Origin of the sequence: Candidatus Nitrososphaera gargensis Ga9.2 (genome assembly GCF_000303155.1) — an archaeon.
In the GTDB taxonomy this organism is placed as follows: Archaea; Thermoproteota; Nitrososphaeria; order Nitrososphaerales; family Nitrososphaeraceae; genus Nitrososphaera; species Nitrososphaera gargensis.
Genome location: NC_018719.1, coordinates 1,981,866 through 2,091,651, shown reverse-complemented (window position 1 = coordinate 2,091,651; position 109,786 = coordinate 1,981,866). Strand labels below are relative to the sequence as shown.

Annotated in this window: 140 protein-coding genes, 4 tRNA genes and 1 pseudogene (2 of these 145 only partly in view); 79 read left to right on the top strand and 66 right to left on the bottom strand. The window is 49.1% G+C overall.

The genetic code is table 11. From position 1 onward, the window contains the following. Positions 1-331, top strand: the 3' end of a protein-coding gene (locus NGAR_RS12625; protein ID WP_015020145.1) for an ABC transporter permease. Its footprint begins 1,058 nt before the window's first position; 331 of the gene's 1,389 nt are visible here — the last part of the coding sequence; its start codon lies beyond the left edge, outside the window; the stop codon is at positions 329-331. Between the two features lie 117 nt (positions 332-448). Here the strand turns inward: NGAR_RS12625 and NGAR_RS12620 are convergent, their stop codons facing one another. From NGAR_RS12620 to NGAR_RS12605, 4 genes are all read right to left on the bottom strand, one after another. After that, entirely contained in the window at positions 449-853 is a 405-nt protein-coding gene (locus NGAR_RS12620) for a translation initiation factor IF-5A (RefSeq protein ID WP_015020144.1), read from the bottom strand. A 46-nt stretch (positions 854-899) separates the two neighbouring features. Further along, positions 900-1,508: a hypothetical protein gene (locus tag NGAR_RS12615; RefSeq protein ID WP_015020143.1), complete on the bottom strand. Its 609-nt coding sequence runs from the start codon at positions 1,506-1,508 to the stop codon at positions 900-902. Positions 1,509-1,576: 68 nt separating this feature from the next. After that, positions 1,577-2,539, bottom strand: coding sequence for a magnesium transporter CorA family protein (locus NGAR_RS12610; protein WP_015020142.1), 963 nt, complete (start codon positions 2,537-2,539; stop codon positions 1,577-1,579). A gap of 54 nt (positions 2,540-2,593) precedes the next feature. Further along, positions 2,594-3,493 (bottom strand): glycosyltransferase, encoded by a 900-nt coding sequence (locus NGAR_RS12605; RefSeq protein ID WP_015020141.1) that lies wholly within the window; start codon positions 3,491-3,493, stop codon positions 2,594-2,596. Between the two features lie 93 nt (positions 3,494-3,586). On the opposite strand from NGAR_RS12605, the gene hemB reads away from it, so the two are divergent. The 3 genes from hemB (at position 3,587) to NGAR_RS12590 (ending at position 6,203) form a co-directional block, all read left to right on the top strand. Then, positions 3,587-4,549: a porphobilinogen synthase gene (gene hemB, locus NGAR_RS12600; protein ID WP_148681431.1), complete on the top strand. Its 963-nt coding sequence runs from the start codon at positions 3,587-3,589 to the stop codon at positions 4,547-4,549. 40 nt (positions 4,550-4,589) lie between these two features. After that, a tRNA-Tyr gene (locus NGAR_RS12595) sits at positions 4,590-4,753 on the top strand. Between the two features lie 58 nt (positions 4,754-4,811). Next, a complete protein-coding gene (locus NGAR_RS12590; protein WP_015020139.1) occupies positions 4,812-6,203 on the top strand; it encodes an NAD-dependent succinate-semialdehyde dehydrogenase in 1,392 nt (463 codons plus the stop codon). A 24-nt stretch (positions 6,204-6,227) separates the two neighbouring features. Here the strand turns inward: NGAR_RS12590 and NGAR_RS12585 are convergent, their stop codons facing one another. Next, positions 6,228-6,725 carry a hypothetical protein gene (locus NGAR_RS12585; RefSeq protein WP_015020138.1) on the bottom strand — a complete coding sequence of 166 codons (498 nt, stop codon included), beginning with the start codon at positions 6,723-6,725 and terminating at the stop codon, positions 6,228-6,230. Positions 6,726-6,848: 123 nt separating this feature from the next. Between NGAR_RS12585 and NGAR_RS12580 the strand changes: the two genes are divergently transcribed. Further along, positions 6,849-7,202 carry a hypothetical protein gene (locus NGAR_RS12580; protein WP_015020137.1) on the top strand — a complete coding sequence of 118 codons (354 nt, stop codon included), beginning with the start codon at positions 6,849-6,851 and terminating at the stop codon, positions 7,200-7,202. On the opposite strand, the gene NGAR_RS12575 is transcribed toward NGAR_RS12580, so the two are convergent. Beyond that, positions 7,199-8,251, bottom strand: coding sequence for an alcohol dehydrogenase (locus NGAR_RS12575; RefSeq protein WP_015020136.1), 1,053 nt, complete (start codon positions 8,249-8,251; stop codon positions 7,199-7,201). The two genes, NGAR_RS12580 and NGAR_RS12575, sit on opposite strands and share 4 nt — an antisense overlap. 74 nt (positions 8,252-8,325) lie before the next feature. On the opposite strand from NGAR_RS12575, the gene NGAR_RS12570 reads away from it, so the two are divergent. Beyond that, the gene (locus NGAR_RS12570; RefSeq protein ID WP_015020135.1) at positions 8,326-8,685 is read left to right on the top strand and encodes a hypothetical protein; all 360 of its coding nucleotides are present in this window, start codon (positions 8,326-8,328) and stop codon (positions 8,683-8,685) included. 2 nt (positions 8,686-8,687) lie between these two features. Here the strand turns inward: NGAR_RS12570 and NGAR_RS12565 are convergent, their stop codons facing one another. Beyond that, complete coding sequence (locus NGAR_RS12565; protein ID WP_015020134.1) at positions 8,688-10,070, bottom strand: aspartate ammonia-lyase; 1,383 nt, start codon at positions 10,068-10,070, stop codon at positions 8,688-8,690. A 48-nt stretch (positions 10,071-10,118) separates the two neighbouring features. Next, complete coding sequence (locus NGAR_RS12560; RefSeq protein ID WP_015020133.1) at positions 10,119-10,541, bottom strand: hypothetical protein; 423 nt, start codon at positions 10,539-10,541, stop codon at positions 10,119-10,121. 39 nt (positions 10,542-10,580) lie between these two features. Between NGAR_RS12560 and NGAR_RS12555 the strand changes: the two genes are divergently transcribed. After that, a complete protein-coding gene (locus NGAR_RS12555; protein WP_015020132.1) occupies positions 10,581-11,516 on the top strand; it encodes a hydroxyacid dehydrogenase in 936 nt (311 codons plus the stop codon). A gap of 41 nt (positions 11,517-11,557) precedes the next feature. Then, positions 11,558-12,016 (top strand): 50S ribosomal protein L15e, encoded by a 459-nt coding sequence (locus NGAR_RS12550; protein WP_148681430.1) that lies wholly within the window; start codon positions 11,558-11,560, stop codon positions 12,014-12,016. A gap of 301 nt (positions 12,017-12,317) precedes the next feature. Here the strand turns inward: NGAR_RS12550 and NGAR_RS17760 are convergent, their stop codons facing one another. Together NGAR_RS17760 and NGAR_RS12545 are read right to left on the bottom strand one after the other, a co-directional pair. After that, positions 12,318-12,470 carry a hypothetical protein gene (locus NGAR_RS17760; RefSeq protein ID WP_187147497.1) on the bottom strand — a complete coding sequence of 51 codons (153 nt, stop codon included), beginning with the start codon at positions 12,468-12,470 and terminating at the stop codon, positions 12,318-12,320. A gap of 500 nt (positions 12,471-12,970) precedes the next feature. After that, positions 12,971-13,441, bottom strand: coding sequence for a protealysin inhibitor emfourin (locus NGAR_RS12545; RefSeq protein ID WP_015020128.1), 471 nt, complete (start codon positions 13,439-13,441; stop codon positions 12,971-12,973). 111 nt (positions 13,442-13,552) lie between these two features. Here NGAR_RS12545 and NGAR_RS17755 point away from each other — a divergent pair, with 111 nt between their 5' ends. The 4 genes from NGAR_RS17755 (at position 13,553) to NGAR_RS12535 (ending at position 18,018) form a co-directional block, all read left to right on the top strand. After that, positions 13,553-13,711, top strand: a complete 159-nt coding sequence (locus tag NGAR_RS17755) for a hypothetical protein (RefSeq protein WP_187147496.1) — start codon at positions 13,553-13,555, stop codon at positions 13,709-13,711. A gap of 243 nt (positions 13,712-13,954) precedes the next feature. Beyond that, positions 13,955-14,224 (top strand): hypothetical protein, encoded by a 270-nt coding sequence (locus NGAR_RS12540; RefSeq protein ID WP_015020127.1) that lies wholly within the window; start codon positions 13,955-13,957, stop codon positions 14,222-14,224. A gap of 895 nt (positions 14,225-15,119) precedes the next feature. Further along, positions 15,120-15,275 carry a hypothetical protein gene (locus NGAR_RS17750; RefSeq protein ID WP_187147495.1) on the top strand — a complete coding sequence of 52 codons (156 nt, stop codon included), beginning with the start codon at positions 15,120-15,122 and terminating at the stop codon, positions 15,273-15,275. Further along, a complete protein-coding gene (locus tag NGAR_RS12535; protein WP_015020125.1) occupies positions 15,205-18,018 on the top strand; it encodes a DEAD/DEAH box helicase in 2,814 nt (937 codons plus the stop codon). Before NGAR_RS17750 ends, NGAR_RS12535 begins: the two co-directional genes overlap by 71 nt. 512 nt (positions 18,019-18,530) lie before the next feature. On the opposite strand, the gene NGAR_RS12530 is transcribed toward NGAR_RS12535, so the two are convergent. Continuing rightward, positions 18,531-19,787 (bottom strand): carboxylate-amine ligase, encoded by a 1,257-nt coding sequence (locus NGAR_RS12530; RefSeq protein ID WP_015020124.1) that lies wholly within the window; start codon positions 19,785-19,787, stop codon positions 18,531-18,533. A 27-nt stretch (positions 19,788-19,814) separates the two neighbouring features. After that, positions 19,815-21,278 carry a single-stranded DNA-binding protein gene (locus tag NGAR_RS12525; RefSeq protein ID WP_148681429.1) on the bottom strand — a complete coding sequence of 488 codons (1,464 nt, stop codon included), beginning with the start codon at positions 21,276-21,278 and terminating at the stop codon, positions 19,815-19,817. A gap of 101 nt (positions 21,279-21,379) precedes the next feature. Here NGAR_RS12525 and NGAR_RS12520 point away from each other — a divergent pair, with 101 nt between their 5' ends. Together NGAR_RS12520 and NGAR_RS12515 are read left to right on the top strand one after the other, a co-directional pair. After that, positions 21,380-22,741, top strand: a complete 1,362-nt coding sequence (locus tag NGAR_RS12520) for a dihydrolipoyl dehydrogenase (RefSeq protein ID WP_015020122.1) — start codon at positions 21,380-21,382, stop codon at positions 22,739-22,741. A gap of 48 nt (positions 22,742-22,789) precedes the next feature. Further along, positions 22,790-23,743 carry an ABC transporter ATP-binding protein gene (locus NGAR_RS12515; RefSeq protein WP_015020121.1) on the top strand — a complete coding sequence of 318 codons (954 nt, stop codon included), beginning with the start codon at positions 22,790-22,792 and terminating at the stop codon, positions 23,741-23,743. On the opposite strand, the gene NGAR_RS12510 is transcribed toward NGAR_RS12515, so the two are convergent. Beyond that, positions 23,740-24,507 (bottom strand): ABC transporter permease, encoded by a 768-nt coding sequence (locus NGAR_RS12510; protein WP_015020120.1) that lies wholly within the window; start codon positions 24,505-24,507, stop codon positions 23,740-23,742. The two genes, NGAR_RS12515 and NGAR_RS12510, sit on opposite strands and share 4 nt — an antisense overlap. Positions 24,508-24,670: 163 nt before the next feature. Here NGAR_RS12510 and NGAR_RS12505 point away from each other — a divergent pair, with 163 nt between their 5' ends. After that, on the top strand, positions 24,671-25,399 hold the full coding sequence (locus NGAR_RS12505; RefSeq protein WP_015020119.1) for a zinc-ribbon domain-containing protein: 729 nt from the start codon (positions 24,671-24,673) through the stop codon (positions 25,397-25,399). A 2-nt stretch (positions 25,400-25,401) separates the two neighbouring features. On the opposite strand, the gene NGAR_RS19115 is transcribed toward NGAR_RS12505, so the two are convergent. Further along, complete coding sequence (locus tag NGAR_RS19115) at positions 25,402-27,504, bottom strand: 4-hydroxybutyrate--CoA ligase (RefSeq protein ID WP_015020118.1); 2,103 nt, start codon at positions 27,502-27,504, stop codon at positions 25,402-25,404. An 85-nt stretch (positions 27,505-27,589) separates the two neighbouring features. Here NGAR_RS19115 and NGAR_RS17745 point away from each other — a divergent pair, with 85 nt between their 5' ends. Then, positions 27,590-27,763: a hypothetical protein gene (locus tag NGAR_RS17745; protein ID WP_015020117.1), complete on the top strand. Its 174-nt coding sequence runs from the start codon at positions 27,590-27,592 to the stop codon at positions 27,761-27,763. 81 nt (positions 27,764-27,844) lie between these two features. Next, entirely contained in the window at positions 27,845-29,167 is a 1,323-nt protein-coding gene (locus NGAR_RS12495; protein ID WP_187147742.1) for a M20/M25/M40 family metallo-hydrolase, read from the top strand. Between the two features lie 9 nt (positions 29,168-29,176). On the opposite strand, the gene NGAR_RS12490 is transcribed toward NGAR_RS12495, so the two are convergent. From NGAR_RS12490 to NGAR_RS17740, 3 genes are all read right to left on the bottom strand, one after another. Continuing rightward, a complete protein-coding gene (locus NGAR_RS12490; protein ID WP_015020115.1) occupies positions 29,177-29,566 on the bottom strand; it encodes a response regulator in 390 nt (129 codons plus the stop codon). 11 nt (positions 29,567-29,577) lie between these two features. Beyond that, a complete protein-coding gene (locus tag NGAR_RS12485; RefSeq protein ID WP_228369179.1) occupies positions 29,578-30,144 on the bottom strand; it encodes an MEDS domain-containing protein in 567 nt (188 codons plus the stop codon). A 386-nt stretch (positions 30,145-30,530) separates the two neighbouring features. Continuing rightward, on the bottom strand, positions 30,531-30,701 hold the full coding sequence (locus tag NGAR_RS17740) for a hypothetical protein (protein WP_015020112.1): 171 nt from the start codon (positions 30,699-30,701) through the stop codon (positions 30,531-30,533). Between the two features lie 620 nt (positions 30,702-31,321). On the opposite strand from NGAR_RS17740, the gene NGAR_RS18880 reads away from it, so the two are divergent. Continuing rightward, positions 31,322-31,450, top strand: a complete 129-nt coding sequence (locus NGAR_RS18880) for a hypothetical protein (RefSeq protein ID WP_266190257.1) — start codon at positions 31,322-31,324, stop codon at positions 31,448-31,450. Positions 31,451-32,619: 1,169 nt separating this feature from the next. On the opposite strand, the gene NGAR_RS12480 is transcribed toward NGAR_RS18880, so the two are convergent. Then, positions 32,620-32,694 (bottom strand) — tRNA-Val (locus tag NGAR_RS12480). A 117-nt stretch (positions 32,695-32,811) separates the two neighbouring features. Between NGAR_RS12480 and NGAR_RS12475 the strand changes: the two genes are divergently transcribed. From NGAR_RS12475 to NGAR_RS12440, 8 genes are all read left to right on the top strand, one after another. After that, entirely contained in the window at positions 32,812-34,203 is a 1,392-nt protein-coding gene (locus NGAR_RS12475) for a hypothetical protein (RefSeq protein ID WP_148681428.1), read from the top strand. A 22-nt stretch (positions 34,204-34,225) separates the two neighbouring features. Further along, complete coding sequence (locus NGAR_RS12470; RefSeq protein WP_148681427.1) at positions 34,226-34,534, top strand: 4a-hydroxytetrahydrobiopterin dehydratase; 309 nt, start codon at positions 34,226-34,228, stop codon at positions 34,532-34,534. A 120-nt stretch (positions 34,535-34,654) separates the two neighbouring features. Beyond that, positions 34,655-36,451 (top strand): thiamine pyrophosphate-dependent enzyme, encoded by a 1,797-nt coding sequence (locus NGAR_RS12465; protein ID WP_148681426.1) that lies wholly within the window; start codon positions 34,655-34,657, stop codon positions 36,449-36,451. Positions 36,452-36,543: 92 nt separating this feature from the next. Further along, positions 36,544-36,792, top strand: a complete 249-nt coding sequence (locus NGAR_RS12460; RefSeq protein ID WP_015020107.1) for a hypothetical protein — start codon at positions 36,544-36,546, stop codon at positions 36,790-36,792. Between the two features lie 72 nt (positions 36,793-36,864). Then, positions 36,865-37,923 carry an ABC transporter substrate-binding protein gene (locus tag NGAR_RS12455; protein ID WP_015020106.1) on the top strand — a complete coding sequence of 353 codons (1,059 nt, stop codon included), beginning with the start codon at positions 36,865-36,867 and terminating at the stop codon, positions 37,921-37,923. An 84-nt stretch (positions 37,924-38,007) separates the two neighbouring features. Then, positions 38,008-38,847: an ABC transporter ATP-binding protein gene (locus tag NGAR_RS12450; RefSeq protein WP_015020105.1), complete on the top strand. Its 840-nt coding sequence runs from the start codon at positions 38,008-38,010 to the stop codon at positions 38,845-38,847. Further along, complete coding sequence (locus tag NGAR_RS12445) at positions 38,795-39,616, top strand: ABC transporter permease (RefSeq protein ID WP_015020104.1); 822 nt, start codon at positions 38,795-38,797, stop codon at positions 39,614-39,616. The genes NGAR_RS12450 and NGAR_RS12445 overlap by 53 nt, the downstream gene beginning before the upstream one ends. A gap of 88 nt (positions 39,617-39,704) precedes the next feature. Beyond that, a complete protein-coding gene (locus tag NGAR_RS12440) occupies positions 39,705-40,691 on the top strand; it encodes a phosphosulfolactate synthase (protein WP_015020103.1) in 987 nt (328 codons plus the stop codon). Here NGAR_RS12440 and NGAR_RS12435 read toward each other — a convergent pair. Then, positions 40,673-41,200, bottom strand: a complete 528-nt coding sequence (locus NGAR_RS12435; protein WP_015020102.1) for an NUDIX hydrolase — start codon at positions 41,198-41,200, stop codon at positions 40,673-40,675. The genes NGAR_RS12440 and NGAR_RS12435 overlap by 19 nt on opposite strands. Before the next feature lie 74 nt (positions 41,201-41,274). Between NGAR_RS12435 and NGAR_RS12430 the strand changes: the two genes are divergently transcribed. Further along, positions 41,275-41,691: a hypothetical protein gene (locus tag NGAR_RS12430; RefSeq protein WP_015020101.1), complete on the top strand. Its 417-nt coding sequence runs from the start codon at positions 41,275-41,277 to the stop codon at positions 41,689-41,691. 5 nt (positions 41,692-41,696) lie between these two features. Further along, entirely contained in the window at positions 41,697-43,307 is a 1,611-nt protein-coding gene (locus NGAR_RS12425; protein ID WP_015020100.1) for an ABC1 kinase family protein, read from the top strand. A gap of 370 nt (positions 43,308-43,677) precedes the next feature. On the opposite strand, the gene NGAR_RS12420 is transcribed toward NGAR_RS12425, so the two are convergent. Beyond that, positions 43,678-43,896, bottom strand: a complete 219-nt coding sequence (locus NGAR_RS12420; protein WP_015020098.1) for a hypothetical protein — start codon at positions 43,894-43,896, stop codon at positions 43,678-43,680. 59 nt (positions 43,897-43,955) lie between these two features. Then, positions 43,956-44,189 carry a winged helix-turn-helix transcriptional regulator gene (locus tag NGAR_RS12415; RefSeq protein WP_148681424.1) on the bottom strand — a complete coding sequence of 78 codons (234 nt, stop codon included), beginning with the start codon at positions 44,187-44,189 and terminating at the stop codon, positions 43,956-43,958. 287 nt (positions 44,190-44,476) lie between these two features. Between NGAR_RS12415 and NGAR_RS12410 the strand changes: the two genes are divergently transcribed. The 3 genes from NGAR_RS12410 (at position 44,477) to NGAR_RS12400 (ending at position 46,111) form a co-directional block, all read left to right on the top strand. Next, positions 44,477-45,169 (top strand): hypothetical protein, encoded by a 693-nt coding sequence (locus tag NGAR_RS12410; protein ID WP_148681423.1) that lies wholly within the window; start codon positions 44,477-44,479, stop codon positions 45,167-45,169. Positions 45,170-45,172: 3 nt separating this feature from the next. Then, positions 45,173-45,610, top strand: coding sequence for a helix-turn-helix domain-containing protein (locus tag NGAR_RS12405; RefSeq protein ID WP_015020096.1), 438 nt, complete (start codon positions 45,173-45,175; stop codon positions 45,608-45,610). A 195-nt stretch (positions 45,611-45,805) separates the two neighbouring features. After that, on the top strand, positions 45,806-46,111 hold the full coding sequence (locus tag NGAR_RS12400) for an integrase core domain-containing protein (RefSeq protein ID WP_323444723.1): 306 nt from the start codon (positions 45,806-45,808) through the stop codon (positions 46,109-46,111). Positions 46,112-46,143: 32 nt separating this feature from the next. On the opposite strand, the gene hsp14 is transcribed toward NGAR_RS12400, so the two are convergent. Continuing rightward, positions 46,144-46,530, bottom strand: a complete 387-nt coding sequence (gene hsp14, locus NGAR_RS12395) for an archaeal heat shock protein Hsp14 (RefSeq protein WP_015020094.1) — start codon at positions 46,528-46,530, stop codon at positions 46,144-46,146. A 91-nt stretch (positions 46,531-46,621) separates the two neighbouring features. On the opposite strand from hsp14, the gene NGAR_RS12390 reads away from it, so the two are divergent. Further along, the gene (locus tag NGAR_RS12390) at positions 46,622-46,804 is read left to right on the top strand and encodes a zinc finger domain-containing protein (protein WP_015020093.1); all 183 of its coding nucleotides are present in this window, start codon (positions 46,622-46,624) and stop codon (positions 46,802-46,804) included. Here the strand turns inward: NGAR_RS12390 and NGAR_RS12385 are convergent. Next, entirely contained in the window at positions 46,801-47,493 is a 693-nt protein-coding gene (locus NGAR_RS12385; RefSeq protein WP_015020092.1) for a hypothetical protein, read from the bottom strand. The two genes, NGAR_RS12390 and NGAR_RS12385, sit on opposite strands and share 4 nt — an antisense overlap. 145 nt (positions 47,494-47,638) lie before the next feature. Here NGAR_RS12385 and tmk point away from each other — a divergent pair, with 145 nt between their 5' ends. The 4 genes from tmk to NGAR_RS12365 all read left to right on the top strand — a co-directional run bounded on the left by tmk (position 47,639) and on the right by NGAR_RS12365 (position 50,534). After that, positions 47,639-48,232, top strand: coding sequence for a dTMP kinase (gene tmk, locus NGAR_RS12380; RefSeq protein ID WP_015020091.1), 594 nt, complete (start codon positions 47,639-47,641; stop codon positions 48,230-48,232). A 13-nt stretch (positions 48,233-48,245) separates the two neighbouring features. Next, positions 48,246-49,526, top strand: coding sequence for an HD domain-containing protein (locus NGAR_RS12375; protein ID WP_228369178.1), 1,281 nt, complete (start codon positions 48,246-48,248; stop codon positions 49,524-49,526). Beyond that, on the top strand, positions 49,516-50,202 hold the full coding sequence (pyrH, locus tag NGAR_RS12370; RefSeq protein WP_015020089.1) for a UMP kinase: 687 nt from the start codon (positions 49,516-49,518) through the stop codon (positions 50,200-50,202). Before NGAR_RS12375 ends, pyrH begins: the two co-directional genes overlap by 11 nt. A 107-nt stretch (positions 50,203-50,309) precedes the next feature. Next, positions 50,310-50,534 carry a hypothetical protein gene (locus NGAR_RS12365; protein ID WP_148681420.1) on the top strand — a complete coding sequence of 75 codons (225 nt, stop codon included), beginning with the start codon at positions 50,310-50,312 and terminating at the stop codon, positions 50,532-50,534. On the opposite strand, the gene NGAR_RS12360 is transcribed toward NGAR_RS12365, so the two are convergent. Then, complete coding sequence (locus NGAR_RS12360) at positions 50,531-50,890, bottom strand: hypothetical protein (RefSeq protein ID WP_148681419.1); 360 nt, start codon at positions 50,888-50,890, stop codon at positions 50,531-50,533. The two genes, NGAR_RS12365 and NGAR_RS12360, sit on opposite strands and share 4 nt — an antisense overlap. Before the next feature lie 61 nt (positions 50,891-50,951). Between NGAR_RS12360 and NGAR_RS12355 the strand changes: the two genes are divergently transcribed. Together NGAR_RS12355 and NGAR_RS18875 are read left to right on the top strand one after the other, a co-directional pair. Then, positions 50,952-51,500 carry a hypothetical protein gene (locus NGAR_RS12355; protein ID WP_015020086.1) on the top strand — a complete coding sequence of 183 codons (549 nt, stop codon included), beginning with the start codon at positions 50,952-50,954 and terminating at the stop codon, positions 51,498-51,500. Positions 51,501-51,590: 90 nt separating this feature from the next. Continuing rightward, positions 51,591-51,716 carry a hypothetical protein gene (locus tag NGAR_RS18875; RefSeq protein WP_266190255.1) on the top strand — a complete coding sequence of 42 codons (126 nt, stop codon included), beginning with the start codon at positions 51,591-51,593 and terminating at the stop codon, positions 51,714-51,716. A 49-nt stretch (positions 51,717-51,765) separates the two neighbouring features. Here NGAR_RS18875 and NGAR_RS12350 read toward each other — a convergent pair whose 3' ends face one another. After that, complete coding sequence (locus NGAR_RS12350; RefSeq protein WP_148681418.1) at positions 51,766-52,443, bottom strand: CRISPR-associated protein Cas4; 678 nt, start codon at positions 52,441-52,443, stop codon at positions 51,766-51,768. 113 nt (positions 52,444-52,556) lie between these two features. Between NGAR_RS12350 and NGAR_RS12345 the strand changes: the two genes are divergently transcribed. Next, positions 52,557-52,760 (top strand): hypothetical protein, encoded by a 204-nt coding sequence (locus tag NGAR_RS12345; protein WP_148681417.1) that lies wholly within the window; start codon positions 52,557-52,559, stop codon positions 52,758-52,760. A 236-nt stretch (positions 52,761-52,996) separates the two neighbouring features. Here NGAR_RS12345 and NGAR_RS12340 read toward each other — a convergent pair whose 3' ends face one another. The 3 genes from NGAR_RS12340 to NGAR_RS12330 are packed head-to-tail and all read right to left on the bottom strand — an operon-like array spanning position 52,997 to position 54,712. After that, positions 52,997-54,259 (bottom strand): tRNA pseudouridine(13) synthase TruD, encoded by a 1,263-nt coding sequence (locus NGAR_RS12340; protein ID WP_015020083.1) that lies wholly within the window; start codon positions 54,257-54,259, stop codon positions 52,997-52,999. Between the two features lie 10 nt (positions 54,260-54,269). Next, complete coding sequence (locus NGAR_RS12335) at positions 54,270-54,497, bottom strand: ribosomal protein L13e (protein WP_015020082.1); 228 nt, start codon at positions 54,495-54,497, stop codon at positions 54,270-54,272. Between the two features lie 35 nt (positions 54,498-54,532). Continuing rightward, on the bottom strand, positions 54,533-54,712 hold the full coding sequence (locus NGAR_RS12330; RefSeq protein ID WP_148681416.1) for a hypothetical protein: 180 nt from the start codon (positions 54,710-54,712) through the stop codon (positions 54,533-54,535). A gap of 87 nt (positions 54,713-54,799) precedes the next feature. On the opposite strand from NGAR_RS12330, the gene NGAR_RS18870 reads away from it, so the two are divergent. From NGAR_RS18870 to NGAR_RS12285, 10 genes are all read left to right on the top strand, one after another. Further along, positions 54,800-55,372: an NAD(P)/FAD-dependent oxidoreductase gene (locus NGAR_RS18870; protein WP_015020080.1), complete on the top strand. Its 573-nt coding sequence runs from the start codon at positions 54,800-54,802 to the stop codon at positions 55,370-55,372. Next, positions 55,348-55,767: an FAD-dependent oxidoreductase gene (locus tag NGAR_RS18865; protein ID WP_015020079.1), complete on the top strand. Its 420-nt coding sequence runs from the start codon at positions 55,348-55,350 to the stop codon at positions 55,765-55,767. The genes NGAR_RS18870 and NGAR_RS18865 overlap by 25 nt, the downstream gene beginning before the upstream one ends. 16 nt (positions 55,768-55,783) lie before the next feature. After that, complete coding sequence (locus NGAR_RS18860; protein ID WP_266190254.1) at positions 55,784-55,915, top strand: hypothetical protein; 132 nt, start codon at positions 55,784-55,786, stop codon at positions 55,913-55,915. Between the two features lie 56 nt (positions 55,916-55,971). Beyond that, complete coding sequence (locus tag NGAR_RS12315; protein ID WP_015020078.1) at positions 55,972-56,232, top strand: hypothetical protein; 261 nt, start codon at positions 55,972-55,974, stop codon at positions 56,230-56,232. Positions 56,233-56,236: 4 nt separating this feature from the next. After that, the gene (locus NGAR_RS12310; protein ID WP_015020077.1) at positions 56,237-56,608 is read left to right on the top strand and encodes a hypothetical protein; all 372 of its coding nucleotides are present in this window, start codon (positions 56,237-56,239) and stop codon (positions 56,606-56,608) included. 30 nt (positions 56,609-56,638) lie between these two features. Further along, positions 56,639-57,040: an EVE domain-containing protein gene (locus NGAR_RS12305; protein ID WP_015020076.1), complete on the top strand. Its 402-nt coding sequence runs from the start codon at positions 56,639-56,641 to the stop codon at positions 57,038-57,040. 72 nt (positions 57,041-57,112) lie between these two features. Next, on the top strand, positions 57,113-57,604 hold the full coding sequence (locus NGAR_RS12300) for a hypothetical protein (protein ID WP_015020075.1): 492 nt from the start codon (positions 57,113-57,115) through the stop codon (positions 57,602-57,604). Positions 57,605-57,649: 45 nt separating this feature from the next. Beyond that, positions 57,650-58,033 carry a hypothetical protein gene (locus tag NGAR_RS12295; RefSeq protein ID WP_148681414.1) on the top strand — a complete coding sequence of 128 codons (384 nt, stop codon included), beginning with the start codon at positions 57,650-57,652 and terminating at the stop codon, positions 58,031-58,033. Positions 58,034-58,123: 90 nt separating this feature from the next. Beyond that, positions 58,124-58,381 carry a winged helix-turn-helix domain-containing protein gene (locus NGAR_RS12290; RefSeq protein WP_015020073.1) on the top strand — a complete coding sequence of 86 codons (258 nt, stop codon included), beginning with the start codon at positions 58,124-58,126 and terminating at the stop codon, positions 58,379-58,381. 48 nt (positions 58,382-58,429) lie between these two features. Continuing rightward, on the top strand, positions 58,430-59,134 hold the full coding sequence (locus tag NGAR_RS12285; RefSeq protein ID WP_148681413.1) for a DUF3108 domain-containing protein: 705 nt from the start codon (positions 58,430-58,432) through the stop codon (positions 59,132-59,134). Positions 59,135-59,199: 65 nt separating this feature from the next. On the opposite strand, the gene NGAR_RS12280 is transcribed toward NGAR_RS12285, so the two are convergent. Continuing rightward, entirely contained in the window at positions 59,200-59,727 is a 528-nt protein-coding gene (locus tag NGAR_RS12280; RefSeq protein ID WP_148681412.1) for a hypothetical protein, read from the bottom strand. 38 nt (positions 59,728-59,765) lie between these two features. Between NGAR_RS12280 and NGAR_RS12275 the strand changes: the two genes are divergently transcribed. From NGAR_RS12275 to NGAR_RS12255, 5 genes are read left to right on the top strand one after another with little or no spacing between them, the layout of a single operon-like run. Next, a complete protein-coding gene (locus NGAR_RS12275; RefSeq protein WP_015020070.1) occupies positions 59,766-61,043 on the top strand; it encodes an aspartate aminotransferase family protein in 1,278 nt (425 codons plus the stop codon). Then, positions 61,040-61,987 carry a hydroxymethylbilane synthase gene (hemC, locus tag NGAR_RS12270; RefSeq protein WP_015020069.1) on the top strand — a complete coding sequence of 316 codons (948 nt, stop codon included), beginning with the start codon at positions 61,040-61,042 and terminating at the stop codon, positions 61,985-61,987. Before NGAR_RS12275 ends, hemC begins: the two co-directional genes overlap by 4 nt. Continuing rightward, a complete protein-coding gene (cobA, locus tag NGAR_RS12265) occupies positions 61,984-62,733 on the top strand; it encodes a uroporphyrinogen-III C-methyltransferase (RefSeq protein WP_015020068.1) in 750 nt (249 codons plus the stop codon). Before hemC ends, cobA begins: the two co-directional genes overlap by 4 nt. Positions 62,734-62,746: 13 nt before the next feature. Continuing rightward, the gene (locus NGAR_RS12260; RefSeq protein ID WP_015020067.1) at positions 62,747-63,547 is read left to right on the top strand and encodes a uroporphyrinogen-III synthase; all 801 of its coding nucleotides are present in this window, start codon (positions 62,747-62,749) and stop codon (positions 63,545-63,547) included. Between the two features lie 31 nt (positions 63,548-63,578). Further along, positions 63,579-63,827 (top strand): hypothetical protein, encoded by a 249-nt coding sequence (locus NGAR_RS12255; protein WP_015020066.1) that lies wholly within the window; start codon positions 63,579-63,581, stop codon positions 63,825-63,827. Here NGAR_RS12255 and NGAR_RS12250 read toward each other — a convergent pair. The 6 genes from NGAR_RS12250 to NGAR_RS12230 all read right to left on the bottom strand — a co-directional run bounded on the left by NGAR_RS12250 (position 63,819) and on the right by NGAR_RS12230 (position 67,828). After that, entirely contained in the window at positions 63,819-64,124 is a 306-nt protein-coding gene (locus tag NGAR_RS12250; RefSeq protein ID WP_015020065.1) for a winged helix-turn-helix domain-containing protein, read from the bottom strand. The genes NGAR_RS12255 and NGAR_RS12250 overlap by 9 nt on opposite strands. A gap of 282 nt (positions 64,125-64,406) precedes the next feature. Continuing rightward, positions 64,407-64,961, bottom strand: a complete 555-nt coding sequence (locus tag NGAR_RS12245; protein ID WP_015020064.1) for a hypothetical protein — start codon at positions 64,959-64,961, stop codon at positions 64,407-64,409. A 140-nt stretch (positions 64,962-65,101) separates the two neighbouring features. Continuing rightward, positions 65,102-65,296, bottom strand: a complete 195-nt coding sequence (locus NGAR_RS12240; RefSeq protein ID WP_015020063.1) for a hypothetical protein — start codon at positions 65,294-65,296, stop codon at positions 65,102-65,104. A gap of 85 nt (positions 65,297-65,381) precedes the next feature. Further along, a complete protein-coding gene (locus NGAR_RS17735; RefSeq protein WP_187147494.1) occupies positions 65,382-65,546 on the bottom strand; it encodes a hypothetical protein in 165 nt (54 codons plus the stop codon). A 348-nt stretch (positions 65,547-65,894) separates the two neighbouring features. Beyond that, a complete protein-coding gene (locus NGAR_RS12235) occupies positions 65,895-66,083 on the bottom strand; it encodes a hypothetical protein (protein ID WP_015020061.1) in 189 nt (62 codons plus the stop codon). Positions 66,084-67,351: 1,268 nt separating this feature from the next. After that, positions 67,352-67,828: a hypothetical protein gene (locus NGAR_RS12230; RefSeq protein WP_015020058.1), complete on the bottom strand. Its 477-nt coding sequence runs from the start codon at positions 67,826-67,828 to the stop codon at positions 67,352-67,354. 321 nt (positions 67,829-68,149) lie between these two features. Here NGAR_RS12230 and NGAR_RS12225 point away from each other — a divergent pair, with 321 nt between their 5' ends. Continuing rightward, on the top strand, positions 68,150-68,590 hold the full coding sequence (locus NGAR_RS12225) for a pyridoxamine 5'-phosphate oxidase family protein (protein WP_148681411.1): 441 nt from the start codon (positions 68,150-68,152) through the stop codon (positions 68,588-68,590). Between the two features lie 57 nt (positions 68,591-68,647). On the opposite strand, the gene NGAR_RS19415 is transcribed toward NGAR_RS12225, so the two are convergent. Both NGAR_RS19415 and NGAR_RS12215 read right to left on the bottom strand, forming a co-directional pair. After that, positions 68,648-68,788: a C2H2-type zinc finger protein gene (locus tag NGAR_RS19415; RefSeq protein WP_148681410.1), complete on the bottom strand. Its 141-nt coding sequence runs from the start codon at positions 68,786-68,788 to the stop codon at positions 68,648-68,650. A gap of 314 nt (positions 68,789-69,102) precedes the next feature. Next, entirely contained in the window at positions 69,103-69,474 is a 372-nt protein-coding gene (locus NGAR_RS12215) for a response regulator (protein WP_187147493.1), read from the bottom strand. Between the two features lie 372 nt (positions 69,475-69,846). On the opposite strand from NGAR_RS12215, the gene NGAR_RS12210 reads away from it, so the two are divergent. Further along, the gene (locus NGAR_RS12210; RefSeq protein WP_015020055.1) at positions 69,847-70,122 is read left to right on the top strand and encodes a winged helix-turn-helix domain-containing protein; all 276 of its coding nucleotides are present in this window, start codon (positions 69,847-69,849) and stop codon (positions 70,120-70,122) included. A gap of 12 nt (positions 70,123-70,134) precedes the next feature. On the opposite strand, the gene NGAR_RS12205 is transcribed toward NGAR_RS12210, so the two are convergent. Beyond that, positions 70,135-70,365, bottom strand: a complete 231-nt coding sequence (locus tag NGAR_RS12205; RefSeq protein ID WP_015020054.1) for a hypothetical protein — start codon at positions 70,363-70,365, stop codon at positions 70,135-70,137. A gap of 171 nt (positions 70,366-70,536) precedes the next feature. Continuing rightward, positions 70,537-70,854, bottom strand: coding sequence for a hypothetical protein (locus NGAR_RS12200; protein WP_015020053.1), 318 nt, complete (start codon positions 70,852-70,854; stop codon positions 70,537-70,539). 432 nt (positions 70,855-71,286) lie between these two features. On the opposite strand from NGAR_RS12200, the gene NGAR_RS19110 reads away from it, so the two are divergent. Then, positions 71,287-71,829: a 4Fe-4S dicluster domain-containing protein gene (locus tag NGAR_RS19110; protein ID WP_148681409.1), complete on the top strand. Its 543-nt coding sequence runs from the start codon at positions 71,287-71,289 to the stop codon at positions 71,827-71,829. Positions 71,830-71,916: 87 nt separating this feature from the next. Here NGAR_RS19110 and NGAR_RS12190 read toward each other — a convergent pair whose 3' ends face one another. Next, positions 71,917-72,153: a hypothetical protein gene (locus NGAR_RS12190; RefSeq protein WP_015020051.1), complete on the bottom strand. Its 237-nt coding sequence runs from the start codon at positions 72,151-72,153 to the stop codon at positions 71,917-71,919. A gap of 112 nt (positions 72,154-72,265) precedes the next feature. On the opposite strand from NGAR_RS12190, the gene NGAR_RS12185 reads away from it, so the two are divergent. Both NGAR_RS12185 and NGAR_RS12180 read left to right on the top strand, forming a co-directional pair. Further along, positions 72,266-73,264, top strand: a complete 999-nt coding sequence (locus tag NGAR_RS12185; RefSeq protein WP_228369363.1) for a PfkB family carbohydrate kinase — start codon at positions 72,266-72,268, stop codon at positions 73,262-73,264. Between the two features lie 43 nt (positions 73,265-73,307). Then, positions 73,308-74,279 (top strand): nucleoside hydrolase, encoded by a 972-nt coding sequence (locus NGAR_RS12180; RefSeq protein WP_015020049.1) that lies wholly within the window; start codon positions 73,308-73,310, stop codon positions 74,277-74,279. Positions 74,280-74,514: 235 nt separating this feature from the next. Here the strand turns inward: NGAR_RS12180 and NGAR_RS12175 are convergent, their stop codons facing one another. Next, positions 74,515-74,751 carry a hypothetical protein gene (locus NGAR_RS12175; protein WP_015020048.1) on the bottom strand — a complete coding sequence of 79 codons (237 nt, stop codon included), beginning with the start codon at positions 74,749-74,751 and terminating at the stop codon, positions 74,515-74,517. 284 nt (positions 74,752-75,035) lie between these two features. On the opposite strand from NGAR_RS12175, the gene NGAR_RS12170 reads away from it, so the two are divergent. Next, entirely contained in the window at positions 75,036-75,272 is a 237-nt protein-coding gene (locus NGAR_RS12170) for a hypothetical protein (RefSeq protein ID WP_015020047.1), read from the top strand. 149 nt (positions 75,273-75,421) lie between these two features. Here NGAR_RS12170 and NGAR_RS12165 read toward each other — a convergent pair whose 3' ends face one another. Together NGAR_RS12165 and NGAR_RS12160 are read right to left on the bottom strand one after the other, a co-directional pair. Beyond that, positions 75,422-75,844, bottom strand: coding sequence for a hypothetical protein (locus NGAR_RS12165; RefSeq protein ID WP_015020046.1), 423 nt, complete (start codon positions 75,842-75,844; stop codon positions 75,422-75,424). 599 nt (positions 75,845-76,443) lie between these two features. Further along, positions 76,444-76,515 (bottom strand) — tRNA-OTHER (locus NGAR_RS12160). Between the two features lie 753 nt (positions 76,516-77,268). Here NGAR_RS12160 and thsB point away from each other — a divergent pair. The 4 genes from thsB (at position 77,269) to NGAR_RS12145 (ending at position 81,867) form a co-directional block, all read left to right on the top strand. After that, entirely contained in the window at positions 77,269-78,951 is a 1,683-nt protein-coding gene (thsB, locus tag NGAR_RS12155) for a thermosome subunit beta (RefSeq protein WP_015020045.1), read from the top strand. Between the two features lie 222 nt (positions 78,952-79,173). Further along, positions 79,174-80,598, top strand: a complete 1,425-nt coding sequence (locus NGAR_RS12150; protein ID WP_228369177.1) for an alpha/beta fold hydrolase — start codon at positions 79,174-79,176, stop codon at positions 80,596-80,598. 150 nt (positions 80,599-80,748) lie between these two features. After that, the gene (locus NGAR_RS17730; protein ID WP_015020043.1) at positions 80,749-80,904 is read left to right on the top strand and encodes a hypothetical protein; all 156 of its coding nucleotides are present in this window, start codon (positions 80,749-80,751) and stop codon (positions 80,902-80,904) included. Positions 80,905-81,672: 768 nt separating this feature from the next. Beyond that, positions 81,673-81,867: a KGG domain-containing protein gene (locus tag NGAR_RS12145; protein ID WP_015020040.1), complete on the top strand. Its 195-nt coding sequence runs from the start codon at positions 81,673-81,675 to the stop codon at positions 81,865-81,867. A gap of 162 nt (positions 81,868-82,029) precedes the next feature. Here the strand turns inward: NGAR_RS12145 and NGAR_RS12140 are convergent, their stop codons facing one another. From NGAR_RS12140 to NGAR_RS12120, 5 genes and pseudogenes are all read right to left on the bottom strand, one after another. Then, the gene (locus NGAR_RS12140; protein WP_148681406.1) at positions 82,030-82,626 is read right to left on the bottom strand and encodes a hypothetical protein; all 597 of its coding nucleotides are present in this window, start codon (positions 82,624-82,626) and stop codon (positions 82,030-82,032) included. Positions 82,627-82,928: 302 nt separating this feature from the next. Beyond that, positions 82,929-83,075: pseudogene (locus NGAR_RS19410) on the bottom strand (thioredoxin family protein); the annotation flags it as partial. A gap of 131 nt (positions 83,076-83,206) precedes the next feature. Then, positions 83,207-83,383, bottom strand: coding sequence for an Hsp20/alpha crystallin family protein (locus NGAR_RS19405; RefSeq protein ID WP_228369362.1), 177 nt, complete (start codon positions 83,381-83,383; stop codon positions 83,207-83,209). Then, entirely contained in the window at positions 83,322-83,822 is a 501-nt protein-coding gene (locus NGAR_RS12125; protein ID WP_148681403.1) for an Hsp20/alpha crystallin family protein, read from the bottom strand. The genes NGAR_RS19405 and NGAR_RS12125 overlap by 62 nt, the downstream gene beginning before the upstream one ends. A 134-nt stretch (positions 83,823-83,956) precedes the next feature. Continuing rightward, the gene (locus tag NGAR_RS12120; RefSeq protein WP_015020036.1) at positions 83,957-84,475 is read right to left on the bottom strand and encodes a universal stress protein; all 519 of its coding nucleotides are present in this window, start codon (positions 84,473-84,475) and stop codon (positions 83,957-83,959) included. A gap of 242 nt (positions 84,476-84,717) precedes the next feature. Here NGAR_RS12120 and NGAR_RS12115 point away from each other — a divergent pair, with 242 nt between their 5' ends. From NGAR_RS12115 to NGAR_RS19105, 4 genes are all read left to right on the top strand, one after another. After that, a complete protein-coding gene (locus tag NGAR_RS12115; RefSeq protein WP_015020035.1) occupies positions 84,718-85,620 on the top strand; it encodes an LLM class flavin-dependent oxidoreductase in 903 nt (300 codons plus the stop codon). A 63-nt stretch (positions 85,621-85,683) separates the two neighbouring features. Further along, a complete protein-coding gene (locus NGAR_RS12110; protein ID WP_015020034.1) occupies positions 85,684-86,004 on the top strand; it encodes an MTH1187 family thiamine-binding protein in 321 nt (106 codons plus the stop codon). Positions 86,005-86,092: 88 nt separating this feature from the next. Further along, on the top strand, positions 86,093-86,365 hold the full coding sequence (locus tag NGAR_RS12105) for a dodecin family protein (protein WP_015020033.1): 273 nt from the start codon (positions 86,093-86,095) through the stop codon (positions 86,363-86,365). Positions 86,366-86,588: 223 nt separating this feature from the next. Next, positions 86,589-86,702 carry a hypothetical protein gene (locus NGAR_RS19105; protein ID WP_015020032.1) on the top strand — a complete coding sequence of 38 codons (114 nt, stop codon included), beginning with the start codon at positions 86,589-86,591 and terminating at the stop codon, positions 86,700-86,702. Between the two features lie 462 nt (positions 86,703-87,164). Here the strand turns inward: NGAR_RS19105 and NGAR_RS17725 are convergent, their stop codons facing one another. The 13 genes from NGAR_RS17725 to NGAR_RS12040 all read right to left on the bottom strand — a co-directional run bounded on the left by NGAR_RS17725 (position 87,165) and on the right by NGAR_RS12040 (position 97,729). Continuing rightward, complete coding sequence (locus NGAR_RS17725) at positions 87,165-87,305, bottom strand: hypothetical protein (protein ID WP_015020031.1); 141 nt, start codon at positions 87,303-87,305, stop codon at positions 87,165-87,167. A gap of 105 nt (positions 87,306-87,410) precedes the next feature. Further along, positions 87,411-87,560 (bottom strand): hypothetical protein, encoded by a 150-nt coding sequence (locus NGAR_RS17720; protein WP_187147491.1) that lies wholly within the window; start codon positions 87,558-87,560, stop codon positions 87,411-87,413. Between the two features lie 466 nt (positions 87,561-88,026). Continuing rightward, a complete protein-coding gene (locus NGAR_RS12095) occupies positions 88,027-88,680 on the bottom strand; it encodes a DUF72 domain-containing protein (protein WP_148681402.1) in 654 nt (217 codons plus the stop codon). A 53-nt stretch (positions 88,681-88,733) separates the two neighbouring features. Next, positions 88,734-88,825 (bottom strand) — tRNA-Lys (locus NGAR_RS12090). Positions 88,826-90,331: 1,506 nt separating this feature from the next. Beyond that, the gene (locus NGAR_RS12080) at positions 90,332-90,925 is read right to left on the bottom strand and encodes an SRPBCC family protein (protein ID WP_015020026.1); all 594 of its coding nucleotides are present in this window, start codon (positions 90,923-90,925) and stop codon (positions 90,332-90,334) included. A gap of 96 nt (positions 90,926-91,021) precedes the next feature. Further along, positions 91,022-91,975 (bottom strand): iron-containing alcohol dehydrogenase, encoded by a 954-nt coding sequence (locus tag NGAR_RS12075; protein ID WP_015020025.1) that lies wholly within the window; start codon positions 91,973-91,975, stop codon positions 91,022-91,024. Positions 91,976-92,055: 80 nt separating this feature from the next. Further along, a complete protein-coding gene (locus tag NGAR_RS12070) occupies positions 92,056-93,102 on the bottom strand; it encodes a hypothetical protein (RefSeq protein ID WP_015020024.1) in 1,047 nt (348 codons plus the stop codon). A 28-nt stretch (positions 93,103-93,130) separates the two neighbouring features. Next, on the bottom strand, positions 93,131-93,577 hold the full coding sequence (locus tag NGAR_RS12065) for a COX15/CtaA family protein (protein ID WP_015020023.1): 447 nt from the start codon (positions 93,575-93,577) through the stop codon (positions 93,131-93,133). Positions 93,578-93,585: 8 nt separating this feature from the next. Further along, complete coding sequence (locus NGAR_RS12060; protein WP_148681400.1) at positions 93,586-94,458, bottom strand: plastocyanin/azurin family copper-binding protein; 873 nt, start codon at positions 94,456-94,458, stop codon at positions 93,586-93,588. 18 nt (positions 94,459-94,476) lie between these two features. Continuing rightward, complete coding sequence (locus NGAR_RS12055; protein WP_015020021.1) at positions 94,477-96,006, bottom strand: cytochrome c oxidase subunit I; 1,530 nt, start codon at positions 96,004-96,006, stop codon at positions 94,477-94,479. Positions 96,007-96,163: 157 nt separating this feature from the next. After that, positions 96,164-96,661 carry a cytochrome c oxidase subunit II gene (locus NGAR_RS12050; protein ID WP_015020020.1) on the bottom strand — a complete coding sequence of 166 codons (498 nt, stop codon included), beginning with the start codon at positions 96,659-96,661 and terminating at the stop codon, positions 96,164-96,166. After that, positions 96,661-96,939 (bottom strand): cytochrome c oxidase subunit II, encoded by a 279-nt coding sequence (locus tag NGAR_RS12045; RefSeq protein ID WP_228369175.1) that lies wholly within the window; start codon positions 96,937-96,939, stop codon positions 96,661-96,663. Before NGAR_RS12045 ends, NGAR_RS12050 begins: the two co-directional genes overlap by 1 nt. 166 nt (positions 96,940-97,105) lie before the next feature. After that, positions 97,106-97,729, bottom strand: coding sequence for a histidine phosphatase family protein (locus tag NGAR_RS12040; protein WP_015020018.1), 624 nt, complete (start codon positions 97,727-97,729; stop codon positions 97,106-97,108). An 85-nt stretch (positions 97,730-97,814) separates the two neighbouring features. On the opposite strand from NGAR_RS12040, the gene NGAR_RS12035 reads away from it, so the two are divergent. From NGAR_RS12035 to pspAA, 5 genes are read left to right on the top strand one after another with little or no spacing between them, the layout of a single operon-like run. Further along, positions 97,815-98,828, top strand: a complete 1,014-nt coding sequence (locus tag NGAR_RS12035; protein ID WP_148681399.1) for a magnesium transporter CorA family protein — start codon at positions 97,815-97,817, stop codon at positions 98,826-98,828. 28 nt (positions 98,829-98,856) lie between these two features. Beyond that, on the top strand, positions 98,857-99,528 hold the full coding sequence (gene npdG / locus NGAR_RS12030; RefSeq protein WP_148681398.1) for an NADPH-dependent F420 reductase: 672 nt from the start codon (positions 98,857-98,859) through the stop codon (positions 99,526-99,528). Between the two features lie 53 nt (positions 99,529-99,581). Continuing rightward, entirely contained in the window at positions 99,582-99,899 is a 318-nt protein-coding gene (locus NGAR_RS12025) for a hypothetical protein (protein WP_015020015.1), read from the top strand. A 46-nt stretch (positions 99,900-99,945) separates the two neighbouring features. Then, positions 99,946-100,680, top strand: a complete 735-nt coding sequence (locus NGAR_RS12020; RefSeq protein WP_015020014.1) for a PspA/IM30 family protein — start codon at positions 99,946-99,948, stop codon at positions 100,678-100,680. Then, on the top strand, positions 100,677-101,132 hold the full coding sequence (gene pspAA, locus NGAR_RS12015) for a PspA-associated protein PspAA (RefSeq protein WP_015020013.1): 456 nt from the start codon (positions 100,677-100,679) through the stop codon (positions 101,130-101,132). The genes NGAR_RS12020 and pspAA overlap by 4 nt, the downstream gene beginning before the upstream one ends. On the opposite strand, the gene pspAB is transcribed toward pspAA, so the two are convergent. The 3 genes from pspAB to NGAR_RS12000 form a co-directional block, all read right to left on the bottom strand. Continuing rightward, positions 101,116-101,685 (bottom strand): PspA-associated protein PspAB, encoded by a 570-nt coding sequence (gene pspAB / locus NGAR_RS12010; protein WP_407637205.1) that lies wholly within the window; start codon positions 101,683-101,685, stop codon positions 101,116-101,118. The genes pspAA and pspAB overlap by 17 nt on opposite strands. Positions 101,686-101,711: 26 nt before the next feature. Then, entirely contained in the window at positions 101,712-102,611 is a 900-nt protein-coding gene (htpX, locus tag NGAR_RS12005) for a zinc metalloprotease HtpX (protein ID WP_015020011.1), read from the bottom strand. A 210-nt stretch (positions 102,612-102,821) separates the two neighbouring features. Continuing rightward, positions 102,822-103,232: an SRPBCC family protein gene (locus NGAR_RS12000; RefSeq protein ID WP_015020010.1), complete on the bottom strand. Its 411-nt coding sequence runs from the start codon at positions 103,230-103,232 to the stop codon at positions 102,822-102,824. A 206-nt stretch (positions 103,233-103,438) separates the two neighbouring features. Here NGAR_RS12000 and NGAR_RS11995 point away from each other — a divergent pair, with 206 nt between their 5' ends. From NGAR_RS11995 to NGAR_RS11980, 4 genes are all read left to right on the top strand, one after another. Then, entirely contained in the window at positions 103,439-103,774 is a 336-nt protein-coding gene (locus NGAR_RS11995) for a winged helix-turn-helix transcriptional regulator (protein ID WP_228369359.1), read from the top strand. Positions 103,775-103,934: 160 nt separating this feature from the next. Continuing rightward, positions 103,935-104,147, top strand: coding sequence for a nuclear transport factor 2-like protein (locus NGAR_RS11990; RefSeq protein WP_015020008.1), 213 nt, complete (start codon positions 103,935-103,937; stop codon positions 104,145-104,147). Next, complete coding sequence (locus NGAR_RS11985; protein ID WP_015020007.1) at positions 104,144-104,479, top strand: TfoX/Sxy family protein; 336 nt, start codon at positions 104,144-104,146, stop codon at positions 104,477-104,479. The genes NGAR_RS11990 and NGAR_RS11985 overlap by 4 nt, the downstream gene beginning before the upstream one ends. A 162-nt stretch (positions 104,480-104,641) precedes the next feature. After that, positions 104,642-106,129: an MFS transporter gene (locus NGAR_RS11980; RefSeq protein ID WP_228369174.1), complete on the top strand. Its 1,488-nt coding sequence runs from the start codon at positions 104,642-104,644 to the stop codon at positions 106,127-106,129. Here NGAR_RS11980 and NGAR_RS11975 read toward each other — a convergent pair whose 3' ends face one another. Next, positions 106,130-107,317, bottom strand: a complete 1,188-nt coding sequence (locus NGAR_RS11975) for an aminotransferase class I/II-fold pyridoxal phosphate-dependent enzyme (protein WP_015020005.1) — start codon at positions 107,315-107,317, stop codon at positions 106,130-106,132. A 119-nt stretch (positions 107,318-107,436) separates the two neighbouring features. Here NGAR_RS11975 and NGAR_RS11970 point away from each other — a divergent pair, with 119 nt between their 5' ends. Both NGAR_RS11970 and NGAR_RS11965 read left to right on the top strand, forming a co-directional pair. Continuing rightward, the gene (locus NGAR_RS11970; protein ID WP_148681395.1) at positions 107,437-108,921 is read left to right on the top strand and encodes a glycine--tRNA ligase; all 1,485 of its coding nucleotides are present in this window, start codon (positions 107,437-107,439) and stop codon (positions 108,919-108,921) included. A 27-nt stretch (positions 108,922-108,948) separates the two neighbouring features. After that, complete coding sequence (locus NGAR_RS11965) at positions 108,949-109,338, top strand: hypothetical protein (protein ID WP_015020003.1); 390 nt, start codon at positions 108,949-108,951, stop codon at positions 109,336-109,338. Between the two features lie 10 nt (positions 109,339-109,348). Here NGAR_RS11965 and NGAR_RS11960 read toward each other — a convergent pair whose 3' ends face one another. After that, positions 109,349-109,786, bottom strand: the 3' portion of a protein-coding gene (locus NGAR_RS11960) for a methyltransferase domain-containing protein (protein WP_015020002.1). It continues 129 nt past the right edge of the window; only the last 438 of its 567 coding nucleotides appear in the window; its start codon lies off the right edge, out of view; the stop codon is at positions 109,349-109,351.

Genomic DNA, 109,786 nt, shown 5'->3' with positions numbered 1-109,786 from the left:
AGCGGCAAAGCTCATGGGCCAGTCTGACAGGAAGATCATATTCAAGCACATAATCCCGCAGCTGCTGCCACTGACTTTTGCCAGCATTGCCATTTCTGTGCCGGGGGCAATCTTGGGCGAAGCAATGCTCAGCTTTCTGGGACTTGGAGACCCGTCCATTCCGACGTGGGGTCAGATCCTGCATGACGCAAACTCTGCAGGCGCAGCTTCCCGCGGCCTCTGGTGGTGGATAATTCCGCCCGGCCTCATGATAGCCATAACAGGGCTTGCGTTTGTGCTTATTGGGAACGCGCTTGATGCCATCGTTAACCCAAGATCAAGAAGAATGTGATATAATGACGGATGCCTCAGGACTCATAATCTTCATCAGCCAAAACGATGATCAGCCGGCTCTTCCTTCACCTCATCAGCATCCAGAAAACGATCCGTGGTTCTATTGTATGAACTTTTAGCCCTTGACCCTTACTATCTTGATTCTATCGAGGACCTTCCAGTACTCTACTTCGCGGCCCTGAATGTCGCCCTGCGCAAGCTTTTCCTTGATCTCATCTTCCACTGAAGACGTCTCAAAGGTCTCGAACGTCTCAAGATCCATTATCTGGAGGGTGTCTCCCTGCTTTGAAATGATCTGGCCATTGCGCTTGTCTATCAACGGCACGTCAACCTTGGTTGACACCGGGCCTACAAACGGGTGCGGCCTGCCGTCAAAGACTCCCACTGCTGTGATCCTTGCTTTTGCCGAACCGTGCTTGCCCGGCTTGCTGTGGTCATACGAAACAATCCTGCACGGTTCGCCGTCGATGATGATGTATGAACCAACTTTGAGTGCGCCAAGATCCATCGGCTTGCTCATAAATCAAAGGCTAGAGAAAAAGATGCATATTTAACGTTTCTGATTTTTACTTTAGCTTTTCAAGGATGGAAAAGCTGACAAGGTTGTTCAGCGCGATGCCCTTCCTTGCAACATCGCGCCTTGTGCGCTCGCAGTATTTCTGGTCTGTCTGGTGCGTCGCCTCACCTTCCACCTCGAGTATAACCAAATTTCTAGAATATGGGAAGGTAAACTTTGGCTGCTCGGCCGCTACAAGCTGCATCTGCGCAAGGCTCGCCTTCTTTACTTTTTCGCGCCGGGCAATCGTGTTTGCAAGGTCGCTTATCGCCGGGTCGCCGCTTGTGTATTTCGTGAAATAAAGCGAAACATAGTTGAGCTTGTTGCCACTCCGCTCAAAGAGCGGGCTTGAAAAACTGAACATAAAAGATAGCCTGTCCATGTTGTACTTCTTGATGTCGTCAAGGATACTCTCCATGTTGATAAAAGATGCAAGAATGTAGTGGTTGGCCTTGTTTGGAAAGTATGGGATGCTTTCGTCAGAAAATGTCGCGGTGACAAAGTAAATGTCGACGACATTATCGCTTTTCTTCCAGTTTTCTACAAGAGAGCTCGACTGTTTGTCATGAGGAGTACATACGTAGCCCTGTACGTCACTCCTCCTGCCTGTCGCCGCCAATCCTAAAAAAAGGAGATACAACGGGTATTTATCCTCTTAGGTAAATGCCCATTGGAGAATCGTACTATCTACATAGAAGGTCCCAACCATCCGAGCCTTCTGAAGTAAAATACCATAAGTAGGGCAGAAACCGACGATAGCACTATAACAAATATCAGGGTGGTGTACGGCCCAAGCTGTGTCCACGGCCCTGTTTCGTTGCCACCCGGCAACGGGATGTTCATGCCATAAAACTGGCCAATGACCGTGGCAGGAATAGAAAGCGTGAATATTATCGTAAGCACTGCAAGTATCTTGTTGGTCTTTTCGTTGCTGAGCATAAAGTCAGTGTCCTTGTAAATCTCGACGGTCTCTTTTGCCTCTTCAAGCGCTTCGTACACCTTTTCAATGTGATCCAGCACGTCTTTGAAGTAGAGCGACATGTCCTCCTTGGAAAAGCGCTGCACATCCTTTGACAGGTCGACTACGGTCCTGCGGAGCGGGATCACAATCCTGCGGAGGGTCGTTATCTCCCGCCGCAAAAGCGAGATCTGGCGGGGGATCGATATCCGCTCATCAAACACGCTGTCCTCTATGTCGTCGATGTTGCCCACGACCTTCATGAGGATGTGAAGCAGGTCGTCCACCAGCGTGTCGATGATCTTGTGGAGCAGATATCCTGAGGACTTGCCCATGATCGCCTGGCGCTGCTTTTCATCGTTCTTGCACATGTTGAACAGCTCGTCAAGCGGCTTCAGGTCGCCTTGGTGTATGGTCACAAGGTAGTCAGGGCCCATAAAGACCGCAAGCTGGCTAAAGAGGAAGCCCTTCTCCTTGTCCGGTGTGGGAAAGTGCAGGATGATAAAGATGTGATCCGCATAGCGATCGATCTTGGGGATCTGGATCTTTGAGAGCGAATCCTCGAGGTTGAGCCTCTGGAACGGGTACTTTTGCCCAAGCGTGCTCATGTCCGAAAAGCTCGGCTTTTGCAAGTTTATCCACAGCACCCCGTTGTTGCTTATTGTCTCAAGCCGCTTTTCTGGGTCTGACATGGCCCTGTCTTCCTTCTGCTTTGCTTACAGCAGATGCGGTTATAAAAAAGTGTGTCAGTCAGAATATCTAACCTTTAGCTGCTGGTAATCTATTGTCTTTGAGCTGTCCGCGGTGTGCCACTTTGCCGAGTCGGTGTGCTTGAGCCTTGACATATAGTAGGGCATGAGCGAATATCCTATCACTGTCGAAGCGGCGCCAATTGGGTCCATGGCCGCGTTTTTCAGCGCCTGCGCAATTGCTACGTGAGATGGCAGGCCAATGCCTAGCCGTGACACCATATCTTTTATCTGGTTGTGGCCGTTGACCGCCCGCACCACTTGTGAGGCCAAGTCCTGCATGCTGCTTGGGGGTTTGAAGTAAACCACCGCGTCGTCGTTGTAGGCGACATCTAGTCCCATTTCCAAGATCCTGCACTGCAGGTAGAGATCGATTGCGATCATATCTGAGGGTATCTGGATTTTCTTAGCGGTTGACGCGTTAATGGCAAGCGCCCTGCCCATCACTGTGTACTGCGACAGACCTGACTGCCTGATAGACCTGAGCCAGTTTGAAATGAACACCGACGCCCTGCCGGCTACACCTGCAGCCTGAACGGGCTGCGAGTTTGACGCACACAGCGCCATATTTCCGGAAATGCGCAACGCAAGCTGCTCCGTGCATGACGGGTGCGGTATGGTGTCTGCGTCATAAAACACGATGACGTCGCTGGCAGCCTTGTAGAGTATTTCATTCCATGCCTCTGCCGCGCCCCTTCTTGTTTCATGATGCAAAAGGGTAATAGCAAGCGGCGAACTCTTGGCAAATTCGCGCACAAGATCAGGCGTCCTGTCGGAAGAGTCATCGGAGATGATTACTTCAGAGATCAGCGGCTGTTGTCCTTCAAGTGAACGCAGGAGGTTGACGATGTTACGCTCTTCATTGTAGGCCGGGATGCCGACAGTTACCCTGCGCATAATAATATAGTTCCGACCCCAAAATATTTTATGAATTTTGCGGACGATTCTTCGAGTACTGAAAAACATATATTCATAGCCGCTCGCCAAGCAATGACATTGCAGCAGCTCCAGCGTGACAATGAACAAAGGTATAGGGAGATATTTGCCGCGGCGGGGCTTCGCAGAAGTCATCTGATATTTCCGGTGTTTGTTTCAGACAGGCCGGGCATGATAGAGTCGATGCCCGGCATGACCGTGACGCCAATCGAGAAAATAACTCAGCATGTCCAGACGATAGTTGATAGCGGCATCCTCTCTCTCATTGTCTTTGGCATACCAAAAAGCAGGGACAGAATCGGCTCGTCCGCTTTTGACAGAAAGGGCGTGGTGCAGCGCGCAGTCAGGGCGATAAAGTCTAGTTTTGGCAGCTCGGTAAATGTTGTGACGGATATTTGCGTCTGCCAGTACAATTTGTCGGGGCACTGCGGCATTGTTGCATCTGGCAACAAGAGGGTTGACAATGACGCTACATTGCAGATACTGGCACAGGTTGCTGCGAGCCACGCAGAGGCCGGCGCCGATGTAGTCGCGCCATCATCAATGATGGACGGCCAGGTTCGCGCAATCAAATCCGCGCTTGTCGGCTTTTTTACAAAAACAATGATACTCTCCTACTCTGCCAAGCACGCCTCGTCGCTTTACACGCCCTTCCGCTCGGCTGCCTTTGCAAAAATGAAACCGCGCCTAGACAAGTCGTCATACCAGGTGTCGTATGCAAACCCCCGGCAGGTGCTGTTAGAGATAGAGACTGACATCAGCGAGGGTGCCGACATAGTGATGATAAAGCCGGCGCTAGCATACCTTGATCTGGTAAGAATGGTAAAGGACAGGTTTTGTGGCCACCCGGTCGCGGTCCAGAACGTCAGCGGCGAGTACGCCATGATAAAGGCGGCAGCTATGCACAACCTGATTGACGAAGAGGAGTGGAAGGTCTGCTCCATTGCATCCATAAAAAGAGCCGGCGCTGACAGGATCATCTCGTACTTTGCGCTTGATGTCTCAAAATATCTCTGACGCCACAATTAAATAACGTTCTAGCAACAAACGGAAATGTCCCGCGGTAGCTCAGCCTGGTAGAGCTTTCGGCTGTAGATGTCGGCTTCTCTCAATAGCTGACCGCGTGAAGCAGCCTATCGGGCGCACAATGCAGTAACCGAAGAGTCGCAGGCTCAAACGAAATGGCGAAAAGCCGTTTTGGGGCAAATCCTGCCCGCGGGACTCTTTTCTTCTTCTTTTGGTTTCGCTTATTAGTATGGAAGTGCAGTAATTCTCTCATATGCCCAAGATCGAGACAATCAACCCTTCAACTGGCAAGGTCATCGCAGCTTATGAAAATGAAGGCCCTGAGCAAGTAAGCAGAAGGGTCAAGGCGGCAAGGGACGCTTTTGCAAAGTGGAAAAAGATGGACCTTGCAGAGCGCTCAGAATGTATGCGCAGGCTTGGCGGGGTAATGAGGAAAAACAGGGAAGAGTATGCCCGGCTGGTTACCGAGGAGATGGGCAAGCCGATCAGGCAGGCGCTTGCAGAGATAGAAAAGTGTGCGTGGGTCTGCGACTATTATGCCGAGCGCGCAGAAGTGTTTTTGCGCGACGAGATAATTCCTACTGAATTTCGCAAAAGCTTTGTCTCGTTCGAGCCACTTGGAGTTGTGGCGGCCATAATGCCGTGGAACTTTCCCTTCTGGCAGGTCATGAGGTTTGCAGTGCCGGCGCTGACGGCCGGCAACGTTGGAGTGCTCAAGCATTCCAGCATCTGCCTTGGAAGCGCGCTGAAACTAGAGCAGGCGTTCAGGGACGCCGGCTTTCCGGAAAATGTGTTCCAGTCAGTCATTGGCGACTACCGCGCCGGCGAGGCGCTGGTGCAGGCAGACGTTGACGCCGTGTCGATCACCGGGAGCGTCAATACTGGCAGGCGCGTCGCAGAACTTGCTTCGCAGGATCTCAAGAAGTTCGTGCTTGAGCTTGGCGGGAGCGACCCTTTCGTGGTGCTTGAAGACGCGGACCTCAACCAGACCGCGTACATGGCGACGCAGTCAAGGCTCCTGAACACTGGTCAGAGCTGCATAGCGGCAAAGCGCTTTATAGTGGTACAGGAAATCGCAGACAAGTTTACGAAGCTGTTTGTAGAAAACACACAGGCCGAAGTCGTAGGAGATCCGCTCGACTCCAAGACCACAGTCGGGCCGCTTGTCAGGGACAACCAGAGGCAGGCACTTGCAAAGCAGGTAGAGGACGCAAAGGGCAAGGGCGGAAAGGTGCTTACGGGCGGGCAGCCCCTCAAGCGCGAGGGATTCTTTTACGAGCCGACGATAATTTCAAACGTGAACCATGACATGGACGTTGTCAGGGAAGAGGTGTTCGGCCCGGCAGCTCCAATAATAGTGGTAAAGAACGAGGAGGAGGCGATAAGAGAAGCCAACAACTCAGAGTTTGGACTTGGCGCAAGCATATGGACCAACAACATCGAGCGTGGCATGAGGCTGGCTCGCCAGATCGAAAGCGGCATAGTATCGGTCAACGAAATGGTCAAGTCCGATCCGAGGCTCCCATTTGGAGGCATCAAGAAATCCGGCATTGGCAGGGAGCTATCAGAATTTGGGATCAGAGAGTTCGTCAACATCAAGTCTGTTGTGGTAAAAGACATCACCAGTAAGCTGCTGGTCGAATGATATAATAGCAATAAAGAAACAGGCTCAGGCGCCCGGCTTTAGGCGCTTGGCCATGGCCATCCTTGCATTGATGACGTTTATCTGCTCTTCAAGCAGTTTTTTGTAGCCCACCAGCAGCTTTTCCTGCTCGTCGTACGGCTCTTTGCGTATCTCTGTCATCGTATCTTCAAAAACTGTTATCAGTTTTTCAACATCCTCGCCAAGGTGCTGTATGTCCCGCGCGTCTGTCGTCGCGCCAACATCCACGGACTGGGCCTTCAGCTCACGCGCTTTTTCTTCCGTCACTTCTTTTGTCTTTCTACCAAGGGAATATACAAGATCCTTGAGGGACCTGCCTGCTTCTCTGGCCTTTACAGAGACCGACTCTTCTTCTTCCTTCTTCGGGGCTGCGGTCTGCAACTCGTCTGATGACGATGAGGTGGTCACTACTCTCTCCCCTCTCACTGTGACCTCGGTTGGTGGCTCTGAGGTGGTCCTGGTTACCGTTTCCTCATAAGTATCGGTTTTATCCTCACTTGCCATGGTAGTTAAACGCATCTAAACCTTATAATAGATTCATAATTGAGGTATGCGCGTCTCATGTAGAAGTATGTAGAATAAAAAACACGCGAGCATGTTAATAATAAAGCTGTATCAACTGCAGACATGGAAGCACAGAACGTCGAAATCGCCCTTGATGTCTACAAGGCGACAAGGAGAAAGTTCATCGAGGCAGGGGATGCTGTTTTCGGACCAGGCTTTCTCAGCATGACCGAGTACTACTTTATGAAAAAGAAGGGCCACAGCCCGTTTGCGATGCTCTTCTCTGAGCCGCGGATCGTCTACGACGAGTGGGTCTGGATGTTCAAGGGAGAGGAGCCAGTCAGGAAGCTTCTGGAAAAGGCGGCCGGCCCAGGATATATGCCGCTTCTTGAGGACATCATGAGAAACGACGGCGTGAGGGTCTGGAACACATTCTATAACATGGCTAGCAGCAGGACAACGGCAGTAGCCATCTAGGGATTGATTACTGCCCTTCCAATTATCTTGCCTGATTTCAGCTCTTCTAGTGCGCTGTTTGCCTGATCAAGCGTGAACTTTCTCGATACTACCGACTGGATCTTATCCATTCTTGCAAGCGCCACCAGCTCTACCAGATCTGCAAACTTGCCGGTGTAGGCGCCAGTCAGCGTGAATGCGCGCAATGGAATGAGTGGTAAGTTTAGCTCAAGCGACCCGCCGAACAGCCCGACCATGACCAGCCGGCCCCTCTTCCTCAGCATGTTGAGCGAGTTTGGCGCCGTCTTGGCGTTGTTCACAAAGTCAATGACAGCCTCTGCGCCAAAGTTGTTTGTGATGTCCTTGACACCCTTGACAGAGTCGCTGGCCCCTGAGTTGATCACTTCGTGGGCTCCCAGCCTCTTTGCCTCTGCCAGCTTCTTGTCGTCAATGTCGACAATCGCGATCCTTGCGTTTGTGATCGACTTTGCAATCTGCACTGCCATGAGCCCAAGGCCGCCAGCCCCTACAATGACAAGCGTGTCGCCTGGCTGCGCGCCCGCCTTCTTTACGGCAGTGTATGCCGTCAGGCCAGAGCATGCAAGCGACGCGGCAGAGTTGGGGTCGAGCCCCTGCAGCTTTACCAGATACTTATGGCTTGGCACGAGCACCATTTCAGAGTAGCCCCCGTCTTGGTATATGCCGAGGCTGCGCGGGGCATCGCAGACGTTCTCCTCGCCCACCCTGCATGCAGGGCATGTGCCCTCGCCAATCCATGGATAGACCAGAACCTTCTCGCCCTTGGAAAAGCCAGTGACCGATTCGCCCATCTCTTCAATCGTGCCGGCAATTTCATGGCCGGGGGTGAGTGGGAACTTTACTCCGCGGTCCTCAACCTTCATAAACACGCCCTGCGGTCCGGCGTACCCACCTTCCCACAGGTGCAGATCACTGTGACATACGCCTGCACTTTCAACCCTTACAAGAACCTGATCGTTCTTTGGTTTTGGAACGCCGACGTCCTTGATTTCAAGCGGCTCTTTTGTCTTTATTATCCGTGCAGCCTTCATATATCGCGAGAGTATCTTGCGCTCGTTATTAATAGTTAGCAATGTTTAATTGAAGTTGTGGCAAAGAAAATGCCATGCCGTTGAGCCCGGTCGTGGCAGTGCTCGCCGCAATTAGCATCGTTGGCGCGATCGCGATTCCATTTGGTGATCCGCAGTTCATCGACAGGGCCATAGCGCTCGAGCTGGCGTTCATTGTGTTGACTGTTCTTACCTACAAGGGCTTTCGGAAGGCACTTTACGCCTGCATTCCCTTGGCCGCCATCGTGATGGTTGGAAATTCGCTTGCGCCGCCCCATGTCGGGATAATGACCACGTTCTCAAAGCCGTTCAATGCGATGCTGCTGATAATTGGCGGCTATGTCCTGCAGACGGCGCTGATCGTGACGGCAGTCCGCGAGCTGAAGGCGTGCCGGATCGTGCAAAAGGCTAGCTAGAGCTAGCTGCCAAGGATGTTTTTCTTTGACAGCGCACTATCAAGCTGCTCTTTTGTCATCAGCTTTTTGGCAAGCACCAGTTCCCTGATGCTCTTGTTCGTCTTGAGCGACTCTTTGTAAATCTCTGCAGCCTTTAGGTAGCCAATGTATGGGTTCAGCAATGTGACCAACACTGGGCTTTTTTCAATGTATGACTCTAGCTTTTCGCTGTTTGCTTCGATGCCGTCTACCATGTTGGCCGCAAATATTGGAAGGAAATTCTTTAGCATATCAGTTGAGTCGAGCACGCACTTTAGCATGCCTGGCAACATCACGTTCAGCTCGAACTGGCCGGCCTGCGCGGCCATCGCGACTGACACGTCGTTGCCGATGACGTTAAAGCAGATCATGTTGAGGCACTCTGCAAGTGACGGGTTGACCTTACCTGGCATTATGGACGAGCCAGCATGGACAGCCGGTATGAGAATCTCTGCAAGGCCGGCGGTCGGGCCCGAAGCCATGAGCCGGATATCATTTGCCATCTTGTTCAGCTCTATCGCAAGGTTGCGCAGAGCCGACGAGCAGTTGGCTACATCGAACTTGCTCTGAAGCGAGTAAAACATGTTATCAGACGGCCCTAGGCTCAGCCCAGAAATTTTCGATAGGTTCCTTATTGCGAGCTGCCGATAGCCTTTAGGCGCGTTGGCGCCCGTGCCAACGGCTGTGCCGCCAAGGCCGACATAGCGCAGGCCGTCCATCGACTGCACTAGCATGGTTCTTGCCTGCTTGAGCGCAAAAGCATACTGCTCAAACTCGGCACCAAGGGTCACCGGGATCGCGTCCATCAGGTGCGTCCTGCCTATCTTGACAACGCCTGAGAACTTTTTTGCCTTCCTTTGCAGGGATGCAATCAGCTTGTCAAGCGAGGCGATAGTCTCTTTCATGTTGAGCAGAATGGCGACGTGCATCGCGGTGGGGAACGTGTCGTTGCTTGATTGCGACATGTTGACATGGTCGTTAGGGCTGATAATCTCGTAGCTGCCCTTTCTCTTGCCAAGTATTTCAAGCGCCCTGTTTGCAATGACCTCGTTCGTATTCATGTTGAACGCAGTGCCGGCGCCGGAATTGATCGCTTCGACTACAAACTGGTCGAGCAGCTTGCCGGCCAGAATTTCGTCACATGCCTTGACAATGGCCCTTGCCTTTTCAGCGTCAAGCGCCTTGAGCTCCTTGTTTGCCAGCGCCGCAGAGCGCTTGATCATGACAAAAGCCCTTATCAGGTTGATGTGGGCCTTCTGGCCAGTCACCTTATACTGGTTGATTGCCCGCGCAGTGAACGGGCCGTAATATGCAGCAGATGGGACCTTAATCTTGCCGAGTGAATCTTTGTCAGTTCTGAACGACATTGCCGGATGCCACTAGTGTGGGGGCTGTAATAAATTAATCGACCAACCTCAGGATATTATTATCTTGGCGCGTGCAAGGATCTCTATCTGCAGCGCTTCAGGACCAGATATGCTTGCGCCATGCAGGGCTAGCGGGTTCTGCGCCGCGGCCGGGGTGTCCTGCACAGGCACGGTAGGAAGAAAGCGCGCCAGTTTTGAAAATATTATCTTGGCGTACCAATTGTTTTTAATACACATCTTTTTCTCTTCCTCTTCTTGCAGATCGTCTAGCATGACGATCCTGTCGATCGTGCCCGAGCCAATGAACGCGTCTTTCCTGACAAACAACATATGCGTTCCTCGCATCCAGTCGCGCTTTATGCTGACATAGAAGGAGTGTGCGACGAACAGCCGCCTTTCAAGCTCGTCGTTCTGTATCTTCAAGATAAAGCTTGAAGGCTCTTCTGACACAAGGCTCTTGTTTTGAGGCAATTATAAAACATTATATTACTACTGGATTTTTCAAGCGCTATGCAAGTCAGCGGCAAGGTGCTCATCTGTGACTCTATCGACCAGGCAGGCATCGACAGCATGAAGCGCGCGGGGCTCACTGTCGACTACAAGCCAGAGATAAAGCCGGCCGAGCTCACATCTTCTTCTGTCAAGGATTATGATGTCATCATCGTGCGAAGCAGGACCAAGATCACAAAGGAGGTAATCGACGCTGCTGCAAACGCCAAGATAATCGCCCGCGTAGGCGTCGGGCTTGACAACGTCGACGTAAGGGCCGCCGAAGCAAAAAAGATCAGAGTCATAAACGCACCCGAGGCAGCTTCTGTCGCGGTGGCCGAGCTTGCAATCGGGTTGATGATATCGCTTGCAAGAAGCATACCGAGGGCTGATGCAGAGGGCAAGCGCGGCAACTGGATCAAGAAAGAGCTTATGGGCACGCAGCTGTCAGGCAAGTATCTCGGCATTGTCGGCGTGGGCAACATTGGCCGGAACATCGGCAGGATGGCAAAGGCGCTGCGGATGAACCTGATCGGCTATGATCCGTACCCTATTAACCGCGAGTTTATCTCTGAAACTGGCATGATAGTCACCGACCTTAACACGCTGCTTGAAAGCTCTGACTTTGTCACGTGCCACGTGCCGGCGACCCCAGAGACAAGGCATATGTTCAACGCCGAGCGCCTGGCAAAGATGAAGCCCACTGCATACCTTGTCAACACGTCAAGGGGCGAGATAATAGACGAAAACGCGCTGTACGAGGCGCTAAAGAACGGCAAGATAGCCGGCGCGGCCTTGGACGTCTTTGAAATCGAGCCGCCAACTAACAAACAGCTGCTCAGCCTGCCGAACCTGATATGCACGCCCCACATTGGCGCGCAGACAAAAGAGGCGCAGGAGCTGGCTTCGACCGTGATTGCCGAAAAGGTGATCCAGATCCTGCGCGGCGTAATATAGATTATAAAAGGGTGCCAGACAGGAGAGTGTAGTATAATAACATGCACAGCTACATGACCCAGACTTGGCTTCGAATGTGGAAGGAGAATTCAGACGAGCTCAAGTCAAAGGCAATTGCTTGGAGGACAGAGCCGACCATTCACAGGATAGAGAGGCCAAGCAGGCTCGACAGGGCCAGAAGACTGGGCTACAAGGCAAAGCAGGGCATCGTAGTTGTGAGAGCCCGCGTGGGCAGGGGCGGTATGAGGAAGCAGCGCCCAGTGGCAGGCAGGAGACCAAAGCACATCGGCGTCGTCCACATCAAGCAAGGTATCAATATGCGCAAGGTCGCAGAGCGGAGAGTGAGTGAGAAGTTTCCCAACCTCGAAGTGCTCGGATCATACTACCTGTACAAGGATGGCATGAACATCTGGTACGAGGTCGTACTGGCAGACCCATCGCACCCTGCTATCTCCAAAGACAGAGAAATGCGCGGTAAGCTAAAAGCGTTTGCAAAGTAGGCATTTTGCTCGTATTTTTGTAAGCGGCATGCTCAGGCATGCATAACCGACCTTTTTCAAGCGTGCATAAATGATGCATAATTTGAGCACGGCCATGCACAATTGCAAAATAACATTATACATCATCCATGACGGGTGAAAGACGACGCTTTGTTCACTGCCATTATCGCCGGCATTGGGCAATAGCTGCGTGGATTATTATTAAAGAACTAGTTTTAGAGTTCCGCTGCAAAGATGGTTTGTTATAGTGCTGCATTTCGGTTGTTTTTGCTGCATTGTGGGGGTTTGGGTTCTATTGAGGTCAAGCAGTGAATTGTTCACTTGAGAGAGTTTCCTCTATCGGAACAGTACTAACAATCTCGATGGTCTTTGTGCCAGCTTCGAGTGGCATAGTTGCTATTACTTCAAGCTCGGTATATTCCCACGTTACCTGTTGTTCCTGCACTTCATTCATAAACATAATAAGCGTATCTCCGTAGCAATATCATTCTGGACGCTGTTGGTGTTCCAGCTGTTCAAATAAATGCTCGTGGAATCGGATTCTTAATTCGGTGTTCTGGGGCACGTCCACATTCATCAGTATCAAAGATGTGTCCCAATCAACTGTGAAGTTGAGCACCTTTGATTCTACATCTGAAAACAGAAAATACGTTGTAAGCCCAAAGTCGCTTATGTCTACGCTTGCAGAGTGTTCTACAGGTGTTGGTGGTCTAAAGAGTGAGCAACCAAAGCCACAAAGGCTATGCCTGTAGCCAAACCCACTATTACTGCCAGCGTTGAACTTTGTGACACAGTTCAACAATCGCTATTCTTGTATACTTGAACCTTCTGCAATTGTGGATCATTGTATATCTCTATCCAACAACTATATCTCTTCCATTTTCCAGCTAGTTGAATCTCTGCACTCAATATATCACGGATTTCACACCAAGTCTTCTTGGTCAAATAACCCTTTCAGCTAGCGTTAGCGTATGCGACTTCTATTTCGCTGACAATGCTCTTCAGCCCTGCAGGAACCGGCTCAGATGAAGCAAAGTCATCGATCCACGACACTGAATGGGTCACGCCGTCCATCGTGATGGTCAGCGAGTAAGAAAAGTAATCAGCCGGGCCCTGCCTTGGCGGGTAGACGCTGTCCATCGCGAAGAACCCGCTGCCGGCTATTGCCTGCCGAAGCTCCTGCACCTTTGCGTCTGACAGCTGTCTCTCTTCCGTTGAGCCTAGAGTGCTGCGGTAGAACGTGATAACGCCGGTCTTGGAATCAAACACTAGCTTCTCGTTGATGCCCGCTATGCCGCCTGACTTGACGTACTCGAATTTCAGCTCATGTGACTCCTGCATGGCGAGTATCGCCATCGGCACGGCTACTGCAATCGCCACGCCTACAGCTGCCAGGCCGGCGATGACCAGCGTTCTTTGGCGCATATGGCGTGGATGCTAGAAATTCCTAATAAATATATGACTGACCTATGGGTCAGTTTTAATTTTAACATTTAGCGGACTTGCTAAATAGAATGACGCCGTCTATGGTACAGCTTGCAAACTCTCGTAATTGAGCTCTTGGTCCTTGCAGTGTCCATGTTCTTGATGGGCATAGTGATATTTATCATGGCACGGAGCCAGAAGCTGAAACAGATAGCAGATTCAAAGTGGCCCCAGCGTTTGACCAAAGAAGACATCCGTGACGTGGGATAGAGTTTCCAGCTAGACAAAAGTTCCACGAGCCTTTTAACGTCGAATCCTGCCATCTATAAACAAGTCGAAGGCCAGACCGACTTTCGTATCCCTATACGAACGAACATACAGTCGTTCCTGCTACCGTGCAAGAGCCACGCTCTGGCAGGACCGATTTCTCTTTGCTTGCTGTATATATGCATATACAGCACACAGACTGCTTAAGTATTACAAAATACAAAGGAAAAGCAAGGAGATAAGGGCATGGTCGTAATAATAGAACTGGTGTCCATGATCATAGGCAACCCTGCAACAGGAGCTGGCAGCGCCGCAGGTATGAATCCAATCGATACTGTGGAATTGGTCGCGATAGTAATTGCCTCAATCATATTTGTGTACTTTGCCATCATCATATCCCTTGTCAGCTATAGAAGGAGAAAGGAAATTGAAGCTCGTGCTGCGGAATGGAGAAAAGGAGAGGAAGAGCGAAGGCGCAGGTTGCGGGAAGTTCTGTCCGAACTTGGTTCTGGTTGATATATCCTGCTGGCATCATATAGAGCAGAGAAAGACAGTAGAAGCTAGTCGTTTTCTTTCTTTTTTATCCTTCAGGATTAGTTATCAAATGTGATCTTTTGAAATTTGATAAGGGAACTCGTATGCATACCTTTTGCTACTGAATAAGGACTTCTTCGCTATCTTGAACTTTGCAGGACTCGGGAAATATATCAGTGCTGAAGCAAACAACATTTAGAATACATTTTTCTAATTCGTATTTTCAGTTTTTAACTTTCTAATGTAACAGTGTGGGGAACCACATAACAACGAGATCAGTATCAAAACTGTACAAAGGGCCAACGTATTGCCAAGCCTGAAAGCCGGTTCATCTGCTTCTGTCTGGCGAGTAAGGCTTTTCTTACCTTCGATCTGTCATAGGTTGTTACTAATCGACGATAAAATGGTATTTTCCCTTTTTTCTAAAAAGAACATGAAGGCTACTACCGTCTTACACTGGCATATTCTTTTCTTAGCTTTCCCCATATTCGTGCAGAGTCAAGGGATCGCCACAAGCTGTGCACTCAATCCCAATGGATATCTCTTATCACAATTCTTACATACATATGCGACATTGGATTATGGCGCGAGTGCATTTTATTGTGATATTAAATTTAGGAGCATAAGAACATAATGATAGAAAATATGAATTATCTAAGACGGCCCATCAGGCTCATATATGTGACAATGAAAGCCAGTGATCTCAGAGTTACAAGGCTATCATACAGAAAGAAGAGGAGCACTGTAAATCTTGTGGTCGGTCTTACATATCAACGTGCTTTGGCTACCTACCATATAACGGAACGACACTACAGCTCTGACGCCGGCGCTTAGTGTAAGGATATATATTTATTGGACGTACAATGACTAGCTGCCGATGGCAGGAGAAATTGCAAACTTTGACTCATACGCGCTGGTCGCCGTCGGGCTATTCGTCGCCGGCCTGTTTGCAGTAATGGTTTATGAAAGATCAAGCCAGAAACAAAAACGAGAACAGCAGCGCCCCGGAACAGCTGCAGACACTGAAAAGTGACCACGCAGAAGAACAGCTTACCATAGAAAAATTTCGAAAAGAAGGCTTTACATCTTTAACCACGATCCAGCGCAAGGCTCTGCCAGTCATTGCCAGAAAAGTGAACTGCCTGCTTGTCGCGCCCACCGGCTCCGGCAAGACCGAGGCTGCAGTCATGCCCGTTTTCACGATGCTTGCCCACCAGAGGGAGGTCCCGGCCAAGACCATAAGGGCGATTTACATCACTCCGCTGCGCGCCCTCAACAACGACGTTCTCCGACGTGTCGTGCGCTATGCACAGTCCGAAGGCTTGCGGGTCGAAATCCGGCACGGCGACACCACGGTTCTGGCAAGGAAGAAAATAGTCAAAGACCCGCCGGATGTCTTAATAACCACGCCAGAGTCGCTTGCGGTGGTCCTGACAAGCGAAAAGATGCTGGCGGCCCTGAAAGGCTTGCAATGGGTCATTGTCGACGAAGTGCACGAGCTGGTGGCAAACGAGCGGGGCGCCCACCTTTCATTGAGTCTTGAGCGTCTGCAGGCCGCGTCATCGTCACAGCACGTCGCAAGGATCGGGCTTTCTGCCACGGTTGGCAACCTAAAGCAGACCGCGCAGTTTGTTTCGGGCACGGGCAGGCGCCACGCGGTGTTAGTGGACACGACAAGCCGCGGCTACGACATCGATGTCAGGTTCGTCAAGGGCTCGCTCAACAACGTCGCGCATTTTGTGATCGAATACGTAAAGAAGGAGAAGGTTGAAGGCTCGATCCTACTTTTCACAAACACCCGCGACGAGGCCGAGTACCTAGGCACCATCCTGAAGAACCAAGGCGACATCAAGGTGGATGTCCACCACGGGTCGCTCTCAAAGGAGATGCGGGAAGAGACAGAGCATACTTTGAGATCAGGAGAAGCAGGCATAGTGGTATGCACGAGCTCGCTCGAGCTTGGCCTTGATATCGGCTCGGTAGATCTGGTTATCCACTACGGGTCGCCCCGGCAGGTATCAAAATTGATGCAGAGGATCGGCCGGAGCAGGCACCGGCAAAGGAGCTTTGCCAAGGGTCTGGTGGTTACCAACAACGCTGACGACGAGATAGAAGCGCTTGCGATAATCCGGCGTATGAAAAAAGGCTCCATCGAGGAGCAAAAGATGCATGAAGGCGCGCTCGATGTCATGGCCCACCACTTGGTTGGACTGGCAATGCAGACTCGTGATCCGGTAAAAGTGGACTATGCGTACGACCTTATGACCCGCGCCTACCCCTTTAGAAACGTCAGCTTGTTTGATGTCGAAAGCTGCCTTGACATTCTGGCAAGCCACAACGTCATAAAATACGACCGGGACAACCGCACCTACGTCCGCAGGATAAAGGCGTACAAGTATTACTTTGAGAACCTCTCCATGATACCCCATGTCCTGAAATTCGAGGTCATTGACTCGATAAGCAAGCGCAGGATAGGCACGCTTGACCAGCAGTTCGTGGGCGACTATGGTGAAAAGGGCAACGTCTTTGTGCTCAAGGGATCGCAGTGGCGCGTTCTGTCGGTGGACGAAGGTCGATTGGTAGTTAATGTCGAACCTCTGCGTGGCGCTGCAATCAACATCCCCTACTGGGTCGGCGAAATGATCCCTGTCGACTACAAGACTGCCGAAGAGGTGGGCGAAATACGCAACCAGGCTGCAAATGACGCGATAAAGCTGTCGACTCCAATAATGGACGAGACAAAAAAGGCGCTAAAAGTAATCCCGGATTCAAAGAACATTGTTGTTGAAAGTTACGGTGCGCGCAACATGCTGGTCATACATTCCGTTTTTGGATCAAAGGTGAACAACACGCTCGCATCATTGTTATCAACCATCCTGTCGTCGCAGCTGGGCTACATTGTCGAGTCGAGGTCTGACGCCTACAGGATAATGCTCACCTCAAGCGCAAGGATCGTGCAGGGCAAGCTTGAAGCCGTGCTGAGCGACGTCTACGACCTAGAGCCAGTGATCATTGCAGCCCTGACAGGCACTCACAACATCAACTGGAAGGTGTGGATGGTCGCAAAGCGCTTTGGCATGATAAGCCGCGAAGCAGTCTATGACAAGAAGGTGGCGCGCATGATCTACGACAGGTATTCAAAGACGCCAGTGAGCGCTGAGTCGATACGCGAGCTGGTGCATGACAAGTACGACATAGCACGGACGCAAAAGGTGCTTGATGACATCAAGCAGAAAAAGATCAAGATCCACTGGCTGGAAGTGACCGAGTTTTCAGACCTTGCCAAGACGATAATAGAACACTCTGGCAAGATGGCCGGCGCGATGCCGCTGAGTGTGGAAAAAGGGGTGATCGAGCTCATAAAGGAGCGGCTGGAAAAGACAAAGCACCGGCTGGTGTGCATCCGCTGCGGCAAGTGGGAGCGCGTGATGGAGACCAAGTATGTGCCTGAAGAGATATCGTGCCCCTACTGCCGGTCGCGCCTCATCACCGCGACTTTCTGGTCGGACGACGAGATGTCAAGGGTGATCAGGACAAGGCTTGCAGGCGGCAAGCTGACTGCCGAGCAGAACCACAAGTTCGAGCGGGCGTGGAAAGTGGCGTCGCTTGTCAACAACTTTGGCAAGAAGGCGATAATAGTGCTGTCAGGTCACGGGGTTGGTGCCGACACCGCAGCAAGGATACTGCGCAACTACATCGACGAAGAGCAGGTGTACAAGAGCATCTACGAAGCAGAGAGGCAGTACGTGATCACCCGCGGCTTTTGGGCTGATTAAACTATAGTGGTTTTGGACAGTGGCTGTCCTGCAAGAATTCTGTGATGCCTTCCAAAGATATTCTATGCATTACAATACCAACCTCTTCAGCATCATAGATTTTACATCTTGTCTGAAAAGATACCGCCTTGCCTTCACCATAGTTTATCCCCTATACTTAGATCGGCGTATTTACCAGTGTTGTCTTTGTGCCAATATTCAACGACACTAGGTATTCGCCATAAAGATGAGCAAAACTCATTGGTGCATGTTGTGATAAAATATATGCTGTTGTATTTGCATTTGGATAGGTGCTGAAGAACTCTTACCTCGTTCAGATCCCTTGTTATTTTTATTGCAAAATTGTGGGCGTCTTCTTGCTTGATGGTGGTAGCATGCCAAGGCTAGCAGCCCATGCAAATGCAACTACAAACGCAGTACCGATAGCCAGTCCGGCTGCAACCGGTGCCACCTCTTCCATGTGCATTCACAATAGAAGATGAAGCGTTACTTGAGCGTTATGTATGCAATGTCTAGGCGATGGGGCTATTGCTCTTTGTCTTTTGCCACACGTTCCAGACGACTTCCTGCAGGGCATGCTCGCGGTCGCCGTATTTCGACTGCCACATGTTGGCGACGTATTCGCCGGCGGTGGTCCTGTTTTCAAGGCGCTTTTCAAGGATGCCCAAAAAGTCCGGCTTGACCCCCAGGTTGGCAAGCCCTTTTCTTGCATAGTCAAGCTGGCTCCTGACAGTCTCGATGATGTTGAAATGCGTCCTTGCGTTAAATCCAGACCTTACAACTGCCTGCCGCTCCTCCCTTATCGACGCAAGAGGCCGGAGTGCCCTTTCTTCATGGATCGCCTTATGGAGGTAGCCAGCAAAAAATTCTGTCAGAGCCATCATTGTCTTTGGCGTGGGCTGGACTGACATGACCCGGGTCTCGACCCTGTAAAAGCCGGTGTTGAGGCGTATGCGGGCATCGTCGTGCCTTTCCTTGACAAGCCCAAAATAGTCCTTTGCGATCACTGGCTTTCTTGAAACAATGTAGTCGATATAATCCTCTACGCCAGCGAGGTACCGCGGGATGCCGGGGAACCCCGAGTTCTGCTGCTCTGTCTGGTCGTACAGGTAGATCCGGGGCTCATGCAGCGAAAACACCCTGCCGGCAAAGAGCCTGCTATTGGCGCCAAGCAGGATTGCCGCCGGAATGAGGTTCAGAATGTGGTTGAACATCTGTGCTGTAAAGTTAGGGTTCTTGCCCTGCAGGTGGAGGTGAAAGCCCTGTATAGCGGCCGCTGCGTGAAGCGCCTTGATCTTTTGCCCGTCGATCTCTATATCAGGGAGCCTGCGCTGCCACCTTGCCAATTGCAAATAGCGCGGCTTTCTTGTAACGAGACCACCCTTCAGGACGTGGGGCGACGGGTTTGCTCCAAGAAACACAGGGAACACATCGCGCTTGAAGACTCGGTTGACCACCATGTCAAGGTGCTCTATGAACTCCTCAAACTGCGAGTTCAACCGGATCAGGCGATCAAAAGATACGGGCTCGGTCTTGTATTCCAGTTGGCACTTGCCGTACTCATAGTCGATGTCGTGGTACCTGCGCAGGCGCTCGATGGCCGGCTTTGCGTTGACCGGCTCTCCCTTGGCATCAATGAGGCAGAGCTCGATCTCGACTCCGACCTTGAAATTTTCATCGGTCCGGGAAGAGTGGCTGCGCACCATCGCCTTGAGCTTGCTTGCCTGCCTTGCAATGCGCGCGGCAGCTGCTGCAGATGACCTGCCCACGTAAAAACAACCGCCTGATGTTTTTAATTAGCTTAGCCTTGTCACCGACGAGTACGGCCTGAGCGTCAGTTCTGCCTTGCCTTCTCGCCCTGCGCCTGTCGTGACCCCTGCGAGCCTCACCCTATCGCCTACGCTCAATTTGTTGACGCTGGCGCTCTGGTTGCGCCAGCCAACCAGCCTTATCTCCCCCGTGTCGTCCCCCAAGAGCGTGGAAGTCACTGGCACCGTCTCGCCCATCTTGGTGGTGACGTCCGCGGTCTCTGGCACCTGCAATACGATGGCTTCAACTATGCACGGGTCCTGCGACACCTGTATGTCCTTGATCTTTTTCTCAAATTTTGTCAATTTGGGAAAGGAGGCATCGTCGTCAGTCACCCGGATGTATGAATCGTCCTTTGATAGCACCACAGAATTTCCAAAGATGCGCGAAGGAACGCACTCGATCATGGCTCCGGCGCTCAGCTGATCTGAGCTGGCAAGCGAGTTGTCGACCGTCAGCACAAATGTCCTGCCCGCTCTATCAGCCGCAAGGCAGAGAAAGCTTCCCCTGCCCGTCTCCTCGCCCACAGAAACGATCCGCAGTGGCATGACCTCTACGTCCTCCTGCGAATTGGAAAACTGCAGTATCGTGCCCTCGTCGCCGTGGATCTCAAAGTCGCCATTGCCATACTGGGGGTTGCCCTGCTTTACCTTGACCCCAATCATGCGCACCTTGGCGCCGGTCTTGAAGACCTTTGGCAGCCTCGTTTCGTCGACATTCCAGATGACTGCCCTGAGCGTGCGGGTGCCGGCATCGTTTGATACCTGCATCTGGAGCGATTTGCTCGCCTCGCCCCTTGCATTGACAAACTCGCTAAGGCGTGGGTTGGCGCTTATCGTGCCGGTAATGACCGCACTGTCCTGCGGCCCAGTTATTGTGTCTATGGTGGAGTTGAGCGAGTCGATGCTAGGGATCGCCGGGTCGTCGCCCCGCACCGTCTCGATAGCGCTGTAGCTGCCAAGGTTTATCACCGGCTTGCCATCAAGCCCTGACCTGACGTAACCCTTGATTATCTTGATGATGTCGCCGGCCTGCAAGCCCATTTCGTCCGGCAAGTTAACCTGCTTGTCCCACAGCTTGACCTTCACCCTTGCGTCCTTGTCGTAAACAACTATGGTGCGGGTGGCGGCCTGCTCGTTGCTGTCCCTTTTCGTGAACGTGTGGACAGGGTAGATGTTCATTATCCTGCCGGTGACCGTCACGTCCTTTGCCCCGACGTAAATGTCCTTGAGGCCCGCCTGTACCTTGGGCACGTTGTCAAACGAGATGCCGAGGTCTGCAGCGACCAGAAATAGTGCGCCCTGATCTGTAAGGTAGCCTGCGCCCACCTTGCGCTTTTTTTCATCGATCAAATCCCTTATTTGCTCGGGGCTGAGCTCGGGCCTTTGCCGGAGCATGGTTTCAAGCATCCCCTTAAAATCATGCGACGGTGGTGACGATGATGACGACAAGCTTTTCCCAAAGCCTCCAGTTCTGAAAAAACCATTACCAATCACTTGCTAATATATCTTGAGAACGCCACGTTTATCTGAGCTGCTTTCGATCATCAGTCATGGAGGAATTCGACCTGATAGTAATTGGGAGCGGCTCAGGGCTCGATGTAGCAAACGCGGCCGCAGAGTCTGGCCTCCGCGTCGCGGTGATCGAAAAGGGCAGGATGGGAGGCACATGCCTTAACCGGGGCTGCATACCATCAAAGCTGCTAATACACAGCGCAGATGTCGCCGAAATGATCAGGAGCGCCGGACAATTTGGCATCAATGTCGATGGCTTTACGGTAGATTTTGAAAAAATAATCAATAGGACAAACAGCATCGTAGATTCCGACTCTGACAGGATCCGGCAGGCTTTCTCTGAAATAGACAACCCAAAGCTATTCCCGCACGAATGCAGGTTCGTCGACAAAAAGACAATTTCTGTCGGAGGCCAGACGATCAAGGCCGACAAGATACTGATAGCGTCAGGAACACGCCCGGCGATCCCAAAGATAAAGGGGCTTGAGGGGAGCGGCTTTATCACAAGCGACGAGGCGCTGAGGCTCAAAAAGCAGCCCCGCGTGCTTACGATAATCGGCGGAGGATACATCGCGGCAGAGCTGGCACACTTTTTCGGCTCGCTTGGGACAAAGATAAACATCATACAGCGCCGGGACATGCTGGTGCCCGATGAGGATGAAGAAGTCGCAAGAAAATTCACTGACCTATTTTCCAAGAAATACAATGTCCACCTTGGCTACAACACCCAGTCGGTGAGCAAAAGCAATGGCACGTTCGCCGTCGTTGCAAAAAATTCTTCAGGCAAAAAGATCGAAATAGAGTCCGACCAGCTGCTAGTGGCTACAGGCAGGGTGCCCAACTCGGACACGCTTGACCTTGAAAAGACAGGAGTCAAGATAGACAGCGCTGGCTTTATTGTCGTTGACGAGCACCTAGAGACAAGCGCCAAGGGGATATTTGCGCTGGGCGACGCCGTTGGGCGCTACCTGTTCAAGCATGCCGCAAATCATGAGGCACAGTACGCATTCCACAACCTGATGCATGAAAATAAGAAGGTCGCAGTAGACTATACGGCCATGCCGCATGCAATATTCAGCTCGCCTCAGATCGCCGGTGCCGGCTACACCGAGCAGGAGCTGAGATCCAAGGGCATCAAGTACACCAAGGCAATCTACCCGTACATCCGGACTGCGATGGGCGAGGCCATAGAAGACAGGGATGGGTTTGTAAAGCTGCTTGCTTCAAGCGAGGGCAAGATTCTTGGCTGCCACATAATCGGGAGTCACGCGTCGATTCTGATCCATGAAGTGCTTGTGGCGATGAAGCTTGGCGCTGGCATCGATGCCATTTCAAGGACGGTGCACATCCACCCCGCGCTTTCGGAGGTGGTTGCCCGGGCTGCCTACGCCTTTGGATAGAGATATAAATGCAGAAATTAGACCCGCCCCCGATACAGGGCTATAGGTATGGAAGAGCCATGCGTTCACGTCTCTGACCTGCGTAAGAGCTACGGCTCGGTGCAAGCTGTAGACGGCGTGTCCTTTGACATAGAGTATGGCAGGGTATTTGGCTTCCTCGGCCCAAACGGAGCTGGCAAGACCACTACGATAAAGGTGCTGACCACGCTTGTCCACCCGACATCCGGCACGGTCAAGATATTTGGCAAGGACATCGTCAAGCACCAGAAAGAGATCAAGAAAAAGATAGGAGTGGTGCTGCAGGAGCCGAGCTTTGAAGCGAACCTGACTGTCGAGCGGGCGCTTGAGCTGTATGGCTTAATGTGGGGAGTGCCGAGCGAAAAGAGGCGCGATAGGGCGCGGGAGCTCTTGGACAAGTTCGACCTTGCGTCCTTCAAGGGCATGAAAAACGACGAGCTATCCATAGGCCAGAGGAGGCGGGTGCAGGTGGCAAGGGAGTTCATGCACGACATGGATCTGCTCTTCCTTGACGAGCCGACGGTCGGGCTCGACCCGGCGGCAAGGCGCATACTGCTCGACTATGTCAAAAAGCACGTGAAGGGTGGGCTGACCGTGTTTTTCACGACCCATATCATGGAGGAGGCAGAGTACCTCTGCGACGAGATAGCGATAATCAACCGCGGCAAGATAATCGCCACCGACACGCCGGCCGGCCTGAAGCAAAAGTACGGGGGCGTTAAGGCAGTGGAGATAAAACTAAGGGATTCATCGGCACAATCTGTCATGCACATAATCAGACCGATAGCAGGCAGCAGCTCGATTATCGAGACGCCGGCGGAAAGCATGATTAGGATAAGCTCCGCAGACGCTCAGGAGATGCTAATGAAGATAATCGAGTCGCTTTCAAAAGACGCGGTCCAGATAGAGAGCGTGTCAGTCAACCCGCCGACGCTTGAAGAGGTCTTCCTCGCCGTTATAGACAAGGAAGAAAAAGAAGCCTAGATCTTCATCCTCAACATCGACAGCGTGGCAAGAAAGAACGCGGCCGCAGTTATCGCAGCAATGATCCCGACTTCGACGTTTGTGAAAAAGTCAATCTGATTGAATATGCCTGCTCTGGTGATGTCCACGATGTACGTCAGAGGATTAAAGTAAAAGGCCGTGCTCAGCGCGCCGGGCACCCCCTGTGTCGGGTAGAATGCAGTGCTGACGAACGAAAAGAACAGAAAGACGCTGTTGACAATGACGTTAAAGCCCTCGTTGCTCTTGAGCCGCGTCGATATTATTATCGCAATGGAGCCAAAGAATATTGCGCCGGTTATCAGGGCGTAGAGCACATACATCGACCCGACAAGCGTAGGCACCGCGCTCCCGACTAGCGTGGGAGTCCCTGCCACTAGGATGAGGCCAGCGCTTGCAAGGCCCATGAGCATTATCGTGATGATGCTACCGGCGATGTACTCCATCCTTGCAAAAGGCATCACCAGTATCTGCTGGAACATGCCGTTTCGCTTGTCGTTCCATATTATGCTGCCCGCGATCGTGCTGCTGTTCATCATGTTAAAGCCGATCATGCCAGCTGCAAGGTACGCCGGGTATGCGATGAAGGCGCTGCCCACCGGGACGCCGCCCTCGCCAATGAGCGCGGAATAAGAGTAGCCAGCGATAAAGATGTAGACTATTGGGAAGACTACCTGCCACACGAGGAATACCTTATCAATCGAGGCGACAAGGTTCCGGTACAGCAGTATGGCGACGGCGTTCAATGTCCAGCTTTTCAGCCCCTGCGTATATTAATTAATCATAAGAAAGCTTGTTCTTCCTGCCAGCAGATATAATAGTAATATAGCATTTTCATGCACTGAATCCCGCGCCGATTTGACATGATTTAAATAACTTGCACTTGAACTACCGGGCAGCATATTACATATGATGGCTGAAGACATGGCGCAGAAAAAGCTGCGCGGCTCGGGTGGTTACACTATCGCAAGGGTGACTGACGAGGAGCAGAAAAAGGGCAACCTCGGTGGCCCGGAACTGTTCCTTGCCGGCATAGGCAGGCTGGACGAGGACAGGTTCGTAAAATACTACTGCAACAAGTGTGAAAAAGAGTACGAAGGGGCGCCGGCGGTCCAGTACGAAAACCCAAACGAGGACCTTGGTGAGGGAGTCACGCTCATTGAAAAGGGCGAGTACAAGTGCAGGACGTGTGGTTCTACCATCGCGCAGTACCGCAAATTTGACGCGCCAGCAGTCGCCCAGCAGCAAGATCAGGTGCAGGCTCCAAGGGCCGAGCAGGCTACTTCTACTATTCCAGACCTCGCTGTTACTCCAGCAGTCGCCGCGGCGGCGACTGCAAACGATAGCTTTGTCCCAATACAGTCGCTCATAGGTATGTCTGCATACGACAGCGAGGCGATGCTGATAGGCAAGGTGGAACAGATCGGCCTGAGCAGGGAAGCCGGAAACGCCAAGATTACGCTCAAGATAGGCGACAGGCAGGTGTCGTGGGACGGCGTTTCAAAGATAGGCGACATTGTGCTCCTAAAGATGGCAGAGACCAGGGCAACAATGACTTCAGGCGGAAGGTGCCATGCGTGCGGCTACCAGAACGAGCCGGGCTCTGCGTTCTGCGCAGAGTGCGGAAGCAAGCTGTGACTCTACTTTAGTATTATTCTGGCGTCGACCACACGCGCGCCCTTGCCCTCTTCGAGCACAAGGAGCGGGTTGATGTCAAATTCTTTTATCTCTGGAAAGTCGACCACGAGCTGGGACAGCCGCTGGAGGGAATCCGAGATCGCCTTCAGGTCTGACGGTTTCTCGCCCCTTACGCCCTTTAGCAGCTTGATCGTCTTGATCGATTCGACCATCTTTGTCGCCTCGCGCTCGTCTATCGGTGCGACCCGGAAGACCACGTCCTTGAGCACCTCGACATAGATGCCGCCAAGACCGAACATGATCACCGGCCCAAATGTCGGATCCTGACTTGCGCCAAGTATCGTCTCCTTGGCTGACTTGACCATCTCTTGCACGAGCACTCCCTTTATCTTGGCGTCTGCCTTGTACTTTTTCGCGCTTTCAACTATCGACCTGAACGCTTGGCGCAGCTCGTCATCATTCTTGACCCCAACCTTGACGCCGCCGGCGTCAGACTTGTGGATAATGTCCGGTGATGCTATCTTCATGACGACAGGGTAGCCTATCTCCTTTGCAGCCCTTATGCATTCTTCTTCAGTGGTGCCAAGTATGCTCTTTGGAGTAGGAAAGCCGTAGGCCCTGAGTACCTCATAGCCCTCCTCCTCAAGGAGGTTGGTTCTCCCCTGCTTGCGGACATTGTCAAAGATGTACTTGACCTTGTTCTTGTCCTTGGCAAACTGGAGCATCGGCGCCTTTGTCGAGGCGGTGTCGACCCATTGTTTGAAATCGTACATCGCCTTGAGTGTCCTTATCGCCGGCTCTGAATATAGGTAGTACGGCACGCCGCCTTCGGACATTATCGCCCTGTTTTCTATTCCTTCGGCAAGCCCCATCAGCGAGGCAAGTATTGTCTTGTTTGGGAATTGTTTGGACATCTTGACAAGGACTCGGGCAAGGTCGTCGTAGTTCAGGGTGGCAGAAGGTGTGCACATGGTAACTACAGAGCCGACGTTTGGATGCGAAAGGACTAGATTCAGCACGTTTTCAAACCTTATATAGTCTGCATCGCCCACAATGTCCACCGGGTTTCTAGGCGACCCGTACGCCGGTATGACCTTGGCAATGTCGTCCCTGATTGACGAAATATCGGCCATCTTTAGCCCGTATCTTGAGCAGGCGTCGGTCGATATTATCGCGGGGCCGCCTGCGTTTGAAACAATGACCACTCCGCCGTCTGGCAGCGGCTGTTTTGAAAATGCGGTGGCAAGGTCGAACAGCTCGCCCATAGTGTCGACGCGGATGACGCCGCACTGGGCAAACGCCGCCTCATAGTTTGCGTCAGAGCCGCCCAGCGCGCCGGTGTGGGAGGCTGCCGCCTTGGCGCCTTCCGCCGTCCTGCCGGACTTTAGCACGATTATGGGCTTTCTCCTTTCGATCGTTATCCTCCTTGCGATGTCCATGAAGCGCCTTGCGTTGCGTATGTCCTCAAGATACATCACGATTACGCGTGTGTCCTGATCTTCTGCCAGCAACTCTAGCACGTCGCTTTCGTCCATGTCCACCTTGTTGCCCATGCTGATGACTTTGGAAAAGCCGATGTTCTGCGCCTCTGCATCCTCCACGGTGGCCGCGCAGATCGCGCCGCTCTGCGACACTAGCGCAATGCCCCCGTGCTTTGGAGTAATTTTCAGAAAAGTAGAATTCATCATGTTGTTTGCCGACAGGCTCATGATGCCAAGGCAGTTTGGGCCTATCACCCTGATGCCGTATTTTTTGGCGATTTCGCCAACCTCCTTTTCCAGCTTGGCGCCGGCCTCGTCCACCTCCTTGAACCCTGCAGAAACGATTATCGCGCCCTTGATCCCCTTCTTACCCACCTCTTCCATTACCGCCGGGGTGAACCTGCTTGGGGCAGCCACGACCGCAAGGTCCACAGATTCTGGGACATCAAGCACGCTCTTGTATGCAGTCAGACCGCTCACGGTCGGGTTTGACGGGGTGACAGGGTAGATCTTGCCCTTAAAGTGCTTTGCAATATTGTTAAAGATAGTCTTGCCCACGCCGGGTTTTTCCGAGGCCCCGATGACGGCTATAGACTTGGGAGCGAAGAAGATCGAGTTGGACATGGGGTGAAAAACGCCTTTGGGTGGTTATAAATGCATCATCCGAAGGATCGGTTATTTACCGGCTGCTGCAGCAATAATGCCAGTAATGGCAGGAATCGGCATGTGGCTGTTACTGGTGATACCGGCGATCGTTGCATTTGCCTTTGGCGCATGGGTATTTTACAGCATGGTCATTGACGTGTCAGAGCGAGATACCGGGGACGCTGCTCTGAGCAGGTGCGTCGAAGGGTGTGCGGCGCCGCCCCCGGGTCTGCGCTAGCTACTTAAAAGCAACCTTTATTTTCAATTGGAAAACTTCTACCACCCATTGAGCGCTATAAACGCAGTCGTAGACGCTGAAATGCCAGGGTTGATCTTGGACCTTCAGGCGCTTATCCGGCAGCCAAGCGTTTCTGCAAAAAAGCAGGGCTTGGTAGAGTGCGCCAACCTTGTTGCAGAAATTATGCACAAGGCCGGCATCAACTCTGAAGTGCTGTACCTAGACGACAAGAGCATCCCGCCGATAGTGTACGGCGAAGTAAAGTCCAAGTCAAACCCGGACAAGACGATACTGTTCTACAACCACTATGACGTGCAGCCTGAAGAGCCGCTTGAACTTTGGAATGACGAGCCCTTTAGCGGCAAGGTGGAGGGAAACTACATCTACGGCAGAGGCTCGGCAGACGACAAGGGAGAGCTGATAACGCGCATCAAGGCAGTCGAATATTTCTTGAAAAAGACAGGGGACGTGCCCTGCAACGTCAAGTTCATGGTGGAAGGGGAAGAGGAGATCGGGAGCGTGCACGTAGAGCAATACCTGACAAAATACCGCGACAGGCTCCTATGCGACGGCGTGATATGGGAGTTTGGCTACGTTGACGCAAAGGACAGGCCGATAATCAGCCTCGGCATGAAAGGTCTGCTCTATGTGGAGCTGATAGCAAGGGGGCCGGTGAGGGACACCCACTCGAGCCTTGCAGTGCTCATCGAAAACCCGGCGTGGCGCCTGGTTTCTGCGCTTGCCACGATGCGCGACCAGAACGGCAAGATCCTGATAAAGGACTGGTACAAGGAAGTCAGGGCTTTTACAAAGGAAGAGCTAGGCGTGATATCAAAGGAACCGTTTGACGAAAAAGAGTTCAAGCAGGAGTACGGCATAGATAGGTTCGTAAAGAACGCCAAGGGCGCGGACGTCAAAAAGGCCCTTGTTGGAATGCCCACCTGCAACATTGCCGGGTTCAACTCTGGTTATACTGGAGAGGGCGCCAAGACTGTCCTGCCGGCGCAGGCGACGGTCAAGATAGACTTTCGCCTTGTACCAGACATGGTGCCGGAAAAACAGCTTGAGCGGCTAAAGAGGCACCTGAAGCTGAAAGGCTTTGGAGACATTGAAGTGAAATTCATCCATGGTGAAGCAGCAGCAAGGACACCGATACGCGACCCGTTTGTCAGGCAGGTCCAGCAGGCAGCCAGAGAAACCTTTGGTTCGGCAATAACGAGCGTGTCTTCAGCCGGCACCGGCCCGATGTATTCCTTTGTAAAGGTACTCAAAGCACCCTGCATATCTATTGGCAGCACTTACATGTTCGCCCGCATCCACTCGCCAAACGAGTTTGCAAGGATCGATCTCTTGAACAAGACTACAAAGTGCATCGGCAGGATAGTGGAAAAGTTCGCAGGCTAGTCAGCAATGTCAGAGGCTCTTTTCTATCGTCGTGACCATCTCGCGCATCGACACTGGCTTTTGTATGATCTGGTCGACCCTGACTGAGGGCAGCACTTTCTCAAGTTCGGACTTGTGCATCTCAAATGCGGTCATGAGAAATATCCTGATCTCCGAATTTGCCGCTCTGACGCTCCTCGCAAACTTGAAGCCGTTCATTCCCGGCATCCGGATGTCTGACAGAACGATGTCATAGCTGGTTGAGTGCTGTTGAAAGTGCTCAAGAGCCAGAATCGAGTCGGTAAACCCTTGCACTTCAAAGCCCGATTTTTGCAGGGATGATTTAATGATTGCAAGAACGTCGGGCTCATCGTCAACCACAAGAACCGATTTTCTTGTTGTTGATGTTTGTGTGATCATGCAAGTCACCGCTAGCGCAAGGTCATGCTATGCTGGGAAGAGATGTCGTGTTTGTGAGACATGAACAACTCGTTCTCAAGCACAGAGCCGGGGTGTGGACAGATGATGGTGATCTTTAGATCGCCTTCCAGCCATTCAAGATATGTATTCTGCCACCACCGCTCGACAAACAGGCTTTCGTCAAACATTTTGTTCCTTGATAGCTCGTCTGCGCAGTCGGCCACGATAAGCACCTCGCCGGTCCTGCCAGAAGCGACTCTTTCCCGTACTATTTCTTCTACCAGCTCCTTGAAGTCCTTGAACGCCTCCAAATCACCGGCCAATACACGCTCGTAAAATGTCCTTAATTTTAGGATCAGCAGGTTGCCCTGATCAATATTTTTCCTGTAGTTCCTGATCTTTGACGATATCATGGAGATGTGCGACTCGTTGTCCGCATCGACGGAGGCGTAAATAACCAGTTGAGAATTCTTTAACCCATCGTTGATGTATCTTAGAGCCGCCTTGTTGCGAGCATCAAGGCTGTCGTACAAGAACATCACATGCTCGCCAGAAGATCTTTTGACCAAGTTTGGCATGGAAAAAATGTCGCGAAACGCGCTAATAAACAAACCCTATAAATGTTGCAGGCAATCATTTCACAAAAAGCCAAGCTTGAAAATCTGTCTGACTTCTTCAATCTTCTTTGCCGGTCTTGACTAGCTTGTGATGCTTTGCAAAATGATGTATTTCGGGCCAGCACAAGGCGCATAGCTCTTCATTGTCTAATGCGGGGCGCCGGCCGCAAATGATGCACGTCTTTTTCCGAAGAACTCTATCGAGTCTGCGCCTATCTATCATTTTATGTAACACAATGGCAACCCGAGCACAAAAGTTTATCGTCCGTGTCAAATTTGCCTGCAATGTTGGCGGCGCGATATCACGCTTTAGCAATCAATCAACGTTCATCCTAATGGCTCCAATGCTACCGCCAATTGGTGGTGCTAAAACCTATCTTGCGAATCCTGTTCTTGATGCTATCGATCGCGCTGTTGTGCTCTTTTAACAGGATATTGCTCTCTTTTAGCTCGGCCACTATTTCGCTGAGCAACCTCAAGATTTCTTCTTGATATTTTCGAGAAACTTCTGATGCCATGGGGCATTTGGTTCATTATGTTATTTAACATTGACAATAATTACAACAACAAAATGAAAAATCCTATAGTGCAAAGCGTGTGTCTACATGCACACGACTAGCTATTTGACATTATATAACATTGCTAGGTAAAATTGAAGAGTGTAGCTAGATTTTTCATGCAGATAGTCTAATAGCTGGCCTACAAAGTCTAGTCTGAATGATTGTGGTAACCGGCGGGTCTGTTGAAAAGCTGGACAAGGTATATTGCTGTCTGGTTTGCATAGAAGTTTTCTTGTTCAAATCAGACGTCGAAAATCATGAACGGATGCACGGTCATAAGGAAATGCGAATCTTGCCGTTGTCTTAAAACCTGCAGCGGCGAATTCCTGCAGCAATTTTCATGAAGTGAGCCGACAATTTTTGTTTGCATTTATGTTTTCAACCGAGCCAAAAATTAGGGTCAAATTGTTAGGGTTTCATGTGCCTGTGGGACGACTGGTTCTTCTCTACAGGCAAAAATCATGTTTAATAGAATAATCTTATAGAAGTAGCATTAGATGTCGTTTGTTTTAGGCACGAGCATACATATACACTTTGTCTTATCTCATGACACACGGATATGACATGTAGGTAATAGTGTGGCAGAATCAACTAAAAGAAGAAAGTATGGCGTTTGCCAGTTCTGCGGCGCGCATTTTATGCGGCCCGGCTCACTTGCGCTCTATATTCTGCACGAGCATGGCGACAAAATAGGCAGCGAGAAATAACGTTCATGTCTGTAGAATAATATTCTGTAACTAGCCTCTAATACAAGATAGCCGCTATATACACAATATGGCAAATGGTGTGCTAGTTATTCTAGCGGCTTCACTTTCATTTGCCTTACTGCCGCAAATAGCATTTACTGACGCGTATGCAAAATGGCCCATACATAACGCAGATCATATTCTGGGTCAGTTCATGATGCTCCTGATCGTACCGCTGGGCGTTGCCATTGTGGTTCTTGGCGTATGGGCAATGCGCGTTAGACAGGATCAAATTGTGTCAAAATAAATATGCATGCCATAAATGGCACTCTGGTCGATAATATGATAACAAACCTTCGAAGAATGACAAAAAGCCGTTTAAGTTTTGTCCGCGATAACGGCCATGCAGCGAAGGCGAGATAGAACCATTAAGCCAGTCGCCTCTGCTTACAAACCGGGGCCGATGAGTAAGGCTTTTGCAGAATTAAGAATCCAATCACTTTTAATTTCTATTCGTTCATCTTTTTTACAGCTGATTTAGTTCGGGCCCGAAAGCCCGCAAGGGTGAGTAAGGCTCTCTGTTATAAGAGATCTTGTAATTTTTTATATTTTTGAAAATGCATTTTTAATGCTTGCATTGGCTAGATATTTCTCTGTAAAATGCAAGCGGTGTCGTACTTTACTCGAAACCACCATAGGCCGAACGCTTGATGGCCAATCAGTAAAGACGCCGCAAAAAATACGTTGCCCGATGTGCCACTTTGTAGCAGTTTATTCGCCAGAAGAATTTTCAGTATGATAATCAGTTGAACATTTTTGCTGTTGTATCATAAGTAGTTTTTACTAGTCATGAGCATAGATGACAAGTTCTACATCTCGTGGCTGTTTTTGCCGCGTTGCATGACTGCTGAAAATGTGATGTGTGTGATGTCAGAGAAGTAACAGAAAAGTGCGGCCTGTGCTTTGATTGTCACTTTATGCACTGTCTTGGCGGGGTCGGCATTTGATTGAAAGATTGGACAAGATATTTGTATACAAAGCATGCGGCGCGCATTTTCTATTTGCTAACGACATTGAAGATCAGAAATGAATGCATGGGCATAAAGAAATTCATACCATGCCATTGAACTGAATAAACTAGCTTTTCGCCTGTCGAATTCATTTGATATATATATCAAGTATTTTGAAAGTGGGCAGCGGGTGATTTGAACACCCGACCACCGCTGTGTAAGAGCGGTATCATAACCGAGCTAGACCAGCTGCCCGCCATAGTTGCAATTTTCATAACCCTATAAATTGCAAGCGTTAGTGCTTTTGACCGAAGAAGTGAGCAACGCGTAAAATAACCAATATATACCGAAACACGATTTCCAAGTTTGGAAATGCCTGAGAGAAGAAAGATTCTCGCTTCCGTTCTGACACTTGCATTTTTTGTCACATTGATGATCTCTGCCCTCGCGCTGCCAAGCGCGTTCGCACACGGCGGTCACCAGCCGCCGCCTGCAGATTTCGGCGGCAAGAAGGCCAGCCTCTTTGTTTCACTTGAGCCGCTGGTTGTCACCACTTCGACCGACCCGGTTTACATCAACGCCCGGTTCTTTGACGAAAACACCAACGAGAACTTTAAGGAAGTGACATACAGGGTCTACTTCAAGAAGGACGGCAACGAGGTCCCGATCGTGACAGAAGGCGGCCAGTTTGGCGGCCAGGGATTCTTTTATGACCCAGAAGGCGACCTGCAGATCAAGATAGTTCCAAAGGACAGCGAGACTGCGGTGGCCAGAGGTGAGGCGGAGCCCCAGTTTGGCGGCATCTGGAACAGGGGCGGGCCGGTGGTAGTCGAAGGCCCCATCTTTACCGATCCGGGACTTTACAACCTTTTTGTAGAGATTTACACAGTTGGAACCACCAGAACGCAGGTAGAGCCTGTGCTCCAGTACGACGTGTGGGTGACTCCTGGCCGCGAAGAGGTGATAGACGTAGAAGGCCAGCAGATCAAGGTGAGGAACTATTACGGCGCGATCGATAGCTCCAACTATGACGAGGAGACAAAGACCATCGAATTTTCGATGCCGTTTGACTGGACGTCAGACATGCCGAGCAGGATAGGCATGCTTCACACCGAGGTGTTCATACCAAAGGCGCTTGCCGACTTTAACAAGCAATCGCTCAATGCTACCGTAAATGGCATCAGCGTCCCGGTGGCAGTAGACACGTACACACCGGAGAACACCATCGTGCACTTTACGATTTCAAAGCAGAACCTGATAAACATTGCTGAGAAGGTAAAATCGGAAAACCTGACGCCTGACAAGGCGGTGTTTGCCCTAAGCCCACCGACGACCGAAGTCAAGGTGGCGCAGGTCACGACCGACTCGCAAAACTACAAGGTGGCATTGACTTGGCCGGAGCAGGTATTCCCCGGACAGCCGGTGACGTTTGGCATCAGGGTGACTGACAAGTCTGACCAGCCGCTGTCTGCAGCGACGTACGAGCTTGTCATACTGGACAAGGACGGCAACGAAGTGACTCGCGCTGGCGGCGTGACCACTCCTGAAGGAGTCTCTTCGCAGGACATGACGTTTGCTTCACAGGGCTCGTTCACGGTGCGCGTCGACAAGATAAATGCCAGCAGCGAGTCCGTACAGTCGAGCCTGTCGGTAGTGCCCGAGTTCCCAGTAGGAATCGCCTCGATAGCAGCGGCGCTTGCAATAGGCGGAATAATAGTAGCGGCCAAAAGAATATCGCTCTTTGCCACCGGCAAGACGTATTAGATACGTCGCGCAACTTTATTTCATGTCTGAAGGAGAGGAAGAGGACTACCACAAGCTATCAGACAAGGAGATACAGCAGGAAGTGGGCAAGCTTGACGGCTGGAAGGTCGCCGGCGGCAAGGTGAACAAGACGTTTGAGTTTGACGATTTCGTGCAGGCGTTTGGCTTTATGACCAAGGTCGCAATGGAGGCTGAAAAGATGAACCACCACCCTGAATGGTTCAACGTCTACAACCGAGTCAAGATAGACCTTGTGACGCACGACGTCGGCGGCATCAGCAACTATGACATCAAGCTTGCAAAGACCATAGACAGGATCGCAAAGGGCTGATCGCATTGTGGCGCGCAGGGCAGCCGGCAAGAGCTGGTGCAGTCCTAGCTAGTTAGCATATATCCTTCCATGCCCGCATGTCAACTTAATAATATTTTATTAGGCATACATATATCGCATATGGTTGCAGAACAGGGAACAAAGACTGCCGAGATTGTGGCAGAGTCGCTGCTTGACTGGGGCGTAGATGTGATATTTGGCCTCCCCGGGGACGGCATCAACGGCTTTATCGAGGCGCTCCGACAGCGCAAGGACAGGATAAAATTTGTGCTGGTCAGGCACGAAGAGTCTGCCGCTTTTATGGCCTGCGCGTACGCAAAGTACACCGGCAAGCTGGGCGCGTGCGTCGCAACATCGGGGCCGGGCGCGATACACCTCCTGACAGGGCTGTACGACGCTAAGGCCGACAGCACGCCCGTGGTTGCCATAACTGGAAGTACGTACTCGGACATGATGGGATCGAACTACCAGCAAGACGTGAACCTGCTGCAGCTGTTCTCTGATGTCACAGTCTACAACAACATGATAAATAGCCCCGAGCACGCCGAGATGGCGGTAGACATTGCGTGCCGGAGCGCGATTTCAAAGCGCGGGGTCAGCCATCTTACGATCCCAATAGATGTCCAAGAGAAGCAGCGGAGCGGCAAGTACTCGCGCCACAAGGTGGCCGGCCACACGTCAGATGTCTTTTCCTCTTGTGTCATGCCAGACCCCGCCATTCTCCGCAAGGCGGCTGACATCCTTAACTCTGGCGAAAGGGTGGTGCTCCTCGTCGGTCAGGGGGCGCTTGGCGCCGGCGCCGAAGTGGAGGCAGTTTCAGAGATGCTGGGCGCCCCGATAGTCAAGGCGCTGCTTGGCAAGGCAGTGGTGCCAGACGACCACCCAAACAGCCTCGGCGGCATTGGCATGCTAGGCACAGAGCCTGCCACAGACGCGATGGAGCAGGCCGACACGCTGCTCATGGTCGGGACATCGTTCCCGTACATCGATTACCTGCCCAAGCCCGGCCGGGCAAGGGGAATCCAAATAGACCTGCTGCCAGAGAGGATAGGCCTGCGCTTCCCTGTGGAGGCGGGCTTGGTAGGCGACGCCAAGACTACACTTGCCGCGCTGATGCCGCTCTTGAAGAAAAAGGAGAACAGGGAGTTCCTGCGGTCAAGGCAGGACGCTATGAGAAGCTGGATGGACCTTCTCCGAGAGAGGAGCAGCAGAACTGACAGGCCGGTCAAGCCGCAGGTGGTTGCTGCCGCAGTGTCTGAAGAGCTGCAGGACGACGCGATAATCTCTGTCGACAGCGGCACCAATACCATCTGGGCTGCGCAGTATATCCAGCTCCGAAGGGGCATGAAGTTCTCACTTTCCGGCACGCTTGCTAGCATGGCCTGCGCTCTGCCCTACGCCATAGCGGCGCAGATTGCCTACCCCGAGAGGCAATGCGTCGCATTCGTGGGCGACGGCGGCTTTTCCATGCTGATGGCCGAGTTTGCCACGGCTGTACAATACAACCTGCCCATCAAGGTAGTGATAATCAAGAACAACATTCTTGGTATGATAAGGTGGGAACAGATGGCGTTCCTTGGCAACCCTGAGTACGGGGTCGAGTTCACGCCGATAGACTTTGCAGAATTTGCGGAGAGCTGCGGGGGCAGAGGATATTCCATAAACGAGCCGGCAGAGGTGAGATCGATCATAAGTCAGGCGATGGGTGAGAAGGAGCCCACGATAATAGAAGCTTATGTTGACCCGTTCGAGCCCCCGATGCCTCCAAAGGTGGACATGGATTTTGTCCGCAACCTTGCAGAGTCATTTGCAAGGGGGCAGCCGTACGCGCGCAGGATAGGGCTTACGCTCTTTCGCAATCAGGTGCACGAAACGCTGAGAGGCGTCCACTCGCACGACACTGAAGAAGCTGCGTGACCGCCGAACTGTGAACTAGGAGAAAATTTGCTTATGATTCCTCAAGCATAATCCACTACAATCATTATAAGATGTAATGCCGCCACAGTGGCATGATAAGCCCCGGCATACAGATGTTAGAGGTAGCTATAGGTATTAAGGACTCGCTTATGGCGGCCGGGTTCACGTCGATTGATTCGCTGCTGCGTTCAAACCCCACAGACATTGCCGCAGTGCTTGGCATAGAGATCTATGTGGCAAAGCTGATCATCGATGCGGCAAAGCGAGCTTCTGGGCGTGAAAGCAAGGTCGATGCAGCAGAAAGTAACAATAACGCGACAGCAGTAGCCGCCATGGACTAGTTTGCGTATAATTTCCGTTTTTTGCGTGATTAAAAGCAGTATTAAGTAGTAGCCATAATCATTACCGTAGTGATGCATAGCGGGGTAAAACTTGGTGTTGCAGGCGCGATAATCGCCGCGGTGGTTTTTACCTCAACGCCGTACTTTGGGTTCTCTGGCAATGACGGCTGCAATTTCAGCAATTTCGGCCAGTCAGATGTGTTGAGGATAGGATATTTCCCGAACATCAACCACGCCCAGGCAGTCATAGGGCTTGGCCGGGGCGACTTTCAGGAGGCTTTGGACGGCATCGAGGTAAGGACCCAGATATTCAATGCGGGTCCCGCGGTCATTGAAGCGCTGAATGCCGGCGCGATAGATGTAGCGTATGTTGGTCCCAACCCTGCGGTCAACGGCTATGTAGAATCCAATGGCTGCAACCTCCGGATAATTGCTGGCGCAGCCAGCGGTGGCGCGGTGTTTGCAGTCAGGGGCGACGCAGGAATTGATTCGGAAGCCGATTTTGCCGGCAAAAAGTTTGCATCCCCACAGCTTGGCAACACGCAAGATGTCGCACTGCGCAAGTACCTACTTGATCATGGCTATGAGACAAAGGAAAATGGAGGCAACGTGGAGGTATTGCCAGCAAAGAATGCAGACATTGTCACCTTGATGGTAAAGAAAGAGATCGACGGCGCATGGGTGCCGGAGCCTTGGGGTGCCAAGCTGATAAAGGAAGCCAATGCCAAGATACTTGTTGACGAACGCGACCTCTGGCCGGAAGGCGAGTTTGTGACTGCGCATGTTATTGTCAGGACAGATTATCTTCAGAACAACCCTGACACAATAAGAAAGCTGCTGGAAGCACACGTTGACGAAACCAACTGGATAAACGAAAACCCGGACGAAGCGATACAGGTATTCAACACTGAACTGGAAAAACTTACAGGTAAAACTATCCCGGAAGACGAGTTTGAAGAAGGGCTATCAAGGATGACGCTAACCTGGGACCCGATAAAGGAATCGCTGTTCCAGTCGGCCAACGATGCATTTGACATAGGGTTCCTAAGGGCAAGGCCGGATTCCGGGATCTATGACCTCGATCTTTTGAACCAAGTTCTTAGCGAAAGGGGGCTGCCAGAGATACAATGACGCAAAAAATGCACCTACATCGTAACGATTGCGCCTTTGAAGTAGATTATATGTTGTGCGCTCATATAATGGAGGCATTAGACATTGATATCATCTGAATACAGGCAAAGCAATGCTGCGCTGCTGCAGATCAAGAATGTGTCCAAGACCTTCTCCTATGCCGATAGTAGGCAGAACCATACTGTCCTGAACAAGGTCAGCATCGACATCAAGGACGGTGAGTTTGTGACAATCGTCGGGCCGTCTGGCTGCGGAAAAAGCACATTGCTCAACATTATTGCAGGGCTTGAAGACCCGGATTCTGGCAAGATACTGGTGAAGGGCGAAAACAAGACCTCCACTGACCCAGGCAGGCTGGTCATATTCCAAGAAGGCGCGCTCTTTCCCTGGCTCACAGTCCTTGAAAATGTCGAGTTTGGATTGAAGCTGGCAGGGATTCCAAAGGACGAGCAGCGCAAGGCAGCAAGCCGCTTTATAGACATGGTGCAGCTGTCGAAGTTTGCAGATTCATATATTTACCAGCTCTCCGGCGGCATGAAGCAGAGGGTGGCGATAGCCCGTGCCCTTGCAATAGATCCGGACATCTTGCTGATGGACGAGCCTTTTGCCGCGCTTGACGTGCAGACAAGGGACATGCTGCACAACGAGCTTTTGCAGATACACGAGGCAACAAAAAAGACTATTCTGTTCGTAACCCATAACATAAATGAAGCGCTGGCACTTGGCACCAGAGTAATAGTGCTCTCGCCCCGGCTTGGCAACATCAAGCGGGAATTCACAGTAAACCTTCCAAGACCTAGGGACATTGACAGCCCAGAAATCGCTCTGATCAAGAGGCAGATCCTGAAGGAGCTGGAGGAAGACTTTCAATTTGCTAGAAAAGGAAACACAATCGCAGGAGCGGCGCAGCAAAGGCAGATTTGATCTAGCGGACGTTGCGAACGTCGCGCTGTTCCTGGCCGCGTTTGTAGGAGTATGGCAGCTGGTATTCCTGCTTGGAATATGGCCTGAGAGCTCGCTGCCGTCGCCCGCTACGGTTGTGGAAGCAATAGGAAACCTGATAGCAAATTACTCACTTCCGATTGGGATTGGAGTAACGCTGCTCAGGCTTGTCGCAGGGTTCGCAATTTCAATTGGAATTGGCGTGGCGGTAGGGCTGGCGATGGTCAAGTTCCGCGGATTTGGCAAGACGATGAGCTCGTTTGCAGTCGGCCTCCTGACTTTCCCAAGTATCGCTTGGGTCCCATTTGCAATCCTGCTCATTGGATTCAACGACCTCGGGATATTGTTTGTAGTTGTCATGGCTTCAGTGTTTTCAGTCATGATAACGACGTACAGCTCGATCCGCAACATACCTCCAATCTATCTCCGTGCAGGCCGGAACATGGGCGCAAAAGGCTTTACACTATTTCGGCATGTTATGATCCCGGCGGCAACTCCGTCGCTCATCCTTGGGATAAGGCAGGCATGGTCTTTTGCTTGGCACGCGCTCATTGGAGCTGAAATACTAATAACTACTCTGTATGGCCTCGGCCATGTGCTGAACGTTGGAAGGGAGTTTGGCTTTATGGAAGACGTCATTGCAACCATGATTACAATTTTCGCGATAGGCATAGTGTTTGATCGTGTCCTCTTTGCAAAAGTCGAGGAAAGGGTAAGGACGCGCTGGGGCCTAGACCAGCACGCTGAATAAGCTTCTCGATTGAGATATAGTTAGTTTGAGAACAGAGAATCTACAGATTAAAATATGCGCAAAATCTGCATATATCATATAATTAGCCATGCTTGACGACCTTGTAAAGAACAGAGTGGATTCGAAAAAGCCGCGCAAGGAGGGGCTGACCTGCACCGTAGACAAGCTGCAGGGTATTGACAAGGAGAACTTCTCTACCTTAGCCCCCTTCATAGACGTGGTCAAGATTTACGGGGCGCTTCCTATGCTTATCTCAGAAGAGAGCCTTAAGAAAAAGATCAAGTTCTACCACGACTTTGGGGTGCGCGTCTCGACTGGCAGCACGATAACCGAGTTTGCGATCTCGGAAAGCTCGCTAGAGAGGTTCGTCAAGGAGGCCGCCAAGGTGGGCTTTGACATCATTGAAGTTGGCGAGAACAGCATCGATCTGTCAATAGATCAAAAGAGAAAGATAAGTGACCTGATACAATCGGCTGGCCTTGAGTTCCAGTGGAAGGTAGGCAAGAAGGACCCGCGCCACCAGCTTGGAGTCGACGACACGCTTGAGAAGATAAAAGAAGCAGTCAAAATGGGCTCAAAGAAGATAGTGCTTGAGGCAAACGAGGGGGTAAACGTCGGCATCTATGACGAGAAGGCTCTGGTCAAGTGGAGCTTTGTTGGCGCGATAACAAACGAGTACCCGCCAAGCACGTTCATCTTTGAGGCGCCGCTAGAGTCACAACAGTCGGCGCTCATTGCAGAGTTTGGCCAGCGGGTCAACCTCGCAGAGGTACACCCGGACGCGATCGCGTCCGTCGAGTCGCAAAGGCGGGGCTTTCTCTCAAAATCGGCGTTTGGCGTATCTTATCTGCGCAGGAACCCCGAGGGTGGGCCGGCTGCAAAGTTCATCTACTTTGTGATCAGGACAAAGCACCCGATAGAGCAGAGCGAGCTTGTCTCGATGAGCCACCTGCCAAGGAGGACGGTGCAGGCGGCAGTTGAGGACCTCAAGCGGCAGGGACTAATAATCGAGAGGAACAGCCTCGATGATGCAAGAAAGAAGGTGTACCAGCCGGTTCAATCAGACTGGCTGTAGACGAGAAGGGCGGCAACGGTCTTGCTATCCTGAATCTCGCCGCTGAGGCATTTCTTGACGGCCGCGCTCAACTTTACTTTTTTGATCTTGATGTTCTCGTCATCGTCCAAGGGGCCGCGGACTATCTTTCTCAGGTTGGTGGCGACAAACACGTGCATCAGCTCTGTAGAGTAGCCAGGTGCAAGGTACCATCTCGTCAGCGGTTCAAGCTTGCCAGAGTAGCCGATCTCCTCGGCCATCTCTCGAATTGCAGCTTGCCTTGGCGTCTCGCCTTTTTCCATCTTGCCAGCAGGAATCTCAAGAAGCACTCTGTCCGCGGCGCGTCTGTACTGCGTGACTAGGATGACATCGTCGCTTCCGCTGATTGCCACTATCCCGACAGAGTCTTTGTGCTCGACTATCTCTTTGTCGATGACTTTGCCCCCAAGCATGAACCTGTCGCGCCTGAGGTTGATTCCGCCGGAGTAGATCGTGCTACTCCTGATTGCCCTGACGCTTCCTCTTCCCATCGCCTTTACAGCATGAGGCGTGGGATTAAACCTATTCGTTAATTTTATATTCGATCCGAGGCTCTTTCTGAGCCGTGGAGTTCATTGACGGTGACGGCAACATCATTGTGCCCAAGGCCGTCAGGCCTATAATCGATCTTGAGGAGACCATCCTTGGCAGCAAAAAGGGAGCCAAGAGGCAGTACCGCTACGGCAAGCTCCACATACGCGATTATGACACTCATTACACTGTCCACATGGACAAGGTGGACCCGCGGTCAAGCCCGCTCGGCCACCTGCTTGTTGACGCGCCGGAATACCTTGCTGGGGCCGCAGCCGCGGTAATCGTAGGCAGGCGCGTCGGAGCAGCCGTCTACAGCAGGTGCAAAAAGGAGGGCAAGAGCACCAGTGACGCCGCTATTGACGCGGCCTTGGCAGGATACCTTGCCGGCTCGTCTGCCGGGAACATTATTGCCAACGCGGCCGGTTTGTTGAAAAAGAGGAGTGAATAAGAGGAGTGGAGCACCCGGCCCAGATCAGAAAAGACAGGAGTATCGACGATGAAACGCCTGTCTTTCCGCACCCTTCCAAGCTACATGTAGCCAAGGTCGTGCTCAAGCTCTTGCCGGTTGTCATCAGCCTGCGCAGGGACAGGCGCGAGTGGGTAAAGAAGGAGGGCAAGAACGTTGATGAGGAAAAGTATCGCCGTCATGCCCGCAAGGCGCTCAAGACGTTCATCGAGCTTGGCCCATCGTACATCAAGCTTGGTCAGTGGCTTTCAACCCGGGTTGACATCCTGCCGCAGCCCTATCTTGAAGTCCTTGCGAAACTGCAGGATGATGTGCCGCCTGCGCTATTCTCTGAAATAAAGCCGATAATCGAGGCCGAGCTTGGAAAGGTAGAGGACGCATTTGAAGAGTTTGACACGGCTCCGCTGTCCGGCGCGTCGCTTGGGCAGGTTTACGTCGCAAAATATGCCGGCAGGCAGGTCATTGTCAAGGTGGGCAGGCCCAACATCGAGCGGATAATCGAGGACGACATTTACGTCCTGAAAAAAATAATGCCGCTTGCGACCCGGTTCATTGACCCCAACCTGCGGTTCTCGGCAGAAGGCATGCTGGCACAGTTCATTGAAACAGTGCACGAAGAGATGGACTACAGGGTGGAAGCCCAGAACCTGCTCGCCATCAAGGAAAATCTGGCGGACGACCCGTCAGTCATAATACCTGACGTATTCATGGAAAGGACCAGCAGGCATGTGCTTACGATGGAATACGTGCCAGGCACAAAGATAACCGACATTGCAAGGTTGGAGGAAAAGGGGATCGATAGGGAAAGGCTGGTGGTGCGCGCGCACTGGTTGTTCTTTAAGATGCTCCTGCGCCACAACATCTTCCACGCCGACCCGCACCCCGGCAACATTTCAGTTGCCGATGATGGCCGGCTGATACTGTATGACTTTGGCATGGTCGGCAGGCTGGACAGCGAGACCCGCATCAGGCTCATTCGACTCTACCTCGGCCTTCTTGATAAGGACCCGGAGAGGACCGTCAACGTGTTAATAGAGCTTGGGGCGCTTGAGCCCACAGTCAACCGCTACGTCGTCGAGCGGGGCATCGAGCTTTCAATCCAGTCGATGCACGGCAAGCAGGTGGACAGGATGGAAGTGAAGGCGCTTGTCGACCTTGCAAACAAGACAATGAGCCGCTTTCCATTCCGGCTGCCAAAGAACCTTGCGCTCTACATGCGCATGGCCTCTATCCTCGAAGGCATCTACCACCACCACAAGGTGCCGTTCCAGTTTGTCAAGGTGCTAGCAAACCTGCTCGAAGAGGAAGGCTTGGTAAGAGACGCCTACATCGAGGAAGTAAAGGTCTCTGCAAAGAGGTTTGCAAAGGGCATACAGGATTCGGTGAACGTTGCTCCCTTGCTAAAAACATACTTGGAGACAATGGGACCTTATGACAGGCAGGATAGAAGCGACAACGCCGCACTTGCAGCAAGCATACTTGCATCAGCACTGTTCGTTGGATCGGCTGTGATGCTGCCTTACAGCCCGTACCTGGCGTACGGCGGCTTTGCTGCTGCGGCGGCTGCAGTTGCCGTCACGCTGAGAAAGAAGCTCTAGGTTTTATTCCGCCTTACCACTGCCAAAAAGAACAACACGAGTATGGCAAGAGTCATTGCGTAGAATATGACATCGTTGTATGGCTGCTCGAATGATTTCACTGCATCTTCCAGGTAGTCAAAAAACAACTGCGCCGCGAACAATCCAAATGCCACAGATGCGTATATTGTGCTCTTTAAGGCAGTTTTCTTGTAAGCAGAAATTGAGAGTCCAAGTAGCAATAGGGAGAATGCCGCAATGCCTATCTTGATTACCTATACAATCGGTTCGTAGACCTCGGCTCCCACTGGACCTGCTTCATCAGGTACATTATCTATCTGCTGTATTAGCGAAGACAGCGCAATCCAAATAGACGTGGAAAAGAAATCTGTCACGATCCTTCCCCTCTCTTTTCTGCGGCCTCGCCTGACATGGATAGAAACATTTCTGCAAGTCTGTTACTCCACTTGTCCCAGACGCTTGGATAAAAGTTCTTCAGCATTGCAGCAACTTGCTTGGAGTCTCTGTGCAATTTGTACCGCTTGAACCTGCCTTCCCTGATCTCGTCAACAATCTTGGAATCCTCAAGCCGCTTGATGTGCCAGTTCACGGATGCTGACGATATGCAGATATGTTCGCCAATTTCAGTTTGCGATGGATTCCTTTTTTCTATAATAAATATGAGGATCTCACGCGCAGTCTCAGAACTTCAAGCAGCTGCTTTTCGTTTTCCTCGAACCCTGCGGCAAAGTAGTACTTGTGCAGGCCATGTTTTTGGGAAGTTACCTTGCCCGCCTTCTCCAGCCTGTCAAGGTGGTACTGGACAGTGCCCATCGCCAGATCAAGCTCCTTTTTGATCTTCCTAAGATGGCAGCTAGGATTTTCTTGTATAAAGGCAAGTATCCTGTCTGTTGCGTGCCTTCAGGCTGCTGAGAGCCTTCGTCTGCCACAACCGACCTACTCGCTCCTTTTCAGTGACAGATAGCTATTATCCTTATCGTAGTGAAAGGCTCCTATCTGCAATGTCCTTCTCCATGTCACCTATGATTTAATGCATTCTGGTACAAGTACCTAAATGAGCCCAGATTTCTATATGTGCAACCTGCCACGCGATTAGTTGCCTGCATCACATTTCTTAATTAACCCTGCATGACGCTATTACAAATGTAAACAAAAATATCTTGACGTTTGTGGCAGTCGTGATACTCATCGGGGTCATAGTCTCACTGACTACCTCTGGCGTATTCACCCAAGCCCAAAAGAAAGGCGGCCAAGATCCAAACAAGGACCCGTTGATAGACAGCGTAGCGGCGCAGCAAGGGGATAGCAATGATGGTGAGGGTAGCGGCGAAGAAGAGGACGATCAAAACGAGGACGCCGCACAGGCGGAGGACGACGCGGAAGACAAGGATGATGAAGGAGAAAAGGAATTCACCACCTCTTTCATGGCAGAGAACTGTACATTCGACTCCGCGGGCAGAACCCCATTCTTCATACTTGAGCCTAACTACCGACTAGTGCTGAAAGGAGTTGAAAATGGGGCAACAAAAGTAGGATTGACCATTACAGTTCTGGACGAAACCAAAGATGTCGATGGCACTGAAGCAAGAATAGTTGAAGAAAGACACACAGAAAACGATAGTTTGGTAGAAGTGTCAAGTAACTACTTTGCCATATGCGAGGAAACAAACAACGTCTTTTACTTTGGTGAAGACGTAGACATGTATGAAAATGGAGAAATAGTCAGCCATGAAGGTGCATGGCTCGCTGGCGAGAATAACAACAGGGCTGGCATCATAATGCCAGGTACTCCTCTGCTAGGTGTTGTACTTACACACATAGGTACAGATTCGATTACCGACATAGGTAACACTTCCGGCTAGGAAGTGTCAGAGACAAGATTCAACCTTATTCACGAGCACGAACGTACCGGCGAGAGCGTCACCAACATCTGCAGAAAGTACGGCGTATCAAGGAAGACATACTACAAGTGGAAGAAAAGGTACCTTGCACGCGGCATCGACGGACTGAAGGACCTGTCTAGGAGACCACACAATACGAAAGAACAGAAGGTGACGCCTGAGCTCGAACAGACCATCCTCGGCCTGCGTCTGGAAAGCAAGTTTGGTACTGCCAGAATAAAATTCAGGTTAAAGAGGCTAGGAGTATCCCTGAGCAGCAGGATCGTCTACAAAGTGCTGAAAAGGTACGGTCTGAACAAGCTCAGCTGCAAGCTGAAGAGAAAGTACAGGCGCTTTAGCAAGAGACACCCAAACGACATGGTCCAGATGGACATACATACTGGGTCCGTTTTACCTGCATAACTCAAGCACAAAGAACTATGTCTCATAAGCTGCATAGACGACTATACAAGGAAGGTGGTAAGTAAATGGACGAAAAGGAAGAGGAGCATAGATGTCCTGGATGTGCTGCAGGACTGGATACGTATCAATGGGAAGCCAAGGAAGGTCATGCACGATAACGGGAAGTAGTTTGTATCCACATCGTTCAGGCAGTACCTGAAAGAGAATGACATCAGGGACAAGCCCATACCAACTGCGTATCCTCAGCTGCAGGGCAAGGTTGAAGCCTACAACAAGATAGTGAAAAATGAGTTCCTGGCAGTTGAAAACATCATTGACAGGGAAGACGGAAAGGCAAGGTACACCATGTTTGTCAATGCATACAACATGGACAGGGAGCATGGCGGCATAGGAGGGCTGACGCCACAGGAGAGGTGGTCACAATTGCAATTGTTAAATACGCCTACAAGGAACAGGAATCGGCTGCGCAGTGTTACCCATCTGTGTAAGTACAACAATTAAGAAAAAGCCGGTAACGCCTGCATCCTTTTTTCTTATGTTACTGGGATGTTGGTCGTCTTGGGTATCGGTACCCTGAGCGTCACGACGCCATTCTCATAGGTCGCCTTGCCGACTACCTTGTCCTCTTCCTTGACAGATATCGGCAGCAGGACCTTCTTCTCTATCCTGACTGGCCTATGCCTGTAATAGACTGTGCCGAGAGCTTCTTCCTGACCTCTCTTGGCGCTTATAGACAGGACGTTGCCGGTTATCCAAAGGTTAATGTCCTTCTTGGCAAAGCCGGGAAGATCAATAGTAACCACTAGGTCGCTTCCATCCTCCACCATGTCTATAGCTGGCATGACAAACTCGTAGAATTCCCTAGACCTGTTGTCCAGCTCCTTGGCAATGCTTCTTGCCACGTATCCTCCAATGCCCATATACCATAATTCCGGTAGGATGGTATAAATCCTTTATTTTCTGGCTTTAATAAAAGTAAAAATAGTCCGGGGAGGATATGCATCCAGAAAAATGTACGCCGGTTCGTACGACATGCCAAACTGCAACGCCTGCGGCAAGGAAGTGAGGCCGGGCGAATTATCAGAGAGTTTCAGCTGCCCCAAATGCAGAAACGCAAGGATATGGCGCTGCGAGGGCTGCAAGGGCAAGCAGAAAAAGTACAGGTGCACAGCCTGCGGTTACGAAGGCCGCTAGGTTAGAACTTTGAAAAAGTTTCTAACGAGATCTTTGTGGTCCTGCTGCATCGTGACAAAAGCTTCGACCAGCTCTTTTTCAACCGTTATCTGCTTGGCGATGACGGACCTTAATTTCTTGGCGTCAAGCGGCGCGATAGTGTCTATTGCGCCGGTGCTGTAGGCATAAATATATTCGCTGATTATCTTTGAGATAAACGACGGCGCGGCCACTATCAGGAAGAGCATGCCCTCTTTCATTGTCCTCGAGTTTGTGTCGCCTGCAGGTAGCGACGAAATGTACGACTGTAACAGCTTCATGCGCTTGTCCCCAAGCTCTTCAATCGCTGACGCGACCAGCATGCCGGCGTCTGTCAGCTCATAGAACGGGACGCCCTCCAGCTGGAGCGCCTTGGGACCCCTCCTGAGCGGCAGCCTGCCGCCCTCCTTTACCACGCCGGCCGGTATCAGGACTTCGTCAAGGTCGCGGAAGATGCCCGAATAGATGTTCTGCCACAGAATGCCGTGCTGCTTTGCAATGGCGTGCGCTATCGATGTTCTGGTGCGGAGCTCAGGGCTCTGCTCGGTGGCCAAGTGGGCGATTATCCCGCGCTGGCGCTTTGCCTCGCCCGTGAACTTGTTCTTGCGGGTCTTGAATGTGTCAAATATGGCAATGGTTGATTTCTCGTCCTTCACTTGGGCTCCGACCATCTGTTACAATGTCTGTTAATATTTTAATTTGTTGGTTTTTTAGATTAATTTCTCGACATACATAACATGTATAATGCCACAAACCTATGCATGTGCCAAATAATGCTCAACATCTTTTTATTGATGCATACATGAACCTCATGCAGTGGCAACAAAGGGCAAGATAATCGTACTAGAAGGCACCGACAAGGCAGGCAAAACAACCCAGTCCAGGATGCTCGCAGAGGCCCTGAAGGTTTTGGGCAAGGTCTGCGTCATTATCGATTTTCCGGACTATACCACGCCCATAGGCACAGAAATAAGGGCGTTCCTTGACGGCAGGCGCGACTATCCTGCAGAGGTCAAGCACCTGCTATTCTCTGCCAACCGGTGGGAGAAAAAGAAAGAGATCGAGAGCATGGTGGAGAACGGCACCATAGTGGTGATGAACCGCTACTGGCAGTCAAATTTGATATACGGCGCTGCAAACGGCATGGACACAAGCTGGCTTTTGAATCTCGATAAGGGGCTGCCAGAGGAAGACCTCGTCATCATCATCTTGGTCAACCCAAGCATATCGACCAAGCGCGCCGAGAGCCAAGACGCCTTCGAGTCGAACCCTCAGCTTGCTGCCTGGGCATACAAGAACTACTTGAAATTTGCAAAGCAGTTTGGCTGGAAGGTCATAGACGGCTCAAAGAGCAAGGATCAGGTTCACCAAGAGGTAATGAAGATAGTAAGGAAAGAGCTGAAAGTTTAAGTCTCGTTGAATTGTGATAGAAGCAATGGAGTTCGCAGGCGAGATAACCGACCCTGTGCACAGGTCGATCAGGTTCTCGGAGGTCGAAAAGGAAGTCATTGACAGTCCTGCGTTTCAGCGCCTGCGCCGGATACGGCAACTGGCCGGCGCGCACCTTATCTATCCAAGCGCGCAGCACTCTCGCTTTGAGCATTCGCTTGGCGCCATGCACATCGCAGGGCTTGCCGGCGAGACCTTGCTTGGCAAGGGTTACATTGACCACGCAGAAGCTGTGCAGGACCTCCGGCTCGCCGCGCTCTTGCATGACATCGGGCACGGGCCATTTTCGCACCTGTTTGAAGAAGTTCTGGAGTACCGCTGCAACACCACACACGAAGAGATGGGCAGACGGATCATCACGCAGACAGAAATAGCCGACATTTTGGACAGGCATGGTCACAGCGCAGATCAGATATGTCAGCTATCGTTTGGCCAGCCAAAGGTGAATTTCATGAACGAGATCATTTCAGGCGGGCTATCGGCCGATATCATGGACTATTTGCCCCGCGACGGGCTTTTTACGGGAGCCGAGTACGCCAAGGTCGATTACCACAGACTGACAAGCTCGCTTGAAGTTTCAAGGAACAGGCTTGCAATAAACAGGTCCGCCCTCAACTCGCTCGAATCGATGCTCATCTCAAGGTATGAAATGTTCAAGGCGGTGTACTTTCACAAGACAGTGAGATCTGCAGAGGTTATGCTACTGCACTCCATGATCGCAGCAGACGAGGCGCTTGGGCTTACAGACACTTCCCTTGACAACTACCTTGGCCTGACAGATGAGGCCACACTTGAGCGGCTCTGCGCTCTTGACAGCAGCGGCAAGTATGCGTTTGCAGGCAAGATGGCCCGCGACTACCGCGATAGGCGGCTGTTAAAAAGCGTCTATGAAAAATTCCTGCACAAGCGCGACAAGCAAAAGATGGACAGAAAAGCGCTGCAGGCGACCGCGGCGCGGATAGCCGACGCGGCAGGAGTTGATAGGAACCATGTCTTTGTAGATGCGTCTCGCGCCCACTCTATGCCACTGACGCCAAGCAAGGAGGAGATGTATTCAGTGCTTGTGGTCGACAAGGACAGGGTGTATGAAATGCCGGTGTCAGAGATCCCACTTGTAGAGTCCATATCTGGGTTCTTTGACATGCTGCGCGTTTATACGACTGCTGAAAACCGGCAGAAGGTCGAGCGATCTGTTAAAAAGGTGCTGGGAGAACAGGAAACCCTGTACATGGGAGCGGGCAAACTTGGGCGCTAAAGAGCGGATCGTGATAAAGTTATCAGGTAGAGTGTTCGGCGACGACGCGGCAGGCGAATTGAAAAAATATGCGGCTATGCTTCTTGAGGTAAGCAGACAGATGCAGCCCGTGATCGTGGCCGGCGGGGGCAAGATCGCGCGCCATTACATCAGCGTCGCAAGGGCCTTTGGCTCTGACGAGGCATCGCTTGACATCATGGGCATCGAGGTCTCTAGGCTCAATGCAAGACTCCTGATAGCAGCCCTTGGCGATCATGCATATCCTGTGGTGCCGGCTGACCTTGAGCAGGTAAGCGAGGCGGCCGCAGGCGGTAAAATAGTCGTGACCGGCGGCTTGCACCCGGGACAGAGCACTAATGCGACGGCCGCGCTGATTGCCGAGAAAGTCAGGGCCACAAAATTCCTTAATGCGACAGACGTTGACGGCATCTATGACTCTGACCCAAACAAGAACAAGGACGCCAAGCTCTTCAAGGAGATAACTGTGAAAAAGTGCCTTGAACTATTGGGTTCTGAAAACTCGGCTGCCGGTGCCTATGACCTGATGGATATTGTAGCACTGAAAGTGATAGAGCGGAGCAAGATACCGACAGTGGTGCTCAAGTCAGATCCGGCGACTATCAAGAGCGCAATAGCCAACAACAAGCCTATAGGGGGGACGCGCATCATAGTATAAAATAAGTAATGCCCAGTCTATAACGTCCTGCCTTTATACGCTGGCGGTGGCAGGGCGACACGAGAATCCTGTTCATATTTGCATTGTACGGCCTTGCTGCAAGTGTCATGAGCTATATTGCAAGTTTGTCCTATGATGACTCCCTCATGGACAGGGTTACTTCTGCTGCCAACTTTCCTGCTATTCTGACCCTGTTCTATGTGGAATGGAACATGGCAAATCCGAACGGTTTTTCAATGCTTTTTCATTCTGCCATTATCATCGCTGGCAGCATAGTTGTATGGTCGTTCATAGGACTGTTGATCTATTTGTTTATCAAGCTGGGACCCTAGGAAACAGTCTTGATCTCACCTGCGAATTCCGGCATGCCGTCGGCCAGCATCTTTTTGAAGATCTCTTCTCCCTTTTCGATCGGCATCGGCCTTGACTGGGCCTTGGCGTAGCCGTCCTTGTCGCAGATAAACAGCATGGCCTCGTTCTCTCGGGTCATCTTGCCGGCCAAGTCTTCCTCGCCCACCGGCTCAAATCCTGCCTTGCCCTGCTTTATTGTATAGGTCAGCATGGCAAAGCCGGTATAATCGAACAGCTTCATCTGGGCTTTCCTAGCCCTTTCTTGGCCAATGTGAGCTGCCTTGTGGTACTGCAAGCCGGCAGCAAATTTCGCGACAGCTAGTATAAGCATTTGCATCTATCTATCCATCGATCAATCGACAGCTTTAAAACGTGGGTGGACGCCAGAGAAAACAATCGTGAATACAAAAGCCATTTACGCGGTGGGTGGCGGCATCGCAGCTGTTGCGATAGCGATATTTTTCATTCTAGGCTCTGGAAACCTGAGGCTCCCCGGCGGCGGGCAGGAGAATGCTGCCCCAATCCCAGTGACCGACCTGCAGATCGTGCTCAAGGACATTGCAGTTCAAAGAGTGGACGAGAGGAATGCAAACGTGCAGGTCGTCTTTACTGCCCACAACCCCAACAGGAGCACTGCAGTGCTTGAAACGATCCACTATACTGTATTCGTGGGCGAGTTCCAGATGACATCCGGCGACATTGGGGTGAGCCCCGAGGGCTTTGTGGCAGGGCAGCCTGACACATTTCCAATAGTGAGCAACGCCACCATCACGCTCAGGGACACAAAGGTTGCGGTGCGGAACAGCCTCACCGCCAGCAGTTGGGACAGCATGGTTGACGGAACCGCCCAGTTCAGAGTAGAGGGCGCATACACATACAGGCTGACGGGCTCGAACTTCCAGACCAGCTACTTTGAGAACAAGGAGTTCACCTTGACATTCCCATAAGATTTTATGATAATATCACTGGGCAGGATTTTGCCATGCGATAAGGATATTAAGTTTTGAGCATGGCTCTGTGGTGACATGGCCGAAGAAATGTTCATGTTCGCGGTGACAACAGGAATCTTTGTGTTCCTAGTGGCAGTAGTGTTCGGTGCGAGAGCAAAAAGGTACAGCTCGGGATACACGCCGTCCGGAGGACACGCCGAAACCAGCGGATAGCTGTAGCGGCGTTGTCATCAATCCATTTTTATTATTGTTGTTATAATTATTATTTCTTGGGCTTGAAGATTTCTTCCAGTATAAAGCCCGTGCCTTCGTCCTTGACCTGCTTTCTTGCATAGCACCTTTCATAATACCTGCAGTTCAGGCACAGCTCAGAGGGCTCGACTATCGGCGCCTTGCCGTCCTTTAGGAGCGTGCTGAGCACCCTTGCTCTCCTGATGACCTCTTCAAACATCCTGTTGTTTTTCGTAACAGAAAACTCGACGGTCTTGCCCTCCGCAGTCATGTAGATCAAAAAGCCTTCGTCCTTGTTGAACGCAAAGAGGCAGGCGTTAAGATACAGCAAGTGGCGCGGATGTGGAACCTCTGGCAAGGTCTGCACTACTTCGAACCTGACGACAAATTCGTCGGCAATTATCAGGTCGGCGTTGACTTCAAGCGACAGGCCCTCCACCTTGTATTCTCCACGCGTGTTGCCAAACGAGTGGCGCATTGCGTTGCCAAGCAGGCTGGAAATCTTGGACACATTGTCTGAAGGCAGCGGGTCTCTGCGCTCGTAATAAGCAAACCTTGTGCAGCCGGTAGCTTCGATCGCGTGAATTTTGTCAGGGTTCTTTTTGTCTATCTTGACGCTCAGGTCTTCCTGCAGCTTGTCAAGGTTCTTTTCTACTATCTCCCGCAGGTTCCTGCTGCCAAGCATTTTTGTGTATACATCATATACCATGCTTTAGCGCTATATATTATGTTTTGAGCTAAAACATGTGCGGCAAAAACCTATTTCTGTTAGAAAATCTCTGGTTTCAAATGCAATTGAAGAGCTGGATGGCAATAGCTGGCTTGGTCGCAGTAGGATCTGTCCTAACAGGCCTTCTGTATTTTCAGCCACAGCTTTTTGATAATATTATTGCTGCAAAAGAGCCCTTTATTGCAATTACAATTGAAGGTCTGAAGGACACGTACAAAGTCGGCGAGCCGATAGACTTTATCGTTAGGATTGAAGGCCATGGGTGCGACAGGGCTTCCTTCAATCGCGATCTATGAAGCATCTACTGGACAAGTTGCCTGGTCAAGGTTTGGCTAAATACGTCTGTTCCCGGCAGGCTATTCGTGTCCCCCTGAAGACATTCATCACGTCAAGCATGTCGGGGGACGTAGAGGTACAACAATGACGAACAGGGCCGCCTGAGGACACAAGGCAGCGTGCCAATAATCATGAGCGAAGAGAGAAGATACATCGTTGACGTAGAGTCAGTAACAAAAGAATTTACAGTCGTCAACTAAAAACCGCTCCTGATCGGGTCTTGTGGTTTGATTATCTCGCGTAAGAGCGTGGTCGCGTACGATCCCTTTGGAAGCTTGAATGATACTATCAGTTGAGGGTTTTTGCTGTAGGAAAAGTCCATGCACCAGAGCGGCGCCTGCCTAAAGCCTCCCTGGTGGCTGAGCTCCTGCATCTCCTTGACGTAAAAGTCCTTTGCAGTCACGCCCTCCTCCTGCAGGATTGCCTTGGTGATATTTTCAAACCTGCCCTTGCCGGGCTGGAATGTATAGCCTGCCATCCTTATGGCCGGCACCATTTTTTTAGCCTTTGAAGCATGGTCGTACTTGATTATCCTGCCAAACGTGGCCGGCCCCTCCATCTCAAAGCAGAGGTCGCCAGCGGCCGGCTGGAGCAGATCCTCTCCGTTGATGACAGCCGTGCTCAAGCACTTGTTAAAGATGTAGGCCTGGTACGCCTGCACGAACAGCCGGCGGATCGTAATAGGCACTGTACGCAGAGCCGAAACTGCGTCCTTGCCGGCGACAAGCGCCGTCAGCACCTGCCGCTCGATGTCCATACCCCTTGGCAGTATTCTGAGCACTTGCCGGTAGTTGCCCGGGTCAGCACTCTTGCTGCGGATCTCCTTGCTTGCAGGAGTATCGTATTCCGTGGTATACGACAGCAGGAGCTCTACTGCGCGCCTGAAGTTGCGCTTGACAATTTCCCTTCCCACAAGGTGCGTCACCAGCCTTTCGCTTCCAAAGCGTTGGAGTCCGTAAAAGTTACCTACCTTGTCTATTTCCGGGAGCAGGCCTGACAGGTCATGCGAGCGAGGCCTGTGGATCGTTATTTCAAACTTGTTGCCTGCAAGGAACTCTTTGCCAAGCGGCCGCCGGGTAAAGCCTTCTAGTGTGAGCCGGGTGTGCTTGGTCTTTAATTCTCCCGGCGGGTTTCTCATCACTCTGTCCGCGCTGGCATACTGCGTCGTCACGGCCTTGGCGTCCTTTATCCCCATCACCCTAAGCCTCATCCTGCATTCGCGCTCGATCTCAAATAGCGCGTGGTTTGAGTCGATATCGTGCTTTTCAAGAATGTAGAGGGGGTAGCGGTGCCGGTTGTCAAATGTTAGCGATATGTTGCCCACAAGCAACTCGTCTACCAGCTCGGAAACTCTAAAGCCCTCGCTCCTTTGCTTGATAGACCCGCCCGTGCCGGCAAAGCTTGTACAGTAGCATTCTATTCCTGCAAGCCTGTCGATCTTGGAGACATAAAGGGTCATTTGCGAATGGCTATTCCTTCTTCCTTTTCTTGGACGGCACAATTATTATTGTCTTGGCGATCGATTTCAGCTGTTCGATATTCTCTGGATATTTTGTCTGCCTCCACATATCCACCGGCACGCCGCTCTTTCTAGCAACCCGTAGGTCAAGGCCGGCTTCCCTCAGCTCGTCCAGCGAATAGCCCCTTCCTGCCCTGACAATGTATCCGTTCCTGACCGTTGGCTTGGCTGCTTGCATATTTGTGGATGCTGTATACACTGCCTAGGATAAAATCATGCCGTATGGGCCTTCCTGTACGGCCCCCTTGACCTCTTGCGGGCCTTTTCCTCCTCGCAGGCCTTGCGAAGTAGCGAGGACTCCTCTTGCTCTGCAAAATTATGCGCTGCGATGTTGTGCTCTTCAAGCTCCTCGGCTCCTGCAAACATCATCCCGCAGATACTGCACTTTGGCACAGCTTACGTAATGCGCGCCCTAGTTATTAGGCCTTCCAGTTACGCACCACTTTATGGTATTTTATTTTTAGTATCTGTTACATTATCGTGGCAAGAGCTGCAGGTCTGATTGGAGAAGAAAAGAAGGCAGGCCAGAAAAATTTATTCGATGTGGCAATCATCGGGGCAGGATATGCAGGGCTTTCGGCGGCGCTCTTGTTTGGGCGGTATCTTGTTTCAGCAGTCGTATTTGATGGCGGCAGAGCAAGGAACTCGATGACCAGACGTGTGCACGGCTACCCGGGCCTTGAGAACTCGTCTCCCAAAGCGCTCATTGGGAAGATGTGTGCAGATGTAGCCAAGTACAGATCAATAATAGTGGTCAGGAGCACGGTGCGTGCTGTCAAAAGGCGTGGTAGGCATTTTGCAGTCATGACAGGCGCGCTAACCTTTCAGGCAAGGTACGTGGTTATTGCGACGGGCGTGCAGGACATCAAGCCCAGAATAAAGAATCTCGAGAAATTTGACGATGACGGGGCATGGCACTGTCCATACTGCGATGGGCTTGAAACTGCCGGCAGGAGGCTTGCCGTGATCGTGTCTGGAAAGAACCCATTATCTTTTGCAAAGGAATTTCTTGGACACAGGATATCACGATGTTTTTACGCAAGTGCAGGCTGAGCAAAAATGAAAGGGACGAGGCGGCAGCACTTGGCATCAAGGTGGTGAACGACACGATAAAGCACATAGCAGGCAGGCGCGGCGGGCTTCCAAAAGAGCTGATATGCACAGGAGGCCGGCGCTATTCTGCAGACGTGGTGTTTTACAAGCTCGGCTACCATGTGCAGAGCAAGCTGGCTGAGCGTCTTGGGTGCAAGTTGGACGAAAGATACGTCAAGGTCGGTAGCGAGCAGCAGATGACGATGCCTAGCGTTTATGCAGCCGGCGACGTAGATACTGACAGGCACTTTGTGGTACTGGCCGCAGCAGCGGGCGCGCGTGTGGCCATATCGATCTATGAAAAATTACTGAAGGAGGCTGTCAAGGCAAAAGTGGAAGGGCATAAATCTCTTTGATGCCCCTGAGAAAGATGTGGCGATTGAGGGTCCTCCGCTGTGGGTCTGGGCAGTTATCGTGGGAGCAATAATAGCATCCAAGTTTTTCTTGAGGTGGTCAAGACTGAAGAGGCTGACAAGCGAACTTAGAAGAAATGCTGGCAAGTAATTTTTTCCTCTACAAAATCATAAAGTTGTTTTATATCATGATGCAGCGATGCGATCATGGCAAGCGAGGTTATCGCTACCGATAGGCAGTACCCAAAGCTGTCAAAAGCGGCTTCAGGGTACATAGAAATAGACCACTTTAAGAACGCCGACCTCCACACAGGGTATTTCTGCTACAACTGCATATACTTCATTAAGGACAACCACTGCGCCATAGTCGAGGACGGCGGGCCGGACGTGAACGGCAGAGAGTCCGGGATCATCGCCCCATATGGCCTGTGCACGCTGTGGGACCCTAACGAAAAGGAGGCGCGATAAGTAAATGACAGAGATCGAGCAAAAGATCAAGGAAGCTTTTGGAAATATAGACAACCTGACCAAATTCAAGAAGAGGAACAAGCTCCAAGCTTCTTACATCGAGTATGATAAGTTCTCTGATTCGAACCTGCATGAAGGCTACTTCTGCTACAACTGCATCTACTGGATAAACCAAGGCGGAGGCAAGTGCATGCTGGTGGATAATGAAGGTCCTGACGTTCTAGGCAAGACCTCTTCGGTGATCGCGCCTCATGGCTGCTGCTCTCAGTACGAGCCTAACTATGACAAGCTGCACGATACCCGCACCCCGACCGCGGGCCTGAATATAGACACCGAGAAGAACAAGGAAAAGGTAACAACGGCAGACGTCGTATAACTTTTTTACCACCGGCCAGTTACCCTGCGCATGGCATACTGGCTGTTCAAGCAAGAGCCCTCCACTTACAACTATTCACAGCTGGAAAAGGACGGCAAGACGATATGGGACGGGGTGGCAAACAACCTAGCCCTCAAGCACCTAAGGAGCGTGAAAAAGGGCGACAGGGCGCTGTTTTACCATACCGGCGAAGAAAAGCAGGTGGTAGGCATCATGGAAATAACATCCGATCCATATCCGGACCCAAAAGATAGGTCGCTTGTAGTGGTCGATGTACGGCCAGCCGGGAGGCTTGCCAAGCCGGTGACACTTGACGCAATAAAGCGAGACTCGGCGTTTTCTGATTGGGAGCTGGTGAGGATATCAAGGCTGTCGGTGATGCCAGTCCCAGATAGGCTGTGGGATAGGATAATGAAAATGAGTATCAGATAATCATCCTAGAAGATATCCACCGGAAACTTTCACCGCTTTACAATTAACCCAGAATGCGTTATCTTAACGTAAATGGCAGAAAGGCTCAAGGACATAAAAGAGACTGCGTCAGATGCAGTGGAAATAATAAGAGAACTTGGCTCGCCGGACGTGCAAGAATCGCTTGAAAAGATACGCGAGGTTGCCAAGACTGCCCGTGAGATAATTGAATCGCTCAAGGACCCTGCCATGGTGGAAAACATCGAGAACATGCGCAAGATGGCCGAGTCCATAGAGAATACCGGCGCACGGATGGAAAAAGTCACGACCGAGCTAAGAAACTCGGGCGTCCTTGACGAGGCAAAGGAGACGATGAAATCTGCCAGAGGCACCATCAGCTCCATGGGCGATGCTAAGAACATGGGCGAGACCGTGGACGCGATAAAGGAGATGCTGCGCTCCATTTCCGGGCTTATCGATGAATTAAAGCTCACCGTCGTGTCTTCAAAGAAAGAAGGAGTGATCCACGACGCCGAAGAGGCCGTGCGCGAAACTAGGAACGCGCTTGGCGGGCACAACAAATAGTAGACGACGGTTCCTCTTTTATAGGATGACATCATATTAATTTCAATGTCTACTACTAACAATAGTAATGCCGGCACCACTACTACCAGCATAAAAGAAATGACGCCAGAGCAGACCGCCGAAGCGATCAAGAATATTGCCAGAAGAATAAGGGAAGAGTCCACCAAGATGCGCGAGACGGTCAAGATAATCCGGCAGAGCGGCGCGATAGAAGAACTCACGGAAGCCGTGCGCGAGGCTACGCTGGCTGCGCGCGACAGCGCCAAGGAGATAAACGAAGTCGCAAACGACCTGAAAAAGCGCGGCGTCATAAGGGAGACACTAAGCGCGGCTGAAGAAACCGGGGCTACGGCTCGCGACACTGCTCAGACGATGAGGGAGACGGTCAGTAGGGAAGCTTCCAAGGAAAAGACGACGGCTCCGGCCTGAAGAGTCCCCTACCCTTTATTTTACAGCCAGAAAAATTTTCTAAAAGATTTGTTCAAGACGTTTTTATGAATGTCTGTATTACGATACCCAATGAAATATAGAAGCAGAACTGATATAACTGCACAAATTCTAGAAGCTGCAAATGGCGGCGTTACAAAGACCAAGATAATGTACAAAGCGTTCTTATCGTACGCCCAGCTGAAAGAGTACCTTACAGTGCTGGTTGAAAACAAGCTGCTTGAATACATCGAGGGGGAGCAGATCTACAAGACGACTGACAAGGGCAACCGCTTCTTGAAGATATACAACCAGATCGGCGAGTATGTTGCGCCAGACCTAGAAAAGTAAGAAGAAAAATCTATGCTTAAATAACCACAGGTACAAAATCAGAATAGAGTGTCTCCAAAGCGGCGCGTAGCAATCATGACTGCGGTGTTCGCTGCAGTCGGAGTAGGAGTGAGCGTAGGCATCATTGCTGCCGGAGGAGGGTTTTCTGCTCCAGGCCGGCCGATTCTAACTCCGCCCACGGCCGAGGATATCTGGGTGGTGGGGGGCAACATAAAGGACGGGACAGCGCTTGATTATTCCCTGACTGCCAAGAGCGAGGCAAGTTCGCTTGATTCTGCGCAGGTTTCCATGGTCTTTACTGAGGCCGGCGACGACAACTGGAACGTTGAATTCACGATTGTCAACGGGACAGGTCAGACTGTTGTCGAGAACACCATGACGATGTCAAAGGAGCTGACAAGGGAAGGACAGTTGGACGAATCGTTCAGGCCCTATTTTGACCCCATACAGTCGTCGATCTTTGCCGTCCGGGAAATGGAGTACGGCGATAGCCCAAAGTACCTGGTGGTGGGTGCACCGTGGAACCAGATATTTTACCAGTCGTCAGAAGTCATAGTGCGGGTCACCGGAGAGGAGACGGTGCAGACGCAGGCAGGGACGTTTGACGCTTTTGTCCTGAGCTACAAGCTGGCGGACAAGACAAGCAAGATCTGGGTCGTCCGCGACATGCCTCTGCCAGTCAAGGCAGAGGTTTATGACCCAGAAGACAACCTGCAGTACAGGTATGAGCTTGTCCGGGCTTCAGGAGTCTAAAGGCAAAAAAAGAGAATCACACGATGTCGTCATTGAAAGTATTGGCAATCCAGAAACGATTCACATCATCCTGAGGTCTTGTTCGGGAAATACACGTTTTCAACAAGCCAGTCTGCATATGACCTGACCCTCTCGTCTATCCTGCACCAAAAATGCACCGAGCCGGGCAGGATTTCTATCCTGCCTTCTGGCATGATTACCTTGACACCCTCCTTGCCCTCGTACATGTAGGCGTCCTGCGGCCGGGCGTCGCTGCCTAAAAGCTCGACCGCCTTCTGCTTCACAGCCTCTCTAGGGACAGGGAAAGTCTTGCGAAACTTGTCGACCACAATGCCCACGTTTTCTGTGCCGTACGAGCCAATGTCAGAGATCTTGGCCGGCTCCGGAAAGTGCAATTGCAGGTCGACGCCGTGGCGGAAGCCGACGAAAAGCGCCAGCTCGTTCACCTTTTGGTATGCCATGTTGGGGCTTCTCTTCAATGCCGCAGCAAGGGCGTCGCGGTTGCTCTCGATGTTGTGGCGCAGGTCATCCATGAGGCTAGAGAACAATAATGCCGGCACGTCTCTTTTTGCAGTCTGCCGTTTAATTAGCATTACAATTATTATACTCGACAGAGAGCTCTTACACATAGTTGAACAGGTCTGAACAGCTCTTTGGCAGGGCCAAGAAGGTTTTGCCCGGCGGCGTCAACAGCCCGGTGCGCTTTTACGAGCCTTACCCCTTCTTTGCCACCTCTGCAAGGGGCAGCAAGCTCACCACGGCCGACCACAAGACATACCTTGACTATTGCATGGGATACGGCGCGATGGTACTCGGCCACGGCTACTCCTCGGTGATAGAGGCGGTCAGGTCGCAGCTTGATAATGGGACACTCTTTTGTGTGCCTACAGAGCGGGAGATAAAACTGGCAGAAATGATTTGCAAGGTCGTCCCATGCGCCGAAATGGCCCGGCTTCTCAACACGGGTTCTGAAGCCACAATGCACGCTATCAGGCTCGCCCGGGCATTTACAAAGCGTAAATGTGTGATAAAATTTGAAGGCGGGTACCACGGCGCGCATGACTATGTCCTTGCAAAGGCAGGGTCTGGCGCGGCCAGCATGCCGGCGTCAGAAGGCGTGCTTGAAGAGGCGTCGGCGCAAACAGCCGTTGTGCCGTACAATGACCCAGCGGCGCTTGAGCGCGCAATCGAAAAGAACCGCGATACTGCGTGCGTCATAATAGAGCCGGTGCTTGCAAACATTGGGCTCGTGCTGCCGGAAAAGAGGTACCTTAACGAGGTGAGAAGGATAACGGAGCAGAACGACGTGGTTCTGATATTTGACGAAGTTGTGACGGGCTTTCGCCTGCAGCTTGGCGGAGCTAGCGAGTTCTTTGGCATCAAGCCCGATCTGGCAGCGTTTGCAAAGGCGCTTGGCAACGGCCTGCCAATAGCGGCGATTGCCGGCAAGAGGGAGATAATGAGCAAGCTTGCGCCTGCCGGCGCTGCGTACCAGGCAAGCACGTTTGCCGGCAACTCCGTATCGGTGGCGGCCGCCATCGCCACGCTTGAAACTTTGATCGAGGCCAAGAACGCGATCTACCCCAAGATAGCAAGAACGTGCGATAGCATTGTCGACGGGATCAAGGACGCGCTGTCGGCAGCACAGCTGGATTGCACTGTAAACTCGATAGGCTCGATGTTCCAGCTGTTCTTTACCGGCGAAAAGGTGAAGGATGAGGCAAGCGCCAAAAAGTCAAACGCGGCAATATTCCGCAGGCTGTTTGACGAGCTACTAAAGCGCGACGTATTCATCCCGCCTTCGCAGTTTGAGACATGCTTTGTTTCGTACGCACACAGCGAAGACGACGCAGACAAGACCATTGAAGCATACAGCGAAGCGTTTCGCAGGATAAAGAAACAACAATGAAGAAGTCGATTTGGGTTGGCACCAGGGGCAGCAGGCTTGCAATAGCCCAGACAGAGATAGCGCTTGCTGCATTGCGCAGGGCCCATCCGGGCGTGCGCTTTGAAGTTGTTACGATAAGCACCAAGGGCGATGTGGACAAGCGACCCCTCTTTACCATGGACGAAAAGGGGATCTTTGAAAAAGAGGTGAACGAAGCTGTCAAGAAAGGCGAGGCAGACTTTGCTGTCCACAGCCTCAAGGACATACCCTCCGACCTATCAGAGGAGCTGGTGGTGGCGTGCATCCCAAAGAGGGCAAGCCCAAACGACGTGCTCGTCAACGACAAGGGCCAAAAGCTCAAAGAGCTTGCTCCCGGCTCGGTCATTGGCACGAGCAGCCTCCGGCGTGCGGTGCAGCTGACCAAGTACAGGCCGGACCTCAATGTCATGCCGATAAGGGGCAATGTCGAGACGAGAGTAAAAAAGGTGATTAGCGGCGAGTATGGGGCGGTGGTTCTTGCAGAGGCAGGTCTGACCCGCATCGGCATGAAAGACGTAATAGTCGAGCGCTTTAGCATCAGAGACTTTGTCCCGGCACCGGGCCAAGGAGCGATAGCGATCGTGTGCAGGCGCGATGACAAGGCCCTCATTAGGATGCTTGGGCAGATAGAGGACTCGCGCTCTCGCGCCGAAGTGCTGGCAGAGCGGGCTCTGATAAAAAAGGTTGAAGGCGGCTGCAGGTTTCCTCTGGGTGCGGTGGCCGTGACCAACGGCGACAAGATCACGCTCTATGCAAGTGTATTTTCTGCAGACGGCTCGCGCAACATCAAGGTGAAAAAGGTTGGCAAGGCTAGCGAGCCGGAAAAGCTGGGCGATAAAGTCGCCGGCATGCTGGTCAAGCAAGGCGCGATGGAGATGGCAGAGGGCTGGCGCAGGGCTGTAGACGAGTGGAACAGGAAATTATGATGGAAAAAAAAGGCAAGGTGTTTATCTGCGGTGCAGGCCCGGGCGACCCCAAGCTCATAACGCTGCGGGCAATGGAGCTTTTGAAGACGTGCGACGTTGTTTTGTATGACAGGCTGGTCGGCAAGGAGATAATCGACCAGATCCCTGCAGGAGCGAAGAAGATTTATGTTGGAAGGACTGTCGGCGACCCGACCACGCATCAGGACAGAACAAACGAGCTTATGGTCAAATACGCGAAAAAAGGCAAGAGTGTCCTTCGGCTCAAAGGAGGTGACCCGTTCATATTTGGACGCGGCGCTGAGGAGGCAGAGCACCTCATCAGACATGGAATAAAATTTGAGATAATACCAGGCATCACGTCGGCGATAGCGTCGCCGGCTTATGCCGGCATCCCGCTAACCCATCGCAGGTATTCCTCCTCAGTCGCCATAGTCACGGGGCACGAAGGCGCAGAAAAGGACGAGCTTGCTGTCAGGTGGGACAAGCTGGCAGGCGCAGTCGACACGATCGTCGTCCTGATGGGAATAGGCCAGCTGGATCAGATTTCACGCGATCTGACAAGGGCAGGCATGAAAAAGAGCACCAAAGTGGCGATCGTCGCAAGTGGCACGACCGAGAAGCAGAAGGTGGTCAGGGGCACGCTTGGCACCATTGCAGGCATTGCCAAAAAGGCAGACATCAAGCCGCCGGCAGTGATCGTGATAGGCAAGGTTGCCGGCCTTGAAAACCTAGAGTGGTTCAGGTGATGACGACCGGGGTATGCCGGGGCTGCTAAAAAACAAGATCATTGCAATCACCAGAAGTGAGCGCGACGCAAAAGAATTTTCAGAGCTGGTGAGCAAACAGGGAGGCAGGCCAATAGCGCTCCCAACCATAGAGATAGTGCCCAAGGAGGCAGAGGTTGGACAAGAATTCCTAGAAAAGTTACGAAAGGAAAAACACGACTATTGCGCGTTCATGAGCCCTCAGGCGGTGAGCGTGCTCTTTGACCTTGCAGGCAATGAAGCGGTGCTGTCGGCGCTCAAGTCCACCACGGTAATAGCAGTCGGACCAAAGACAAAAGAGGTCTTGCAAGAGCGGGGCGTAAAGGTCGGGCTCGTGCCAGAAAAATTCTCGTCGGCTGGGCTTGTCGAACTCTTGTCGTCGTCGATAAAAGAGCCTGCTGGGAAAAAGATAATCATCCCCCGGAGCGGCGCTGCAAACGAGTATGCCTCAGAGGCGCTTGGCCGCCTTGGGATTAAAGTCGACGAAGTCCTGCTCTACAACGTGCGCACAAGCGCTACCATAACGCCGGTCTGGCATGAATTTGCCAGTCTTTTGCGGCAGAAAAAGGTGGACGCGATCATTTTCACGAGTGCTTCAAACGTCAGCTCGTTCTTTGAGATAATGGGCATAGTGTCAGCCGCCTCAGGTAGTCTTCTGCAGCTAGACGAGCTCACTAAGGTGGTATCGATAGGCCCTTTTACAAGCAGGGAGCTGGAGAAGAGGCAGATCAAATGCTTTCAAGCGGAGGAGCACACAGTCATGGGCGCGCTCAAGCTTGCAACGCAGATCGTGTAACTCTTTTTAGCCTTTGTGCCCCATACCGGCCATGACAGAAACAGCAACAACAAAGCAGAGTGGTCTGCTTGAAGACTCGACATTCAACATAATAAGTCAGCTTGAAAAAAAGGCGGATTTCCTGTACTCGTCGGTTGAAAAATACATGCGCGACGCAGAGAAGGACAACAAGCCCGAGCTAGCCAAGCTATGGAGCACGATTAAAGAGGATGAGCAGAAGCACTTGCAGATGCTGCGCGAAGAGCTGGTAAGAGAAGCTAAACAGGACATACTAAAGTAGAGATAGGGGAGAAGCATCATCAGGCTTTGCGGCACGCCGGGTCTCTATCGCCAGCATATCGGACATCCTTTCGACGGCACCCAGATACTCGATGCCCTTTGGCGTAGTGCGGAACTGCCTGAGCGATCCTGTCTCGAGATCCTGCTCGAGCAGGCCGCTTTTTATCAGCAGCTGCGTATACTCCTTGGCCTGACCGTGGGTTAGGTACGCATGGAACATTATCTTGGTGATGCCAGCTCCGCCCTGCGCACTGTACAGGATATCCCTCATGATTTCATCTTTTTGCCGGTTCCGCATCCCAAATCTCCAGACTCTATAGCAATGGCTGTCTGGATATAAGATTACCGCCCAAGTGTTATAGAATAAAATTCTATTCCCTGCTTCTATCGTTAGAGAGTTTGATCAGCTCTCTTCGGCCAAAAGCCGGATTTTGTTTTTGAAGCAGGCCGCACACGATGGGACGCTGTTGAACTCAATCACCGTTTCTGACGACTCCTTGCAAATTTCGCATATCTTGGTCATCGCCAATACCGATGTACCCATGTTAATTAACTACTGATGTGTAGTCCTGCTGACATATCAACTGCTTCTATAAGGCGAATCCAATTTTTTGATCTGGTTGCGCAGCCACACAATGTACATCCGCTGGGTCTTTCTGATCTCTATCGCCTGCCTGCACAGATCCTTGATAGCAAGCTTGTGCCTTTTCCAGTCGCACCTTGAATTCTTCAACAGGTAGTACGGCCGCTGATCCAAGAGCTCTGCAGGCAGCTTGTCCACGGTCCAGATGTCGCACGGGACTTCGCCGTGAGGTATCCCGGAGCCATCTCCCTGAACGAGGTGCGTCAGCTCGTGCGCTATTGTGTAGACAGAGACGTTTGGCTGCAGGCGGAAAACGGGAGGGTTGGCCCAGCCAATGGCAGTCCCCTGCACCCAGCCTCGCCTCTTTAGCAGGCCGCAGGCTATTGTTTTGTTCTGAAGTTCTGGGAACAGGGCGTATGCCTGCATTATCCGCGCCTTGAACTCGGGGCTGAACGCCTGCTGCGCCTGCCTGCTGAACTCTATCGGCATCCGGCAATATGGTTTTTTGCCGTGCCGGTTAACTACCTTATGCTTGTCTTTTGCAGAGTGCATACATCATTTTTGCCGGGAACTCCGTCAGCCCTACGCCAATTGGCTAGAGCAATATGACCACGCGGCCAAGCATGTAACTCTATCGCTTCGCCCGCAAGTCATAAACTAGATGACGATTGGCAGTAGCAGCAGTAGGCTCGCTAGTAGGTTTTCTTGGATAATAACGTACTCCGCGTGAGAATTGCAACAATCATTATTCCTATCGCTTCAGCAATTGCCCCGACCACGTGCAGTGGAAACTCGGGCACAACGTTTGTTCCAGTTATCACGATCTCGCGTGAGCCGTGTTGGTAATTAACCTGCACCGTATTCTCTCCTCCTATCTCGTCTTCCAATACAAAAAAGTCTGTCGGGTTGCCATCAACAGTTACAACGTAGGGTGGCTCTAGGACTCTATCAACAGCAATTATGGCAACTCATTCATACCGTCGGTCCCATCCACGCCAAAGGATACCTTTGCGAGAACGATTCTTGGACGGTTACGCCTGCCTCTACCAGTATGTCTCTATCAAATTCAACAATTATCATGGCTGCCTGCATCGATGCTGGGTGCTTCCATGGTTCAAGTCCGTCAGGGCTTGCCATTACAACGCCCAACAATCTAAGACCGCTCTATCATTGTGGCAGCTGAATTTCAAGATCCTGTTGCGGGTTAGTGTACGTTCCGCTTATTTGATCGCCCGCAAGAAAGAAATCTTGTTGATCTTCGTCAGTCTGCGCATACAAGAAAACAGGATTGCTGGCTGCAAGAATGATAATAATAACAAAAAAGGATGTGGCTAAAAGGCGGTAATGATAGTAATGGCAGTTCTGCACTGTATTATTATGACAAGGCTGTCAAGTTAATTTGCTTTGTCGTGGCAGGCTCTATCTGGATCGGATATTGCCAAAAGTCTTGAGTACCGCAGCCAGTTATTGTTATTATTATCATCATTAATTAATGCTCGCATTCTTCTTCTTTTTGTGGTCATGGTGATTTCTTGCATAAATGATAGTCCTGAGCCAGATAAGGTACACCACGACTATCGTCAGAAATAGTTGTGAGTAGGGCTCTTCGATGATCATGGCAAGTTTGTCGTCGTACGAATCCCAGTATCCTAAGGAGTGTGTTGGTAGGGCCATCTTTTGTATGCAATCAGGTGGCCAGCAAGACTGTCCTCTGCCTGCACTGGAATTTGGAACCAAGGACATCATCAGGAACGGTGGAGCAATACACTACTGCGGCAATCAAAAGCCATATCAAGATGGAAATATCCACGCTTGCTGAGACTCCAAACCGCTGGGTTTTGACTAAAGAGGCTAGACCCAACTAGCTTGCTCCATAAAAGTTGGTTATCATATTTTGTCTGTCAGAAAAGATTACTTGAGCTTAGCTAGTCACCACATCGCCCGTGCATGAGCACATTGACGCATCTAGTTAGTATCAATTTAAGGTGCTTTGAAGAAGCAGGTCTGAAGGCAGAGCTTTCCAAGAGCACCCTGCTTTAGATTCAGCTTTTATTTATGCAGCTGAAGATACCTTCTTGGCATGGTCAATCTTTCTATGCTCTTCCAGATATCTAGCTGGCTTGGGAGAAGAAGACATATATCGCATGTCTCACTGTAGTATGCAGGCCTTACTTTACTAGGCGGCAGTGTCTTGACTTTGACTACTGTGCCATCAACTTTGACCTTTTGTTCTCCTTCGTCCTTTTCCTGCTTCTTCGCCATTCTTCATCGAATCACATAATTTTAAAGCATTTCAGAGAAGAAAGCCTGAGACAAGACAAGTTCAATATTGCGCTGACGTCATTGCTACTACTTTTATATGTCATTGCAAACGAGTAGGATGCATATTGTATTACGCTATATCTCTCATGTAGTATATTGTGCAACTTGCAACCTTATCAACTGAAAGACCGTCCAAAATATCTGAAGTATACAGATGCGAGACCTATGGAGCAAAATTCAACGGTCGTCGACTCTCTGTGTATGTTCTGTAAGATGGCTTACCTGCCTTCTGGTCCTGCTGGACAACTTTCTTCCTCTTGGCATTGCTAGTGCACATGGTCATAATAGTATAAAGTAAGGATCTATTTTTTGAATAGCAAAAGCATATCAGCATGAAAAATGTTATACTCCATTAATTTACCATAAAGACTAAACAATATCTGCCGTGGATGAAACAGGTAAGGGTTAAGTTTCGGCTTAACACCTGCCTGGAGTAGTCCACGGCACTCTAACTAGTTGTTGTATTGCTTTTGATTTCTATTATTTTGCGATTGCTAATGGTTTTTCTTTCTGTCTTGCATCTTCTCAATTTTCTGCGAACCCAAAGAAAAAATGCCATTAGACTTGCTACTACTATTCCAATACCTAGAGACGTTGGCTCTGCTGTCATATAATATTACTCAATGAGTAGTACTTACATGCTGGCTCAGGTCGTCTTCTGTATCAAATGCTGTCCGGCATAGTTCGCAGAGGTACACACGAAAGTCTTCAGGGGTTGTGTGCTTTGCTGTGTATACTGGTGTTGTGTATTTTGGCAAAATCACCTCTACTTCTGGAAAGACAGCGGTATAACCAGGGAATTCCTTCATGTAATACCTCGATGGGTCAGGCAATATATCACGCTCGTAATTTCTCTTGACATACTCCTCAGGCACTTTTAGCCATAGCACATCACCATCCCAGCCTTCAACTTTTCCCATTGGGATGTAATAATAGTGAACATTTACAAATCCTCTCTTTACTACAACAAAGTCGCGGCTGACCGCATCTATATCGCCAATATCAATATCATCGCTTGAGTGGACTGATTCGTTGATAAGGTCTATCCATTTTTTCTTTTGCGCCTTGCCAACTCTCGGCTTGTCAGATATCACCATATGTACATAAAGGCACCGGATAGTATTTAGCAACTTAAAATTTGCATTGTCATGTTGATATTTTTATCTCTGGTTGTTCATCGATTGTCTGCATTTCTGTTCCAGCCAAACCTAAGATTAAAGCATAAATATGAGTTAAATTGAGGATCACTTGGGATAGTGTCGAATATCAGTTATTCATGTTGCTCTTCTGTGCAAGCTATGAGTTACTATTACACAAAACTCTTTCTTTTCAAGAAGAAGGCACACAAGTCATTGTGGCAGAAGGTAGAACTACTTAACGTTTAATCTACTTTAATAGTTTGTTTTTCAATATCATCTATGTCTTCATCAACAACTTCAATGCTTAAGCTAGAAGACAAAGATGTACAATTTCTAAATTCAATGAATGTAGCAAGACTTGCAACTATTGATAATGAAAGAAATGCACCACATGTGGTTCCAATAATCTATGCCTTCGATAATAAGAATAGTAAGTTCTATCTTACTACATTTAAGGGAACTAAAAAGCTCCGCAACATGCAGCAAAATAAGTCAATATCAATAGTCGTTGATGAGTATTCTAAATCTGCAAAGAAAGGGATAATGTTCAGAGGTAGAGCGGAGGTGATAAACCCTAACACAAATGAATTTCGGCATGCGGTTAAACTGCTTACCGACAAACTAGCATACTACAAAAAGAATCCAATCAGTCCAGACAAGTCAGAAGTAATTAGCATAGCACTGATTTCAAACAGCAAATGGGAGCTGCCTCCAGACTAGTGACAAGTATGCTTTCCAAGAATTCAACGATGATCTAGGTAGGTAGTTGACATTATTTTACATTGCCTGCCCTGTCGTTGTGGCTGTTGTGCATCCTACGTGAGCCTCTCGATTATGCATCATAAGGTCTTCAAGCGTCTTGAACATTCGGCCACATACTCTGCATTCATGGCGTGGTTCGGCTTGACTTGCGTCCATGAATTCTGCTATACAACATAGGATATATATAGAGAGACATACTCACCAACATATTGTCGTCTTTTTTGGTAGATCCCTTGCTCTGTTTGGATATAAGAGGGTAAGATATTTTCTGCAATGGGTTATATTGCAGATCCAATGATGATGTCTGGTACAATTCGTTTCCTTCATCCTTAGGGGTCTTCTTCAAGGTAATTGAATCAGCAACGATTCTATTGATTTCAAGCCGTGGAATCTTTTATTGACCTGTTGCATCCATCGTGGTGACTGGTGTAGCTCACATGCTACTTGATTCTAGCGGCAAAAGAATATCTCTAATGTGGCTGCATCGTACCAGCGTATTTTGACACTATCTGCACCAACTTGGACAAGGGAATCGGCTTTTCAATAAATTCATCAACTTTTGTTTTTGGAAAGACCTTCTCAAACTCTTGCTTCTGCACTTCAAAGGCAGTCATTAAAATCACTTTGATCTTGTCGTCTACACTTCGGACATTTCTTACAATTTCAAACCCATTCATTTGGTGCATACGAATATCAGATATTACAAGTGCATATCTATCATGGTTGAATTTAAAATCCTCTGATGCTTCAATTGGGCTAGTAAAGCCAGCCACGTCGTATCCGTTCTTCTTTAGCATGGTGCTAAATAGCGTCACCAGTTCAGATTCATCATCTAGCACCATAATGCTATTACGCCCAGACTGCATTTAGCTAATTCCCAATTCTGGGGGTGTAATTATACGATTGTGATGATATCCTATCGTGTATCTTCTAGAGAAAACTATAGTAGCTTGCCATCATCTCTCTTTATTATCTCGTACTCGTTGCTTGATGCAGAAAAGCTAATCTGCATGGTTGTAGGTTGATATAACAATGATTACGCATCTCCCGCTCGCCCATGCCCTGACCTGCAACCAGCAGATTTTTGAGTCTTGTCTATTAGTCCTGACGAGTGTCGGTTGTTTTTTGCTGCCAAATCGTGTTTGCCAACAGCGGGAATTTTATTGCAGAATGATATCTCAAAACGCTATTAAATGTCAAATTTAACAAATGACATGAAATATAGAAGCAGAATTGACATTGTTGCGCAGATGTTAGAAGCTGCAAACAATGGCGGCGCTACTAAGAGCAAGATAATGTACAAGGCTTTTCTGTCTTATGGACAATTAAAAGATTACTTAACGATAATGAATGAAAAAGGTCTGCTTGACTATGACAAAAAGGAACAGTTGTACAGGACAACCGAGAAGGGTCGCAAGCTCCTGAAACTGTGCAACAAGATTGAACACTTTACCCATGAGCAGGAAGTCGCCGAATTGCCACGTATGTAAAAATAGGACATATCATGTCTTTATCCAGCAGCTATTTTTATCGTTAGCTAACCAGTTGAACCCTTGCATTCTTAGTATGTCGTTAATTTCGCGCCATTCTTTCTTTTCAAGCCAGCCTTTAGGCTTGATTTTGATACAGTCTTTTTCATTGAGAACAACAAGCTTGTCTAGCCTGATCCCTAACCCCTTAGCGAATTGTTCTACACTGGTATCCTTATTATGAATAGCCGCCTGTCGCAGCAAGCTTTGTTTTCTCCTAGATTCAGGTTGATGCCCGCTGTTTTAGCCGATGCCTGTCCTAGGACTGCTTTGAGTGCACATACCACAGGAGCATGCATGTGTACCGCAGTTTATGCATCTATGCGTGTTTATTTCATATCGTATCAACCTTTCGACCATAATCTAGCAGCAACCTCAGCTTGCCAGTGTGCCACGCTTGGCCTTGAGCTGGTCAACCAATGCTTTTATCTGCTGTACATAAGCTTGTACTATTCCTTTAATTTCTTGGGATTCTTCATCTGTAGGCGCTCTGTCATAAATGCCTCTAAAATATCCCACTATCAGACCGTCAAGCTGACCTACAACTAGTCCATACATAAAGTCATCTTCATGCTCATACCTCCAAGTGTCGGCAAGATTCTGCCTATTAGGAAAAGTTCCGCTGAGTATACGCAGATAGTTTTCAATAGTTTCGCCAGCTCTTTTGCGAAATTCTTGGTCAAGCGTCGCCATATTATACTTTAAGCTGCGGCATCATAGGTAATAACAATAATACACAATCCGGCAGCGCCTGTCACTTTGACATTTGCTATTACAATGCTTATTGACCATCATTATGCTTCATTTGCATATGTACCTTGAACGCAGGCTCTGTCTTGTATTTTCTTCCACAAATAAAACACACTCTTGGCTTTGAATCTTTTCTGGGCTCCAGATTGTCTGCAATTCTAGTAGCCAAGTTTATCATAAATAGTACTGGCGCGGCATAACATATTATTATCAGTTGTTAATATGCCTCGACTTTGAATTCTGAGTCCTACCTACAAAAACATATGAGCGCATATTATTTCAGAGATGAAATTTTAATTAGTTATTTCAATAGAAAATGTATTCTGGTTAGCATAAATGTAATTCGTAATAACAATGAGATGCAAAAGATATGCCGTGCCTATCGATTCTGAATTCCCAAAGAATCATCAAGTCATTGGCAAGCATAAACATTCCGATGGAGAGCATTATCATTTTGTATGGGGACCAGGAAGAAGCACCGAAGCAGCAGAGAATGAAAATGTGAAAGCAGCCTACCAAGCTAGAGGCGAAGAGCTAGTACCATTAGGAGTGCATGGCACCATGATTGCAGTTGACTGGGATTCCTGCATAGCAGATGGTAGTTGCATAGAAGCATGCCCTGTTCAGGTCTTCCAATGGTACAGAACAGAAAATGATGTTCCCGCAGCACAGATGGCCAATGCCACTAGTGCCGGTACAGGCAGTATGGTCAAAGAAGAGCGAAAAGATTACACAGACAAATCAGACCCAATAAGGGAACATGATTGCATATGGTGCATGGCATGCGTCTCTGTCTGCCCGCCACAGGCTGTCAAGGTAGACCAGTCGAATCTAGAGTTCCATGAAAAAGCTGCCGGGACGTTTGATGAATCTCTGGCAAAAGGAGGACAGCCACCACCGCATGCATCACATGCCTAGATATACAGTTCTCGTAGTATTTTCCATTAGTCTTTCATAAAAAGGACTAGGGACTTTTTCAGCCTGCCTCTTACATTCCTCTTCTATTTATTTACCTAGCCTTAGTACATCAACCTGCCCGCTGTGCAGCCAGTCCTTCAGCTCTTCATGGGTCGGCTTTAGGTCGTGCTTGCCAGCCAAGTGAAGATGCAAAAGGACATAGTTTATCTGGTTGAGCAACGGTTTGTTTGCTTCGTCGCCCTTGCGAGCCTTTGTCTTCAAGTCAGCTGGAACAGTTCTCCACCAGTCATCAAACGATCTTGCCATAACCAAGCTAGCCGACAAAAATACTTTAACCTTTCACACTGCCATGAGCTCTTTTGTTGTTATCGGACGCATATGAGAAAAGAATGAAGATTTAAGAAACCTGATGATCTCTCTTTACTCATTATTGTCAATGCCAAGTATGCTCGTGTGCGGAGCAATAAACTGGGATACCATAGTATTCGTAGATGAGCTGCCAAAGGCGGGTCAGGAGATACATGCAAGAGAGATTATCTCTGTCCCCGGGGGCAAGGGCGCAAATACTGCAGTTGCCGCAGCCAGAATTTTGGGTGCTTACCAAGTTCAGATTTTGGGCATGCTTGGTCTAGACGATCTAGCCGAGAGGCATAATGCTATCCTCAAACGCGAAGGGATTGACACATCCTGCCTATTGAGACACAAGGAGGCCGGCTCTGGTCAGGCGTACGTCATAGTGGATAAAAAGGGCGAGAATATGATCTTGACATACAAAGCAGCAAACCAGATGATAGCGCCTGATGTCATAAACAATCGTATGATGCAGGATGCGATCAAGCAGGTGAGCACCATTGTTATTATAGATCCGCCACTTGATGTTGCCTCTGCTCTTTTAGAGCAGGGCCGGCAAAATGACAATAAGACTCTGATCTGGTCGCCTTCGCTGCTTACAAGTCATGGATTGTCGGCCCTCTATGAACATATGAAATTGATAGACTGGATTACACTAAATGAACAAGAGGCCAGAGCACTGACAGGATCATCTACTACCGCAATAGACGGTATGCGGGCATGTGTGATGCTATCCAAAAAGCTTGGCGGTGGCAAAAGAGTTGTTGTTACATTGGGAAGAAAAGGTTGCATATTATGCTGGAATGAAAAGAAGGCGCTAATACCAAGTTTGGACCTTGCTCAGTTTGGCCTGAAGCCAGTTAGCAGCGTTGGTGCTGGCGATACGCTTCTAGGCGCTCTGAGCGCGTTTAAGATCAAAGGATTTGATGATATTGAGTCATTATTTATGGCAAATGTAGCTGCGGCATTAAAAACGACCAAGCAAGAAACCAGAGGAAGCCCAAATTATGATGAGATAAAGAATATGATGGATGATAAACGAGTTCGTACACTGTTTAGCCAGATCGTGATTGAGGTACAGTGACTTATTTAGAAGCAGCAAGAACATCATCATAGGCTAAACCATTATGTCTGGTAAAAAAATCATAATCATGGATGTGGACACAGGGATAGACGACGCCATAGCAATAATTGTTGCTTTGCAGTCTCCCAATATTGAGATTATTGGAATTACCTCTGTCCACGGTAATGTATCATCAAAGAAAGCGGCGCTAAACACACTTGGAATACTTCAGGCGGTGGGCAGGCAACAACATGCCAACAAGATACCCGTGATTCAGGGAGCGCTAAGACCTCTCTCCTCTGGGAAAAAATTAGTTCATACAGAGCATATCCATGGAAAAAGCGGGTTAGGTGACATCAAGCTCGAATATGACGAATCTCTTCTAAGACGTGATGGTGCACCGCACTTTATCTCCCAAACTCTGAAAAATTACAGAAAAGGAGAGGTTTCGCTAATCGCAACAGGTCCTCTTACCAATGTTGCCAAGGCAATAGCCGCGGATCCTTCCATAGTCGATTCTCTTTCAGGCATATACGTGATGGGTGGCGCATATGGTCTGGCAAGCAAGGATGTTTATGGGAACATAACTCCATATGCAGAATTCAACTTTTACTGCGATCCGGCCGCCGCACAAATCGTAATGGATTCTGGAGCCAAAATGAATGTTGTAGGTTTGGATACGACAAAAAGATATCTTGTGGACGACACATTCGTAGCAAGACTACTTCGATCTAGGAAGAACAAGGCAGCAAAGATAACCAGTTCATTGCTACATTATCCCATTGAAAGATTTGGAAAGTTCGATCTGCCAGACGTATTTGCAGTTGCCATGCTTGAAAGGCCAGATATGTTTGAATTCAAAAAAGGGAGGATCGAAGTTGTGAAAGAAGGTCCGCTGCAGGGACATTCACGATTTATTGAAGAAGCAGAAAGGGCGAACAATAGCAAAACTTTTGTCGTCAGCAGGATAGTAAGTGAAAGGCATTTTGACGACTATCTTTTTTCTAGGCTAGGATCCAATCATTACTTCTTTTAAGATTGCATTTTTCCTCAAAATATTTGAAATAGAAAAAAATTCTAACAATTGTTGTAATGCATCGTGAATCATCTAATTATTAGCTTTAGACCAATTGGAGTAAGATTCATCGCTTGTTGCCAAGTGTCCTGAAGAAGACCTTGACAAGCAGGTACACAGATCCTTTACAGGATAAACTCAATGCTGCCGTCTTCATTTCGATTGCCTATGCCATCTCTCATCACGAATGACATGTCTAGAAGGCATTAGATATAGTCCAGGAGTTAACATTACAAAATGGTTTCAAAATGGTAGGACAGCACCCAAGCTCGATTAGGGCATCATCGGCCCAACTCCCATCGTCCTTTTCTATTTTTCCAGCCAGGTTTTGACACTCCTCTACATCATCGTCCACAGTTCTGGTAATCGGCCCGAAATGATAGAAATATGCTTCACCGCCTTTTGATGCATAAGCCGAACTATAATCAACCAAGCTATCTCCAATATCAGCAGTCCATAAGGTTATACAGCTATATGCGCATCAAAGATCTCTTACATTTGGTAATCTCTACAACTGGCACTGTCAAATCTTCGGTTGATGATTCTTGATGAACACGTTTGAGCAGCCCCAACTCTGCAGAACCAGAAATTATAAGGTATATTTGTGATAGCATGTGGGTAAAACTTTGGTGGCTGTCTGCTGACAATAGAAATAGATGACAGCAACTTCCTTATTACTGCGTACCGATTCGAGAAACTGCCTATAGGGAGCGCAATATGATAGTCTATAATGATGTCAATACATCAAATATGTGGCCAAGCTACTCCAAATATACATTAGAGGAAGAAGACGCAATTGTGCTACTTGCTACCCATTATGAACATGTTAATATGGTCAAAGATGCGCTTAGAGATTATTATGATATAAACGTAGAGGATCATGAAGAAAACGGCTCTCTTATTATCAGGGACTGTCAGAGATTATCGAGAGAGGATGCTTGGCAACAAGAATAGGCTTGGCGAGCAACAAAGAACAGCTTTAATCAACCATCACAATAAAAAGCGATAATGGCTACTACTACAGATTGAGCAGACGGACTCTTGCACCCTTTTTGCATCTAATGGGTCACAAAATCTTCTAACACACTTGATGATGTAACTTCCTATTGTTTTCTGCGCAAGCCCTCTGGGTACTCTACTTCTTGTTTACCTTTGAAGCTGCCAGCGACCTTCTTGCTCAGTTCAAGTGCGCGCTTTGATTTCTCTGGGTCAGTTTTCTTGAAAAACACTTGCAGCGCTCGCAATTCTCCTACCGCTTTTTTCTCGCCCACGTCTCTCGCACGCTCAAATGCTATTTGTTCTTGTTCAGCCTCTGAGCGGTCAAAGAAGCCTGGCCCTCCTAGAGCGCCTTCTTCTAGTGGTGGAACAACCTTTGGTCCTCTTCCAGCCTTGCCACGGTCACGAATCTTGAATGTCGATGGCTTTACTCTTGCTGGGCTGACCTTTACTTTCTTGCCTCCTCTTCGAGTTGCTGTATAGCCCTTTCTTTTGTACCCTTTTCTACGGACGCTTATTGTTTTGGCCATAATTATTGCTTAACCTTGTCTTGTATTTGCTCACAAAGATAGATAAAACTATCATAATATGGCATAGAGCTAAATAGGAATTTTCTTTATATGAAATAATCTGTTCATACTTACAATTATTTTACTACAACTCGGTTCTTGATCTCGCAATTTAACCAGCATTACAATACTACTCAGGTGCTTCTGTCTGTCATCACCTATTGTCGGTGTGATATTTTGTTTCACAATTCTGTGAACAGAACTTTTCTCTTGAACTCTTAACTTATTTGAATTGCGCAGTGTAGTAACTGAGAATATATACATGTTCAAACCAGACAGACTAAAGCGTCAGCCAACATCAAATACCAGTCCACAGTCAACTTCAAGCTTTGATCCCATATCCTGAAGAAGCAAGGAAAAGCGCTGACGCAGAGGAAATCGCAGGAGCCGTCGAGGAAAAGAGAGAAGGATGATAGAAATCTAGCGGCAGTTGAAATCTTGGTGCTAGCCGCAAGTAATCCAAACAAACGAACTTACTTCAAATAAGAGTCGCACTATATGTTTCTTCTCTAATGCAGGCCAGCAGTTATCTGACCTGACCCAAGCTATCCTAACGATAATGGCGTGGCTGGGAATTGAACCCAGACACCTGCGCGCACCCGCGCTTGTTCTTGCCGTTAAACTACCACGCCGCCATTGTACGTAGTATTACTTTATGACAAATAAATGGCTCCGGCTATTGCAATTGTTATTGTTATCGCTTCTAACCTTCTAGACGAGATCACTTTTTGAGTTATTGCAACCTGCCAAATTTTATAATGTCAACTTGAGCAAATAACAGAATAATACTTCTTTAATGACTATACTGTAAAAACACTAAAAATCAAAATAGTATAGACTGGACACCAAATCAATCGAGGGATGAGGATGGGCTGAAGCAGATGGGCGTAAAAGCATGCGTACGGACGTCCATGCAATGATCAGCCTATCTGACCCTACGTATATGGAGCCCTCAGACAAATTTGTAAATCGAGGCTCTTTCTGTTTCATAACCTACTGTTTTCGTTAATAATAATATGCGATTACATTAATTAATTGTCAATGAAACTTTCTTTAGCAAAGGTTAGCAAGACAAGACTAATTGTCCAATGTATGAAGTAAAGACTTGGTGTACTCATTGTAAGACTTATAACGCGGTAGATGTCCCTGACGGAAATTCTGCGGATTATGCATTAGGGCAACCATGCCCAAACTGTGGTACAAGAGGCAGACTGGCAAGAGTTGAAGCGTGAAACTTGCACGCTCCTGATGGTCATGGTTGATAGCTAGTTAACTTGTAGCCATAAAGCTCATCAAAGGTTAAAGTGCCAAAGGACCGCAAATGTTTTCATTAAGAGCTGCGCTAGTATAGGCATAGTGCAAGGAGGTGGAATGGGGAAAGAAATATGTCATCATTCCAAAGAGGAGGCGATTTTTCAGGACAGCAACAGCAGCAAGTGCCAATTCTTGTCCTAAAGGAAGGAACCACTGAAACAAAGGGTAAGCAAGCACAACGCAATAACATTACGGCAGCAAAGCTTATTGCAGAACTTGTAAAGAGTGCACTTGGTCCAAGGGGAATGGATAAGATGCTTGTCAGCCCAGTAGGCGATGTCACCATAACAGATGATGGAGCAACTATTTTAAAAGAAGTAGAGATCGAGCACCCAGCGGCAAAGATGATGGTTGAAGTAGCCAAGTCTGTTGATAATGAGGTTGGTGATGGAACTACATCAGCTGTAGTTCTTGCAGGCGCGCTGATTGATAAAGCAGAGGAGCTCATTTCAAAGCAGGTGCATCCGACTGTAATTGTAGATGGATACCAAAGTGCTGCTGAAAAGGCAATCGAGATTTTGAGAGAGGCTGCAATAGACACAGGTGATGATCCTGCAAGCAACAAAGAATGGCTTTACAAGGTAGCAAGAACATCGATGCTATCAAAGCTGGTTTCAGGCGAGTCTGAACAGATGGCAAAACTGGCTGTGGATGCTGTTGTTGCTGCCGCAGAAAAATTAGGTGGTCAGTACAAACTAGATGCCGATAACATCAAGGTTGAAAAGAAGGCTGGAGGCTCTTTGCACGATACAAGGCTTGTTAAAGGTCTTGTGCTTGACAAAGAAGTCGTGCACGGCGGCATGCCAAAGAGGATTGAGAACGCCAAGATAGTTCTACTCAATGCACCATTGGAGATAGAAAAGACAGAAATGAGCGCAGAGATCAGGATATCGGACCCACAGCAGATGCAAAAGTTCCTAGAAGAGGAGGACAGGATGTTGAAATCTATGGTGGACAAGATAAAGGTTGCTGGTGCAAACGTTGTGCTCTGCCAGAAGGGGATCGATGACACTGCACAGCACTACCTTGCAAAAGAAGGCATATTGGCTGTCAGACGAGTAAAAGAGTCAGACGTTACAAAGCTTGCCAGAGCGACAGGGGCTAGGATTGTAACAAATATTGAAGACCTCACGTCAGATGATCTTGGCAATGCGGAACTAGTAGAGGAAAGAAAAGTGGAAACTGACAAGTGGGTCTTTATTGAAGGCTGCAAGAATCCCCGGTCTGTCTCTATTCTTGTACGCGGAGGCTCTCAAAGGGTAGTTGATGAGGCAGAGCGCTCGGTGCATGACGCCATTATGGCTGTCAAAGACGTTATCGAGTACCCCCATGTTGTAGCTGGAGGTGGAGCCCCTGAAGCATTCGTATCTGCAAAGATAAGGGACTGGGCCAATTCCATGTCTGGCAGATCACAGATGGCCATCCAAAAGTTCGCTGATGCGATAGAAACTATACCTCTGGTATTGGCTGAAAATGCAGGAATGAATCCGTTGGACACACAGGTTGAACTTAGGTCAAAAATCTCTGGAAAGGAAATAAAGTATGGCATAGACGTGCTAGGAGCAAAAGTTGCAGACATATCAAGGCTGAACATCTACGAGCCACTTGCAGTCAAGGAGCAGGTTATCAATGCAGCTACAGAAGCAGCTAGTATGATTCTCAGAATTGACGAAGTAATTGCAGCATCAAAACCAAAGCAATCCTCGTCGGAACCTAAGAGTCCGCAATATGGGGGAGGCTTTGATGAGCAATAAAGATATCGCTGTACATGTATGAGACATCATCCATATAAGACCTAATTTTTTCACTGTTAATGCTGCTACCTTTCCTGATTACCTCTATAAGCGGCATAGTAAATGACAGGATATATATTTCATCATGGGCCATAGGAAGGAAACCTACATTAGAAATATTATGCAATGAAAATGCCAGTTCAGATGAGCTTCTTTTTACCGTTGACTTCAATCAATGCCTATTTGCACGGCATTGCTATTGCAAACATATACAATTTGGTATATTTCAGAGCATTTGAAAGAGCGGTTGCAGAACAACAAGTTGAATATATCGTCGAGAGCCAAAAAATGTACAGCAAAAATGGTAGAGAGGCAAGATCTACAATAAACATATTTGAAACCTTTTACAGCAGTTGGCTTAGGAATGTCGATGATGAGCTAAAGAATGAACTAAAATCAGACTCTTTTGCTGAGCTGCTTTCAAAATATATCCAAGATCTTTTGAACCTTCGGTCTGAATTTAAAAAAGCCGGCTATCCTATGGATTATTTGGACAGGCTCTTCGAATTGTTCAAGCAAGGTCAATCCGCATTCTTCTTTCAGACAGCAAAAGAGTCCAACCTGGCTCCTTTTGATGTGGCATACAGAAAAGACAAATCTAGATTGCTTCATTACCGCTACGAGGACAAAGCAGAAGGCAGCAATTTCGGGGCTGACTCTGATACTAAGAAGAAAGTGCGGAAAAGACAGCCGCAGCCTCTTTTAATAATTTACGCACCCATCAATACCTTTCATATTCTTGACTTGAACCCGCGCAAAAGCGTAGTTAGAAACCTATTATCTCCAGGTGGATTAGACATATACCTGCTTGATTGGGGATATCCTGACAGCACTGATGACCACCTTTCTGTTGAAGACTATCTAAGGTATATTGACGATTCAGTGAAGATAATAAAAGAGCAAACTGGCGCGGATAAAGTATCGCTTATGGGATATTGCTGGGGTGGAATATTTGCGCTAATTTACTCTAGCCTGAATAACGATAATGTACGAAACCTCGTTCTCATGGCTGTCCCAGTAGATTTTAGCAAAGACGATACTATACTCACAAAGTGGTCAAAAGCGGTTGATATTGATAGGATGATGAATGAACTTGGCCGCATGGATGGCCAGATGCTTGATCTAGCATTTCTGATGCGTAATCCACCAAGATACGGTTTTGATAAATACATGAAGTCCTTTCAAAAGATGTTCGATAATGAATTCGTTCAAACCTTTATTGATGTTGAAAGATGGTTGTATGATACGCCGCCAATCCCTGGCGCTCTCCACAGGCAGATCATCACAGATTGTTATATAAATAACCTGCTGGTATCACACAGGATGCAGGTTGGTGGCAAAAACACTGCTACGGGAGGAGGAAGCAAGCAACAATCTACAATACTAGCGGCCGTAGATCTTTCCAAAATAACGATGCCTGTGTTAACCATAATCGCAGAAAAAGACGACCTTGTTTCTCGCGCTTCTTCCTTAGCGATAAACGACCATACTTCAAGCAAAGATAAGTCAGTTTTTCAGTATCCTGGCGGCCATGTCGCACTGTGCATTAGTGACACTGCACACAAAAAGCTATGGCCTGATGTAGCAAGATGGTTCCTCTCTAGATGAAGATATAGAGTTTTCTATCACATGCTGCGAGCAATAGATGATGAACTCTGCAGGACTCCCAATCTTTATCTAAAAAGTCAAAACAATCTAAAACTTTTCTTGTACATTGATACAACACGTTCTTATCATTTGATGTGATTCATGCTACCAATGAGTCTCTTAATAGAAGAAGAGGAGCAACAAGAGACAGAAGGAGTTCCGGTGTGTGGCGCAAACCTGTCGTCACCAGTAGTCGACACTGCGTACTACATAGACGAGATCCACTACAGAATAGGAAACAGGATGTACATTGAGAATGCAGACTAGTTAGAAAAGAAGTGTCCAACTCTTTTTTCTTTTACCTTTGTCTCTTGCCCTTTTTTGGACGATCGGCAATAACCGCAGTTACAAATATACAATTTACATTAGCACTGTCAATATCGGCTGTCGAAAGAAAACAAGGACCCACGTTTGACAACAAGTTAAAGGATGAGCCTGAGACAATGTGACAATACATACAAAGGAGCAGCAAGAAGATTCATAAATATAAGTTAGAAGTAGCTTCTATAGTTAAACAAGGCGGTGTTTAATCTATTTTTGTTATTGCGTCTGGCGAAGTAACCTCTCCTTTTTGCAAATGCTCAATAGTAATATGCTTCTGCAGGTCAGCCAAACTGTCGAACTGCTTGCCGTCTTTTTTGCATGTAAACGTTTTTGGTCTATATGTAGCAGCCATTTTGTCTCAAAATTTACCAGCTGAGCATAGCTAATAAGAGTTGTATGCACATGCATACCTCTTTCTATTGCTTTTGCTTCCAAGAATAAATAATAGAAAATATCAATGGTGGCCTTGTACTCTATTCGGTTAGGAAAGCACATCTCGAGATGCCCGATACAAAACCATCAACCAACAATAAACAGAGACCTTTTTCAGCCTAGCTCTTTTTGATTTACAATCTGAGATCGGTCAACAGCCTGTTGTTCTAAATTTGCAGTTCGACTTCTTCATCTACTAAAGTCAATTAATACCTTGCCGCATAGCCGGTATATGTCATCAGAAAAAAGAGGTTTGAAAGGAAAGAGTAGCTAGAAAAGGTGGAAAGGCAAGAGCTCAAGATCCAGAAAGCTTGGCAGAGGCTGGACGCAAGGGCGGCGAGAAAGTTGCCGAAGAGAGAGGTTGAGTTTTACAGCGAGATAGGTAAGAAAGGCGGCGAAGCCAGAGCCGAAGATAAGGAATCTCTAAGAGAAGCTGGAAGGAACAGGCGGACAGAGATAAGAAGCAAAACATAGTCTCGGAAACTAAGTGATAAGCCCAGATCTTGTCTTTCTTTCAGCACGTCCCTAAATTATTTCTCTCGTTCGCCCATTTGAAGAGAGGAAAAGCTGTGGAAAGATTCCGCAAGCAGACCCAAAGATCAGAAGCTAAAGAGGAGCAAAAGTCGGAGAAGGCCATCATGCCGCTATCCTATGGTGCACTGTTTTAATGTGGTCATTAATTTCTTCCAAGCTGCCAAATTTACGATTACATGCCATACATTCATAGTTGGTTGTTCCCTCTTCTTTAGTAGTGCCAGTGCCAAGTCTTGCTGTATATTCTTGTTCTTTCCTAACTCTTTTTACTTTTAACATAAGTGCCGATGTCACAGCCCCAAGCACAGCACCATACACCAAATGTTCAAGGATACCTATGCCAATCATCAATGGAATTCCTTGCTGCAACACGCTCATAGCTTGCTGTTGTGTTAGTGATAGATCCATCTGCATCATCATTTGTACAAGCACTGGCGACATGACAAACATGCTTATCGGAATGAACAGCACGGCAAATGCAATCATCCCAGTTGCAAGCCCTTCTCCAACACCTTTTCTAAAGCTCGTTATCCTCAGCTTGCTTGCGGCAGCAGTTACAGCTCCAAATATTATGCCGATGAGGGTGCTTGTGAGCATGTGCAATCCAGACCCTATCATAATTGCATTATTATCCTGAAAAGCACCAAAGGCCAATCCAATTGCTATGGGGATAGTATTTGTAGGCATGCCTGCCATCATTGCAGTCAGCATAAAGAAAGGAGCCATCACCAATCCAGCAACAAATCCTCCTATGGCGCCAAATCCAATACTCTTGCCCATATGGCGATCAGATTGAATGGTCTTCATATCCGTGTGCTATTTCACCTTGGCCGCCACTGCACAGAATTGGATAAAAAAGTTGCAAAAACAGGCTAAAATACTAATTTAACAATTTTTACCTTGATGTGGCGTGCACAAGACACCACTCAGCATTTTCCGATATCTTTTTTATCTCACTTTGTAGATCGTCCTTTTGCCTATAACTTGTGATTTCGCCAATCTCATTTCCTTTGCAAAAAATTCACTAATGGAATGCTTTGTATGCCATACCTTGAAGCAATCTCTGGCTTTTGATCTACATTGACTTTTGCAAATCTTATTTGTGGAAATTTCTGTGGCATCAATTCAAATATCGGCTTTAATCTCTGGCAGTGTGGACACTAGTCGGCCCAAAACATTGCTGCTGTTACTATTTGCTTATCTAATATTAGAGCGTCCCATTCTTCTATAGTTTTGATGTCTACTACAGTCGTAGGAGTATATGGTGTTACCATGTGCCTTAATCGATCTTAATTTCTCTTCCCTTTGGCTTGGCTTTCTTGTTAAATGTTATTTCAAGTATTCCATTTGTATATTTTGATTTGGCAGTTTCAATATCCGTATCTGACGGCAGGTCAATTACACGATGATATTTTCCTCGGGGCAGCCTCTGTTGTCGATACTTCAACCGCGCCATCATACGCGTTTATTTTTACGTCATTTTTTGAAATGCCAGGCATTTCTATCGTTACTTTGACATCTTTGTCTGTAGTTATGACATCTGCCAGTGGTTCCCTCTCTGCAGCCAGTGCCGGCACTGCGACACCACCTCCAAGTGATCTTACATTGCCAAATTCTCTTCCCTTTGGCTTTCCGTCTGGTCCTATCGTTACAGAGTAGCCATAAACCAGTGGACCTACCTCTCTTACCCTGCCACCTGTCGGGGTCTCATATTCTCTTATTAGGTCTTTAGGAACCCTGTCAATGTCGCGTACAGTTTCTTCAAACATCCTTTCCATATCTCTTCTCATTTCTTCAAATTCTCTAAAGATACTTTCACCTGCTGTCTTTCTTCCCAATCCCCATGGGGACCAACGCCGGAACCATTCATCGATGTCTCTATCTCTGATGCTCATATTGTGTAATGTATGACCGGACCTTAACAGAATTAAAGGTTGAAGATAGATCTTTGACTGCATTTGTCGGATTCTTATAGGCCAAGAGATTTCTAGCTTATCACTTCATTACATAAGAAGAACCCTCTGCCTTCCTACTTGACAACCAGCACAGGACAAGTAGCATGAGTAACTACGCCCAATGCTACGCTGCCAAGCAGTATTCGTTTGAGCCCAGTCTTGCCTTTTGTACCTAGTACAATCAGGTCAACATCTTCTTTTTCTGCATATTCAACTATTGCAACGTATGCTGATTTGGCACTGTCAATCATTTCTGCCCTTAATTGCAGTTCGCTATTATCTTCTATATCTAGTCCGTATGTGCTTACTATTCTCTCATAGAATGTTTCTGACTGTGCCTTAAGCCGCTCCCTCCATCTTTCTAATGCTGATGGCTCTATTGTGCTAATCAGGGAAGAAGGGGTTTCATTAACACTCAAGACAATCAACTGTGCTCTTTCTCGTTCCTTCTTTGCCAGTTCTATAGCATACTGCGCAGCCTTGAATGACTCTTCTGATCCGTCTACAGCTACAAGTATTTTTTTGAATCTTGCAGAGGTGTTGCGTCCTCGCTCCTTTACTTCCTGAGGTCGTTGTTGTGCTTGGCTGCTCAAACTACTTGCTGCTAATTTTTCTAGCTCTTAAGAAATTAAACAATTTACTAATTTGCAACCATTACTTTATCAATTGACACGGATAACTTTACTAAAGAATATGGGTACGACTTGCAAACGAAATTCTTTCCCAATCTCTGCAAGTTGTTGCCTGGAATCGAAGATGCAAGGTGGTTGCTTACAATTTCTTCTTGCTACACTCTTTTTGTCCGATAATGTGTCTCTAGTGTCATAGACTGACTATGAAATTCATTGTAGCACTATGGGGAAACTGGCATCGCCAATGGCAGCTAATACAAAGGGCAGCTCCTGAGGCTGATAAGCTAGGATACTGGGGTTTTGTGATACCTGACCACTACATGTGGAGTGGCTATCCAAATGGCAATTCTACCTTGGATACTTGGATTACTCTTACTTATCTTGCAGCCAAAACAGAGAAAATCCAGCTAGGAACGGTGGTAACGCCCATTCCGCTCAGGCCTCCCTCTATTCTTGCCAAAATGGTTGCCACACTCGATGTCATCTCTAATGGCAGAGTTATTCTAGGAGTTGGTGCAGGATGGTCAAAGACGGAGTTCAAAGGATACAGCCAATGGGATGAGCCAAATGTGCGTGTTGATAAGACAAAAGAGGGTTTGGAGCTCATACTTAAACTCTGGCAAAGCGATAAGGGAGGAACATCATCAAAGGTTAGCTTTAATGGAAAATATTACTTGGCGGATAATGCAGTGCTTGACCCAAAACCAGTTCAAAAGCCACATCCTCTTCTGATGTTTGGTGGCTTGGGCGCTAGGATGCTTCGTCTGGCTGGCAGATATGCGGATATTTGCTTAATCCCTCCTTGGATTGATAGAGAATTTGAAGATGCAAAAGCAATAGTCCTTGAAGAAACACGCCGCCATTCTAGAGAAAACAAGATATCATTTGCAGCAATACCTACTATCGCTTTTGAGCAGGTACAAAGAACCATTATGAGCAGCGACAAGTCTTCAAGTCAATATGATTCTAGGATGTATGCAAAAGGCATCGAGCAAGCTGAAGAGTATGGTTGCAAGTACGTGATAATTCCGTTTCCATTTGAAAGCTTCATCAAATCTATGTCTGATTTTGCTCTGCAAATCATGCCATCATTTGTTCATAATTAGTTAGAAATAGTTCCCACCTTTTCTCATGATATTCTTTAATTATTAAATTTACCATGCTGATATATGAACAACTTGCCAATAGTTGACGCTGAAATCAGCATAGAGCCAATTGGCACCTCTGATACTAGTATGGGAAAGGAAGTAGCAGCGGCCTACAATGCCATCCGTAGCATCCAGAATTTGAAAGTAACACTTACCCCAATGAGCACCCAGATTGAATCAGACAATCTAGATGATATCTTGCAGGCAATACGCATTGCCCACAATTCAGCCAAATCTTCTGGAGTAAAGCGCGTAATATCAACAATACGGATTGATGAGAGGCTCGATAAGCCAAATACAATGGAAGAGAAAGTTCAATCAGTTAAAGCAAAGGTTAGTTAGTAATAATAATATGGTTGCATGGTGGGCTCTAACATCGATTGGCTATGCGTCTTTTCTCTTAAATACAATGTAATACACCATAAGATATATGACAACAGCCACAATAGCTGCCAGAACAGAAGAGACGATAACAAAAAGAACGCCTGCAGTTGCCAAGATTGTCGAGCTGGTTGGAGTTTCTAACATAGGATGGGAGGATGCTGCACGAGTTGCATTAGATGAAGCCAAAAAGACAATACACAATATCCATGGGATAAAGATTAAAGATATGACAGCAGAAATTGATCCTAACACAGGCAGAATTACCAGATACAAGGCTTGTGTTAAGCTATCATTTGGAGTAATAGAGGAAGAGCGCTAACACTATATCTCATCAGAATAATACGCTTTGACATCAAGCACTTTAGCTGGCTGACTTGTCAAGGCAATGACGAGATATACATATCTACCGTCCTGCGAATAAGATCTATAAGTGGTGGCATAACCGCTCAGATCCTAGAAGCTGCAAATGGTAGTGGCGCAACCAAGACAAAAATAATGTACAAAGCATCCTATCATACCAGCAGCTAAAGGAATACTTAAGAGTGCTTGTACAAAACGGTCTGCTTGAATATGAAAAAGACATACAGACATTCAAGACTACTAACAAGTGTCACAAATTTGTCAAAGTGTACAACCAAATAGGCAAGAGTTTGTAGCACCAGAACAGCGAAAATAAAAAAGGCATTTTAGGGTATTGTAAAAAGCACTGCAGGCTATGGCAACAAGGCCGCGATATTGCTTGGCATTTGTTATCTTCCATAAGGCTGGAAACTACATAATACGCGCCAAATACGCCATAAGCATTTTAACTCGTAGGATCGATGCGCGCCGCAGTAAGACAGAAGAGGAGCGGCGTTATTGTCATTCAACAACTGACCTCACTGTACTACTACTTTAGCGGCAGGTACACACATCGTACATTGGAAGTTTGGGATGCTCGGGAGAGCCAACAACTTCTTCCCTTAACCATGCTTTTTTTCAGTTATCTAAACCAGCTAGGATAAGTCTTATAGAAAGCTCTCTATTGTTTTTTATAGGTGTTATGTCAAGTCATTCTTCGCCATGCCGCTAAAATTAGCACCTACCTTGGAGACACATCAGCCGTACTTTGTCATCTGTCATGAATGCTTCTTTTGCGCTACTAACCTTTCAGGCCGTAGTTTTACGACCTGTGAAGGTTGCGGCATCAGCGAATCAATAAAGTCTATTGCGCTTCTGCCAAGAGATAGGTCCACAGCTTCACTCTTGACAGCAAGCATGGCATCACCTTAGAAGCATTCGTCTACTGTCGCATATTCTAATGGCTACTATAGGGCATGAACCCAATGTTTGATAACAAGACACTAAACCCATTTTATGCCTTGTCAGCCTACAGATGCCACTGGAGCAAAGGCTAGAATACCATCAAGCCCGAAAGCCAGTTTTATCAGCTCTAAATCCCGGGTGAGTAGGGCTTGTTTGGCAATTGTTTCTAATGTCAATCTTAATGCTTTGTTGTAATCCTCTCTAACCATCGGACAAATTCTGCATGTTTTTCAATGTGGTAAGCGACTCTTTTCAAGCCCTTGATGTTTTCTTTTTTGTTCTTTGAAGGAGCTCTAAAATAACGGCATTCAAAGCTATAAAAAATAGCTAGCGTTCCAGAGCCTGAATCTGTCTCTTTACTTCTTGGATCTGCCTGTTTTACTTGACTATTTCATTAGGTGAACTAACGTTGCCACAATCCCATTTGGCTTGCAATCTCCTAAGCATTTTACGTAATTCTGGCAAGTTTCCATCAGGAAAGCTCAGCTTACATTACGCTCTTATAGAGCTTGTCAAGGCCTGACTGGTGCTCGATACAGACACGTATTGTCTTCTATCATTTCCAAAGAGCAGACAAGTCCCGTTAACACTTTTAGAAATCCTGTAGCTTTCTCTGGCTCCTGATTTCTGCAAGTACTCCATTGATTCTGTTCTTTGCTTGTTGCTGTTCGGGCGTCAGTGTATCTCCTTGAACTCTAGAGCGTTGGCTACTGCTTTTGCCCAGTAGTGGTTATTGAAATAAATTCGAAGACGCTTCGCCTCCGGATCTTTTCTGATCTTGTTTACCTTTGATACCCAAGGTTTCAGCTCTTGCTCGTCGTACGAACAGTTGTACCAATAGCCTTTGTTTCTTCCGTGGAACCTGATAAAACCGTGATCAGCTGTAAGTGCGACATTGGATAGGTATTGCAGCGTCGGTGCTCTGTCGTCTGCAAACCGTTTTTCCCTTGGCAGGCCGCGTGTGATCTTTGCCCGAGGTATCTGCAGGTCAGCCATGTCGCAAAATAGCTTGATGCTTTTTGCATAATTTCTGACGGTTCCAATGGCGGTCTCCTTGCGGTCTATCTGCTCGCGCTTTACCTGGAAAAACTTCAGGACAGAATTGAAGCCATAGTTTAGGTCTGCTTTTGCTCTTGCTGCAATGGCGCGAGCCTTTTCTTCCTTGGTCCCTTGGTAGCCCAAAAAGTCAAGGAATTTTGTCAGCCGCTGAATGTACTTCTCCTTGGTTGCTGGCGCTTTGAGCGCGTAAAGAAACAGCATCCAAGGGTCAGTTGTCGTCCCAACCGTGGTCGGGATTGTTCCCGTTGCCACGTTTCCTGTTGGATTCACTCTCTATCACCTATTTTTTTGAAAGAATCCACTCAAAAGGGACGATATTGAAGCGGGTTCGGAGGGATTCGGACCCTCGACATTTTAACCCAGAATGACTGACTGGTTAAGAGCCAGACGCTCTGCCTGGCTGAGCTACGAACCCGCAGAAAATTTGCTGGATCGAGCGATATTTAAACGGTACTAGAAGTCTTATGGCTCCGTTAACTTAACCACCATCTCTAGCCAGAAATGACATAAATCGCACCCTATCCATACCTGAATGCAGATACAGCATGAATAACCTGAGCCAGTTCCACACACATGCTGCCTATTGCAATTCTCCTTCCTACATGGAAAATGGTCATCGAAACACTCGGTCCTGTCCTTGATATTCTGTATGAATCGCTCCATGATGTTCTTCAATTCTGTGCCATATACATATAATGGCGTAGTCTGAGCCACCTGCATGCCAACCCGTACCACAGACCACCGTCAGTAAAAACACCGGCTTCCTTCCATATCTCTGCCTCAATTGCAAAAAGAACCGGTAGCATACAAAAATTGTCCTCTCACGAGACAGATGCATCATCAAACATGTATCTATTGCAGGTTCGTACGCAATCCACAGCCAATAATCATGGCCATCTATCTGAAGCAGGGTCTCGTCTACAAATATTGCTCTGACTGACCGTCTATATCTGTCATGAACCTGTCTGCACAATCCGCGTATTTCTGTACCCATTTCCAGACAGCAACGTGGCTTCTTTTCTTTATTGGCGATAGCGATCTGGCTGCCAGCCTGAAGCTCCTAGAATTAAAATACACAAGTACAGCCCATATCTGATTATAGCTGGGTCTGTCCTCTTTCTCATATGGCAATGAAAAGCTAGGGCAGTCCTAGCTATACAGATTACCCTAAGTTAACAGCGCCTAGGGAGGGAGAAGAAAATACTTTACCTACTATTGCATTGCTTGATAGGGTCTATAAAAACTTTGTAAAAACCACTTGGCAATTTGTTTGCAACTATTACAAATTTGTAAATCGGGGATAATTGCTGTTTGCACAATCTCGCAAACTCCAATGGTAAAACGTTAATTGCGAGTTATTATCTAATATGCGACAAATGGTACCAAACGCGTAAAAACAGAGAATTAAGGCCATCATCAATATCGGCTATTTAGGCAGGTTGGTAGGCAGTGGTGAATCAAAACGCAGAAGGACAATAAAAGACACGCAGATTCCTTTTGGTAACTTACAATCCCAGAATCCGCAGAAAATAATTGATTAATGCATAGCGGCTATGATAGTAGAGCGTTGTCAAGGTTATATCTGGCGTTTTCAACTGATATATTATGAAACAACATATAGAATAATTTAGTCTACTTCTTGCGAAGCGCGACCCAATTATTCGCTATTATATTCGTGCCATTATCATCGATATCACTAAGATAGTCTACCTCATCTTGGCCATAGAAAGGCAATCAAATGCAGATAATTCATGTTACACTGCAATTGATGATATTGACATCTTAGATGTCCGTTGCAGGATATGTCACAGGTCTTCGGCCAGAGAGTTTTAACATCCCAAGAATTGATTGACAGCATCATTTGCTGGAATGCATCATCAATCAAACATGTAGATACGTCAAAAAGAGAAAAGAAGAAAGCTTAGGCCTTGACCGTATGTTGCTGTTGGCTCTGCTGGATGATCTTTACAATCGCCTCAGAGACAGAGCAGTTAAGCTTTTCCTTTTCCTTCAGGATGTGCCTGTAGGCGTCCAGAGTAATGTAGACCGGTATCGAGCCCGTGCCTTCAAGCAGCGCCTTAACGCGGTAGAGACCGTTTTCCATTCCGCGCTCTGCAATCTTTTTCAGCTTAACCTTGTCCATAAAGCTACCAAGCGGGCCCATCGGCATGTCGTATTCCACCGTCATGCCGGTCCTGCTCTTCTTTTCGCCCAGCTCTTCAAAATCGACTGTTATCTGCCAGCTCTTGAATGGGCCCTCGATCATCTTGGCAACAATCTTGCGCATCGGGACATAGTCGATGGTCTCACAGTCCCATTCGAGCTTTTTGCCGTCAAAATCTCCGCTTATCCTGAAAATAGTGCCAACCCCAAAGCCGTTCTTGACTTCGACCGGGATAACGCTCAGGCCCATGTTCTCCGGGAACTGGTCCGCCATGTGCTCTGGCCTTGCAAAATAGGTGAACACCTCACTTACTGGAGCGTTAATTTCTATGCTCTTTTGGATAACGGTCATCGGGGATAAAGTCAGGTGAACTGAATTTAAAGGTTTTGAAAGGTGGCGCTTGCAGTGTATTGCAAAAAAAGAGGGTAAGAAGAAGGGGGCCCGCTTTTAGGCCAGCGGGTTAGAGTTCACTATTTCGTCAAGGCATTGTATGATGTCCTGCTTGCTAACAGGTATTGGGTTGTTGTCAAGGTGGCCGCGGTCTGGCATGATAACGTCTGCAGCCTGATCCAGCGGCTGCTTTAGCTTGAGCGGCTCGAACTTTAGCTTTTGCGCGATTTCCTTGAAGCGCTTGTAGTAGATCGACTTGTTGAACTTGTGCGCGACCGTAGTGCAGGACGATAGTGCATAGCCGTGTGGCACTCCCTCATTAGAGAATACATACGAGAGCGCGTGGCCAAGCGTGGTCGACGAGTTGCCAAAGCCAATGCCAGATAGCATCGCGCCATACGGCAGCAGGTGGTGCTTGTCGTTCATTATCGCGTCATACAGGATATCAAAAGCTTCCTTACAAAAGAACTGTGTGAACGGGTTGCCGGCCTTGCTGTCATAGCCTTCAGATGCTTGGGCAGCAGCGTCGCAGGCAGAGTTGCGCAGGATGTTAAAGGGGGTGCCGGGCAAAAAGTATGGATCAACGATGGCCGCGTCTGCAAGGAACGCCTCGTCCTGCAGGAGCTTTTTCTTGTGGTCAAAGCTAATGACTGCATAGGTGGTCATCTCTGCTCCAGTCCCAAATGTCGTCGGGATCAGGATCTTGGGAATGCCGGTTAGCTTGCTCAGGTACTTGCATACGTCCATCGAGCTCCCGCCACCAAGGCCGATGTACGCGCCAATGTTCTTGCCTTCATACTGCTTCTTTATCGCCTCTACTGTCTCTATCGCAGGGTCGGGCGTGACCTTGTCGTACACTTCATAGTTCTTGATCCCCATATAGTCTAGCCACTTGTTGTAAATGTCAGGCGTAGTAGTGGTGATAACAAGAGAATTTTTCGGATACGGGAATTCCTTTGCAGCATTTTCGCCGAACATTATCTTTTTCGGCATCATTACTTTCCAGGCCATATGGGTATATGGGTCGCGCTCTTGGTGTTTTATGTTTTACTGGCTCTCGCCACAGAATTTTCTGCAAGATTTTGTTATTATTATGCGTGTTCCTTCAGGAAGGTCTGCAGCCGGCGCTTTTCAAGCCTCATCAGGTAGACGATGCCGATCAGGGTGAATACCTCTACTGCCTTTGCCAGTATGCCTGCCAAGTCAACATCTTCTGGCTGGCCTGTGGGCGAAAGAGGAGGAGGTAGCGTTACGGAATAGGCGTACAGCCCCAACAGCACTGCAGTCCCGATCAGTCCAAACAGGTTGACCGCTACTGTCTTGCGGTAGTGCTCGTGCGGCCTTGCCCTGCCGGTAGTAGACCCAGTCAGCGTCAGGAGGGTGTAGAGTATGCCGTAGGTCACCTGCATGCCGCCTGCGACTATAAGGAATATGCTGTATTCGAGCCGGAGCGAGGCGTGTCCCGAGTATACTGCAAAATGTACTAGACCGCCGGCGATTGCCGCCAAGGTCACGATGTACCTCATGGTGTCGCCGGGCGCACTGGCAAACTTGCCGCTCTTTTTCTTACTCCAGTACGTCAGGCCAAGCACTGCGCCAAAGATCGCAAGCGAGCTGAACACCGCCCCTCCAAGGGTCGAGTTGTAGATTGAGCCAAAGCCTTGGGAAACTGCGACATTGAATATCAGCCGCTCGCAGTTGCAGCCGGCCGTGCTGCCAAGTGTGCTTCTCGGCAGGTCTATCGCGTTGGTGTTGACCGGCCCATCTGCTATGCTAAGAACGATCTGATAGCTGCCCACATGTGGAAAAGTGTAAAACACTTGGAAATCGCCGACATCTTGCTTTGTCCAAGGGAACGCTTTGATGCGCTCACCGGAAGAGGTATAGATCTCGACCATCGTTTCAATGTTGTACGTGTCGCGCCCATCATAGTCCTGTACGCTGAACATTATGGCGGTGGGCTCGCCCGGAGCTGCGTAATCCGGCTCAAGTGCTTCGTACACGTAATATTGCCCGACCCCTCCGCCCCTACTGTTATAGTGGGTAAGATGGTCAAAGTGGGCATAGGCCGGCGCTGCCGAAACAACAAGCAACGAAAGCGCCAGTAGCAATAGTAGTAGGGCCGGGACGTTCATCATTAGGATAATTTTTTGCCCTGCCCGTATATTACTGTGCCTTGGCCAGCGCCTTTTTGCCTTCAAGCCTGTATGCGTAAAGGGCGGTCATAAGGACCATGGAAAAGAGCACGATGCCAAGCCCCAGATGCGTCGTGACAAGTACAGCGTGCAGCCGCTCCACAATGACAATCGCACCAAGCGCTATCTGGCCGATCACTGCACCGGCCGCAATAATTGATGTGATCTTTATACTCTTTGGTGCAGCTTTTGATTTTAGGGTAAATGCCATTGTAGCGACCACCAGCACGCCAGTCGTGGCAGCCACCGACCTGTGGATGTATTCGATGATAAAGTCCTCATGCGGGAGCAGGCCCTGTGGGCAGAGCGGCCAGTCCGGGCAGGTGAGGCCGACTCCGGAGGCGCTGACATATCCCCCGATAAATATCAGTGAGAATAGTACAAAAAGGGTAGAAAAAGAGAGGGCTTGCAGCAGCATATATGCTACTACTCTACTGTGAGCTTGCCCGTCATATATGGATGGATTGTGCAGAAGTAGTCATACTGTCCAGGCTCGACCTCGGCCAACGATATCGTGGCAGACTGCCCGCCCATTATGATATTCGTATCAAATGCCTGACCTTTGTTAGGATCGTTTTGTCCAGTCCCCGATGTTACGGTATGCGGAACATTGTCTTGGTTGACCACGTTTATCTTGTCGCCTACCTTCGCGGTCAGCCCGTCAGGGTCAAAGTCAGGGTTGCCTTGGACAGACGAGCCACTGAGGATATTTATCGTAGATCCTGCTGCTCCTCCTTCGCCGCCTGTTTGGGCACCACCGCTACTGCCTTCTCCGGCTGCCACTATGGTTAGCTGAGCAGTCATATATGGATGCAATGTGCAATAGTAGTCGATAACGTCGCCTTCGCTTACTCCTTCTAGCACAACGCTATCAGATTTTTCATTGGGATTGATAATGCTTGTATCAAATAGGTCTCCTGATGTGGGATCATTCTGTCCGGTCCCCGATGTTGCAGTGTGAGGAACGCTATCGGTATTATCCCATACTACTTCGCTACCCATTGGGACTTCGGCATTAGCTGGCTCGTAGCTTGGATTTCCCTGCACAGAGGCTCCGCTTGGGATCTGAATAGTTGTAGCTCCTCCTGGTTGCGGCTCTTCTCCTTCACTTGGCGGAGGCGTCGGCTGCCGTAATTGGGTCACAGGCGGCGGGATGGAGAACATTTCGTCAAAGAATGGCACAATGATCGCTGCCCCTATAGCCAGAGTGATAACCACGATGGCAAGACCTTTAGCCATGCGCCTTCCGGAGGTCAGGATCATTGGTTCCTTTTCATGCTCACGTTCGTCATGCGACATTTTCCATTGTTTCCTCCTTTAGTGGTGCGGCTCGCGCCGTGTGTAGTCGTAGTACTGCTCTCCGATTGCAAACGGGTCGTCCATCTTGGCAGGTTTGCCCGAGACTGTGCTCTTTATCAGGTTCCACACAAATATGGCTGCACCGGCGGCCGTTATCCAAGCACCGACCGTCGATATCTGGTTCATTATGATCAGTGGCTGCACCGGCACATAGTCGAACACACGCCTTGGCTGCCCGTATAGTCCTAGCACGTGCTGTGTCAAGAATATCATCGACACTCCTACAAACATGAGCCAGAACTGCACCATCGCTGCCCTTTCGCTGTACATCCTGCCTGTTATGAAGGGGAACATGTAGTAGATGAATCCAATGAACGCGAATGTGACTAGGCCCATGACGAACAGGTGGAAGTGACCGACTACCCAGTAGCTGTCATGTGTAAGGAAGTCAAGCGGCATGGCTGTGTTGACGATACCTCCTGCTCCTGCGTAGAAGAACAGCACCAGGCCACCTACCGCAAAGCTCATGGGGGCTGCGAACTTGATCCTGCCGCCCCACATTGTGGCTATCCAGTTAAAAACGTGCATGGCCGAGGCCGGCACGGCTGCCAGAGTGCCAACCATGAATACAGTCTTTTCTGTGAAGCTCATGCCTGTCGCGTACATGTGGTGTGCCCACGATGCAAATCCCACTATGGCAAGCAGAACAAACGCTGCGACTCCTGACTGGTAGCTAAATATCGGCTTTCTTGAGAACTTGGGTATCAGCTCGTACATCATACCCACTGCAGGTATGAGGAATATGTACACTTCGGGATGGAACGTAAACCAGAACAGGTGCTGGTACGCTATGGGGTCTCCACCCATTGCAGGGTTGAAAAAGCCAGACACCCCGAGCCTGTCTGTGTACAGCATTATGAGGGCAGCTGCAAATGTTGGGATTGCGACGATTATCATGAGCGACGTTACAAGCGTTGACCAGACAAAGAGCGAAGTCTTCATCAGAGGGAGGTCTGGGTGCTTCATTCTCAGGATGGTCACGATAAAGTTGATCGCTCCTAGAATGGACGAAATGCCAAGTATCTTTAAGCCAAAGATCCACATTTCTGCCGCAGGACCGGGAGCTCTAATGATCGAATAGGGCGGGTAGGCATTCCAAGTGGTGTCTGCAAAGCCAAGCCATATGAGCGCCATGCCAACTGGAATCATCCAGAACGCAACTGCATTCAGCTTTGGCCATGCCATGTCTTTGTACCTGACCATGATCGGGATCAGGTAGTTGCCAATGCCGGAAGCAAACGGGATGAGCCACAGGAACAGCATGTTTGTGCCGTGCACTGTAAATATTCTATGGAAAGTGTTAGAGTCAGGAATGATGTTAATGGCATCGCCCGGCAGGAAAAGCTCTGTGCGTATCGCAATTGCCAAAGCGCCACCGATGATAAAGGCAGTCAGAGACAGGTAGACGTACAGCAGGCCGACATCAGTATGGTGAGTTGAAAAAAGGATCTCCCACATTGGACGGGGTTTTTTAACCTCTAGCACCAACTCGCATCCATCCCTCTTATTGCCCGTACATGGAATGCTATATCAATAAAAGCATTTTGTTTTTAGCATTGCCTGCAAAACTAATGATGAATGACGGAGGTTTATGAAAAGTGACTTTTGTAAAAAATTAGTGGGCAGTAAAAGCAAGTAGGGGGATTTAGCTTGCCACGGCTGTAGCGCCTTTTGATGGCGCCTCTACCGCAGCACTGGTAATGTTGGCTTCTCCCTCTTCCCCGCTTGGCTCTTCGACTATCAGCGTACCCCTCATCTGGTAGTGGGATAACCCACAATATTCTCTGCACTGTATGAGGTACTCACCTGATTGGTCGGGGACGAGCCATATTGTGTTGATCCTGCCAGGAACTGCATCCATCATGATAGCAAAGTCAGGTATGTTGAACGAATGTATCACGTCAACTGATGTTATCTCGAATCTGTAGGGTTGGCCCTTGACTAGGTGGAGTTTGCCTATTTCTCTTGTGCCGTCTTCGTATTCGAAGGTCCAGACCCACTGCGCTCCGGTGACCTTGATGGTCTCGGCATCTTCCGGAGCATGTTCTAGCAGTCTCTCAATGTTCCACGCGTCTGCACCAACATAGACGAGAATAGCGATAACGACTCCGACGTACACCCATTCAATTGTTGCATGGCCCATTAGTGATGAGCACCTCCTCCTGTTCTGGCAGGAGTAATATCTCCTCTATTCTTTGGATGCGACTCGCGGAAGCGCCACACAACGTAGAATATTGAGCCCATCACCACTGCGCCGATGACAAATGCTACGACCATGAGCCTGTAGAACAGCGCCCAGATCTCTACCCTGTGCAGAATATATTGCCCGGTTTCTTCCTGTGCAAAAGCAGAGTTGATGCCAAGAAAGAATACGGCAACAACGGGAATCAGGATCAAAATTGTCGCTGAATGTGAAACCATTCTATCGCGTCCCTTTTTCTGTTATCACTCGTTTTCCAATGTTATTTAAGGTTTTGCAAATCGGCGGCTTTGTGTAAAAAGTAGTAATCCACAAATCCATGATCATGCATTCAAACAGCTATCCGAACGTGAACCCATGACTTTTTAAACAAAGCCCAAATCGGCATTAATCATTTGGATAGCGGTGCATCGCCATCACGTTCACTCCTGAAAGCGAGTAGATCTTGCTTTCATGTTTTAGCACCGTGAGCGACGCGTTGCGTATATGCCACCGGTAAAGAGCCTCCGGCTTTAGGTCCAGCAGCGTAGCAAGGGCCGCCTTTATCGGGTCAAGGTGCGTGACCATGAGCACATTGCTGTCCTCGTACTTTTTCAGCACATCATCAAGGAGATTTTTTACGCGCTGCTTGACGGCAGAGAAAGGTTCGACACCAAAGCTATCAAGCACTGGGTCGTGCTCTGCATAGAACCTCAGGAACAGGTCGCCATATTTAGTGGTCACCTCTTCGTAGTTCATGCCGACGAGTTTGCCCAGCTCGATTTCATACAGCCGCTCATCTATCTCATAATCCATTCCAAGGGTTTCGCATACTATTTGCGCCGTTTCCACCGCCCTTATCACGGGCGAGGCATAGATCTTGTCTATTGGGATGCTCTTTAGCTGCTTGGCGGCGTCAGCCACCTGCTGCCTGCCCTGAGACGTCAGATGTGACTCGATATGCCTGCCCACAAGGATCCTGCTGACATTGTTCTCTGCCTGCCCATGACGCATAAAGATGACTAGTGGCAATTGCTGAACCTGTGGACGCAAGATCACTTAATAATTTTTTAGATATATACCTGTTATAGCCAATGTAGCTTAATTTATTGTGTAAGTGCAAAACATAATATCGTACAACGAGCGAGAGGTCAGGCGCGGCGGCTCTAAAGAGGACGTCCGGCAGGGTTACAACGTCTGGATCGACCTATCTGATCCTACGCCAGCCGAGATCTGGAATGTCCAGCAGTCGTTCCACTTGGATAGCAAGGCACTTGAGGAATACTCTAACAAGTCCAAAAAGCCGCAGGTCAGGATGCTGGACACCCACGTCTTTACGCTTATGCTTGACATGAAGTACAGCGACGCGCAGACGCTCGTTACCGAAGGGATCTACATATTTCTTGGGCGAGGCTGGCTCGTTACCATTCACCCTTCAGCGGTGGACCTGACGAGCATTGTAAAGAGGATCCTTGAGGAAAAGAACCGGCCGCTGCTAGAGTCGTCAGTCGACGCCTTGTACTACAGCATCCTCTCAAGCATCGTTGACAAGTACGAGCAGCTGCTTACGGCGGTAGAGCTGAGCGTTGTGGACATGGAGAAGCGGTCGGTACACAAGCGGCCTTCAAAGCAGATGCTTGAGCACTTGGACGATTTGTCAAGGCAGATAATAGTGCTGCGCCGGCACTTTTGGCATATCCGGGATGTCATCAACTTTTTGATCCATGTCCAAGAAGAGCGTCCCGACATAAAATACCTGAAAATAGTGTATGATGACATTAACCAACTGATCAATCTTGTCGAATCGTACCAAGACACAGTGAACTCGACGCGCGAGCTATACATCGCAAACATTTCGCTCTTGATGAACGATACTGTCAAGACGCTGACCGTTTTCTCGGCTGTACTCCTTCCACTGACCTTCATCTCCAGCGTCTTTGGCATGAACGGGCTTGACCTGAATAACATCTGGCGCGTACCGTTTGGCTTTGTACTGGTGATGGCCATTATGGCGGCCTCGGCTGCAGCGCTGTTTGCGTTCCTGAAGGCCAAGCAATGGATTCTGGTCAGAGAAGACGCCAAGCAAGCCAATAAAAGGAAAAAACAAGGAGAAAGGTCGATGCAACGTTAATATCGTGATTGCCCGTGACTGCCACTATATGAAGATAGGCATAGTGGGTGGCACCGGCGGCATGGGTGAAGGCTTTGCGCTTCGCTGGTGCAAAAAGCACGACGTAATAGTTGGTTCAAGGGACGCCCAGAAGGCCAAAGAGGCCGCAGAAAACTATAGCAAGATAGCTAGGGAAGCCTTTGGGACAATCACAGGCAGTATCACCGGCGACGACAACATTGCGCTTGGCAAGGACGTTGATGTTCTAATACTTTCAATTCCGTATGAATTTATCGACGACACATGCGGCAGGCTGGTAGGCAAGATTCGCGACGACTGCGTTGTCGTGTCACCAATCGTGCCCATGACAAGGACCGATGCAGGATTTGTCTACATACCGCTGGAGCAGGGCAAAAAGCAGGCTGCAGAGATGGTTGCCGACAAGCTGCCTCCCAGATCAAGGGTTGTCTCTGCTTTCCACACGATATCAGAAGTGAAATTGAAAAACGTCAACCAAGGCCTTGATGCAGACACGTTCATCTGTGGCGACGATCAGGGCGCAATAGCAAAACTGACAGAGCTTGTTTCCGAGATCTCTGGCCTGCGACCGGTCTACCTCGGACCGCTCTCCCTAACGTATCAGGCAGAGATTCTGACTCCGATGCTGCTCAATGCAGCCAAGAAGAACAAGATGAAGAACCCAAGTGTGAAGCTGATCTGAGCGCAAACGTTATCAGCAATGCCTCCTTCCAGATATAATAATATAACATCGGCATGAGATGGAAAGAAGAGATCGGCGGCAGAAAGCGTGGGAGGAACTGGATGTCAGCAATGGGCATCCTCTTCATGGTCAGCGCTGCCATAATCCTGATAAGAAATATTGTGCTGTTCTACATTGATCATTCCATTGGCCTGGTTGAAGATCCTGCGCAATTGTTTCTTAACAACTTTGTAAATAACCAAGTCACAAACGAAAAGTTTGCGATTGCAATGATTGCCGCTGGATGTTTTTTGCTCTACTGGGGATTCTTTCGAAAAAATGAAGACTATGGGCCACCGGACGAACACGAATGGCGCAGACTCAACCGCTAGCACCATGTTTTAATAATCAAGCATCGAATAATGGCTTGATAGAAAATTGGGCCTGATGAACCGCTTTTCAGCCGTGATCAAGCAAAAGGTAAACACTCTCCTCGACAAGTTTGAAGATCCACGCGAAGCTCTGGATTATTCGTATATCAGGCAACTGGAAATGCTTAACAAAGTGCGAAGAGGCCTTGCAGAAATTATAACCTCGCGCAAGAGGCTGGAGATGCAAAAGTCAAAGCTGTGGGACAATATCCGGCTGCTGGATGAGCAGGCAAGTAGGGCGCTTGACGCCGGCAGGGAAGACTTGGCAAGGCTCGCGCTTGAGCGCAAGAACACTAACCTGCTCCAGATTCAGGACCTTGACAAGCAGATAGCAGAACTTCAGGAAGAAGCGCGCAAGATGGAAGAGGCTGAAAAGCGAATGGCAGTCAAGGTGGAGGAGTTCAAGTCAAAGAAAGAGGTCATAAAGGCTCGATATTCAGCTGCAGAGGCGCAGGTCAAGATAAAGGAGAGCGTCACTGGCATATCTGAGGAGATGGCCGATGTCGGCATGGCCATGAACAGGGCTGAGGAAAAGACTGAGAGCATGAGGGCCAAGGCCCAAGCGCTGGATGAGATGATAAATTCAGGAGTTCTTACAGATTACACATCAAACAAGGATGAAATTGAGAGAGAATTAGAAAAAATTACAGTACAAAATTCAGTCGAGGAAGAATTAGCAAAGTTAAAGTCAGAGAAGGAACGTAAAAAGAAGCAGCGAGTGGAGCAAGAAGCGCAACAATGAGTAGAAAAACGAAAACAAAAGGCAGGGCGGCCGCCAGCAAGCTCAAATCAAGAGCCAAATTGCGCGCCAAAAAAGCAGTTTCTGCACGAAAATCGTCTGCCAAAACACGTAAAAAGGCTGCGACTGCCAAGACAAAGGCGAAAAGCGCAAGCTCTGCTGGCAAAAAGATAGTCAGGATAATGGGCCACGGACAGTTCACCGTCGATGGCAAGATCCTGAAAAAGCTCAACGATATAGATAACGATCTGGTCAAGCTGGTCAGCACGGAGAGGTCCGACGATTCGGAATTCAAGAAAAAATTGACAGAACTGAACGACATGGTTGTGAAAAATGGCAAGCCACTGGATCCACATGAAATAATCAAGTCCGATATCATACTGCCAAGTGCGGACCTTTCAATAGACGAAGCAAAGAGGTTGTTCAGAGGAGAAGGCGTTATCCCTGAGATCTGAGGGGAAGGTCCCATAGCGGGTACCAAAGGGTCATGTCTTTTTCAAATGGCATTTCTTCGCCTATCGCCGACATCATCTTCATTTCTTGCTCGATGTTCCTTGTTTTATTGCCAGTCGGGACGAATGGGTAAAAGTTGTTGCGCCGGTAGTTGTATATCAGATATTGCTGCTGGCCACCATGCCGCTCATTTGCAAATTCAAAGACGGCCGCCAGCAGTTGATCTGAAAAGCCTCTTTCTTCGACGATGTCGCCTGTAGCTGTCAGGCCGGCCAAAAGATCCTCTATCCTCTTGCCTTCGAACACTACCCACATGTAGCCGTACGAGTCTGTGACTGTGCGGAAAGCAAGGTCGAACTCGGGCTGCAGGGAGCTGAGGAAGCGCCTGATGTCCTGCTCCATTTCGTAAAAGAATGTGCCGCTGACTGTCTTGAAAGTAAGGGCGCATCTGCCAGTCACCTTGAGCCCCAGCTTCACCTCTAAGGTAACATGGATTGAAGAGATGGAGAACAATATTTCAGAATCGGCTTTTGATAAGCGCTTGCTATTGATGATATTGTCGCGTATCCTCTTGAAAAAGCTCAGCTCATGGCAGCCTCCATTTCCATGAGCTTTTTCACCCGCTGGTCGACAGGCGGGTGTGTCGAGAATAGGCTTGCAAAGGCGTCGCCAGAAAGGGCAGGGATAATAAAGAACGCATTCATGCCCTCGACCTCACGCAGATCTCTTGTAGGTATCCGCTTCATCTTGCCGCTTATCTTGAGCAGTGCGCTTGCTAGCTTGCTGGGCTTGCCAGTCATGAGCGCGCCGTCCCTGTCTGCCACAAATTCCCGGTAGCGCGATATCGCCCTTATTATCAGAAAACTGACAAACCAAGTGATTATTGCGACGATCAGTACGAGTGCCAAGCCGCCTCCGCTATCCCTGTTGCGCCCGCCGCCGTACATGCCTCCAAACATGCTAAACCTCATCAGATACCACGCTACGGTAGAGAAAAGGCTTGCTAGCGTTAGCACCAGCACGTCCCGGTTCTTGATGTGCGCCAGCTCGTGCGCAATGACAGCCTCCAGCTCCTCGGTTTCAAGCTGGTCCATCAGGCCGAGTGTCACCGCAACAATGGAGCTCTTGGGCGTCTTGCCTGTCGCAAACGCGTTTGGGATCTGGGTGTTGACCACGGCGATTCTAGGCTTGGGCAGGTTGTTCCGCGCCACAATACGTTCCACCAGATCGTGCAGCTCAGGGAACTGTTCCCTGCTCACTATTTTTGCGCCCGTGCTCCAAAGCACTATCTTGTCAGAAAAGTACCACTGCGCCAGTATCATGATGCCTGCAATGACAGCTATAGGTATGGCGCCAAAGCCAACATAGGCAAGCACGCTCAGAAATATGATGTATAGTATCGTAAGAACTGCAAAACTGACAATTATCCTTGCTGTAAGGCCATTGTCCCTCTTTTTCCAGGGAGCCTTTTTCGTATACACAATGAAATAAGGTCGTGATCGTCTTATAATGATTTATGCATGGGCGTATCCCTCTGCATGCGCATGTTTTCACTGTAGCATGTGGAAAAGTGATACATTATGTATCATTTTAAGCACGAAAAACTGATGCAATTTATACGCATGCTTCCAGTCGAGCCAGAATTAGTTCTTATATACTGGATACGTACGCGGCCCAGTCGCGATCATGCATCATTTTCCTTCAACGAGCCTTCTTAATGATTCTGCAATTTGGGCTGTAGCTCCTTTCCACATTTGAGTCATTTCTGCTTCGAGAGCAGAGTTGATGATGTCAAATTCGGACTCCCACATTATTACAGATCCGTCGCCGTATTGCTTCACGGCGAAAGTGCCGCGGTTATTCTTTATCCTTTGCAGTCGCTCAATGGTATAGCTGTATGATCGCTTTTCACTGGAGTACTCAATTATTTCTTCATGCTGGATGTGCCCATCGGCGAAAGTACATGTTCGCTTTTTGTTTCCTTCAATTTTCACGCCGGTAATCCTCGGGATCCACCTGTTTACTCCTGCAAGATCGCCAACAATTGCCCATGTCTTTTCAGGAGGCGATTTGACCTTTATAATTTGGCTAAATTTTGGCATAACGTTTTTTGCGCATTTGGATCTTAATGTTGGTAAGAGTACTTAAAAATCAGAAAGTGAAGCACAAGTTAGTAAATACAGTTTTGTTAACTCATATTTTCTGAGTAGATATAAAAACAGTTAAACCAGGTCCAACAAGAGATATGGAGCTAGAATCGCGTGCATCTTAAGCTTTCAAGCGGTGTCCTGTTGATAACGCGTTCAGGATCATTGGAAAAAAGTTTACTGTGCTAATTCTACGAAACATGATTTACAGCAAGCAAAAGCACTTCAACGAATTCCTGAATTCAATCGAAGGGATCAATCTCAATACCCTTTCTACGCGCCTCCGGGAAATGGAAAAGAATCAGCTCATTGAACGGAGAATCTTCCATGAAATTCCTGTCAGGATCGAATACACGCTTACAGAAAAGGGAAAAGACCTCATTCCAATTATTGAACAGATGGGGGCATTTTCGATGAAGCATGCCCCGGAAATATTCAAGAACAGCAAGGCATCTTCGTTCCAAGAGCTTTGCGGCAGAGATCCGGCTTCGCTCTAGTAGCTACTTAACCTGCTTACGGATCAATCACTTCCCCGTTTATTAGGTGCCAATAATTCTTACGATTTATAGGAAAAGCACTTGAAACCGTAAAAACCGCTTCTACGATGTAACTGAGAACAAAAAAGGCAGGGGCCTTGAAACTATACATGCCAAGGACATGACGTTTGCCGGGCCGCTCATGAAGACCTCCGGAGCGCATGATTATATCTATTCTACAGAGCAGCTCCTACAGATGGATATCGCTACTCCTGACGGAGGGATGATAACCATTGAAATTACTGACTTGATCCAAGTTGCCAACGGCAAGGCGGCGAAACAGAAAATCTATTACGACCCGCGGGAATTTGCCAAGGCATTTGGGATGGGATGATGGTTTCCAATGAGCAACTGGCCAGCAAAATTCGCGCCCTGACAAAATACAAGGGCCTGAGCGAGAAAAAGATGTTTGGCGGAATAGCGTTCATGCTCAACGGGAACATGTGCTTTGGTACGATCAAAAATGACCTTGTAGTCCGCGTAGGTCCCGAGCGCTACGAAGACGCGCTCACCACGAAGGCCAATGGACTTCACGGGCCGGTCGATCAGGGGATTCGTGTTCGTCGATCAGAACGGATGGTCAAAAGACGCAACTCTCAAAAAATGGCTGGACATGGGCATCGACTATGCCTCTTCGCTTCCAAAAAAGCGATAGCAAAGTGGTAAGGTAATGCTTACTTTGAGAGATTATACTGACCGAGTCAGCAAATAGATACTACTTGGTTTATTAGATGCACCATATCACAAAAGGACTTGTGGATTTCTTGCACCTGATGCAATCCGTGGAATTTCGGAGCCGAGCTCAAAATAGGTTGTTGATAATATAAAGTGGATAGCATAGAAAAACAACAAGGTATAAGCCGTCTGGCATGGAGGACACTCATCATTCTGAGCAGCCTGGGTCTCATTGTCATGTTTGACGAGACAATGATACTGCCAGCCATTCCGGATTTCATCCGCGATTTCAACATCTCATATAGCACTTCCTCGTGGCTGCTTTCAGCTTATGTAATTGCGGCGGCTGTAATGACGCCGATTGGAGGCAGGCTGTCAGACATCTATGGTAAGAAAAAGATACTACTCATAGTAATGGGAGTTTACGCAGTAGGTCTCCTTGCAGGACGCTTCGCCACCAACATCGAATTCATGATTGCAGCGAGGGCTGCGCAAGGCATCGGGATGGCCATGTTCCCTATTGCCTTTGGAATCATCAGAGAAGTATTTCCAGAGAAAAAACTTTCAATCGGCCAAACGATATTCAGCTCTACGTTTTCCGGCGGAGCCATTATCGGCTTGGTAGGTGGCGCGGCAATAATTCAAAACTTTGGGTGGCCGGCAACATTCTTAGCTATTTTGCCCGCCGCAATAGCGCTCTGGTTTGTAATAGCAAGATACGTACACGTTCCTAGCCAAGCAGCAAGAGCTGAAGCGGGACACCAGCCAAACGACCGCACAATCGACATAAAGGGAACGCTGATGCTTGCCGTTACAATAATTTCATTTCTGGCAGGCATCACCTTCTTGGAAAGCCATGATTCCAGCGCTTGGTACACGATTGCAGGCCTCTTTGCCACTTCAGCAGCTTCACTTGCAGCGTTTATCGCCATTGAGAAAAGGGTGCCTTCGCCTTTGCTTGATCTCAAGCTAATGACCAACAAAAGCTTCCTCCCTCCAACCATCATCCTGATGCTGATCTTCATGTCGATCTTTATGGTGTATTTGACGATCCCCATCTTGGTGAGAAGCCCTGAGCCATTGGGATTCGGAGGCGATGCAGTAGCTGTCGCAAGCGTTCAACTGCCCTTCATGGTCGTGCTATTGATCGGGACAGTCATGTCTGGCTTTATACTGAACAAGATCAAAAACACAAAGCTGACGCTGATCGGCACCTTGATTAGCGCCGCCGGGTTCTTTATCCTGCTCATGTTCCATTCGACCGAAGGGATGGTTTCGTTTGGGCTTGCGATACTTGCAACCGGGCTTTCGCTTTCAATCACCGGCGCGTTTAACGTGATACTCCTTTCCGTGCCGATGCAAATGACCGGGATTGCCCTTGGAATGACGCTGCTCCTCAACCTAGTCGGACAGTCGGTGGGGCCGGCCGCTGCCGGCATACTCCAGCAGATGTACCGGGGAACTGTGGAGGGAGTAGATAGACAATTCCCGACGCAGGACGCGTACAACCTGATATTCATTACAGCTGCCATCATCTCGTTAGCCTCGGTCGCTATGTCGCTAGCTGTGAACAGGAGAAAGGCAGTCCCGGTAATGGTTCCAAAGGGCGCGCCGCCACCAAAAAAAGACGAAAAAAGTTAGCTAGCTAGCCTGCTTGCTGTTTACAAAACGCTCTAGCTTATCCATCGCCTTTTCCAGCATTTCTTCTGGCGGAAGATAGACGATCCTGAAATGACCCGCTCCATATGCAGAGCCAAAGCCAGAGCCGTGCACTGTCAAGACTCCCGTGTTATTCAACAGGTCGATCACAAAATGCTGATCGTCCTTCCAGCAGTGACCAAGGTTGATCTTGGGGAATACGTAGAATGCCCCGCGCGGAACCCTACACTGCATCCCCATCGCGTTGAGGCGCTTGACCACATAATCGCGCCTTGACCTAAGCTTTTCGACCATTTTTGGAATGTGGGCTTGCGGCCCCCTGAGCGCCTGGACGGCTGCGATCTGCACTGGCAGGTTGGCAGCTATTCGCACGCGTGCAAGCTTTGGTATATCTTCCCTGAGTCCTGCCAACTTCTTGGAGCTGCTGTTCATGGCTATGTAGCCGCAGCGCCAGCCAGTCATCAGATATGCCTTTGAAAAGCCGTTGAGTAGGATTACAGGGGCATCCTTGGCGACCTTGCCGATGCCGGTGAACTGGGAATCAAAAACGATCTTGTCGTATATCTCGTCGCAGATGACGTAGAGGTCGTGCTCTGTCGCAATGTCTACCAGCTGCTGCAGGCTCTTTCTATCAAAAACCTCTCCTGTTGGGTTGTTTGGGCTGATTATGCACAGTGCCCGCGACCTCGGCGTTATCTTTGATCTGAGGTCTTCAAGATCGGGCCTGCCGTCTTCGTACAGCTTGAACTCGACCGGTTTTCCGCCGTAAAATTTTGCATACGACGAGTATGGCGGGTAGTAGGGTCCCGGCATCAGCACTTCGCTGTTCGGGTCGACAATGGATGCCATCGTCATATCGAGCCCTTCGGACACGCCGTTTGTGACAATGACATCGTCTTCGGTGACGTCTAGCCCCTTTTCGGACTCTTTCTCTACAATCGCCTGTCGGAGCTCCGGCAGTCCCTCAGAGTCGGTGTAATAGTTCTCGTCGCGCGTGACTGCATCGACCAGCGCCTTCTTTATGTGCTCGGGCGTCTTGAAGTCAAACTTGACAGGGTCGCCTATGTTAAGGTAGATTATCTCCTTGCCCGATGCCTTGTATTTTCGCGCATAGGCAGTGATGTCGCGTATGGCATACTCCACGCCGTGCGTCCTATCAGATACCTTCAAGCCAGACACCTACAGGGGAATTTGACCGAGATAAAATGTTATGTCTGCGCAATAAAACAGTTTTACATAAAATCTGGACAATAAATTTAAAGCCTGTCTCGCATGTCTGCTCCTTGCAGATGGTTGCCAATTATGACGAGGTAATGAAACTGGCGCTAGAGCGTGGGTTTTACTTTCCTAGTTGCGAGATTTACTCTGACGCCCCCGCCGGATTCTGGGAATATGGGCCGACAGGCGTCAACATGAAGAACAAGTTTGTCGAGCTGTGGCGGCGCGAGCTGGTACGGCGCGACGGCATGATGGAGATCGACGGGTGCCAGATAATGAGCAAGAGTGTCTTTGTCGCATCTGGCCACATCAGCAACTTTACCGATCCTATTGTAAAGTGCACAAAATGCGGATCCACCTTCAGGGCGGACCGCTACATCACTGAAAAGACGGGCGAGAACGTGCCTGAGAGGATGGCAGACGAGGAGATAAACGCGCTGATCAAAAAACACAATTTGCGCTGTCCAAACTGCAAGGGCGAGTTTGGCGGGGTAAGCAGGTTCAACATGATGTTCAGGGTCGGCATCGGCCCGGCGGCCGAGGAGGCGTACCTGCGGCCGGAAACGTGCCAGACCATATTTGTCGACTTTGCGCGTGTCTTCAAGACAATGCGCGGCCGCCTGCCCCTTGGGATCGCGCAGGTAGGCAAGAGCTTTAGGAACGAAATCGCGCCAAGGCAGAGCCTGCTCCGGTTGAGGGAGTTCTACCAAGCAGAGATCGAGGTGTTTTGCAACCCAAACAGGCTGAATGAGATGCCTAAGTTCGAGGAAGTAAAGAACACCTTCCTCAGGATATCATCGCATGATGGCTCGGCGATCACAGAGGCAACGGCCCAAGAAGCGATCGACAAAGGCCTGATACCAAACAAGCTGGTCGCCTACTACCTTGCACTCTTGATAGAATTCTACGACAAGACCGGAATAGACGTAAAGCGCAGCCGTTTCCGCCGGCTGTCAGACGAAGAAAAAGCCTTCTATGCCTCGGTCGCGTTCGACTTTGAGGTAGAGACCAGCATAGGGTGGCTTGAGCTTGTAGCCTGCAATTATCGCTCTGACTATGACTTGAAGGGACACGGGGCAACAAGCAAGCAGAACTTGGAAGTTGTAGACCCGGCGGATCAGACTAAGGTGCTGCCACATGTGTTTGAATTGTCGATGGGAATCGACAGGAGTATATACACCATCTTGGAGCACTGCTACTATGAAGACGAGCAGCACGACGATAGGGTGGTCTTGAAGCTCAAGCCATATCTAGCACCTATTCTTGTGGGCGTACTACCTCTGATGACAAAGGACGGGCTTGACGAAAAGGCGCGCAAGATCCATTCAGACCTGAAATACGATTTTGACACCTTTTACGATGAATCTGGGTCCATAGGCCGGCGCTACCGCAGGCTTGAAGAGGTGGGCGCGCCGTTTGCGGTGACGATCGACCAGACAACTATGCAGGACGACACCGTGACTGTAAGGCACAGGGACACGATGCAGCAGGAAAGGGTCAAGACATCAGAACTGCGCCAATACATGCAGAACGCGCTTGACGCAGCAAGAAATTAAAATCGCAAGCGGGCAAAAAAGGGTGCTATGAAGGGCCGAAAGAGCATAGCGTCGGGCGACGAGGTGCCGACGGAAAAGTGGCTTGTCGCCTACCGGAACCCCACTTCAAAGAGGCACCCCGGAGGCTCTGTCTTTATGCGCCAGTTCTACGCCCCCGGCTACTACGAAGCCTACGACACGGTCCTGACCCATGCTGAAAAGATGAATCTTGAAGTGCTGTGGTTCCGTGAAAAGCGATCCTGCGAACCCTTCCTCAACCGCGACTTTCCCGAGCTGGAAGCAATATGCACCTACTGCAACAAGAGATTCAACCACACAGAGCCGGTGCCGTGCAGCCACGAAGGCTGCAATGCAGAGTTTTGCTCAAGGGACTGCATGTCCGAGCACAGGGCTATGCGGCACAGAGGAGCTAGCTAGCGAAGGCCGATCATCGCTTTGCCAGTTCAAGCGTCACCATGCGGATCCGCTCCGGGTCTCCCCTGAACTGGTCAAGACAGCGTGACGAATATTGTGCTGGTGCGCCTTCATGCTGTTTTGTCAGATCAAACCCTATAGAGAGAAAGCTTGCCCTGAGCCAAGCGACCCATTTTACATACGCCTCGTCGCTCACAGGCCGCAAGAGCTCATCGGTAATTTCTGTGACAAGCTCGAGTGTCCCGCTCGGTTTCAGCTTTGAATAAACTTCTTTGTAGAATGGCTTCCACCTGCCCTCCTTTTTTTCGTCAATAAATTCCGGGTCTGGCAGCACTGCGATAAAGCGGTCGACAGACCCATCCGGGAACGTTGGGACAATGTCTTCAAAAGAGCCAGATAAAATGATCACGTTAGAAAGTGCGATACTAGATTGCGCCTGCTTACACTGTGC

Excerpts from the sequence above, each read along its gene's own strand:
- NGAR_RS12620 (WP_015020144.1), bottom strand. The coding sequence starts at position 853 with ATGAGCAAGCCGATGGATCTTGGCGCACTCAAAGTTGGTTCATACATC.
- NGAR_RS12610 (WP_015020142.1), bottom strand. The coding sequence starts at position 2,539 with ATGTCAGACCCAGAAAAGCGGCTTGAGACAATAAGCAACAACGGGGTG.
- NGAR_RS12605 (WP_015020141.1), bottom strand. The coding sequence starts at position 3,493 with ATGCGCAGGGTAACTGTCGGCATCCCGGCCTACAATGAAGAGCGTAAC.
- hemB (WP_148681431.1), top strand. The coding sequence starts at position 3,587 with ATGACATTGCAGCAGCTCCAGCGTGACAATGAACAAAGGTATAGGGAG.
- NGAR_RS12590 (WP_015020139.1), top strand. The coding sequence starts at position 4,812 with ATGCCCAAGATCGAGACAATCAACCCTTCAACTGGCAAGGTCATCGCA.
- NGAR_RS12585 (WP_015020138.1), bottom strand. The coding sequence starts at position 6,725 with ATGGCAAGTGAGGATAAAACCGATACTTATGAGGAAACGGTAACCAGG.
- NGAR_RS12580 (WP_015020137.1), top strand. The coding sequence starts at position 6,849 with ATGGAAGCACAGAACGTCGAAATCGCCCTTGATGTCTACAAGGCGACA.
- NGAR_RS12575 (WP_015020136.1), bottom strand. The coding sequence starts at position 8,251 with ATGAAGGCTGCACGGATAATAAAGACAAAAGAGCCGCTTGAAATCAAG.
- NGAR_RS12570 (WP_015020135.1), top strand. The coding sequence starts at position 8,326 with ATGCCGTTGAGCCCGGTCGTGGCAGTGCTCGCCGCAATTAGCATCGTT.
- NGAR_RS12565 (WP_015020134.1), bottom strand. The coding sequence starts at position 10,070 with ATGTCGTTCAGAACTGACAAAGATTCACTCGGCAAGATTAAGGTCCCA.
- NGAR_RS12555 (WP_015020132.1), top strand. The coding sequence starts at position 10,581 with ATGCAAGTCAGCGGCAAGGTGCTCATCTGTGACTCTATCGACCAGGCA.
- NGAR_RS12550 (WP_148681430.1), top strand. The coding sequence starts at position 11,558 with ATGCACAGCTACATGACCCAGACTTGGCTTCGAATGTGGAAGGAGAAT.
- NGAR_RS17760 (WP_187147497.1), bottom strand. The coding sequence starts at position 12,470 with ATGAATGAAGTGCAGGAACAACAGGTAACGTGGGAATATACCGAGCTT.
- NGAR_RS12545 (WP_015020128.1), bottom strand. The coding sequence starts at position 13,441 with ATGCGCCAAAGAACGCTGGTCATCGCCGGCCTGGCAGCTGTAGGCGTG.
- NGAR_RS12540 (WP_015020127.1), top strand. The coding sequence starts at position 13,955 with ATGGTCGTAATAATAGAACTGGTGTCCATGATCATAGGCAACCCTGCA.
- NGAR_RS17750 (WP_187147495.1), top strand. The coding sequence starts at position 15,120 with ATGGCAGGAGAAATTGCAAACTTTGACTCATACGCGCTGGTCGCCGTC.
- NGAR_RS12535 (WP_015020125.1), top strand. The coding sequence starts at position 15,205 with ATGAAAGATCAAGCCAGAAACAAAAACGAGAACAGCAGCGCCCCGGAA.
- NGAR_RS12520 (WP_015020122.1), top strand. The coding sequence starts at position 21,380 with ATGGAGGAATTCGACCTGATAGTAATTGGGAGCGGCTCAGGGCTCGAT.
- NGAR_RS12515 (WP_015020121.1), top strand. The coding sequence starts at position 22,790 with ATGGAAGAGCCATGCGTTCACGTCTCTGACCTGCGTAAGAGCTACGGC.
- NGAR_RS12505 (WP_015020119.1), top strand. The coding sequence starts at position 24,671 with ATGATGGCTGAAGACATGGCGCAGAAAAAGCTGCGCGGCTCGGGTGGT.
- NGAR_RS19115 (WP_015020118.1), bottom strand. The coding sequence starts at position 27,504 with ATGTCCAACTCGATCTTCTTCGCTCCCAAGTCTATAGCCGTCATCGGG.
- NGAR_RS17745 (WP_015020117.1), top strand. The coding sequence starts at position 27,590 with ATGGCAGGAATCGGCATGTGGCTGTTACTGGTGATACCGGCGATCGTT.
- NGAR_RS12495 (WP_187147742.1), top strand. The coding sequence starts at position 27,845 with ATGCCAGGGTTGATCTTGGACCTTCAGGCGCTTATCCGGCAGCCAAGC.
- NGAR_RS12490 (WP_015020115.1), bottom strand. The coding sequence starts at position 29,566 with ATGATCACACAAACATCAACAACAAGAAAATCGGTTCTTGTGGTTGAC.
- NGAR_RS12485 (WP_228369179.1), bottom strand. The coding sequence starts at position 30,144 with ATGCCAAACTTGGTCAAAAGATCTTCTGGCGAGCATGTGATGTTCTTG.
- NGAR_RS17740 (WP_015020112.1), bottom strand. The coding sequence starts at position 30,701 with ATGGCATCAGAAGTTTCTCGAAAATATCAAGAAGAAATCTTGAGGTTG.
- NGAR_RS12475 (WP_148681428.1), top strand. The coding sequence starts at position 32,812 with ATGCCTGAGAGAAGAAAGATTCTCGCTTCCGTTCTGACACTTGCATTT.
- NGAR_RS12470 (WP_148681427.1), top strand. The coding sequence starts at position 34,226 with ATGTCTGAAGGAGAGGAAGAGGACTACCACAAGCTATCAGACAAGGAG.
- NGAR_RS12465 (WP_148681426.1), top strand. The coding sequence starts at position 34,655 with ATGGTTGCAGAACAGGGAACAAAGACTGCCGAGATTGTGGCAGAGTCG.
- NGAR_RS12460 (WP_015020107.1), top strand. The coding sequence starts at position 36,544 with ATGATAAGCCCCGGCATACAGATGTTAGAGGTAGCTATAGGTATTAAG.
- NGAR_RS12455 (WP_015020106.1), top strand. The coding sequence starts at position 36,865 with ATGCATAGCGGGGTAAAACTTGGTGTTGCAGGCGCGATAATCGCCGCG.
- NGAR_RS12440 (WP_015020103.1), top strand. The coding sequence starts at position 39,705 with ATGCTTGACGACCTTGTAAAGAACAGAGTGGATTCGAAAAAGCCGCGC.
- NGAR_RS12435 (WP_015020102.1), bottom strand. The coding sequence starts at position 41,200 with ATGGGAAGAGGAAGCGTCAGGGCAATCAGGAGTAGCACGATCTACTCC.
- hsp14 (WP_015020094.1), bottom strand. The coding sequence starts at position 46,530 with ATGGGCATTGGAGGATACGTGGCAAGAAGCATTGCCAAGGAGCTGGAC.
- NGAR_RS12390 (WP_015020093.1), top strand. The coding sequence starts at position 46,622 with ATGTACGCCGGTTCGTACGACATGCCAAACTGCAACGCCTGCGGCAAG.
- NGAR_RS12385 (WP_015020092.1), bottom strand. The coding sequence starts at position 47,493 with ATGGTCGGAGCCCAAGTGAAGGACGAGAAATCAACCATTGCCATATTT.
- NGAR_RS12365 (WP_148681420.1), top strand. The coding sequence starts at position 50,310 with ATGAGCTATATTGCAAGTTTGTCCTATGATGACTCCCTCATGGACAGG.
- NGAR_RS12360 (WP_148681419.1), bottom strand. The coding sequence starts at position 50,890 with ATGCAAATGCTTATACTAGCTGTCGCGAAATTTGCTGCCGGCTTGCAG.
- NGAR_RS18875 (WP_266190255.1), top strand. The coding sequence starts at position 51,591 with ATGTTCATGTTCGCGGTGACAACAGGAATCTTTGTGTTCCTAGTGGCA.
- NGAR_RS12350 (WP_148681418.1), bottom strand. The coding sequence starts at position 52,443 with ATGGTATATGATGTATACACAAAAATGCTTGGCAGCAGGAACCTGCGG.
- NGAR_RS12340 (WP_015020083.1), bottom strand. The coding sequence starts at position 54,259 with ATGACCCTTTATGTCTCCAAGATCGACAGGCTTGCAGGAATAGAATGC.
- NGAR_RS12335 (WP_015020082.1), bottom strand. The coding sequence starts at position 54,497 with ATGCAAGCAGCCAAGCCAACGGTCAGGAACGGATACATTGTCAGGGCA.
- NGAR_RS18865 (WP_015020079.1), top strand. The coding sequence starts at position 55,348 with ATGTTTTTACGCAAGTGCAGGCTGAGCAAAAATGAAAGGGACGAGGCG.
- NGAR_RS12315 (WP_015020078.1), top strand. The coding sequence starts at position 55,972 with ATGGCAAGCGAGGTTATCGCTACCGATAGGCAGTACCCAAAGCTGTCA.
- NGAR_RS12310 (WP_015020077.1), top strand. The coding sequence starts at position 56,237 with ATGACAGAGATCGAGCAAAAGATCAAGGAAGCTTTTGGAAATATAGAC.
- NGAR_RS12305 (WP_015020076.1), top strand. The coding sequence starts at position 56,639 with ATGGCATACTGGCTGTTCAAGCAAGAGCCCTCCACTTACAACTATTCA.
- NGAR_RS12300 (WP_015020075.1), top strand. The coding sequence starts at position 57,113 with ATGGCAGAAAGGCTCAAGGACATAAAAGAGACTGCGTCAGATGCAGTG.
- NGAR_RS12295 (WP_148681414.1), top strand. The coding sequence starts at position 57,650 with ATGTCTACTACTAACAATAGTAATGCCGGCACCACTACTACCAGCATA.
- NGAR_RS12290 (WP_015020073.1), top strand. The coding sequence starts at position 58,124 with ATGAAATATAGAAGCAGAACTGATATAACTGCACAAATTCTAGAAGCT.
- NGAR_RS12280 (WP_148681412.1), bottom strand. The coding sequence starts at position 59,727 with ATGCTAATTAAACGGCAGACTGCAAAAAGAGACGTGCCGGCATTATTG.
- hemC (WP_015020069.1), top strand. The coding sequence starts at position 61,040 with ATGAAGAAGTCGATTTGGGTTGGCACCAGGGGCAGCAGGCTTGCAATA.
- cobA (WP_015020068.1), top strand. The coding sequence starts at position 61,984 with ATGATGGAAAAAAAAGGCAAGGTGTTTATCTGCGGTGCAGGCCCGGGC.
- NGAR_RS12260 (WP_015020067.1), top strand. The coding sequence starts at position 62,747 with ATGCCGGGGCTGCTAAAAAACAAGATCATTGCAATCACCAGAAGTGAG.
- NGAR_RS12255 (WP_015020066.1), top strand. The coding sequence starts at position 63,579 with ATGACAGAAACAGCAACAACAAAGCAGAGTGGTCTGCTTGAAGACTCG.
- NGAR_RS12250 (WP_015020065.1), bottom strand. The coding sequence starts at position 64,124 with ATGCGGAACCGGCAAAAAGATGAAATCATGAGGGATATCCTGTACAGT.
- NGAR_RS12245 (WP_015020064.1), bottom strand. The coding sequence starts at position 64,961 with ATGCACTCTGCAAAAGACAAGCATAAGGTAGTTAACCGGCACGGCAAA.
- NGAR_RS17735 (WP_187147494.1), bottom strand. The coding sequence starts at position 65,546 with ATGGCAAGCCCTGACGGACTTGAACCATGGAAGCACCCAGCATCGATG.
- NGAR_RS12235 (WP_015020061.1), bottom strand. The coding sequence starts at position 66,083 with ATGGCCCTACCAACACACTCCTTAGGATACTGGGATTCGTACGACGAC.
- NGAR_RS12230 (WP_015020058.1), bottom strand. The coding sequence starts at position 67,828 with ATGGTGATATCTGACAAGCCGAGAGTTGGCAAGGCGCAAAAGAAAAAA.
- NGAR_RS12225 (WP_148681411.1), top strand. The coding sequence starts at position 68,150 with ATGTCTTCATCAACAACTTCAATGCTTAAGCTAGAAGACAAAGATGTA.
- NGAR_RS19415 (WP_148681410.1), bottom strand. The coding sequence starts at position 68,788 with ATGGACGCAAGTCAAGCCGAACCACGCCATGAATGCAGAGTATGTGGC.
- NGAR_RS12215 (WP_187147493.1), bottom strand. The coding sequence starts at position 69,474 with ATGGTGCTAGATGATGAATCTGAACTGGTGACGCTATTTAGCACCATG.
- NGAR_RS12210 (WP_015020055.1), top strand. The coding sequence starts at position 69,847 with ATGAAATATAGAAGCAGAATTGACATTGTTGCGCAGATGTTAGAAGCT.
- NGAR_RS12200 (WP_015020053.1), bottom strand. The coding sequence starts at position 70,854 with ATGGCGACGCTTGACCAAGAATTTCGCAAAAGAGCTGGCGAAACTATT.
- NGAR_RS12185 (WP_228369363.1), top strand. The coding sequence starts at position 72,266 with ATGCCAAGTATGCTCGTGTGCGGAGCAATAAACTGGGATACCATAGTA.
- NGAR_RS12180 (WP_015020049.1), top strand. The coding sequence starts at position 73,308 with ATGTCTGGTAAAAAAATCATAATCATGGATGTGGACACAGGGATAGAC.
- NGAR_RS12170 (WP_015020047.1), top strand. The coding sequence starts at position 75,036 with ATGATAGTCTATAATGATGTCAATACATCAAATATGTGGCCAAGCTAC.
- NGAR_RS12165 (WP_015020046.1), bottom strand. The coding sequence starts at position 75,844 with ATGGCCAAAACAATAAGCGTCCGTAGAAAAGGGTACAAAAGAAAGGGC.
- thsB (WP_015020045.1), top strand. The coding sequence starts at position 77,269 with ATGTCATCATTCCAAAGAGGAGGCGATTTTTCAGGACAGCAACAGCAG.
- NGAR_RS17730 (WP_015020043.1), top strand. The coding sequence starts at position 80,749 with ATGAGTCTCTTAATAGAAGAAGAGGAGCAACAAGAGACAGAAGGAGTT.
- NGAR_RS12140 (WP_148681406.1), bottom strand. The coding sequence starts at position 82,626 with ATGATGGCAGGCATGCCTACAAATACTATCCCCATAGCAATTGGATTG.
- NGAR_RS19405 (WP_228369362.1), bottom strand. The coding sequence starts at position 83,383 with ATGGCGCGGTTGAAGTATCGACAACAGAGGCTGCCCCGAGGAAAATAT.
- NGAR_RS12125 (WP_148681403.1), bottom strand. The coding sequence starts at position 83,822 with ATGAGCATCAGAGATAGAGACATCGATGAATGGTTCCGGCGTTGGTCC.
- NGAR_RS12115 (WP_015020035.1), top strand. The coding sequence starts at position 84,718 with ATGAAATTCATTGTAGCACTATGGGGAAACTGGCATCGCCAATGGCAG.
- NGAR_RS12110 (WP_015020034.1), top strand. The coding sequence starts at position 85,684 with ATGAACAACTTGCCAATAGTTGACGCTGAAATCAGCATAGAGCCAATT.
- NGAR_RS12105 (WP_015020033.1), top strand. The coding sequence starts at position 86,093 with ATGACAACAGCCACAATAGCTGCCAGAACAGAAGAGACGATAACAAAA.
- NGAR_RS17725 (WP_015020031.1), bottom strand. The coding sequence starts at position 87,305 with ATGCTTGCTGTCAAGAGTGAAGCTGTGGACCTATCTCTTGGCAGAAGC.
- NGAR_RS17720 (WP_187147491.1), bottom strand. The coding sequence starts at position 87,560 with ATGGTTAGAGAGGATTACAACAAAGCATTAAGATTGACATTAGAAACA.
- NGAR_RS12080 (WP_015020026.1), bottom strand. The coding sequence starts at position 90,925 with ATGACCGTTATCCAAAAGAGCATAGAAATTAACGCTCCAGTAAGTGAG.
- NGAR_RS12075 (WP_015020025.1), bottom strand. The coding sequence starts at position 91,975 with ATGGCCTGGAAAGTAATGATGCCGAAAAAGATAATGTTCGGCGAAAAT.
- NGAR_RS12070 (WP_015020024.1), bottom strand. The coding sequence starts at position 93,102 with ATGATGAACGTCCCGGCCCTACTACTATTGCTACTGGCGCTTTCGTTG.
- NGAR_RS12065 (WP_015020023.1), bottom strand. The coding sequence starts at position 93,577 with ATGCTGCTGCAAGCCCTCTCTTTTTCTACCCTTTTTGTACTATTCTCA.
- NGAR_RS12060 (WP_148681400.1), bottom strand. The coding sequence starts at position 94,458 with ATGTCGCATGACGAACGTGAGCATGAAAAGGAACCAATGATCCTGACC.
- NGAR_RS12050 (WP_015020020.1), bottom strand. The coding sequence starts at position 96,661 with ATGGGCCATGCAACAATTGAATGGGTGTACGTCGGAGTCGTTATCGCT.
- NGAR_RS12045 (WP_228369175.1), bottom strand. The coding sequence starts at position 96,939 with ATGGTTTCACATTCAGCGACAATTTTGATCCTGATTCCCGTTGTTGCC.
- npdG (WP_148681398.1), top strand. The coding sequence starts at position 98,857 with ATGAAGATAGGCATAGTGGGTGGCACCGGCGGCATGGGTGAAGGCTTT.
- NGAR_RS12025 (WP_015020015.1), top strand. The coding sequence starts at position 99,582 with ATGAGATGGAAAGAAGAGATCGGCGGCAGAAAGCGTGGGAGGAACTGG.
- pspAA (WP_015020013.1), top strand. The coding sequence starts at position 100,677 with ATGAGTAGAAAAACGAAAACAAAAGGCAGGGCGGCCGCCAGCAAGCTC.
- NGAR_RS12000 (WP_015020010.1), bottom strand. The coding sequence starts at position 103,232 with ATGCCAAAATTTAGCCAAATTATAAAGGTCAAATCGCCTCCTGAAAAG.
- NGAR_RS11990 (WP_015020008.1), top strand. The coding sequence starts at position 103,935 with ATGACGTTTGCCGGGCCGCTCATGAAGACCTCCGGAGCGCATGATTAT.
- NGAR_RS11985 (WP_015020007.1), top strand. The coding sequence starts at position 104,144 with ATGATGGTTTCCAATGAGCAACTGGCCAGCAAAATTCGCGCCCTGACA.
- NGAR_RS11970 (WP_148681395.1), top strand. The coding sequence starts at position 107,437 with ATGGTTGCCAATTATGACGAGGTAATGAAACTGGCGCTAGAGCGTGGG.
- NGAR_RS11965 (WP_015020003.1), top strand. The coding sequence starts at position 108,949 with ATGAAGGGCCGAAAGAGCATAGCGTCGGGCGACGAGGTGCCGACGGAA.